92 protein-coding genes (1 of these 92 cut by a window edge) are annotated in these 115,343 nt (G+C 72.9%); 34 read left to right on the top strand and 58 right to left on the bottom strand.

Features of this window, described 5'->3' with window-relative positions:
- Positions 1-137 precede the first annotated feature (137 nt).
- The 5 genes from AC07DO_RS16200 to AC07DO_RS16220 form a co-directional block, all read right to left on the bottom strand.
- Entirely contained in the window at positions 138-2,270 is a 2,133-nt protein-coding gene (locus AC07DO_RS16200) for a 3-hydroxyacyl-CoA dehydrogenase NAD-binding domain-containing protein (protein WP_479060124.1), read from the bottom strand.
- The gene (locus tag AC07DO_RS16205; protein WP_479060126.1) at positions 2,267-3,493 is read right to left on the bottom strand and encodes a thiolase family protein; all 1,227 of its coding nucleotides are present in this window, start codon (positions 3,491-3,493) and stop codon (positions 2,267-2,269) included. The genes AC07DO_RS16200 and AC07DO_RS16205 overlap by 4 nt, the downstream gene beginning before the upstream one ends.
- A 1,090-nt stretch (positions 3,494-4,583) precedes the next feature.
- On the bottom strand, positions 4,584-5,849 hold the full coding sequence (locus AC07DO_RS16210) for an HRDC domain-containing protein (protein WP_479060128.1): 1,266 nt from the start codon (positions 5,847-5,849) through the stop codon (positions 4,584-4,586).
- A gap of 78 nt (positions 5,850-5,927) precedes the next feature.
- Positions 5,928-6,590 (bottom strand): response regulator transcription factor, encoded by a 663-nt coding sequence (locus tag AC07DO_RS16215; protein WP_016643199.1) that lies wholly within the window; start codon positions 6,588-6,590, stop codon positions 5,928-5,930.
- A 285-nt stretch (positions 6,591-6,875) separates the two neighbouring features.
- Positions 6,876-7,589, bottom strand: a complete 714-nt coding sequence (locus tag AC07DO_RS16220; protein ID WP_479060130.1) for a DUF3000 domain-containing protein — start codon at positions 7,587-7,589, stop codon at positions 6,876-6,878.
- Positions 7,590-7,674: 85 nt separating this feature from the next.
- Here AC07DO_RS16220 and hemE point away from each other — a divergent pair, with 85 nt between their 5' ends.
- The gene (gene hemE, locus AC07DO_RS16225) at positions 7,675-8,748 is read left to right on the top strand and encodes a uroporphyrinogen decarboxylase (protein ID WP_150215595.1); all 1,074 of its coding nucleotides are present in this window, start codon (positions 7,675-7,677) and stop codon (positions 8,746-8,748) included.
- A gap of 119 nt (positions 8,749-8,867) precedes the next feature.
- Here hemE and AC07DO_RS16230 read toward each other — a convergent pair whose 3' ends face one another.
- Both AC07DO_RS16230 and AC07DO_RS16235 read right to left on the bottom strand, forming a co-directional pair.
- The gene (locus tag AC07DO_RS16230; protein ID WP_479060132.1) at positions 8,868-10,268 is read right to left on the bottom strand and encodes an FAD-dependent oxidoreductase; all 1,401 of its coding nucleotides are present in this window, start codon (positions 10,266-10,268) and stop codon (positions 8,868-8,870) included.
- A 31-nt stretch (positions 10,269-10,299) separates the two neighbouring features.
- The gene (locus tag AC07DO_RS16235; protein WP_479060133.1) at positions 10,300-11,244 is read right to left on the bottom strand and encodes a DUF4349 domain-containing protein; all 945 of its coding nucleotides are present in this window, start codon (positions 11,242-11,244) and stop codon (positions 10,300-10,302) included.
- A 132-nt stretch (positions 11,245-11,376) separates the two neighbouring features.
- Here AC07DO_RS16235 and hemG point away from each other — a divergent pair, with 132 nt between their 5' ends.
- The 3 genes from hemG to AC07DO_RS16250 all read left to right on the top strand — a co-directional run bounded on the left by hemG (position 11,377) and on the right by AC07DO_RS16250 (position 14,082).
- Complete coding sequence (hemG, locus tag AC07DO_RS16240; protein WP_479060134.1) at positions 11,377-12,840, top strand: protoporphyrinogen oxidase; 1,464 nt, start codon at positions 11,377-11,379, stop codon at positions 12,838-12,840.
- A gap of 4 nt (positions 12,841-12,844) precedes the next feature.
- The gene (gene hemQ / locus AC07DO_RS16245; protein ID WP_479060136.1) at positions 12,845-13,564 is read left to right on the top strand and encodes a hydrogen peroxide-dependent heme synthase; all 720 of its coding nucleotides are present in this window, start codon (positions 12,845-12,847) and stop codon (positions 13,562-13,564) included.
- 143 nt (positions 13,565-13,707) lie between these two features.
- A complete protein-coding gene (locus tag AC07DO_RS16250) occupies positions 13,708-14,082 on the top strand; it encodes an RNHCP domain-containing protein (protein WP_479060138.1) in 375 nt (124 codons plus the stop codon).
- Between the two features lie 13 nt (positions 14,083-14,095).
- Here AC07DO_RS16250 and AC07DO_RS16255 read toward each other — a convergent pair whose 3' ends face one another.
- From AC07DO_RS16255 to AC07DO_RS16335, 17 genes are all read right to left on the bottom strand, one after another.
- Positions 14,096-15,700: an alpha/beta hydrolase gene (locus AC07DO_RS16255; protein WP_479060139.1), complete on the bottom strand. Its 1,605-nt coding sequence runs from the start codon at positions 15,698-15,700 to the stop codon at positions 14,096-14,098.
- Positions 15,701-15,786: 86 nt separating this feature from the next.
- Entirely contained in the window at positions 15,787-16,539 is a 753-nt protein-coding gene (locus tag AC07DO_RS16260) for a TIGR04222 domain-containing membrane protein (protein ID WP_479060140.1), read from the bottom strand.
- Positions 16,540-16,632: 93 nt separating this feature from the next.
- Positions 16,633-17,388: a DUF4142 domain-containing protein gene (locus AC07DO_RS16265; protein ID WP_479060141.1), complete on the bottom strand. Its 756-nt coding sequence runs from the start codon at positions 17,386-17,388 to the stop codon at positions 16,633-16,635.
- 152 nt (positions 17,389-17,540) lie between these two features.
- Complete coding sequence (locus AC07DO_RS16270; protein ID WP_479060142.1) at positions 17,541-18,590, bottom strand: TIGR04222 domain-containing membrane protein; 1,050 nt, start codon at positions 18,588-18,590, stop codon at positions 17,541-17,543.
- Positions 18,591-18,594: 4 nt separating this feature from the next.
- Complete coding sequence (locus AC07DO_RS16275) at positions 18,595-19,899, bottom strand: MbnB/TglH/ChrH family RiPP precursor modification enzyme (protein WP_479060143.1); 1,305 nt, start codon at positions 19,897-19,899, stop codon at positions 18,595-18,597.
- An 81-nt stretch (positions 19,900-19,980) separates the two neighbouring features.
- Positions 19,981-20,748 (bottom strand): DUF4142 domain-containing protein, encoded by a 768-nt coding sequence (locus AC07DO_RS16280; protein WP_479060144.1) that lies wholly within the window; start codon positions 20,746-20,748, stop codon positions 19,981-19,983.
- Between the two features lie 96 nt (positions 20,749-20,844).
- Positions 20,845-21,642, bottom strand: a complete 798-nt coding sequence (locus AC07DO_RS16285; protein ID WP_479060145.1) for an ABC transporter permease — start codon at positions 21,640-21,642, stop codon at positions 20,845-20,847.
- 52 nt (positions 21,643-21,694) lie between these two features.
- On the bottom strand, positions 21,695-22,531 hold the full coding sequence (locus tag AC07DO_RS16290) for an ABC-2 family transporter protein (RefSeq protein WP_479060147.1): 837 nt from the start codon (positions 22,529-22,531) through the stop codon (positions 21,695-21,697).
- The gene (locus tag AC07DO_RS16295; protein ID WP_479060148.1) at positions 22,528-23,550 is read right to left on the bottom strand and encodes an ABC transporter ATP-binding protein; all 1,023 of its coding nucleotides are present in this window, start codon (positions 23,548-23,550) and stop codon (positions 22,528-22,530) included. Before AC07DO_RS16295 ends, AC07DO_RS16290 begins: the two co-directional genes overlap by 4 nt.
- On the bottom strand, positions 23,547-24,680 hold the full coding sequence (locus tag AC07DO_RS16300; protein ID WP_479060150.1) for a hypothetical protein: 1,134 nt from the start codon (positions 24,678-24,680) through the stop codon (positions 23,547-23,549). The genes AC07DO_RS16295 and AC07DO_RS16300 overlap by 4 nt, the downstream gene beginning before the upstream one ends.
- A 65-nt stretch (positions 24,681-24,745) precedes the next feature.
- Positions 24,746-26,323, bottom strand: a complete 1,578-nt coding sequence (locus AC07DO_RS16305; protein ID WP_479060151.1) for a hypothetical protein — start codon at positions 26,321-26,323, stop codon at positions 24,746-24,748.
- On the bottom strand, positions 26,320-28,737 hold the full coding sequence (locus AC07DO_RS16310; protein WP_479060153.1) for a pyridoxal-dependent decarboxylase: 2,418 nt from the start codon (positions 28,735-28,737) through the stop codon (positions 26,320-26,322). The genes AC07DO_RS16305 and AC07DO_RS16310 overlap by 4 nt, the downstream gene beginning before the upstream one ends.
- Positions 28,730-29,443 (bottom strand): class I SAM-dependent methyltransferase, encoded by a 714-nt coding sequence (locus tag AC07DO_RS16315; protein ID WP_479060155.1) that lies wholly within the window; start codon positions 29,441-29,443, stop codon positions 28,730-28,732. The genes AC07DO_RS16310 and AC07DO_RS16315 overlap by 8 nt, the downstream gene beginning before the upstream one ends.
- Entirely contained in the window at positions 29,440-30,513 is a 1,074-nt protein-coding gene (locus AC07DO_RS16320) for a GHMP family kinase ATP-binding protein (RefSeq protein ID WP_479060156.1), read from the bottom strand. Before AC07DO_RS16320 ends, AC07DO_RS16315 begins: the two co-directional genes overlap by 4 nt.
- 10 nt (positions 30,514-30,523) lie before the next feature.
- Positions 30,524-31,561, bottom strand: a complete 1,038-nt coding sequence (locus AC07DO_RS16325) for a monodechloroaminopyrrolnitrin synthase PrnB family protein (RefSeq protein ID WP_479060158.1) — start codon at positions 31,559-31,561, stop codon at positions 30,524-30,526.
- Positions 31,562-31,716: 155 nt separating this feature from the next.
- The gene (locus tag AC07DO_RS16330) at positions 31,717-32,382 is read right to left on the bottom strand and encodes an HAD family hydrolase (RefSeq protein ID WP_479060159.1); all 666 of its coding nucleotides are present in this window, start codon (positions 32,380-32,382) and stop codon (positions 31,717-31,719) included.
- Between the two features lie 154 nt (positions 32,383-32,536).
- A complete protein-coding gene (locus tag AC07DO_RS16335) occupies positions 32,537-33,283 on the bottom strand; it encodes a peptidyl-tRNA hydrolase (protein ID WP_479060160.1) in 747 nt (248 codons plus the stop codon).
- 51 nt (positions 33,284-33,334) lie between these two features.
- On the opposite strand from AC07DO_RS16335, the gene AC07DO_RS16340 reads away from it, so the two are divergent.
- Together AC07DO_RS16340 and AC07DO_RS16345 are read left to right on the top strand one after the other, a co-directional pair.
- The gene (locus AC07DO_RS16340; RefSeq protein ID WP_479060161.1) at positions 33,335-34,285 is read left to right on the top strand and encodes an ABC transporter ATP-binding protein; all 951 of its coding nucleotides are present in this window, start codon (positions 33,335-33,337) and stop codon (positions 34,283-34,285) included.
- Positions 34,286-34,320: 35 nt separating this feature from the next.
- Complete coding sequence (locus tag AC07DO_RS16345; RefSeq protein ID WP_479060711.1) at positions 34,321-34,989, top strand: ABC transporter; 669 nt, start codon at positions 34,321-34,323, stop codon at positions 34,987-34,989.
- A 57-nt stretch (positions 34,990-35,046) separates the two neighbouring features.
- Here AC07DO_RS16345 and AC07DO_RS16350 read toward each other — a convergent pair whose 3' ends face one another.
- The 3 genes from AC07DO_RS16350 to AC07DO_RS16360 form a co-directional block, all read right to left on the bottom strand.
- A complete protein-coding gene (locus tag AC07DO_RS16350) occupies positions 35,047-35,334 on the bottom strand; it encodes a hypothetical protein (protein WP_479060748.1) in 288 nt (95 codons plus the stop codon).
- Between the two features lie 9 nt (positions 35,335-35,343).
- Complete coding sequence (locus tag AC07DO_RS16355) at positions 35,344-36,222, bottom strand: polysaccharide deacetylase family protein (protein ID WP_479060163.1); 879 nt, start codon at positions 36,220-36,222, stop codon at positions 35,344-35,346.
- Between the two features lie 108 nt (positions 36,223-36,330).
- Positions 36,331-37,023: an alpha/beta fold hydrolase gene (locus tag AC07DO_RS16360; RefSeq protein WP_479060164.1), complete on the bottom strand. Its 693-nt coding sequence runs from the start codon at positions 37,021-37,023 to the stop codon at positions 36,331-36,333.
- Positions 37,024-37,170: 147 nt separating this feature from the next.
- Here AC07DO_RS16360 and AC07DO_RS16365 point away from each other — a divergent pair, with 147 nt between their 5' ends.
- The 5 genes from AC07DO_RS16365 to sph all read left to right on the top strand — a co-directional run bounded on the left by AC07DO_RS16365 (position 37,171) and on the right by sph (position 41,556).
- The gene (locus tag AC07DO_RS16365; RefSeq protein ID WP_479060165.1) at positions 37,171-38,388 is read left to right on the top strand and encodes a Cmx/CmrA family chloramphenicol efflux MFS transporter; all 1,218 of its coding nucleotides are present in this window, start codon (positions 37,171-37,173) and stop codon (positions 38,386-38,388) included.
- A 54-nt stretch (positions 38,389-38,442) separates the two neighbouring features.
- On the top strand, positions 38,443-39,030 hold the full coding sequence (locus AC07DO_RS16370) for a TetR/AcrR family transcriptional regulator (protein WP_479060166.1): 588 nt from the start codon (positions 38,443-38,445) through the stop codon (positions 39,028-39,030).
- Between the two features lie 142 nt (positions 39,031-39,172).
- Entirely contained in the window at positions 39,173-39,253 is an 81-nt protein-coding gene (locus tag AC07DO_RS16375; protein ID WP_223828759.1) for a tryptorubin family RiPP precursor, read from the top strand.
- 107 nt (positions 39,254-39,360) lie between these two features.
- Positions 39,361-40,416 carry a cytochrome P450 gene (locus AC07DO_RS16380; RefSeq protein ID WP_479060167.1) on the top strand — a complete coding sequence of 352 codons (1,056 nt, stop codon included), beginning with the start codon at positions 39,361-39,363 and terminating at the stop codon, positions 40,414-40,416.
- A 153-nt stretch (positions 40,417-40,569) separates the two neighbouring features.
- Positions 40,570-41,556 (top strand): sphingomyelin phosphodiesterase, encoded by a 987-nt coding sequence (gene sph, locus AC07DO_RS16385; RefSeq protein WP_479060168.1) that lies wholly within the window; start codon positions 40,570-40,572, stop codon positions 41,554-41,556.
- Positions 41,557-41,572: 16 nt separating this feature from the next.
- Here sph and AC07DO_RS16390 read toward each other — a convergent pair whose 3' ends face one another.
- From AC07DO_RS16390 to zapE, 3 genes are all read right to left on the bottom strand, one after another.
- The gene (locus tag AC07DO_RS16390) at positions 41,573-42,139 is read right to left on the bottom strand and encodes a DinB family protein (RefSeq protein WP_479060170.1); all 567 of its coding nucleotides are present in this window, start codon (positions 42,137-42,139) and stop codon (positions 41,573-41,575) included.
- A gap of 54 nt (positions 42,140-42,193) precedes the next feature.
- The gene (locus AC07DO_RS16395) at positions 42,194-43,555 is read right to left on the bottom strand and encodes a PhoX family protein (RefSeq protein ID WP_479060172.1); all 1,362 of its coding nucleotides are present in this window, start codon (positions 43,553-43,555) and stop codon (positions 42,194-42,196) included.
- Positions 43,556-43,695: 140 nt separating this feature from the next.
- Entirely contained in the window at positions 43,696-44,787 is a 1,092-nt protein-coding gene (gene zapE, locus AC07DO_RS16400) for a cell division protein ZapE (protein WP_479060174.1), read from the bottom strand.
- Positions 44,788-44,823: 36 nt separating this feature from the next.
- On the opposite strand from zapE, the gene AC07DO_RS16405 reads away from it, so the two are divergent.
- From AC07DO_RS16405 to msrB, 4 genes are all read left to right on the top strand, one after another.
- On the top strand, positions 44,824-45,624 hold the full coding sequence (locus AC07DO_RS16405; protein WP_479060176.1) for a pyrimidine reductase family protein: 801 nt from the start codon (positions 44,824-44,826) through the stop codon (positions 45,622-45,624).
- 132 nt (positions 45,625-45,756) lie between these two features.
- Complete coding sequence (locus tag AC07DO_RS16410; RefSeq protein WP_479060177.1) at positions 45,757-46,239, top strand: indole-3-glycerol phosphate synthase; 483 nt, start codon at positions 45,757-45,759, stop codon at positions 46,237-46,239.
- A 102-nt stretch (positions 46,240-46,341) separates the two neighbouring features.
- Positions 46,342-47,745: a UDP-N-acetylmuramate--L-alanine ligase gene (murC, locus tag AC07DO_RS16415; RefSeq protein WP_479060178.1), complete on the top strand. Its 1,404-nt coding sequence runs from the start codon at positions 46,342-46,344 to the stop codon at positions 47,743-47,745.
- Between the two features lie 12 nt (positions 47,746-47,757).
- Complete coding sequence (gene msrB / locus AC07DO_RS16420; RefSeq protein ID WP_479060180.1) at positions 47,758-48,165, top strand: peptide-methionine (R)-S-oxide reductase MsrB; 408 nt, start codon at positions 47,758-47,760, stop codon at positions 48,163-48,165.
- A 48-nt stretch (positions 48,166-48,213) separates the two neighbouring features.
- On the opposite strand, the gene AC07DO_RS16425 is transcribed toward msrB, so the two are convergent.
- The 9 genes from AC07DO_RS16425 to AC07DO_RS16465 form a co-directional block, all read right to left on the bottom strand.
- Entirely contained in the window at positions 48,214-49,515 is a 1,302-nt protein-coding gene (locus AC07DO_RS16425) for a M28 family peptidase (RefSeq protein WP_479060182.1), read from the bottom strand.
- Positions 49,516-49,732: 217 nt separating this feature from the next.
- On the bottom strand, positions 49,733-50,122 hold the full coding sequence (rbsD, locus tag AC07DO_RS16430) for a D-ribose pyranase (protein WP_479060184.1): 390 nt from the start codon (positions 50,120-50,122) through the stop codon (positions 49,733-49,735).
- Entirely contained in the window at positions 50,119-51,048 is a 930-nt protein-coding gene (locus AC07DO_RS16435) for a ribokinase (protein WP_479060186.1), read from the bottom strand. The genes rbsD and AC07DO_RS16435 overlap by 4 nt, the downstream gene beginning before the upstream one ends.
- A 72-nt stretch (positions 51,049-51,120) precedes the next feature.
- On the bottom strand, positions 51,121-53,067 hold the full coding sequence (locus AC07DO_RS16440) for an ABC transporter permease/substrate-binding protein (RefSeq protein ID WP_479060187.1): 1,947 nt from the start codon (positions 53,065-53,067) through the stop codon (positions 51,121-51,123).
- On the bottom strand, positions 53,057-54,622 hold the full coding sequence (locus AC07DO_RS16445) for a sugar ABC transporter ATP-binding protein (RefSeq protein ID WP_479060189.1): 1,566 nt from the start codon (positions 54,620-54,622) through the stop codon (positions 53,057-53,059). The genes AC07DO_RS16440 and AC07DO_RS16445 overlap by 11 nt, the downstream gene beginning before the upstream one ends.
- Complete coding sequence (locus tag AC07DO_RS16450; protein WP_479060190.1) at positions 54,619-55,680, bottom strand: LacI family DNA-binding transcriptional regulator; 1,062 nt, start codon at positions 55,678-55,680, stop codon at positions 54,619-54,621. The genes AC07DO_RS16445 and AC07DO_RS16450 overlap by 4 nt, the downstream gene beginning before the upstream one ends.
- A 159-nt stretch (positions 55,681-55,839) precedes the next feature.
- On the bottom strand, positions 55,840-57,138 hold the full coding sequence (locus tag AC07DO_RS16455) for a DUF1266 domain-containing protein (protein ID WP_479060192.1): 1,299 nt from the start codon (positions 57,136-57,138) through the stop codon (positions 55,840-55,842).
- An 88-nt stretch (positions 57,139-57,226) separates the two neighbouring features.
- Positions 57,227-58,558 carry a cytochrome P450 gene (locus tag AC07DO_RS16460; protein ID WP_479060194.1) on the bottom strand — a complete coding sequence of 444 codons (1,332 nt, stop codon included), beginning with the start codon at positions 58,556-58,558 and terminating at the stop codon, positions 57,227-57,229.
- On the bottom strand, positions 58,555-59,391 hold the full coding sequence (locus AC07DO_RS16465; protein WP_479060196.1) for an alpha/beta fold hydrolase: 837 nt from the start codon (positions 59,389-59,391) through the stop codon (positions 58,555-58,557). The genes AC07DO_RS16460 and AC07DO_RS16465 overlap by 4 nt, the downstream gene beginning before the upstream one ends.
- Positions 59,392-59,592: 201 nt before the next feature.
- Here AC07DO_RS16465 and AC07DO_RS16470 point away from each other — a divergent pair, with 201 nt between their 5' ends.
- The 4 genes from AC07DO_RS16470 (at position 59,593) to AC07DO_RS16485 (ending at position 65,299) form a co-directional block, all read left to right on the top strand.
- Entirely contained in the window at positions 59,593-62,292 is a 2,700-nt protein-coding gene (locus tag AC07DO_RS16470) for a GTPase-associated protein 1-related protein (protein ID WP_479060198.1), read from the top strand.
- A gap of 81 nt (positions 62,293-62,373) precedes the next feature.
- Positions 62,374-63,033, top strand: a complete 660-nt coding sequence (locus AC07DO_RS16475; protein WP_268775858.1) for a vWA domain-containing protein — start codon at positions 62,374-62,376, stop codon at positions 63,031-63,033.
- Complete coding sequence (locus tag AC07DO_RS16480; protein ID WP_479060200.1) at positions 63,030-63,956, top strand: protein phosphatase 2C domain-containing protein; 927 nt, start codon at positions 63,030-63,032, stop codon at positions 63,954-63,956. Before AC07DO_RS16475 ends, AC07DO_RS16480 begins: the two co-directional genes overlap by 4 nt.
- A complete protein-coding gene (locus tag AC07DO_RS16485; protein WP_479060712.1) occupies positions 63,953-65,299 on the top strand; it encodes a protein kinase domain-containing protein in 1,347 nt (448 codons plus the stop codon). Before AC07DO_RS16480 ends, AC07DO_RS16485 begins: the two co-directional genes overlap by 4 nt.
- Positions 65,300-65,362: 63 nt before the next feature.
- On the opposite strand, the gene AC07DO_RS16490 is transcribed toward AC07DO_RS16485, so the two are convergent.
- The 10 genes from AC07DO_RS16490 to AC07DO_RS16535 are packed head-to-tail and all read right to left on the bottom strand — an operon-like array spanning position 65,363 to position 82,957.
- Complete coding sequence (locus AC07DO_RS16490; RefSeq protein ID WP_479060202.1) at positions 65,363-67,468, bottom strand: hypothetical protein; 2,106 nt, start codon at positions 67,466-67,468, stop codon at positions 65,363-65,365.
- 3 nt (positions 67,469-67,471) lie between these two features.
- Positions 67,472-67,969 carry a hypothetical protein gene (locus AC07DO_RS16495; protein WP_479060204.1) on the bottom strand — a complete coding sequence of 166 codons (498 nt, stop codon included), beginning with the start codon at positions 67,967-67,969 and terminating at the stop codon, positions 67,472-67,474.
- Positions 67,966-69,798: a hypothetical protein gene (locus AC07DO_RS16500; RefSeq protein WP_479060205.1), complete on the bottom strand. Its 1,833-nt coding sequence runs from the start codon at positions 69,796-69,798 to the stop codon at positions 67,966-67,968. The genes AC07DO_RS16495 and AC07DO_RS16500 overlap by 4 nt, the downstream gene beginning before the upstream one ends.
- 29 nt (positions 69,799-69,827) lie before the next feature.
- Complete coding sequence (locus tag AC07DO_RS16505; protein WP_479060206.1) at positions 69,828-71,738, bottom strand: Hsp70 family protein; 1,911 nt, start codon at positions 71,736-71,738, stop codon at positions 69,828-69,830.
- On the bottom strand, positions 71,735-73,876 hold the full coding sequence (locus tag AC07DO_RS16510; protein ID WP_479060207.1) for an Hsp70 family protein: 2,142 nt from the start codon (positions 73,874-73,876) through the stop codon (positions 71,735-71,737). The genes AC07DO_RS16505 and AC07DO_RS16510 overlap by 4 nt, the downstream gene beginning before the upstream one ends.
- A complete protein-coding gene (locus AC07DO_RS16515; protein ID WP_479060208.1) occupies positions 73,873-74,304 on the bottom strand; it encodes a nucleotide exchange factor GrpE in 432 nt (143 codons plus the stop codon). Before AC07DO_RS16515 ends, AC07DO_RS16510 begins: the two co-directional genes overlap by 4 nt.
- Positions 74,297-74,653: a hypothetical protein gene (locus AC07DO_RS16520; protein ID WP_479060209.1), complete on the bottom strand. Its 357-nt coding sequence runs from the start codon at positions 74,651-74,653 to the stop codon at positions 74,297-74,299. The genes AC07DO_RS16515 and AC07DO_RS16520 overlap by 8 nt, the downstream gene beginning before the upstream one ends.
- Positions 74,650-80,316: a CHAT domain-containing protein gene (locus tag AC07DO_RS16525; protein WP_479060210.1), complete on the bottom strand. Its 5,667-nt coding sequence runs from the start codon at positions 80,314-80,316 to the stop codon at positions 74,650-74,652. The genes AC07DO_RS16520 and AC07DO_RS16525 overlap by 4 nt, the downstream gene beginning before the upstream one ends.
- The gene (locus AC07DO_RS16530; RefSeq protein WP_479060212.1) at positions 80,313-82,424 is read right to left on the bottom strand and encodes a tetratricopeptide repeat protein; all 2,112 of its coding nucleotides are present in this window, start codon (positions 82,422-82,424) and stop codon (positions 80,313-80,315) included. Before AC07DO_RS16530 ends, AC07DO_RS16525 begins: the two co-directional genes overlap by 4 nt.
- Before the next feature lie 35 nt (positions 82,425-82,459).
- A complete protein-coding gene (locus tag AC07DO_RS16535; protein ID WP_479060214.1) occupies positions 82,460-82,957 on the bottom strand; it encodes a hypothetical protein in 498 nt (165 codons plus the stop codon).
- A 231-nt stretch (positions 82,958-83,188) separates the two neighbouring features.
- On the opposite strand from AC07DO_RS16535, the gene cyc2 reads away from it, so the two are divergent.
- Together cyc2 and phsA are read left to right on the top strand one after the other, a co-directional pair.
- Complete coding sequence (gene cyc2 / locus AC07DO_RS16540) at positions 83,189-85,411, top strand: germacradienol/geosmin synthase Cyc2 (protein ID WP_479060216.1); 2,223 nt, start codon at positions 83,189-83,191, stop codon at positions 85,409-85,411.
- Positions 85,412-85,470: 59 nt separating this feature from the next.
- Positions 85,471-87,381 (top strand): O-aminophenol oxidase PhsA, encoded by a 1,911-nt coding sequence (phsA, locus tag AC07DO_RS16545; RefSeq protein WP_479060218.1) that lies wholly within the window; start codon positions 85,471-85,473, stop codon positions 87,379-87,381.
- Positions 87,382-87,444: 63 nt separating this feature from the next.
- Here phsA and AC07DO_RS16550 read toward each other — a convergent pair whose 3' ends face one another.
- On the bottom strand, positions 87,445-89,031 hold the full coding sequence (locus AC07DO_RS16550; protein WP_479060220.1) for an IS1182 family transposase: 1,587 nt from the start codon (positions 89,029-89,031) through the stop codon (positions 87,445-87,447).
- 95 nt (positions 89,032-89,126) lie between these two features.
- A complete protein-coding gene (locus AC07DO_RS16555) occupies positions 89,127-89,882 on the bottom strand; it encodes a CTP synthase C-terminal region-related (seleno)protein (protein ID WP_479060222.1) in 756 nt (251 codons plus the stop codon).
- A 206-nt stretch (positions 89,883-90,088) separates the two neighbouring features.
- Between AC07DO_RS16555 and AC07DO_RS16560 the strand changes: the two genes are divergently transcribed.
- The 3 genes from AC07DO_RS16560 (at position 90,089) to AC07DO_RS16570 (ending at position 93,788) form a co-directional block, all read left to right on the top strand.
- Entirely contained in the window at positions 90,089-90,958 is an 870-nt protein-coding gene (locus AC07DO_RS16560; protein WP_479060224.1) for a LysR family transcriptional regulator, read from the top strand.
- A 1,135-nt stretch (positions 90,959-92,093) separates the two neighbouring features.
- The gene (locus AC07DO_RS16565; RefSeq protein WP_479060226.1) at positions 92,094-92,600 is read left to right on the top strand and encodes a PDZ domain-containing protein; all 507 of its coding nucleotides are present in this window, start codon (positions 92,094-92,096) and stop codon (positions 92,598-92,600) included.
- A gap of 63 nt (positions 92,601-92,663) precedes the next feature.
- Positions 92,664-93,788: an aminopeptidase P family protein gene (locus AC07DO_RS16570; RefSeq protein WP_479060228.1), complete on the top strand. Its 1,125-nt coding sequence runs from the start codon at positions 92,664-92,666 to the stop codon at positions 93,786-93,788.
- Positions 93,789-93,858: 70 nt separating this feature from the next.
- Here AC07DO_RS16570 and AC07DO_RS16575 read toward each other — a convergent pair whose 3' ends face one another.
- Positions 93,859-94,872 (bottom strand): aldo/keto reductase, encoded by a 1,014-nt coding sequence (locus tag AC07DO_RS16575; RefSeq protein ID WP_479060230.1) that lies wholly within the window; start codon positions 94,870-94,872, stop codon positions 93,859-93,861.
- A 29-nt stretch (positions 94,873-94,901) separates the two neighbouring features.
- Positions 94,902-96,647 (bottom strand): malto-oligosyltrehalose trehalohydrolase, encoded by a 1,746-nt coding sequence (gene treZ / locus AC07DO_RS16580; protein WP_479060232.1) that lies wholly within the window; start codon positions 96,645-96,647, stop codon positions 94,902-94,904.
- Positions 96,648-96,802: 155 nt separating this feature from the next.
- Here treZ and AC07DO_RS16585 point away from each other — a divergent pair, with 155 nt between their 5' ends.
- Positions 96,803-97,354 (top strand): FHA domain-containing protein, encoded by a 552-nt coding sequence (locus AC07DO_RS16585; RefSeq protein WP_479060234.1) that lies wholly within the window; start codon positions 96,803-96,805, stop codon positions 97,352-97,354.
- 26 nt (positions 97,355-97,380) lie between these two features.
- Here the strand turns inward: AC07DO_RS16585 and AC07DO_RS16590 are convergent, their stop codons facing one another.
- Positions 97,381-98,658 (bottom strand): M14 family zinc carboxypeptidase, encoded by a 1,278-nt coding sequence (locus tag AC07DO_RS16590; protein WP_479060713.1) that lies wholly within the window; start codon positions 98,656-98,658, stop codon positions 97,381-97,383.
- A gap of 409 nt (positions 98,659-99,067) precedes the next feature.
- Here AC07DO_RS16590 and AC07DO_RS16595 point away from each other — a divergent pair, with 409 nt between their 5' ends.
- Complete coding sequence (locus AC07DO_RS16595; RefSeq protein ID WP_479060236.1) at positions 99,068-100,138, top strand: cytochrome P450; 1,071 nt, start codon at positions 99,068-99,070, stop codon at positions 100,136-100,138.
- Here AC07DO_RS16595 and treY read toward each other — a convergent pair.
- Positions 100,074-102,593 carry a malto-oligosyltrehalose synthase gene (treY, locus tag AC07DO_RS16600; protein WP_479060714.1) on the bottom strand — a complete coding sequence of 840 codons (2,520 nt, stop codon included), beginning with the start codon at positions 102,591-102,593 and terminating at the stop codon, positions 100,074-100,076. The two genes, AC07DO_RS16595 and treY, sit on opposite strands and share 65 nt — an antisense overlap.
- A 90-nt stretch (positions 102,594-102,683) precedes the next feature.
- Between treY and AC07DO_RS16605 the strand changes: the two genes are divergently transcribed.
- A complete protein-coding gene (locus tag AC07DO_RS16605; RefSeq protein WP_479060238.1) occupies positions 102,684-104,039 on the top strand; it encodes an MFS transporter in 1,356 nt (451 codons plus the stop codon).
- On the opposite strand, the gene glgX is transcribed toward AC07DO_RS16605, so the two are convergent.
- A complete protein-coding gene (gene glgX / locus AC07DO_RS16610) occupies positions 103,993-106,101 on the bottom strand; it encodes a glycogen debranching protein GlgX (protein ID WP_479060240.1) in 2,109 nt (702 codons plus the stop codon). The two genes, AC07DO_RS16605 and glgX, sit on opposite strands and share 47 nt — an antisense overlap.
- Before the next feature lie 157 nt (positions 106,102-106,258).
- Here glgX and AC07DO_RS16615 point away from each other — a divergent pair, with 157 nt between their 5' ends.
- The 4 genes from AC07DO_RS16615 (at position 106,259) to AC07DO_RS16630 (ending at position 110,587) form a co-directional block, all read left to right on the top strand.
- Complete coding sequence (locus AC07DO_RS16615) at positions 106,259-107,044, top strand: Tat pathway signal sequence domain protein (RefSeq protein WP_479060242.1); 786 nt, start codon at positions 106,259-106,261, stop codon at positions 107,042-107,044.
- 64 nt (positions 107,045-107,108) lie between these two features.
- Complete coding sequence (locus AC07DO_RS16620; RefSeq protein WP_479060244.1) at positions 107,109-108,419, top strand: copper amine oxidase; 1,311 nt, start codon at positions 107,109-107,111, stop codon at positions 108,417-108,419.
- 103 nt (positions 108,420-108,522) lie between these two features.
- Positions 108,523-109,764, top strand: coding sequence for an SAV2148 family HEPN domain-containing protein (locus AC07DO_RS16625; protein ID WP_479060246.1), 1,242 nt, complete (start codon positions 108,523-108,525; stop codon positions 109,762-109,764).
- A gap of 112 nt (positions 109,765-109,876) precedes the next feature.
- Positions 109,877-110,587 carry an exonuclease domain-containing protein gene (locus AC07DO_RS16630; RefSeq protein WP_479060248.1) on the top strand — a complete coding sequence of 237 codons (711 nt, stop codon included), beginning with the start codon at positions 109,877-109,879 and terminating at the stop codon, positions 110,585-110,587.
- A gap of 61 nt (positions 110,588-110,648) precedes the next feature.
- On the opposite strand, the gene AC07DO_RS16635 is transcribed toward AC07DO_RS16630, so the two are convergent.
- Positions 110,649-111,512 (bottom strand): phosphotransferase enzyme family protein, encoded by an 864-nt coding sequence (locus AC07DO_RS16635; protein ID WP_479060250.1) that lies wholly within the window; start codon positions 111,510-111,512, stop codon positions 110,649-110,651.
- Between the two features lie 170 nt (positions 111,513-111,682).
- On the opposite strand from AC07DO_RS16635, the gene AC07DO_RS16640 reads away from it, so the two are divergent.
- The 3 genes from AC07DO_RS16640 to AC07DO_RS16650 are packed head-to-tail and all read left to right on the top strand — an operon-like array spanning position 111,683 to position 114,755.
- The gene (locus AC07DO_RS16640; RefSeq protein WP_479060252.1) at positions 111,683-112,606 is read left to right on the top strand and encodes a carbohydrate ABC transporter permease; all 924 of its coding nucleotides are present in this window, start codon (positions 111,683-111,685) and stop codon (positions 112,604-112,606) included.
- Positions 112,606-113,439, top strand: coding sequence for a carbohydrate ABC transporter permease (locus AC07DO_RS16645; RefSeq protein WP_479060715.1), 834 nt, complete (start codon positions 112,606-112,608; stop codon positions 113,437-113,439). The genes AC07DO_RS16640 and AC07DO_RS16645 overlap by 1 nt, the downstream gene beginning before the upstream one ends.
- A gap of 17 nt (positions 113,440-113,456) precedes the next feature.
- Positions 113,457-114,755: an ABC transporter substrate-binding protein gene (locus AC07DO_RS16650; RefSeq protein ID WP_479060716.1), complete on the top strand. Its 1,299-nt coding sequence runs from the start codon at positions 113,457-113,459 to the stop codon at positions 114,753-114,755.
- 24 nt (positions 114,756-114,779) lie between these two features.
- Here the strand turns inward: AC07DO_RS16650 and AC07DO_RS16655 are convergent, their stop codons facing one another.
- Positions 114,780-115,343: the 3' portion of a response regulator gene (locus AC07DO_RS16655; protein ID WP_479060254.1), read on the bottom strand. Its footprint extends 162 nt past the window's final position; only the last 564 of its 726 coding nucleotides appear in the window; its start codon lies beyond the right edge, outside the window; its stop codon occupies positions 114,780-114,782.

The following is a 115,343-nucleotide window of genomic DNA, read 5'->3' on the forward strand; positions in this document are numbered from 1 at the left end:
CTGTCTTTTTTTGGTGGTGGTGGGCGGGGTTGGGGGTTGGCGCCCCCATTCAGCCAGGAAACAAAGAAAGGTGGTTGCAAAAACAGGCACTCGTCCCCCCCCCCCCCCCCCCCCCCCCCCCCGCTTCCGTTGCCGCGTTACGCCGGTACGCTCGCCACGCCCTGCGCCAGGAACCGCTTCCCGTTCACGCGCTCGCTGACGCCCTCACGGTCCAGGTACGGCGTGATGCCGCCCAGGTGGAAGGGCCAGCCCGCGCCGGTGATCAGGCAGAGGTCGATGTCCTGGGCCTCGGCGACGACGCCCTCGTCGAGCATGAGCCCGATCTCCTGCGCCACCGCGTCGAGCACACGGTCCCGCACCTGCTCCTCGGTCAGGACGGAGTCGCCCTGCTTGAGGAGAGCGGCGACCTCGGGGTCGAGCTCCGGCTTGCCGGAGTCGTACTTGTAGAAGCCGCGCTTGCCCGCCTTGACGACGGCCGCGAGGTTCGGGGAGACCGTGAAGCGCTCGGGGAAGGCGCGGTTCAGGGTCTCGGACACGTGCAGACCGATGGCGGGACCGACGAGCTCGAGGAGCACCAGCGGCGACATCGGCAGACCGAGCGGCTCGACGGCCTTCTCGGCGACGGCGACCGGGGTGCCCTCGTCGATGACGTTCTGGATCTCGCCCATGAAGCGGGTGAGGATGCGGTTCACGACGAACGCCGGGGCGTCCTTCACGAGCACCGCGGTCTTCTTCAGCTTCTTGGCGACGCCGAAGGCCGTGGCCAGCGACGCGTCGTCAGTCCGCTCGCCGCGCACGATCTCCAGGAGCGGCAGGATCGCGACCGGGTTGAAGAAGTGGAAGCCGACGACCCGCTCGGGGTGCTTCAGCTTCGACGCCATCTCGGAGACCGAGAGCGAGGAGGTGTTGGTGGCGAGGATCGCGTGCGCCGGAGCGACGGCCTCGACCTCGGCGAACACCTGCTGCTTGACGCCGATCTCCTCGAAGACGGCCTCGATGACGAAGTCGGCGTCGGAGAAGCCCTCGGCCTTGTCCAGGACACCGGAGACGAGCGCCTTCAGACGGTTCGACTTGTCCTGGTTGATACGGCCCTTGAGGAGGAGCTTGTCGATCTCCTCGTGGACGTAACCGACGCCCTTGTCGACGCGCTCCTGGTCGATGTCGGTCAGCACGACCGGCACCTCGAGGCGGCGCAGGAAGAGCAGCGCGAGCTGCGAGGCCATCAGACCGGCGCCGACGACGCCGACCTTGGTGACCGGACGCGCGAGGTTCTTGTCGGGCGCACCGGCAGGCCGCTTCCCGCGCTTCTGCACGAGGTTGAACGAGTAGATGCCCGCGCGCAGTTCACCGCCCATGATGAGGTCGGCGAGCGCGGTGTCCTCGGCGTCGAAGCCCTTCTGCAGATCGCCGTCCTTGGCACCCTCGATGATCTCCAGGGCGCGGTAGGCGGCCGGAGCGGCGCCGTGCACCTTGGAGTCGGCGATGGCACGGCCGCGCGCGACGGCGGCGTCCCAGCCCTCGCCGCGGTCGATCTCGGGGCGGACGACCTCGGTCTTGCCGTTGAGGACGGATGCCGTCCAGATCAGCGACTGCTCCAGGAAGTCGGCGCCCTCGAAGATGGCGTCGGCGATGCCGAGCTCGAAGACCTGCTTGCCCTTGAGCTGACGGTTCTGGTTCAGCGAGTTCTCGATGATGACCGAGACGGCCTTGTCGGCGCCGATCAGGTTCGGGAGCAGCGCGCAGCCGCCCCAGCCCGGGACCAGGCCGAGGAAGACCTCGGGCAGCGAGAACGCGGGCAGCGCCTTGGAGACGGTGCGGTACGAGCAGTGCAGACCGACCTCGACGCCACCGCCCATCGCGGCACCGTTGTAGTACGCGAAGGTCGGCACGGCGAGCCCGGAGAGACGCTTGAAGACCTCGTGCCCGCCCTTGCCGATGGCGAGCGCGTCGTCGTGCTTCTTCAGCAGCTCGACGCCCTTGAGGTCGGCGCCGACGGCGAAGATGAACGGCTTGCCGGTGATGCCGACACCGACGATCGTGCCCTCGGACGCCTCCTTCTCGACCTGGTCGATCGCCGTGTTCAGGTTGGCGAGGGACTGCGGTCCGAAGGTGGTCGGCTTGGTGTGGTCGAAGCCGTTGTCGAGGGTGATCAGCGCGAAGCGCCCGGCACCGTGGGGGAGGTCGAGGTGGCGTACGTGCGCCTGCGTGACGACCTCGTCGGGGAACAGCTCGGCCGCACCCTTCAGGAGCTCGGTGGTCGTGGTGCTCATGCTTCGCCTCCGGCGTCCTTGTGGTGGGGGTTCTCCCAGATGACCGTCGCGCCCATGCCGAAGCCGACGCACATGGTCGTGAGGCCGTAGCGGACCTCCGGCTGCTCCTCGAACTGCCGCGCCAGCTGCGTCATCAGGCGTACGCCGGAGGAGGCGAGCGGGTGGCCGAACGCGATGGCGCCGCCGTACTGGTTCACGCGGGCGTCGTCGTCCGCGATGCCGTAGTGCTCCAGGAAGGCGAGCACCTGCACGGCGAAGGCCTCGTTGATCTCGAAGAGACCGATGTCGGAGATGGACAGGCCGGACTTGGCGAGCGCCTTCTCCGTCGCCGGGATCGGACCGTAGCCCATGACCTCCGGCTCGACGCCCGCGAAGGCGTACGAGACGAGGCGCATTTTCACGGGGAGGTTGTTCTCCCGCGCGAACTCCTCGGAGGCGATGAGGGAGGCGGTGGCGCCGTCGTTGAGACCGGCGGCGTTGCCCGCGGTGACGCGGCCGTGTGTACGGAACGGCGTCTTGAGGCCCGCGAGGTTCTCCAGGGTCGTCCCCGGGCGCATCGGCTCGTCGGCGGTGGCGAGACCCCAGCCGGTCTCACCGGCCTCCTCGTTCGTCCGGCGTACGGAGATCGGCACGAGGTCGGCCTGGATCTTGCCGTCGGCGTACGCCTTGGCGGCCTTCTCCTGCGAGCGCACGGCGTATTCGTCGGCGCGCTGCTTGGTGATGCTCGGGTAGCGGTCGTGCAGGTTCTCGGCGGTCATGCCCATGAACAGGGCCGACTCGTCGACGAGCTTCTCGCTCACGAACCGCGGGTTGGGGTCGACGCCCTCACCCATGGGGTGGCGGCCCATGTGCTCGACACCGCCGGCGACGGCGATGTCGTACGCACCGAAGGCCACGCTGCCCGCGACCGAGGTCACGGCGGTCAGGGCGCCGGCGCACATGCGGTCGATGGAGTAGCCGGGCACGGACTGCGGGAGTCCGGCGAGGATGCCGGCGGTGCGGCCGATCGTCAGACCCTGGTCGCCGATCTGCGTGGTCGCGGCGATGGCGACCTCGTCGATCTTGGCGGGGTCGAGGTCCGGGTTGCGGCGCAGCAGCTCCCGGATGGCCTTCACGACGAGGTCATCGGCACGGGTCTCGTGGTAGATGCCCTTCGGGCCCGCCTTGCCGAACGGGGTGCGGACGCCGTCCACGAAGACGACGTCCCTGACGGTACGAGGCACGATGGCTCTCCTCCAGGGTGCGGTTGCGCCACGCCTGCGGCGCGCTTCCTCCGTCCACCCTACTTGTCGGTAACTAGGTGGCCAAGGGCGACCTCCCCGAGGCAAAGGTCACACTCACGCTCCGCGCCGCCGACCGTGCGTCTCCCCCTGCCCCGCCGCTGCGCGGCGACCTCCGCCCACCCGCCCACCCGTTCACCCCGCACGTCTGCGCCCCGTAGGGGCGGGCGCGTTGTCGTCTGCGGCCGCGCGCCTCCTCTCGCCCGCCGCTGCGCGGCGATTCCCACCCACCCGCCCGCGCGTCTGTGCCCCGTAGGGCAGGCTGGCTCGTCGCCTGTCGGCGGGTGGGTGGCTGCCCCTGTCCCGCCGCTGCGCGGCGGATCACTCCCACCCACCCACCCGTTCACCCCGCGCGTCTGTGCCCCGTAGGGGCGGGTGGGTTGTCGTCTGCGGCCGCGCGCCTCCTCTCGCCCGCCGCTGCGCGGCGATTCCCACCCACCCGCCCGCCCGTTCACCCAGCACGTATACGTCCCGTAGGGCGGGCTGTCCCCGCCCCGCCGCGCCGGATCCCCTCGCCCGCTGGCGCGTCTGTGCCCGGTGCGGGGTGCACGGGTGGGTGGGTGGGGAAAGTCCGCCGTGAAGCGGCGGCGTAGGACGGGGGAGGCGTGTCCCGTTGAGACTGAGGCGTTACGTTGCACCGCCCCCCACCTCGTTCACCGGACGGTGCGGGGCGCACGGGTGGGTGGGTGTGATCCGCCGCGGAGCGGCGGGGTGGGGGACCGGGCTCGGTGTGTGTGCGGCGGGGCCGGTCGTGCCCCCGTCGCTGGGCGGTGCGGGGTGCACGGGTGGGTGGGTGTGATCCGCCGCGGAGCGGCGGGGTGGGGGAACCGGGCTGGGCGTGTGCGCGGTGGGGTCGGCCGCGCCCCCCGTCGCGCCGGATGGCGCGGCGTGCACGGGTGGGTGGGTGGGGTTCGTCGCGGAGCGGCGGGGTGGGGAGAACCAGGTGTGGCGTGGGTGCGGTGGGGCCGTCCCGCCCCCCCGGCGCCGGGGGGAGTGGGAGTGGGAGTGGGTGTGGCTTCTGCCGTTGGGTGGGCTAGGTGAGCGCCGTTACCAGGGGCGGGGTCACCTGGGTGATCTGCCAGGCGCGCGCCCCGTGCGCGGCGAGCGCCTCCGCGACCGACGCCTCGTCCACCCGCACCGGCGGCTCCCAGCACACCCGCCGGACCGTGTCCGGAGTGATCAGGTTCTCCTGGGGCATGTTCAGCTGCTCGGCGAGAGCGGAGATCGCCGCGCGCGCCGCGGAGAGGCGCGCCGCCGCCGCCGGGTCGCGGTCCGCCCAGGAGCGGGGAGGCGGCGGGCCGCTCACCGTCTGGCCGGGCTGGGGGAGGTCCGCGTCGGGGAGCGCCTTCGCGCGGTCCACCGCCGCCTGCCACTGCTCCAGCTGGCGCCGCCCCATGCGGTGCCCGAACCCGGACAGACCCGCCAGCGCGTGCACGTTCGGCGGCAGCCCGAGCGCCGCCTCCACGATCGCCCCGTCGCTGAGCACCTTGCCCGGCGACACGTCACGCCGCTGGGCCACCTTGTCGCGGGCGTTCCAGAGCTCTCGTACGACCGCCATCTGGCGGCGACGGCGGACCTTGTGCATGCCGGACGTGCGACGCCAGGGGTCCTTGCGGGGCGGCGCGGGCGGTGCGGACGCGATGGCGTCGAACTCCTCGCGGGCCCACTCCAGCTTGCCCTGCCGGTCCAGCTCCTTCTCCAGCGCGTCGCGCAGGTCGACGAGGAGTTCCACGTCGAGTGCCGCGTACCGCAGCCAGGGTTCGGGGAGCGGGCGGGTCGACCAGTCGACCGCGGAGTGCCCCTTCTCCAGGACGTAGCCGAGCACGCTCTCCACCATCGCGCCGAGGCCCACGCGCGGGAATCCGGCGAGGCGCCCCGCGAGCTCCGTGTCGAAGATCCGGGACGGCACCATGCCTATTTCGCGCAGGCACGGCAGGTCCTGCGTCGCCGCGTGCAGGACCCACTCCGCGTCGCCGATGGCCGCGCCGAGCCCGGAGAGGTCGGGGCAGGCGACGGGGTCGACGAGCGCGGTGCCCGCGCCCTCGCGGCGGAGCTGGACGAGATAGGCCCGCTGCCCGTACCGGTAGCCGGACGCGCGCTCGGCGTCGACGGCGACGGGACCCGTGCCCGCGGCGAAGGCGGCGACGGTCTCCGCGAGGGACTCCTCGTCGGCGATCACCGCCGGAATGCCGTCGCGGGGCTCGAGCAACGGAGTCGGCGCCGTTTCGACGTCGTCCGGAGGAGCGCCTCCGGTGGTTCGCAGTGAGCTGTCTGCTGCGGTCTCTTGGGCGTCGGTCACCTGTCAAGGGTATCTGTGTATGGACAGCGCCCGTCGACGGAACGTTCCGTCGACGGGCGCTCGGGGGGTGTAAATCAGTCAGTGGATGATGCCGGTGCGCAGCGCGACCGCCACCATCCCGGCCCGGTCACCCGTACCGAGCTTGCGTGCGATCCGGGCGAGGTGGCTCTTCACGGTCAGGGCGGACAGGCCCATCGAGACGCCGATGGCCTTGTTGGACTGGCCCTCCGCGACCAGGCGCAGCACCTCGACCTCACGGCCCGACAGCTCTCGGTAGCCGCCTGGGTGGCTCGGGGTGCCCGGAGGGCGGCGGTGCATACGGGCGGCGGCCGAGCCGATGGGGGCCGCGCCGGGGCGGGTGGGGAGTCCGACGTTCGTACGGGTGCCGGTGACGACGTAGCCCTTGACGCCGCCCGCGAGGGCGTTGCGCACGGCACCGATGTCGTCGGCGGCGGAGAGGGCGAGGCCGTTGGGCCAGCCCGCGGCACGGGTTTCGGAGAGGAGCGTCAGGCCGGAGCCGTCGGGGAGGTGGACATCAGCGACGCAGATGTCCCGGGGGTTGCCGATGCGGGGACGAGCCTCCGCGATGGACGAGGCCTCGATGACGTCGCGTACACCGAGCGCCCACAGGTGGCGGGTGACGGTGGAACGGACGCGGGGGTCGGCCACGACGACCATGGCGGTCGGCTTGTTCGGGCGGTAGGCGACCAGGCTTGCGGGCTGCTCGAGGAGAACGGACACCAGGCCTCCTGGATGGGGGGACGGGAGGGGCCGGCTCGGGGATGAAGCCGGGACGAACCGTGCTTTCAAGGTCACAAACCTCTTCGGCAGCAATCCTTGTCGCCTTTAGGGAATGATCACGATTTGGTGAGCAATAATTCGGGCAATTCGGACACGTGCTCGATCATCCGAAGATCAAACCGAACACGCCCACGTTCGAGTGACCCCACGCGAGGCAAACCCCGCCGCAAGACAAACCCCGCGGCGCGGGCCGCGGGGGATGGGGAGCGGATGTTCGAGCGTTCGTCAGTGAGAGAGCGGTCCTCGCCGTTGCGGCAGCGACACCACGGAAGCGTCGCCCGAGCCGCCCGAGCTGCCCGAGCCGCCCGGACCACCCGGTCCACCGGGCCCGCCAGGACCCACCGGCGGCAACCCCGCGACCTGGCAGAGCAGATCGCACCACGCCGCCAGATGCGCCCCCGTGTCCGGCACCCCGCCGCCACCTTCCCGCGGCGTCCACGACGCCCGGATCTCGATCTGCGAGGCGGGCGGCCGCTCCGAGAGCCCTCCGAAGTAGTGCGAGCCGGCGCGCGTCACCGTGCCGCTCGCCTCGTCCGCCGAAAGCCCCCGCGCGCTGAGCGCCCCGGTCAGCCACGACCAGCAGACCTCCGGCAGCAGCGGATCCGCCGCCATCTCCGGTTCGAGCTCCGCCCGTACGAGCGTGACGAGCCGGAAAGTGCCCTGCCACGCGTCGTGCCCCGCCGGATCGTGGAGCAGGACGAGCCGCCCGTCGGCGAGGTCCTCCTCGTCCTCCACGACCGCCGCCTCCAACGCGTACGCGTACGGCGCGAGCCGTTGCGGCGGCCGCGTCGGATCGATCTCGATCTCCGGCCGCAGCCGTGCCCCCCGCAGCGCGTCGACCGCCGCGCGGAAGGGCAACGGAGCCGAATCCGCCACCTTCCCCTCCGAACCTTCCATCTCGCCAGCGCCGTCCGACCGTTGTCCCTGAGCCGCAGCCATGCGGGGAAGGTTAAGGGGAACGGCGCCTTCGCGCAGGGAGAGACACCCGTCGGGGGGTTCCCGGTCAACGTGCGAGACTTTCCGCGTGAGTGCCAATGACAGCCGTGGCCCCGAGGGCCGGCAGAACACAGCGACGTACGACTCCCCCTTCATGAAGGCGTGCAGGCGCGAGGCAGTGCCGCACACGCCGGTGTGGTTCATGCGGCAGGCGGGGCGCTCACTTCCCGAGTACCGCAAGGTCCGCGAGGGCACGGCCATGCTGGAGTCCTGCATGCGCCCCGACCTCGTCACCGAGATCACGCTGCAGCCCGTGCGCCGCCACAACGTCGACGCCGCGATCTACTTCAGCGACATCGTCGTCCCGCTCAAGGCCATCGGCATCGACCTCGACATCAAGCCGGGCGTCGGACCCGTCGTCGAGAAGCCGATCCGCTCGCGCGCCGACCTGGCGCAGCTGCGGGACCTCACGCCCGACGACGTCCACTACGTCACCGAGGCGATGGGCATGCTGACGGCCGAGCTCGGCTCGACGCCGCTCATCGGTTTCGCCGGTGCGCCTTTCACCCTCGCGAGCTACCTCGTGGAGGGCGGACCGAGCCGCAACCACGAGCACACCAAGGCGCTGATGTACGGCGACCCGCAGCTCTGGGCCGATCTGCTCGACCGTCTCGCGGAGATCACCGCCGCCTTCCTGAAGGTGCAGATCGAGGCGGGCGCGAGCGCCGTGCAGCTCTTCGACTCGTGGGTGGGCGCGCTGGCGCCCGCCGACTACCGCCGCTCGGTGATGCCCGCGTCGGCGAAGGTATTCGACGCGGTCGCCTCGTACGGGGTGCCGCGCATCCACTTCGGTGTCGGCACCGGCGAGCTCCTCGGTCTCATGGGCGAGGCCGGCGCCGACGTCGTGGGCGCGGACTGGCGGGTGCCGCTGGACGAGGCCGCGCGCCGCGTCGGGCCCGGCAAGGCGATCCAGGGCAACCTGGACCCGGCCGTCCTCTTCTCCACACGGGAGGCCGTCGAGCGGAAGACGGACGAGGTCCTCGCCGCCGCGAGCGGTCTCGAGGGGCACATCTTCAACCTCGGGCACGGCGTCCTGCCGACCACGGACCCCGAGGCGCTGACCCGCCTCGTGGAGTACGTGCACACGCGTACCGCCGTCTGAACGGCGGGCGTCCGAGCGACGAACGTCTGAAAGATGTCTGAAAAGGGTCCCTGTCCGATCGGGCAGGGACCCTTTTCGCGGTCCTGGTGGTCCTGATGGTCCTGGCCGTCCTGAAGGTTCTAGCGGTCCGACCGCACCGCCGCCACCGCCTTGCGCGCCGCCACCAGGACCGGGTCCCACACCGGGGAGAACGGCGGCGCGTACCCGAGGTCGAGCGCCGTCATCTGTTCCACCGTCATCTGCGCCGTCAGCGCGACGGCCGCCACGTCGACCCGCTTGCCCGCGCCCTCGCGGCCGACGATCTGGACGCCGAGGAGCCGCCCCGTGCGCCGCTCGGCGATCATCTTCACCTTCATCGGCGCGGCCCCCGGGTAGTAACCGGCCCGGCTCGTCGACTCGATGGTCACCGACACGAAGCGGAACCCGGCGGCCAGCGCGTCCCTCTCGCGCAGGCCGGTGCGGGCGATCTCCAGGTCGCAGACCTTGCTGACGGCCGTGCCGACGACACCGGGGAACGTCGCGTAGCCCCCGCCCGCGTTGGAGCCGATGACCTGCCCGTGCTTGTTGGCGTGCGTGCCGAGCGGGATGTGGCGCTCGCGCCCCGACACCAGGTCGAGGACCTCCACGCAGTCCCCGCCCGCCCAGATGACCCCGCCTGCGTCGGTTCCGCGCACCCGCATCGCGAGGTCGGTGAGCAGTCCGCCGTACTCGCCGAGCGGCAGACCCGCCTCACGCGCGAGCTCCGTCTCCGGGCCTACGCCGATACCGAGCACCACCACGTCCGCCGGGTACTCGGCGTCCGCCGTCGCCACCGCCCTGGCCCGCCCGTCGTCGTCCGTCAGGATCGCGGTGACCTCGGCGCCGTTCACCATCCCGATGCCCATGCCCGTCAGCGCGTCGTGCACGAGGCAGCCCATGTCCGGGTCGAGCGTCGACATGGGTTCCTTGCCGCGGTTGACGACCGTCACCTCGTAACCGCGGTTGACGAGCGCCTCCGCCATCTCGACGCCGATGTAGCCCGCGCCGATGACCACGGCGCGGCGGCCCGGCGTCGTGGTCAGCGTGTCGAGCAGGGCCTGGCCGTCGTCCAGTGTCTGCACGCCGTGCACGTTGGGCGCGTCGATGCCGGGGAGCGCCGGGCGCAGGGGGCGCGCGCCGGTGGCCATGACGAGCTTGTCGTACGCCGTCCAGTACTCCTCACCCGCCGTCAGGTCCCTGGCCAGGACGCGGCGGCCCGGGACGTCGATCCGCACCACCTCCGTGCGCATCCGCAGATCGATCGCCCGCTCACGGTGCTGCTCGGGCGTCCGTGCGATCAGGTCGTCCCGGTCGCCGACGTCGCCGCCCACCCAGTAGGGGATGCCGCAGGCGGAGTACGAAGTGAAGTGCCCGCGTTCGAACGCGACGATCTCCAGTTCGTCGGGGCCCTTGAGCCTGCGCGCCTGCGACGCGGCGGACATGCCCGCCGCGTCGCCCCCGATGACCACCAGTCGCTCTCGTGTACCGCTCGTGCCGCTCATGGGCACACGCTACGGCGGGGTCGCCGCGTGCTCAGTCCTCGCCCCGTCCGCCGTCCGCGGCACGGCGCGGCCACCGGGGACGTACGACGCGCAGCCACAGCAGCGCGAGCAGCGCGACGACCGCGGCGAACGGCAGCACCGCGGCGAGGACGATCGCGATCCAGCGCAGTGCGGTCACGAACGCGTCCCAGCCGCCGCCGAGCGCGTCCCCGAACGACGGGTCGTCGTCCTCCGCGTCCGCCTTCGCCCCGTTCTCGGTGAGCGAGAGGGTGATCGTCGCCAGGCTCGTCCGGTCCTTCAGGGACTCCTGCTGGGCGAGCAGCGACTCCAGGTCGGACTGGCGGGTGCTCAACTCGCCCTCCAGGGTGACCACATCGCTCAGCTTGGTCGCCCTGTCCATCAGCTCCCGCACGCGCGCCACGCTGGCCCGCTGCGACGTGATACGGCTCTGGACGTCGACGACCTGGTCGGTGACGTCCTGGGCCTTCGCGTCCTTGCCGATGAGCTTGCCGGTGCCTTCGAGTGCGGTGAGGACGTCCTCGTATGTGTCCTGCGGCACGCGCAGCACGACGCGGGAGCGCTCGCGTCCCTCGCTGTCGCGCGAGGTGTTCTCGTTCCCCACGATGCCTCCGGCGCCCTCGGCCGCCCGGCGGGCCTCGTCCAGCGCTCCGGGCACGTCCTCGACGCGGACGGTCAGCTTCGCGGTGCGGATGATGTGTGTGCCGGTGAGCTTGGGCGGTTTGCGTTTTCCGGAGGCGCTGTCGGCGTCGCCGGGCCCGTCGGCCCTGCTGCCCGAGGCGCCCTTCCCGTTCCCCTCGGCCTGGAGGCCCGCGGCCTTGTCGCCGTCCCCGGCGCCGGAGTCGCCGCCGCCGTCCCCCGCGTTCGTGCACCCGGTGAGCGCGAGCGCGACCGCGAGCAGGAGGCCGGCGAAGACCTGGAACGTGCGGTGGTGAGCGGACTTGCTGGACGCGTGCATCGGCGTACCCCCCGAGGAACGGTGACTGATGCTCCTACGACGGAGGAGAGGCCCGGAACGATGGTTGCCGGGCGGTCCCGATGAGGTCACGGTCGGGACTCGCCGGTCCGAGCGGTCTGAGAGAGTGGGGGCATGCGTGCAACGGACACAGGTACGGGGAACGGTCACGTCGTCGTCATCGGAGGCGGGATCGCCGGACTGGCCGCAGCGCACCGGCTGCTCACGGCCGGCCCGGACCGCAGGGTGACCGTCCTGGAGGCCTCCGACCGGCTCGGCGGCAAGCTCCACGCAGGTGACATCGCCGGCGTCCGCGTCGACCTCGGCGCCGAGTCGATGCTCGCCCGCCGCCCCGAAGCCGTCGCCCTCGCCCGCGAGGTGGGCCTCGCCGACCGGCTCCAGCCGCCCGCCACCGCGACCGCCGCGATCTGGACCCGGGGCGCCCTGCGCCCCATGCCCAAGGGCCACGTCATGGGCGTGCCCGGCGACGCGTCCGCCCTCGCGGGAGTCCTCTCCGAAGAGGGCCTGCACCGCATCGCACGGGACGGCGAGCTGCCGCCCACCGAGGTCGGCGACGACGTCGCGGTCGGCGAGTACGTCGCCGCGCGCCTCGGCAGGGAAGTCGTCGACCGGCTGGTGGAGCCCCTCCTCGGCGGGGTCTACGCGGGCGACGCGTACCGCATCTCGATGCGCTCGGCCGTCCCGCAGCTCTTCGAGGCGGCCCGCACGCACGCCTCCCTCACGGAGGGCGTGCGCGCCATCCAGGCGCGCGCGGCGAAGAACCAGCAGACCGGGCCCGTCTTCATGGGCATCGAGGGCGGCGTCGGGCGGCTGCCGCTCGCCGTCGCCGACGCGGTGCGCGCGCGGGGCGGGGAGATCCGCACGGGGACGCCGGTCACCGAGCTGCGGCGGACCCCGACGGGCTGGCGGGTCGGCACCGAGGAGCAGCTCATCGACGCGGACGCCGTGGTCGTCGCCGTGCCCGCGCACTCCGCCGCCGCGCTCCTGGGCGTCGAGGCTCCCGCCGCCGCGGCCGAGCTCGCCACGGTCGAGTACGCCTCCATGGCACTGATGACGCTCGCGTACCGCCGCAGCGAAACCGACCTCCCCGAAGGGAGCGGTTTTCTTGTGCCGCCGGTCGACGGGCACACCATCAAGGCGTCCACCTTCGCGTCGCGCAAGTGGGGCTGGATCGCCGACGAGGACCCCGACCTGCTGGTGCTGCGGACGTCGGTGGGGCGGTACGGCGAGACGGAGATCCTGCGGCGCGACGACGCCGAGCTGATCGAGCTCTCCCGGCGCGACCTGCGCGCCGCCACCGGCCTGGACGCCGACCCCGTCGCCACCCGCGTCACCCGCTGGCACGACGGCTTGCCGCAGTACCCCGTCGGGCACCACGCGCGCGTGGCCCGCATCCGCGAGCACGTGGGCAAGCTGCCGGGACTCGCCGTGTGCGGGGCGGCGTACGACGGCGTGGGCATCCCCGCCTGCATCGCGAGCGCCCACGCCGCCGTGGACCAGCTGGGCGGCGACACGGCCGGTGTGGAGGAGCTCACCCGCAACCCGGTGCAGAGTCTGCACGGCGGCGGAGGAGAATAGGGTCATGAGTGACGACGCCCCCGCCAAGACGCCCAACGCGGGCAAGAAGGCCAAGGACCTCAACGAGGTCATCCGCTACACCCTGTGGTCCGTCTTCAAGCTGCGCGACGTGCTGCCCGAGCAGCGCGCGGGCTACGCCGAAGAGGTCCAGGACCTGTTCGACCAGCTCGCCGCCAAGGACGTCACCGTCCGCGGCACCTACGACGTCTCCGGCCTCCGTGCCGACGCCGACCTGATGATCTGGTGGCACGCCGAGACCGCCGACGAGCTGCAGGAGGCCTACAACCTCTTTCGCCGCACCCAGCTCGGCCGCGCCCTGGAGCCGGTCTGGTCGAACATGGCGCTGCACCGTCCCGCCGAGTTCAACAAGTCGCACATCCCGGCGTTCCTCGCCGACGAGACCCCCCGCAACTACGTCTCGGTCTACCCCTTCGTGCGCTCCTACGACTGGTACCTGCTGCCCGACGAGGACCGCCGCCGCATGCTCGCCGACCACGGCAAGATGGCCCGCGGCTACCCCGACGTGCGCGCCAACACGGTCGCCTCGTTCTCCCTCGGCGACTACGAATGGCTCCTCGCCTTCGAGGCCGACGAGCTGTACCGCATCGTCGACCTCATGCGTCACCTGCGCGCCTCCGAGGCCCGTATGCACGTACGCGAAGAGGTCCCGTTCTACACGGGCCGCCGCAAGTCGGTGGCCGAGCTCGTGGCGGGTCTCGCCTAGTTAATTCGGTTGCCGCGCCGGTCCGGTGCGGGTTTCATCGAGAGGTCGAAGCCAAGGACAGAGAGACGGTGAATGTATGCCCAGGGCCCTGCGGAACAGCTCGGAGTCATCCCCTTCCGCAACGCTCAGGAGTCATCCTCACCATGTCCCGCAACACCTCTCGGCGGGCCCGCACTGAAGCGCGCGCCCAGTCCTTCCGCTGCCTGCAGTGCGGTCTCGACGTATCGATGACCGCGCCGGGCACCGATCACCGCAATCACTGCCCCAACTGCCTGTGGAGCCGTCACCTCGACGACACCCCGGGCGACCGGGCCGCCGACTGCGGTGCCCGGATGGAACCCCTCGCCATATCCGTCCGCGGAGACGGCGAGTGGGTTCTCGCCCACCGCTGCACGCACTGCGGCGTCCTGCACGCCAACCGCACGGCCGGTGACGACAACGCGCTGCCGCTGACCCGGCTCGCGGTGCGTCCGCTCGCCCAGCCGCCGTTCCCGCTGGAGCGCCTCGGCGCGCTGTGACGGGACGGCCGTCCTAGAACTCCCGGGGGAGTTCCGCCGCACGCACGGCGGTCGAGGGACGGGGCTCCTTGTGCGGGGCGCACGACGCGGCGCGTCGCACGGGGAGCTTCCCCTCCAGGAGGTAGGCGTCCAGGTGGCTGTTCACGCACTTGTTGGGGCCGCCCGCGATGCCGTGCGTGCCCGCGGCGCGTTCGGTGACCAGGGCCGACCCCGACAGCCTGCGGTTCAGCTCCCGCGCGCCCTGGTACGGCGTCGCCGCGTCGCGTTCGGCGGCCAGGATCAGCGTCGGCGGCAGCGCGCCCTCGGGCGTGCCCACGTCGACGGGCTGCTGCCGGGGCGCCTTCCAGTAGGCGCACGGCAGGTTCATCCACGCGTTGTCCCAGGTCTCGAAGGGCGCCACGCGTGCGAGCTCCGAGTTGTCGCGGTCCCAGGTCGCGAAGTCCGTGGGCCAGGGCGCGTCGTTGCACTCGACGGCCGTGTAGACCGCGTTGCCGTTCTCGCTCTGGGCGGCGCCGCGCGGCTCGGGCGCGGCCTGCTCGATGAGCGGCTTCGGGTTGCCCTTCAGGTAGGCGGAGAGCGCCGCCGCACGCGTCGGCCAGTAGTCGTCGTAGTACCCCGCCTGGAGGAACGCGGACTGCAGCTGGCCGGGCCCGACCTTGCCGCCCGCGGGCTTGCGGGCCAGCGCGGCGTCCACCTTCTCGTAGCTGCGCAGGACGGCGGCGGGCGTCCTGCCCAGGTGGTACGTCTTGTCGTGCTTGGCCACCCAGGTGCGGAAGTCCGCCCAGCGCCGCTCGAACGCCAGCGACTGGTCGAGGTTGTTGCGGTACCAGACCTGCTCGGGGTGCGGGTTGACCGCCGAGTCGAAGACCATGCGGCGCACGTGCGAGGGGTACAGCGTCGCGTAGACCGCCCCGTAGTACGTGCCGTACGACGCCCCCATGAACGTCAGCTTCTTCTCGCCGAGCGCCGCCCGCAGCACGTCCAGGTCGCGCGCGTTGTTCAGCGTCGTGAAGTGGCGTACGCCGGGGTTGCGTTTCACGCACCCGCGCGCGTACGCCTTGGCGCGCGCGATCCGCTTCTGCTTGTACGCGTGGTCGGGGTGCGTGGGCGCCTCGGAGGGCGCGTGCGAGAAGTCCTTCGGGTCCTGGCAGGAGAGGGGGGCGGACCGGCCGACCCCGCGCGGGGCGTAGCCGACCAGGTCGTACGCCGCCGCGATGCGCTTCCACTCGGGCATGACGCCCACCAGCGGGAAGTACGTGCCGGACGCGCCGGGGCCGCCCGGGTTGTAGACCAGTGCGCCCTGGCGTGCGACCGCCTTGCCCGCGCGCTTCTTCGTGGCCTTCGTGCGGCTGACGGTCAGTTTGATCCGCTTGCCGTCGGGGTGGGCGTAGTCGAGCGGCACGGTGACGGTGCCGCACCGGACGGACGGGGGGAGGCCCTCTGCCTTCGCGCAGGTGCCCCAGCGGATTCCGGCGGCCTCGGCGCGCTGGGCGGCGACGGCGACGCCGTGCGCCTCGGGGGAGGGAGGGGTGCCGGTCGCACTTCCCGCGGGGGCGGCGACGAGGGCGGTCAGGACCAGGGACCCGGCGGTTCCGTACCGGGCAGCGGCTGCTCTCATCGCGCTTGTTTATCTTGTGGTATTTGGCTATGTAAAGCACCCGTGTGGGGGTGTCGGTGCAATCACCCCTGTTGGGCCCGGGGCGCTCACCTGCGCGGACGCTGGGAGAACGCCGCCCGCAGCGCCGGGTCCCGGGTGGCGCGGACCCCGCGCACGGCGACGGCCGTGAGCTCCTCGCCGCCCGCCGACAGTGCCCCGAGGAGCCGCTGGCCCGCGGGAGACGCCCACCGCGTGTACGGATGCACCTCGACGCGGGCGATGACCAGACACGCCGTGCAGAGCAGCAGGGGCAGCGAGAACCAGACCGCGACCGGCACCTGACCGGTCGACCCCGGCCCCTGAGCCGGCATCAGCGCCGCCACGGTGCCCAGGGCGAGCACCGCGCCCGTCGCCGTCCGCACCTGGCGCACGGCGGCCGCGACCCCCGCGCCGAGGCCGTCCGGGACGGCGAGCCCCGCAGCGACGAGCCGGTCCGCGAGCGCCCGCACCGGGTCGGCGGCCGCGGCACCCAGCCGTATCGGCGCTATCCGCGACTGCCCGGCAGGACCGATCGCGCCGAGCACCGAACGCTCCATGTCGTCGCGGCCCACCGGGTCGACGACGGTCGCCCAGCCGGTGTGGGCGATCAGCAGCCGGCGCGCCCTCGCCATCGCGACGAGCGTCACATCGGCGACGCGGGAGGGGCCTCCGGAGAGGAACGCCGTCTCGTACAGGGTGAGTTCGCGCCCGTGACCCGCGGACCGCTCCTGGACGGCGGCGCGGCTCGCGGCGAGACAGAGCCGGCCGCAGGACAGACCGGCCGCGGCGCAGGCGAGGAGGAGCAGAGGGACCCAGAACATGGCGGTTTTCTATGCGACGGAACCGCGTTGCGCCATGGCGTTTTCAGTATGTGGACACGGGGTGACGGGTGGGTAACGTTCCGTTTCCGTCGGTCAGTCCGTCCTGGGCCTGGGCCGGGACGCCGCGGGCGGCAGCGGGAACGTGGGCGAGGGAGTGACCGGGGCCGCCGAGCCGGGGGCGTCCGTGGGGCCCGGCGGGGCCGGTGAGCGGGTCGCGGGGGCGTCGGGGCCGGTGGTCGCCGCGTCCCGGGCGAGGCCGCCGAAGTCGACGAGGCCGGTCTGCTCCAGGACGGTGATGTGGTCGAGGACGGTCGTGTTCGCGTCGTCGGCCAGGTCGCGCACCAGCGAGTTGCGGGTGTTCGCGCGCACGTCGGCGACGACGGAGAACACCTTGCCGTGCGCGCGGCGCAGGATGTTCGCGAACTCCTCGTTGTACGTCTCGCCGCGGGCGCCGCTCAACTTCGCGAGCCAGTCCCGCTGCTGGGTGTTCGGCTGGCTCGGCAGTTCGAGGTTGAGCCGGGTGGCGACCTCGCGTACGCGCGCGTCGAGGAACGTGTGTCCCTCCACGAGGTGCTTGCCCGCGGTCCGCACGGCCTTCGTGGTGCCGCGCTCCTCGGCCTGCTGCCCGGCGGGCAGCTCCCACAGGCCCGCGAGGCGGACCTTGGTGATGAAGTCCCGGTCCAGGGCGGAGAGCGGGCCGAAGTCGGTGGACACGGTGCCGGCGTCCAGCAGGTCCAGGGGGGTGCCCGAGCGGTCCTCGTAGGACCAGAGGGGGAAGAGCAGTGCGGCCAGGGTCGCCACGAGTCCCGCGACGATGAGGCCGGTGCCGTTGATGGTTCGTAATCGCATGGTGCCTCCTGGTGCGGCACCGCACGTTAGTGCGCCGGGAGAGGGCAGCGGCCCGATACGGCGGGGAGTACGTCACCTCCCGTACCGGGACCATGGGTTGATGAGCGCGGCGTGCGCCCCCGGAAGGTGTCAGGCGGTGGGGGACGGCCCGCTCAGAACGACCCGCCTCCGCCGCCCCCGCAGGACGAGCCGCCGCCCCCGCCTCCGCCCCCGCCGCAGGACGACCCGCCGCCCCCGCCGCACGACGTGCCGCCGCCCGAGCACGAGGGTCCGCCGCCGCCCGAGCAGGCGAAACCGCCCCCGTCTCCCGCATCCGTCCCGCACCAGACCGGTGTGCCCCCGCCTCCCGGGTTCCACGCGGCCGCGTTCCGGTGCCCGGCACGGCCGGGGTCGGCGGGAGCCGCCGACGGAACCCGGATCCGGGCCGCCGCGATCAGCTGGGACCGGATGTCCGGGTGGGCCCGGGAGAGGCCGTGCGTCGCCACTTGGTGCGCCGCGCCCGGCAGATGACGCGACGAGGCGACGTACTGCCGCAGCGCGTACCGTCCCGCGACCGTGAGCTGCTTCGAGGTGACCGCGAGGCAGATCGCGCCGCTCACGACGCCGAACACGGCACCGGGCACCATGGCCAGGATGTCGACGAGCGGCGTCCGCGAACCGCCCGGCAGCGCGAGGCTGCCGGCGGAGAGCAGCAGGGCCGCGACGGCGCACGCCACGAACCCGAAGAAGGTCAGGGCGATCTGCGTCCCGGCCCGGACGCGCCACTTCCGCTGACGGCCCGGCCGCACCAGGAGCCCCCGCCGGGCGAGCGCCTCGCCTGTCTCCTGCACCGGCAGGCTGCGCATCACGGCGATCCGCAGCCGGTGCAGCGCGCCGCTCGGCGCCGCCGCGTGGGCGTCGATGACCGCCTGCTCGGCGGCGTTCCTGGCGACCGGGACGGTGATCCCGACGACGCCGGGGCCCGCGACGACCAGGCGGCCGTCCTCGTGGAGGCCCGCGATCAGCGCGTCCGCGGCGCGGGCGGGGCCGCCGGCGAGGAACGCGGCCTCCAGCGTCCCGCGGACGTACACCCCGTGCTCGGCGTCGAGCGGCTGCCTTCCCCGGTACGGGGAGCCGGTGCGGCGGGCCGCCGCCACGCCCCGGATCAGCTCGGCGGAGGCGAGCGAGACCACGACCGTGTACACCATCGCCACGAGGGTCATGGCGTCATCGCCTCAGCAGGGCCCGGCGGGTCGCGTGCAGCAGTCTCGCCGCGGGCCGCCGCGACAGCGGGGCCGGGCCCGAACGCTCCAGCCACCAGTCGCGCAACTCCCGCCGGGCGTCCGGGTCCTCGGGGCGTCCGGCGAGCATCAGGTGCTCGGCGAAGTTCAGCGCGTCGTGCCGGTAGCCGCCGGTCATGGGCCGCGTCCGCGCGTACGCGAGGAACTCGCCGCGGTACGCGGCGCCGAGGATCCCCGGCAGCTCCGGCGCGACCTTCGCGACGACGTCGGCCCGCTTGGCGGCCAGGGCGTGGCTCTGCACCTTCAGGCGCGCGTGGTCGAAGCCCTCGGGCGCCGGGGTACCGGCGACGAGCGCGGACAGGAGGGCGGCCTGGGCGACGGCGGTGCGCTGGCGGGCGGCGCCGGAGGCCGCCGGAACGTCGCGGTGCTCGCCGCGGAGGTCCGCGACCCCGTCGTCCGACGTCTTCAGCGTCGCCCGAATGGCGTCCAACTCCCTTTCCAGCTCTTCCGGTTCAGGGAAGTTCTCGTCGCGCTCCAGCAGAACGCCGGGCGGGGAGACGCGGGACGCGAGGTCGGCGAGGACCGCGAGCACGGGCTCGGGCACGGGGTGTGCGTGGCTGTCGTGCCAGACGCCGTCCCGCTCGAAGCCGCCCGCCACATGGACGTACGCGATGGCCTCGACCGGCAGTTCGTCGAGCGCCTTGCCCGGGTCCTCGCCACGGTTGACGTGGTTCGTGTGGAGGTTGGCCACGTCGATGAGCAGCCGTACGCCGGTGCGCTCGACCAGCTCGTACAGGAACTGGCCCTCCGTCATCTCCTCGTCCGGCCAGGAGATGAGCGCGGCGATGTTCTCCACGGCGAGCGGCACGGGCAGCGCGTCCTGGGCGATCCTGACGTTCTCGCAGAGGACGTCCAGCGCGTCGCGTGTGCGCGGCACCGGCAGCAGGTGCCCGGCTTCGAGCGGCTGCGTCGCGGTGAGGGTGCCGCCCGCCCGTACGTACGCGATGTGCTCGGTGACCAGCGGCGCCCCGAGTGCCTCGGCACGCTCCGCCAGTGCCGTGAGACGCCCCTCGTCCGGACGGTCCGCGCCACCGAGGCCCAGCGAGACCCCGTGCGGCACGACGGTCACACCGCGCTCGCGCAGCCGCACCAGCGAGTCCGGCAGATGCCCGGGACACACGTTCTCCGCGACGACCTCGACCCAGTCGATGCCGGGCATGTCCTCCACGGCGTCCGCGATCTCGGGCCGCCAGCCGATCCCCGTCCCCAGTCGCTTCCCCAGCTGCCTCATGTCCGCTCCCCCTTCGTCCCCCGTTGCCGGGACCATGGCCCCGGCCGTGTGGATCGAACCCTCGGGGGGAGACGTTCAGAGCTACATTTGAGGTTCCGGCCGACCGGTGTCGATCTCCCCGGGCGGCCCCGGCGAGGGCCTCGACGTGGTGGAGACGTCACCGCTCGGCCCGGCGGGCGCCGGTTGCGGGGGAGCGGCCCCGGAGGGCTTGGGAGGGCCGGTGGGGCTGGCGGTCGCGGTCGACGCGGCGCCGTTCGCGATCCCGTCGAAGTCGACGAGACCGGTGGCCTCCAGCATCGTGATGTGGTCGAGGACGGTCTGGTTGGAGTCCGTGGCGAGCTGCCGGATCAGGGAGTTGCGGGTGCTGTCGCGGACCTGCGCGATGACGGCGAAGACCTTCCCGTGCGAGACGCGCAGCAGGTTCGCGAACTTCCGCTGGTACGTTTCGCCGCTCGCCGCCGACAGTTCGTCCAGCCACCCCTGCTGCTGGTCGGTGGGTTGGTTGGGCAGCTCGACGCCGAGCTGCGCGGCGACGGTGCGCACCCGCTTGTCGAGGTCGGTGTGCCCGACGATGAGGTGGTCGCCCGCCTCCTTGACGGCCTCGGTCGGCGCACGCTCGACGGCCTGCTGCCCCGCGGGTATCTCCCACAGCCCGGCGAGCCGCACCTTCACGAGCAGGTCGCGGTCGGCCGCGGAGAGCGGTCCCCACTGCGTGGCCACGGACCCGGCGGCCAGATTGGCGGGCCCGGTGCTCGACCGGTCGGCGTAGGACCACACGGGGAACGCGAGGGCCCCCAGCGTGGCGACGAGTGCCGCGATGATCAGAGCCGTGCCGTTGACGCGCCGCAAGGTGCCTCCCGTGGTGCTCCGTGTCGCCGGTGATACCGGGGAGTACGGAAGATACGGGCGGTGCGTTCACTCGCGCGAGATCCCGGTCGGGGCCGATCAGTTGTTGCGTGCGTAGAAAGCCACCCCCCGCCGCCACCACGCGAGCCCCGACCACAGCAGGAGGGCCGCCACGGCGGGGAAGGCGAAGACCAGTGCCGGGGAGAAGGGGACCGTGTCGGTGTGGCCCGTCAGCCATGCCGCGGGGTAGAAGCCCGCGAAGGCGATGGGGACGGCGAAGGTGAAGGCGCCCTGCAGCAGCCAGGGGAACAGGCCCAGCGGGTAGTTGCCGAAGGTGCCCGAGACGCTGTCCAGCCAGAAGAACAGGGACTCGCTGCCGCGGAAGCGCAGGACCAGGGCCGCGATGTGCAGGTTCAGGCCCAGCTCGATCACCAGGGCCCCGGCGACGGCCGTGAGCAGGAACGCCACCATGGTCACGGACCACTCGACGTCCAGGAGGGACAGGCACACGCTGAGCGACGCACAGGCGACGACGAGGTCGCCGACGGCGTTCACCGGAGCCTCGTAGGTGAAGACCTGGAGCAGGACGGGGGCGGGCCGGGTGCGGAAGGCGTCGAAGCGGCCGTCCCGCAGGAGATGGGGGATCAGGCCGAGGTTGCCGAAGAAGAGCATGTACAGGCCGTGGCCCAGCATGCGGATGCTGCTGATGAGGAGGACCTCGCCGACGCCCCAGCCCGCCAGCGAGGGGAAGCGGCCGAAGATGACCGTGGCGAACAGGAGCACCGTCACCTGGTAGGTGACTCCGTTGGCGATGGCCATGGCGAAGTCCGCGCGGTTGGCCAGTTGGCTGCGGAGACCGGCACGCAGGATGACCGCGGCGAGCCGCAGCCGGCCCACGGGGCGTGGCGCTTCGTCGGAGTGTGGGACAGAGGACAGCGCAGGCATCGGATCAACCACCCAGGACGAGGAGGCGACGCGCCGCGCGGCGCCACAGGAGGCGGCCGACGGCGGCCAGCAGGAGGCACCAGGCGGCCTGTTCGAGCAGGTGGGGCCAGGCGTCGGCGGCCGTGATGCGGCCCGTGTAGAGGGAGACGGGCACATGCACGGTCGCGGAGAACGGCAGGTGAGCGGAGACGGCGGTGAACCACGAGGGGAAGAACCACAGGGGGATCAGCGCACCGGACAGCAGTGTCTGCGCGAAGGCCGCGAGACGGTTGACGCCGAAGCTGGTGATGGTCCAGAAACTCGTCAGGTCCACCAGGAGCGCCACGTGGTAGAAGACGCCCTGGCCCAGCGCGTACGAGAGCGCGGCGACCGCAGCGGCCGCGGCCGAGGGCGGTGGGGCGACCAGGCCGGTCGCCAGGCCCACGGCCAGGCCCGTGAGCAGCCAAGCCGTGGCGTAGAGGCTCTCGCCGAGGCCCCGCCAGGCACAGTAGCGGCGGGCGGAGACGGGCCGGGTGAACCAGAACACCACCGATCCGTCCCGGATCTTGCTCTGCGCGGTCTCCTGGGACGCGCCCTCCATGATGACGCGGCCGGTGCCCATCAGGGTGGCGAGGACCGAGTACGTCACGGCTTGCGTGACGTCCATGCCCGCGACCGTGTCGTCGCCCTCTCCGTAGAGGGCACGCCACAGCAGCACGTAGAGGAAGACCTGGGTGACGATGATGAATGCGGTCGCCGCGATGCGCGGGCGGTACGCCCACTCCGTACGCGGCACCAGGGCCGCCAGACGGTAGGCGCGCGGCTTTCCCCGGGACGCGGGCCCGGACTCCCGAACCCTCATGCCGGGCCCCCGGCGCGGGCCGCCGCGGCAGCGGTCTCCGGGCCCGCGTACAGGGTGCGCAGGACGTCCTCGACCCTCGCGCCGTCGAAGACCACCGAGCGCACGGCGTGTGCGGACAGCAGCTCGTCGGTCACCTCGCGCCGCTCGGCACCGGGGTGCGGGCGCAGGTGGACGGTCGCGCCGTCGACGGACACGACCTCGGCGGTCCGCAGGCTCAGCCCTTCGGGCGGTGTCTCGAACTCGACCACGACGGTGCGCCGATGGTGCGCCGCGGCGGCGAGCTCGCCGCGTTCGCCGTCGAAGACGACGCGGCCGCCGTCGATGACGACGAGGCGCCGGCACAGCGCCTCCACCTCGGTCATGTCGTGGGTGGTGAGCACGATGGTGTGGTCACCGGTGCGCGCCAAGTCGCCGAGCAGCGTGCGCACTTGGTCCTTGACGAGGACGTCCAGGCCGATGGTCGGCTCGTCGAGGAAGAGCAGCGGGGGCCGGTGCAGGAGCGCCGCCGCCAGGTCGCAGCGCACCCGCTGGCCGAGCGAGAGGAAGCGCACGGGCGTGTCCCAGAAGGGCGACAGGGTCAGTACGTCGTTCAGCTCGGTCAGCGTCGTGCGGAAGTCCGCCTCGGACAGGCCGTAGATGTTGCGCAGGATCGTGAAGGAGTCGTACGCGGGCAGATCCCACCACAGCTGGGTGCGCTGGCCGAAGGTGACGCCCATGGCGTGGGCGTTGCGCTCGCGGTCGGCGTAGGGGTCGAGGCCGTACAGGCGCGCCGTGCCCGACTCCGGGAGCAGCAGGCCGGTCATGACCTTGATGAGCGTGGACTTGCCTGCGCCGTTCTGGCCGAGCAGCCCGACGAACTCACCCGCCTCGACCGTCATGCCGACCTCGCTCAGCGCCGCCGTACGCCGTGCCGTCCGCCGCTGGAAGGGCCGCTTCCAGGAGCGGCGCTCTCCGCTGTCCCAGCTGCGGAAGGTCTTGGTGACCCGGTCGACATGGATGGCCGGGGGCCGCGGACTCACGAGCTCGCGCCTGCTTCCGCACCGCGCGACACGCCGTCGGCCACCAGCGGCGCCAGCAGGTCGCCCACGCCTCCGAGCCAGCCCGCTGGGACGACACGGCGCAGCGCGCCGGGCGCGAGCGTGGCGAGCGCGGTGCGGGCGAGGGGGGCGGCGAAGTCGGGCGCGCCGCCGCTCTCGCGGGTCACCACGCCCAGGGCGTAGGCGGTCGTCCAGATCTCGGTGAGCAGTACGTCGCTGACGCGGTCGTGCACGAACGCGCGGTGCGGCAGAACGTCCAGCGCCTCGCGCAGCGCACCGACGACGTGCTCGCGGGTGATGCCGCGCTCCAGGAGGGCGTCCTCGGCCGGGACGCGCTGCCAGCCGTCGGGCGCGGAGGCATCGCGTACGTAGGCGACGGCGAGCTGCTCCCACCAGCAGAAGTACGGGACGGTGTCGAGCTGGACCAGCTCCCGCGGGCTCGGCCGGACGGCGGGGGCCGCGGCGGGGAAGCAGGCGGCGCTGCGCGGCCCCATCACGTCGTTGCCCACGAGGCTGGCGGGGTTGGCGTGGTCGACCAGGTTCGCGACCGGCACGACGGTCTCGGTACCGGCGGCGGCGAGGTAATGGAGGAGCGCGACGTCGTCGGTGTCGCCCTGGGCGGTCTTAGCGGCCGCGTACTCCTCGAAGCCGAGGGCGACGGGGGCGGGGAGCACGAGAGCGACCGAGGGCAGGTAGTCGTCGACGACGGGAGCCCAGTCGTGGCCGCGCAGGGCGGCGACCCGCACGGCGTTGGCGGTGCGCGAGCCCCACTCCGTGAACAGGCTCAGCGACGCGTCGGGCCGGGCGGCGATCAGGGCCCGCACGCGCGCGGCGAAGTCGGGGGCGAGGATCGCGTCGTCCTGGAGGACCAGGTGGTGCGTGGCGCCGGGGGCGACCGACTGCCAGGCGAGGCGGGCCGTGCGCAGGGCGGAGGGCGGGCCTTCCGGGTCCGGGTCGGTGATCAGCCGGGCGTCGAGCTCGGGGTGGCGCGCACACAGTTCGCGGGCGGCGGCCGCGCGCCGCGGGTGGGCCATCACCACGGTCGACAGGTGGATCTCGGGGGTGTCGGTTCCCGGGGCGTGGTGCTCGGGGGTGGCGGTGGGGGTGCTCATGGCGGGGAGGTCCTTTGCGTCGTACAGGTGTTGGGCGGAAGTGGTGGGGCGGGCGGGGAGCAGTGTCAGCGTTCTGTCTTGCCCATGGCGAGCGGTCGCCGGGCGAGCGGGCCGAGGGCGCGGGCGACGGCGAGGCGCAGGGGGCCGAGCCAGTGCAGCACCGGCTGGAGGAGGATCAGGGGCAGCAGCAGGGCAGGCGCCCCGCCGCCCCGCAGCGGTTCGGCCCGCTCGTGGGCGCCTTCGTGGCAGGCCAGGAAGCGGGCGGCGTGGACCATGCTGATCAGGGCGTGCAGGACCATGTAGACACCGGTTGCGACGCCCCACACCAGGAGCGTCGAGTGGGCACCCCGCACGCTCAGCACCACGACGGCGGCGGCCACGCACGGCGGCCCGAGGAACCACCACACGGTGTCCAGGCCCTCCTTGACGAGCGTCACCGTGTTGCGCCGTCCGAAGGCGCGCAGCGCCGGATCGCGGAGCAGCCGCAGGCAGCCCACCACGCTCCCGAGAGCGACCAGGCTGTAGGCCTTCGCGAGCGAGCCGACCCGGGCGTAGCGGTCCACGAGGTTGTGGACCGGCAGCACCACGGCGCTCTCCCCGGCGGCCGACAGCTTGTAGCCGATGAGGAGGTCGTCGACCGGCTCCTCATACATGCCGATGGACACGAGCCTGTCGTGGCGGACGAACAGGCCCGCGCCGATGCCGTAGACGACCGGGTCGAGGACCGTGCGCAGCCCGTCGGGCAGCCGCAGCGCGCGCAGCCGGACCCTGGTCCGCAGCCGGTGTGCCTCGATGCCCATGCGCCGCCGCAGGTCGGCCACGGCGTGGGCGCGCAGCGCCAGGTCGGTGAGGCCGCCGCGGGCCGCGTGCGGGCGGCGCAGTTGGAGCGGCAGCTGCTGGACGAGGGTGGGCAGGGGCTGTCCCGCACGGTGGGCCCTGTCGGTCTCGTGGGCGAGATGGCGCAGGGTGGTGCGGTCCGGCTGGGAGTCCGCGTCGTAGACGCCGATGTAGGTGCGGGACGGGTCGGCGTCCGCGGGCAGCAGGCGGCCCAGCTGCTCGACCGCGTACACCAGTTGACTGCTCTTCGCGCCCGCGGGCTCGTCGTAGTGCAGGTGGTGCAGGGCCGTTTTGGGGTGCCGGGCGGCGACCTCGGGGAGCAGCGCGGCGGCCACGTCCCGGGTGCTGGGGGCGTCGGCGACCGCGTCGTGGAGCGCCTGCGCGGGATCGGTGGCCGACCGTACGCCGGCCGCCACATCGCGGGCGCGGGAGGACGGCACGAGGCCGGACAGCTGGGCCCCGGCGGTCGCGTCGTCCGGTGCGGCGAGCAGGCGCCGCGCCAGGTCCGGGAGTTCGGCGAGCCGGTCCCGCCGCTCGCGCTCCTCGCGTTCGGTGGTGATCACGACGATGTGCAGCAGCTCGGGCGGATAGTCCAGCCGGACCGTCGCGCCCACGACCTCGGCCAGGAGGTCCTGTTCCCGCAGGGCGGGAATGAGCAGCGCGACGTGCGGCGCCTCCCTCCCCGGTGCGGGGACGGGGGCGCGGCGTGCGGTCCGGAGCGCACGTTCGGTGACGGCGGCCCGGCCGGTGAGGAGGACACCCCAGCCGAGCACCGCCCACAGCAGGGCTGTCGCGGCGGCCGTCATGCCGTGCCGCCCGCCGGCCAGTGCGGGTGCCGGACGCCGTCGCGGTCGGCGCCCGCGAGCTGGAGGCGCCGGGCGACGGGGTAGAGCCGCTGGGCCCAGGCGACCACGTCCCGGGGCTCCAGGTTCTCCGGTTCGCCGACGTCGATTCCCGGCAGCTCCCGGCGCAGCCGGGCGCCGAGGCCGAGGTCGACGGACAGCTCGTACCCGCTGTCGTGCCCGCCGTCACCGCCGACCGCTTCGAGGCCGGTGAGGAGTTGCCCGTCCGCGAACCGCGGCAGCACGCGCGCAAGGCCCAGCTCGGCGGAGCGCGCAAGGAGCGCGCTGCCCTGTGCTGCGTCGGTCAGGAGTGCGTCGGTGCCGACCGTGCCGGTGAAGTCGCGCCCGACGGTGAGCGACACGATGACGTCGAAGAAGCGGTTCGGGAATCGGCGGTACTGGCCGCGCAGCAGGTGGCGGCGGCGCGGCAGCGCGGAGTCGGCGTGCCGTGCCACCCGCTCCAGGCGCGGCGGGGCGTCGCCGTCGACCAGCGTGACCCTGAGCTCCAGCGAGGTGTCGATGGAGAAGGAGTAGTCGTCGCCGGTGCGGCGGATGCTGCGGGCGTCCTTTCCGACCTTGACGACCAGGGAGTCCTCGAACACCTGCAGTTCGTCGGCGTGCCAGCGGCCCCCGTACTTGTACTCCGCGGAGCGGAAGCGGCCGTCGGCGTGGAAGTTGACGAGCAGGACGGGCGTGCGCGGGCGTTGTCCGGCGTCCTCGAAGACGGACAGGTGGGCGGCGCCCACCAGCGACAGCTTCTGCTGGTTGCGGTCCAGGACCTCCAGCGAGAACTTCTCGGGCGACAAAACGCCGAACAGCTCGTTGGCGAAGGGAGCGTCGAAGTCCGGTGCGTACACCAGCAGTTCGTCGCCGTCGGAGCCCGTCGGCCCCCAGTTCTCCACCCGCAGCTGCTCGCCGAGTTCGGCGCGGTTGCGGAAGGTGTGGAAGGAGTAGGCGTGGGGGTAGTCGTCCGGGTCGCGTCGGTGCGGAGGGTGGACGACCAGGTGGCGCAGGCACGCGCTGCTGCCGCGCAGGTGCTTCAACTCGGAGGGCACGGGCGGCGCGGCGGGGGCGCGCCCGGCTTCCACGGCGGGTGCGGCGAGGGCGGCGGTCAGGTCGGCGGCGAACGCGTCGATGTGACTGCGTGTCATGTGCGGCATGACGTAGAAGTGGTGGAAGAGACGGTTCGTGGCGCGCCCCTGGGCGTCCGTCCAGGGCAGGGTGTTGCCGACGAGGCGGTAGTGCTCCTTGAGCTCACCGGGGAGAGCGCCGCCCTCCGTGGAGAAGCCCACGACGAGGACGGTGTTCCCGGGCGAGGGCAGCAGTACCGCGTCCGGGTCCGCCGCCCGGATCACGTCGGCGAGGTGGCCCCTGAGGTCGAGGCAGCCGCGGAACGTCTCGCGGTAGCCCTCGGCCGCGAGCCCGAAGACCAGGGCCCACAGCGCGGCGGCGGTGGCACCCGACCGGGAGCCGGTGACGGTCTCGTCCACGAAACCGGACATCGGCGCCGGGACCGCCCCGTGCCCGAGCAGCCCCTTGCGGCACAGGAACACCCCGCAGCTGTACGGCATCAGGCCGGACTTGTGGGGGTCGAGGACCATGGAGTGGACGAAGCGGTTACGGAAGTCGAAGGGGATGTCCGGCGCGGTGAACGGCAGGATCATGCCGCCGTGCGCGGCGTCGACGTGGTGGAAGAAGCGCAGCGGGGACGCCCCGTCGATGCGGCGGCCCAGGAGTGAGCTGATGCGGTCGATCGGGTCGGTGAGGCCCGTGTTGTAGTAGCCCGCGGTGGACACGACGATGACGCCGGTGTCCTCCCCGTCGGCCGCCAGCGCGTCGAAGGCCTCTTCCAGGGCGGCCGGTTCCAGGGTCCAGCCGGGCCCGGCGGGCAGCGCCCGGAAGTCCAGGTCCAGGATCTCGGCGGCCTTGGCCACGGAGTGGTGGGTCAGGGTGGAGGCGATGACGACCACCCGGCGGCAGCCCGCGGCCCGCAGGGCGTTGCGGCCCACGCGCAGGCCGGCGAGGGTTCCTTCGTTGGCGCCGCTGGTCAGATAGCCGTCGGCGGAGTCGGCGTGCATCAGGCCGCCCAGGGCGAGGACGGCCTCCCGCTCCAGGCGGCGGGTGCCGCGCACACCGTCGCCGAAGCGGGTGTGCACGCCGACGTTGTTGGGGTTGCGGGCCGCGAACATGCCGGCGGCGCGCAGCGCCAGGGGGTGCGGCTCGCTCATCGCGAAGCCGAGCCGTACCGGGTCCGTCGCCGAATGCCAGTCCGGCACTTCGGCGAGCCGGTCGGCCAGGGCGGCGGTCAGCTCGTCCGTGGGCAGCGCGGTCTCGGGGAACGGGTCGCACTCGGTCGACCCGTCGGACAGGTCAGGCATCCCGGCTCACGCCCTCGTCGATGCCGGCGCCGCCGCTTGCGTCGTGGCGCAGCTCGCAGCGGAGCACCGCACGCGGGCCGACGTCGAGGTCACGCACGTACGTGTGGACGGTGCCCTCGGGGTGCAGGCCCACGGCGGCCAGCGCGGCCAGGATCTCCTCGGTGGGCAGCAGCGTCATGGGGACGTCGTCCGGCAGGACGTACTGGCCCTCCGTCTCCCCGGGGCGCAGCCGTGGGTCGAGGGAGTCGGCGGTGAAGGTATTGAGGGCGAGTACGCCGCCGGGCCGCAGGACACGCGCCAACTCCGCGACGGCCGCCTTGAACTGCCGCGGCGTGGGCGCGTTGTGCAGGACGCCGTAGCACACGGCGAGGGCGAAGGCGTCGTCATCGGCGGGGACGGCGTCGGCCGCGCCCTGCCGGACGGTGACCCGGTCGGCGGGGAAGTGGGCGGTGGCGTCGCGGGTCGCCTCGACCATGGCCCGGTGCAGGTCCACGGCGACGACGGTGCAGCCGTGTTCGAGGAGGGCGACGGTGTTGCGTCCGCCGCCGCAGCCGAGGTCGAGGGCGGGCCCGGCGAGGTCACCGGCGTACCGGGAGAGGATCTCGACGAGATAGGGCTGAGCGGAGAGCGCCGCGAAGTCGCGTACGGTCTCGGGGGCGTTCCAGTAGGTGGCGGCGCGCTCGGCCGCGGTGGCGGGGAGAGTCATCGGGTGGGCTCGATCTCTTCGTAGGTGCCGTTGTGGGGGAGGGCCCGGATGACGCGCATGTCGTGCCGCGCGAAGAAGGACTCGCACGCGTCGGGGTCGGCGGTGAGCGCGAAGAACGCCGGGCCGACGGAGGACAGCGCAAGAACGGTCGCCGTGCCGTCGGCCTTCAACGGTTCGAGCCGCTCGGCGAGTTCGCTCAGGCCGGGGTGGGAGAAGGAGCAGTTCTCGATGCTCCCCATGCGGAAGCGGTAGTCGAAGACGAGGTCTCCGAGGGGCCCGAGGTCGCCGCGGAGCGCGGCGGGCATCGCCTCGTGGAGCATCCGGAAGGCGATGGTGGGCGCCCAGCGTTCGCCGGTCTCGCGGAAGCGGTCGAACTGGTCGATCTCGGCGGCCATCAGCTCGTCCGTGGACCGTTCCCGCAGCGCCGTGGGCACACCGATGACCAGGGTGAGCTCCTGCGGTACGGAAGCGGTGAGGACGACGGTGCTGCGGCCCGCGACGACCTGCACTCCGCCGGGGTAGAGGCCGGAGGCGGCGGAGCCGCCGATGCACTGGACGGGCATGAGCCGGTCGCTGCCCTCCGTGTGCTCCTCGCCGTGGTTGCTGGTGAGGAAGGGCAGCAGGTCCGCGCGGTCCACGGGGTTGCCGTAAAGGTGGTTGACCGCGGTCGCGACCGCGGCGATCAGGCTGCTGCTCGAACCGAAGCCCGCGTGCACGGGCAGCGGGTCGCTGTCCACGCTCACGTAAAGGTCGCAGTCGACGCCGAGGGCCGTGCACATGATGCGGGCCGCGTGTTCCACGAGCGCGGGCCGCGCGATGGCCGGATCCAGTGCGAGGCCTTCACCGGGAGCGAGCCTGCGCAGGCGCACGCGGTGGAACCGGGCGACGGAGAAGACCAGTTCGCCCGCGTCGTAGATCAGGTTGTTGTCGCCCGCGATGGCGCCGGGCTGGAGCGCCATGGCGTTCAGGCGGGTGGGGTAGCGGATCGCTGTCTCGTCGGCCGGCTTGAGCGGGCCGAGGGGCGCGGTCAGCGGATGGTGGACGGTTCCGGGGGTGAAGGACGTGAACATCTCTTCCGCCTTAGGCCGTGGCGTGGTCGAGGGGAGGCGCGGCCGCGAAGGCGTCGGCCAGCCGTTGGTGGCGTTCGGTGGTCAGCTCTACGAGGTGGTCCAGGGAGTCGGTGGTGTAGCCGCCGCTGCCGAGTGAGCCGTCCGGGCGTATGCGCATGTTGGCGCGGGCGAGCTGGAGGTGCGGCAGCCGGAAGTGGAGGATCTCCCGCATCAGCAGCCGCAGTTGGGCCCATACGGCCACCGTGGTGCCGTCCGGGGTCTCGTCCAGGAGCCGGGGCAGCAGGGGGCGGCTCTCCATGATGGTGTCGCCGGCGGTGCGGTACGCCGCGGGGAGGTAGAGCAGGTTCTCGTCGAGGTACTGCTCGTACCAGGCGTGCCTGGGGTCGTCGGGCTCCGGCCTGAGGACCGCCATGTCGACGAGTAGTGGCGTCATCTGGGCGCCGCCCGGCGCGTACAGGACCGTGCCGCCCACCGTCATCGGCGGGAAGTACGGCCGCATCCCGGTGGAGAAGACCTCCGGGGTGATGTTCCGCTTCACGGTCAGCAGGGCGTGCGCGAAGACCTTGAACGCCTCGGTGGCGGCGGTCAGATGCGTCATGAGCAGGGGGTCGCGCACGGGCAGCGGCAGCGCCTCCATGAGGTGGTCGACGGCGGGCCGCAGGGCGACGCCCGCCCTGCGGACCTCCGCGATGAAGAGGACCTCCTCGGCGAGGTCGGTGAAGGTTCTCAGCCGGTCCTCGGGGTTGCGCAGGGAGTACGTGTAGACGCTGTCGCGCGGCACTTCGTCGACGAGGACGCCGAGCTTGAGCAGCGTCTCCTCCGCGCCGGGCAGGGACCGGTGGTCCGTGCCGTGCCGCTCCAGGGAGGCCAGCACGAAGCCCAGGTCGCGCAGGGCGGCACTGGCGGTGACGTCGTCGGTGACGGCGGCGGGGACACGGTCGAGGAGCCGGTGCGCCAGCCGCTCCAGGGCGCCTGTGTCCGCGGTCCTGTTGAGCTCTGGCAATTCATGTGTGTGCTCTGCGAACCGCAGCGGATCGAGTTCGCTCACGCGTCGGTCCAGAGTTCGCATTTCGGTGGCGAGATTCAAGGAAATGACCTCTAAATGTGCCGGAGTGGTGGACTCGGGAACGCCAAGACGTCAAAAAGCGTCAGAGACGGGAACGTAAAAGAGCGGCAGAATGTGTGGGAAAGGGGCAGAGGGCGTCAGAGAGCGGAATTCAGCTCGTCGAGCGCGCGAATGCGGTGCGCCAAAGGCACGGGAGGTCGGCCGGCGGGCCGAGAGGTGACCCATGCGACGGGAATTCCCGCGGTGTGAGCGGATCGCAGACCGGCGAAGGAATCGTCCACGGCCAGTGCTCGGTGGGGTGTGCGTCCGCCGTGCCGCAGGGCGGCGAGATAGACGTCCGGGGCCGGCTTCGGGGCGAGGCCCCGGCCGGCACAGGTCACCGACGCGAAGTGCGACCTGATGCCGAGCCGGTCGAGGTGGCCCGCCACCCAGGTCTCCGCGTTGCCGGAGGCGACCGCGAGCCGGTGCCCCCTGGCGCGGCAGTGGTCCAGGAAGGACCGGGTGGCCGGTGCCAGCGGCTCCCGGTCCGCGCGCCGCTGGTTCTCGCGCTCGAACGCGTCCCAGGACTCGCGCGCTTTCACCTCTCCCAGGAGGGAGGTGAGTGCCTCGTTCAGGGCGTCGCGCGCCAGGGTTCCGTCGGGGTGCGTGGGTATTCCGTCGGGCAGAGCGATGCCTGCCTCGTCGATTACGGCTGCCCACGCCTCGATGGCGATGTGTTCGGTGTCGAGCAGAACGCCGTCGAAGTCGAGAATGATGAGTCGTTGCGATGCCGGACTTTCATCTTTATGGCTGTGCGCGGACATGCGGCAACGCTCCCCCCCATTCCGGAATTGCGCCCAAAACAGGGCAACGCTTCCGGACCCCCTTGGTCTAGACCTGAAAAACGTAACCCGGAACGTGATGCTCTTCAAGCCCTTGATTGTCATTCCGGAGTGGTGGTACAGGCCTCGGCCGCAGCTAGCGGGGGAGGGGGCAGAGCTGTCGGCCGCCCTCGACCGCGACCGTTTTCCCGGGGGCGATTTCGGTGAAGCCCGCGTCGCGGACCACCGGGAGGCCGCTCGTCGTGAGGTCGCGCCAGCGCGCCTTGTCGGCCCTGCGGACCGAGAGGGGGAAGCCTGCGCCCCGCCAGGCCGCGCGGTCCTCGGGGGAGAGCTCCCACCAGGCCAGCTGCGCGCCGTGCCCCGCCTGCGCCATCGACTTGCCCGCCGACATGTCGACCTCGGGGCTCATCCACAGGACGGGGTACGCGGGGTCGGGCCCGGCCGGGGGCTCCGGGTCGTCCAACTCCGTGCCCGAGACCTGGAGGCGCGCGAGATCCTTCGGCCAGCCGTCGAGGGGCACCGGCGGGTAGACCCGCACCTCCGCCGACTTGCCGGTGACCGTGATGCCCGGCAGCGCCTCGGCCCTGCGCCACTCCGCGCCGCGCGCCCTGCGCACCACCTTGCGGATCCGGGCGTCCTGCCAGTCGCGCATCGCCTGCGCCCACGGGCCTTCGCCGAGCGACCGCTCGTCGCTCAGGATGGTCAGGACGGCGCGGGCCGCGGTCTCCAGGGCGTCCGTGCGGGCCGGGGGAGCGGCGCGCTCGATGCGGGCGACGAGCGGCAGCACGAACTGCGGGGCCTCGTCCCGCGAGGTGCTCTCGTGGCGGAACGGGCTGTCCTGCGGTTCCGGTGTGCCGGGAGTGGTCGGTTCTTCGTTGCTCACGCCCGTCAGTCTGCCAGCCGGGCGCCGCGGCCCGTGCGCGAGGATGACCCCATGGAACGTGATCTTTCGGTGCGGCTCGACGGGGTGGGCCGCCGCTACGGCGTGGGCGGCGCGTGGGTGCTGCGCGGTGTCGACCTCGGCATACGGACGGGCTCCCTGGTACGCGTCGAAGGGGCCAACGGCACGGGGAAGTCCACCCTGTTGCGGCTCCTCGCCGGGATCGACGCGCCCTCCGAGGGGCGGGTCTCCGGGCGGCGGCGCACGGCGTTCGTTCCCGAACGGTTCCCCGCCGCCCTGCCGTTCACCGCCCTCGGCTACCTCACGCACATGGGCCGCGTGCACGGCCTCGGGGCCGGTGCGGCGCGGCGGCGCGCGACCGAGTGGCTGGAGCTGTTCGGCGCCGCCGGGTACGCGCGCACGCCGCTGTCGGAGCTCTCCAAGGGGAGCAGCCAGAAGGTCGCCGTGGCGCAGGCGCTGCTGGCCGAGCCCGACCTGCTGGTCCTCGACGAGGCATGGACGGGCCTGGACGCGCCCGCGCGTTCCGCCCTCGACCGTGCGGTGGCCGACCGTACGGCCGCGGGCGGTTCCGTGGTCTTCGTCGACCACGACCCGCGCCGGCTTCGGGGGGTGGCGGACGAGACGTACGCGGTGGTCGGCACGGCGCTGAACAGACGTACGGCAGAGGGCACTTCCGCTGCGGACGACCGGACCGGGCCTGTCGTCCTCGTCGACGTCGAGGGGCCGCGGGGTGCGGAGCTGCCGGAGTCGGTGGTGGCGGTGGCGGCGGCCGTGGGGGCGTGTCCCGCCCCGTCCGACGGCGCGGGCACCACGCGCCTCACCGTTCCCCGGCCCCACTCGGACCGCGTCCTGAGGGACCTTCTGACGGCGCGTCCGCCGTGGCACGTGGTGGCGGTGAGCGCCGTGCCCGAGGCGGGCCACGGGGAAGCGCGGGACGCGGGGCGCGGCGAGGGTCGTGGCGCAGGGCGTGGTGAGGAGCTGTGAAGGCTGCGCTGTCTCCCCTGCCCTCCCTGTCCCCCCTGCCTGCTCTGCTGCGGTACCAGACCGACCTGCTCGTCCGCTCGCAGCGCTGGCTCCCGCCCGTGATCCTCTACGCCGTGTTCCTCGGCATCGGCGTCCAGGGCGGTCAGCCGATCCTGGACTCGCTCGCGTACGCCGCCGGGGCGTTGCTGCCCGTGGCTGCCTGGCTGGTGCGGATCTGCGTGTCCAACGAGCCACCCGCCGCCCGCAGTTGCTCCGCCGCGGCGGCGGGCCCTGGGCGGGCGCATCTGGCCTCGCTGCTCGCGGCGTTCCTCGCGGCGTCCGCGCTGGGCGGTGCGGCGGCCCTCGTCGTGACGGCCATCAGCGACGCGGCGAGCACGAACTCGCGGGTGCCGGTGCCGCGGCTCTCCGCGGGTGCGGTGGGGCTGCTCGCGATGCTGGTCAGCGCGTTGCTCGGCACGGCGCTCGGGGCGCTTGCCAACTGGCCGCTGCTGCGTTCCGCGGGGCGGGCCGTGCCCGCGATGCTGCTCGGCGCGCTGCTCCTGCTCGTCACCACGGGCTCCCCGGCGAAGTCGGTCCTCACCGACCTGACCACGGGGTCGCGGGAGGGCGTGGTGCCGCTGCCGCTGGGCGCGCTCGCGGGGGCGCTCGCCGTCGCGGCGGCGGCGATGTGGGGGGCGTGCGCGCTCAGTTCGCGCCGGGGGTGAGTCGGCGTGGGGTCAGGTGGGCCGAGATGAGGTGAGGCGGACCGGGACCGGGTGGCGTCACCCCGAGCAGGCCGCCCGCTCCGCCTCCCGCCACTCGCACACCGAGCAGAGCGTGATGCCCTTGTGGGACTCCGGGTACTCGGTGGGTGCGCGGCAGAACACGCACTCGGCGAGGGCTTCCGAAGTGCCGGGTTCCGACATGTTCGGTTCCGACATGCTCCGTTCCGACATGCTCCGTTCCGACGTGCCGGGTTCCGGCGCACCGGCTGTCGTCGCACCGGCCGTCGGACCCCTGCCCGTGATCTCGCCCGCGCTCGCCCCCGCGACCTCGTCCTCATCCGTCATACCGCCACCCTAACCACGCGTCCCCGCACCCCCCGCCGCCCCGATCTGCTCCGACACCCGGACGAATCGGTAGCCGCGTTCCCGCAGCTTCGGGATGATCGCGCGCAGGGCGCGTTCCGTCGCGGGGGCCGCGCTGCGTGTGCAGTGCATGACGACGACCGAGCCGGGCCGGACCCCGTCGAGGACCTGCCGGGCCACCGCCGCGGAGTCCGTCGCGAAGGCGTCGCCGCTGACCACGTCCCACTGCACGGCGGTGACGCCGCCGGGGGCGAGGGCGCGCAGGGCCCGCTGGTCGTAGCAGCCGCCGGGGAAGCGGAAGTACGGCACGGGGCGCTCCACCCCGGCCGCGCGGAACGCGGCGAACGCGCGCTCCATGTCGGCGCGCATACGGGCCGCGGGGACGGTCGGCAGTCCGTAGCAGCGGCCGGTGAAGGCGTGGTGGCTGTACGAGTGGTTGGCGACCTCGAAGAGCGGGTCGCGTCCGATGGCCTTGGCCTGCGCCGGGTACTCCTCGGCCCACCGCCCCGTCATGAAGAACGTCGCAGGCACCTTCAGCCGCCGCAACGTGGCGACCAGCGCGGGGTTGTCGAACCGTTCGCCGGCCGCCGCGCGCGGCCCCTGGTCCGCGGTCATGTCGGCGTCGAAGGTGAGGGCGACGGTACGGCCGCGGGCCCGGGGCCCGTTCTCGAACACGGGGGTCAGGCCGGACGGGCCGGGGGCCAGTGTGGGCGGGGCGGACGCCGCGGGAGCGGCGGCGCTCGCCGGGGGCCGGGCGGGACGGCCCGCCCGACCGGTCGACGTGCTGGTGTCACCGGCGCATCCGGTGAGGGCGGCGGTCAGGGTGCCGAGGGCGCAGAGCGCGGCGCATCTCCGTACGAGAGTGATCACCCGCTGAACATATATGTATGAATGTAGTAAATCGGGCTGGGCGCGCCCGTGTCCGTGCCCGTGCCCGTGCCCGCGCTTGCCTCCGCGCCCGCGCCTGCGTCCGCAGCCTCACAGCCAGCCGTCCAGCGACCCCATGAACGCGTCGAAGTCGTCCCGGTGGATCGTGTGCCCCGCGCCCCGCACCGTGCGCACCTCGAAGCCGCGCCGCGCCAGCTCCTCCTTGAGTGCGCCGGAGACGACGGTGCTCGGGTCGGCGACCTGGACGAGCGACGGCACGACGGGCGCGGCCGGGGTGCGGTCGACCGCGCCCGCGCCGGAGATCGAGAGCGCGGTGTCCGGGTCCCAGACCGCCAGCGTGGCCATCTCGACATCCAGGTCGGCCGCCTCCCAGCGCGGGTTGAACTTCGCCAGGACGTCGCGCGGGATGCGTCGGAACTCCACGAACAGCGCGGGGTCGACCGCGCCCTCGCCGCCGAGCGCCCACGCCGGGTCGGAGTAGACGGCCCGCACGGGCGCGAGGCGCTCCACCGCGAGGGACAGGGCGAGGCCGCCGAGCGAGTGCCCGATCGCCAGCTCCGCGCCCGTCGGCAGCGTGTCGACGAGGTCGTCCGCGAAGATCTCCGCCCCGTACTCGCCGCGTCCGCTCGCGCCGTGGCCGCGCAGATCGACGCCGATCACGCGGTAGCCCTTGTCGGCGAGAGCGGGACCCACGCGCCGCCAGGTGCGGTGGTCCGACATGATCCCGTGGACCAGGAGGGCGACGCGGTCGCCCGTTCCCCACTCGTGGGTGTGCAGCTTCATGGTGCCGGTGCCCCTCTCTTGTCGAGGCGGCACCCCGCCGCCCCGTCACATCGTCGCCGACGACGTTTTGAAGTGAGTGATTCAGAATGTGCTAGCGTCCAGCATCGTCAGTTCTGAATCACTCGCTCCAAAAAGGGGGCCGCCTCCATGCCGTTCGCGGTGTACATAGTCGGTCTTGGCATCTTCACCCAAGGAACCTCGGAGTTCATGCTGTCCGGCCTCCTCCCGGGCATGGCCGACGACCTGGGCGTGTCCATCCCGGACGCCGGACTGCTCATCTCGGCGTTCGCGATCGGCATGGTCGTCGGCGCCCCGCTGCTCGCCGTCGCCACTCTCCGGTGGCCGAGGCGCACGGCGCTCGTCGCGCTGCAGGCGGCCTTCGTCGTGGCGCACGTCGTCGGCGCCCTCGCACCCGGCTACGCCGTCCTGTTCGTGACCCGCGTGATCGGCGCCCTCGCGTACGCCGGGTACTGGGGCGTCGCCGTGGCCACCGCGGTGGCGCTCGTCCCCGCTGACGCCAAGGCGCGGGCGGTCGCCGTGGTCGCCGGCGGGCTGACGCTCGCCACGATCGTCGGCGTCCCCGCGGGCACGCTGCTCAGCCAGGTCTCCGACTGGCGCGCCGCGTTCTGGGCGGTGGCGGCGGCCACCGCGGTCAGCGCCGTCTGCACCCTGCTCGTCGTCCCGGGCGGCCGGGGTGAGGGCGAGCGAGCTTCCGTCGGGACCGAACTGCGGGCCATGGCACGGCCGCAGCTGTGGCTCTCGTACGCCGTGACCGCCTTCGCCTTCGGCGCCGTCATCGTCACCTTCAGCTATCTCGCGGCTCTGCTCACCGAGGTGACCGGGGTCGCCGAAGGGTGGGTGCCCGCCGTCCTCGCGCTGTTCGGCGTCGGCGGGATGGCGGGCATCGTGATCGGCGGGCGCACCGGCCAGACGCGCCCTCTCGGCACGCTCGGCGCGGGGCTCGGCGCCCTTGCCGTCTTCTCCGCGCTGCTCGCGCTCACGGCGCACGTCACGGCCGTCGTGATCGTCCTGGTCTTCCTGCTCGGTCTCGTCGGCTATGTCACCAACCCGGCCTTGCAGTCACGGGTGTTCGCCCTCGCACCGGGTGCGCCCACGCTGGTCGGCGCGACCAATACGGCCGCGTTCAACGTCGGCAACACGGTGGCCCCGCTCCTCGGCGGCCTGGCCATCGACGCCGGACACGGCTACGCCTCGGTGGCCTGGGTCGGCGCCGCGCTGGCGGCCGTGGGCGCGGCGGGCGTCCTGTGGGCGGCGGTGCTGCAGCGGGCGGAACGGAAGCGGGCACCGCGGCGCGGGCCGCGTACGGCCGGTGCCGGGCGCGAGACCGTGCGGGCGGAGGCGTGAGCGCCCGCACGCGGAGTTTTGTATATGCGTTCCAAAACGTTTACCGTGGGGGTCATGGCCAGACCCCGAGAGTTCGATGAGGACCGCGTCGTCACCGCGGCCATGGAGACGTTCTGGCGGCACGGGTACGAAGCCACCTCGACGCGCGACCTGTGCGACAGCACGGGCCTCGGGCCCTCCAGCCTCTACAACACCTTCGGCGGGAAGCGGCAGCTGTACCTCCGCGCCCTGCGGCGCTACCACGACACCGCCACCGCCGAGCAGGTCGCGATCCTGCGCGGCGACGGGTCCGCCAAGGAGCGGCTGCGCGCCATGATGATGCACGCCGTCGACGCCGACCTCGGGGAGGCGGACGCGACGGGGACGCGCGGCTGCTTCGCCATCAACGCGGCCGTCGAGGCCGCCGGGTACGACCCGGAGGTCAGGGAAGCGGTGCGGCGCAGCTTCGACCGGGTCGAGGACGAGCTGTGCGCGGTCGTCGAGGCGGGGCGCGGCGCGGGGGAGATCCGCGCGACCGGTGACGCGAGGGTCGTGGCCCGCCGGGTCCAGAGCACGTACTACGGCCTACGGGTCCTCAGCCGCGTACAGGACCACCGCGAAATCCTCCTCGCCACGGTGGACGGCGCGCTCGCCGACCTGTGACGGCGCGCGCGTGCATGCAGCCCGCTGACGCTCCGCTCACGCGCTTCGCGTAGCCGTTTATCGGACGTTGATCGGGCGGGGCGATGCTTCGTCGCAGGTTCATGTCCGACATGGACCGACGGAAACGACCGGAGGTATGCACATGAAGGTTGTTCGCTCCCTCAAGAAGAAGATCACCGGCGAGAAGAGCCTCAAGGCGTACGCCTGGTACCACTGGTACTAGGCCGACCCTGCTGCCAACCGTAGGGATGTAATGCGCCGTTGAGGCCCGGGCCCGGCGTGCCGCGAACCGGCCGCCGGGCTCGGCCCTCCCGCCCTGGGAGACCCCCGATGTCCATTTCCGGCACCGACCGGCTCGCGCGGACCACCGTCTTCACGCCGCGACTCCACGCCCTGCTGCGCGACCACCGCGGCCAGGACGTGTTCCGCCTGGACGACGACACCGTCGGCGTCGCCGGGCCCGCGCTCACCGACCGGATCCTCGCCGCACGGCCCGCCACCGAGCGCGAACGCCCCACGTTCAAGCCGCTGCACGGGCGTTCCATCCCGCGCACCGAGGCCGCCACCGTCATGCAGGCCATCGGCCGTGACGTACGCGCGGCGCTGAAGAAGCCCGTGCCCGGCCGGCTCGACCTCTCCGGGGAGTGGCCGCACGTCGGCCACGTCTACCTGCGCGACCTGATCCTCGGCGCCGACCCCTACCGGCTGCGCATCCTCATGGACCGCACGCTGGAGCTGACGCCCAAGCTGACCTGGACGGTCATCGCGACCGGCGCCGCCCTGCCCGGCAGGCTCCGCCCCGGTGCCCCCGTCACCAGCATCGCGGGCCTCACCGCGAACGCCACGACCTACAGCGACCGCCGCTACGCCATGGGTCTGTACCGGCGCGCCGCCGCGCCCGTCTGCTTCACGGTCTCCACGCTCGTCGCCAACGCGTACTGGCTCGGGGCGCCCTTCGACGACGAGACGCCCAACGAGCACATCCTGTACGAGTCCATGCGGCTGCTCCCGCCGTCCTGGAACATCCTGCGCAACGCGTCCCCCGAGTACACCGCCCTCGACGCCCGCATCGGCACCGGCGACGACGTCCTGCTCCTGCCCCTGCTCAGCCACCGCGACCCGGAACTCTGGGACGACCCCGACGTGTTCCGCGCCGACCGCTGGGCCACCCTCGACCCCGACGACCATCCCGGCTACCTCCCGTTCGGCCACGTCTCCGAACGCTGCTGGGGCCGCCACATGGTGATGCCCCTGGCCGGCATGCTCCTCGACATCCTCCGCGCCGAGGCAACGACGGTCGACCCCCGCCAGACCACGGCGAAGGTACCGCTCGCGGGGCTGCTCGGCGTCGACAAGGTACGACTCGTACGCTCACGCCGCGCCTAGGCGAGCAGGCGGGGGAGTGCGGGCGCGCGGAGTGATGATGAACGTGTGCGCCGAGAAGAGCGGGCTGCGTTCACGCGGTGTATCCCCAGGCGTAATCGCAGCTGCTTGGATGTGCGGGCCCGCAGCAATCACCCCCCGCCCCGAGGAGTCTCCGTGTCGCACGCAGTGCTGCGCAGGACCCGTGCCGCCGCCATCGCCTCCGTGCTCGCCGGCGCCACGCTCGCCGCCGTCGGCCCTGCCGCGGCCGCCGCCGACGCGGCCGCCGCGCCGCCCCCGCTCAAGGTGCTCACGTACAACACGTTCCTGTTCAGCAAGACGCTCTACCCGAACTGGGGCCAGGACCACCGGGCGAAGGCGATACCGGCCGCCGACTTCTTCCGGGGGCAGGACGTCGTCGTGCTGCAGGAGGCGTTCGACAACTCCTCGTCCGACGCGCTCAAGGCGAACGCGGCGGGCCGCTATCCGCACCAGACCCCCGTCATGGGGCGAGGGAAGAGCGGGTGGGACGCCACCGGCGGCGCGTACTCCTCCGCGACGCCGGAGGACGGCGGGGTGACGGTGCTCAGCAAGTGGCCGATCGTGCGCAAGGAGCAGTACGTCTACAAGGACGCCTGCGGGTCCGACGCGTACTCCAACAAGGGCTTCGTCTATGCCGTGTTGGACGTGAACGGTACGAAGACGCACGTCGTCGGCACCCACGCCCAGTCCACCGACCCCGGCTGCGGCAGCGGCGAGGCCGCGGCGACCCGCGCGAAGCAGTTCAAGGAGCTGGACGCCTTCCTCGACGCCAAGAACATCCCGGCCGGCGAACAGGTCATCGTGGCGGGCGACTTCAACGTCGACTCGCGCGGCTCCGAGTACGCCTCGATGCTCGCCGACGCGGGCCTGGCCCCCGCCGACGGACGCACCGGCCACCCGTACTCCTTCGACACCCGCGACAACTCGATCGCCGCCGAGCGGTACCCGGACGACCCGCGTGAGGACTTGGACCACGTACTGCACCGCAAGGGCTACGCCCGCCCCGCCACCTGGCACAACAACGTGATCAAGGAGCAGAGCGCGCCCTGGACGGTCTCCAGCTGGGGCAAGGAGTACACGTACACGAACCTGTCGGACCACTACCCCGTGACCGCCGGCTAGGGGCGGGCGGTAGCCGTCACTGGCCCACTCTTCCGTCGACGCACTCGCGCAGCAGGTCGGCGTGTCCGCAGTGCCGGGCGTACTCCTCGACACGGTGCACCATCAGCTCGCGGACCGACGTGCGGTCCTCGCCCAGGCGTTCGCCCAGGTCCGGGTGGGCGGCGAGGACCGCGTCGGTCGCGGCCTGCTCGCGTTCCAGCGCGGCGAACGCCTCGTCGACCACCGCCTGATCCGCGACGGCCCCGTGGAAGTCCGCGTCCTTCGCGCCCCACAGCCTCGGGACAGGATCCTCGCTGATCCAGTTGCGCCAGTCCCGCTCCACCTCGGCGAGGTGGCGGACCAGGCCGAGGAGCGACATCGTCGACGGCGGCACCGAACGGCGGGCCAGCTGCTCCGCGTCCAGGCCGTCGCACTTCATCCGCAGGGTCATGCGGTACCCCGACAGGAAGTCGAGCAGCGTCGGCAGCTCACCGTCCGGACTGTTCCCCTCGCTGTCGCGGGGGTCGTCGCCCGGATCGGCCCACATGTCGGGGTAGGTGGTGGCCCGGCTCCACCGCTCGGGACGGTGACTCTGGTCGCTCATGTTTCCATGGTCGTCCGTAGGGAGCCGGGCCCGCCAGCGAATTGCCGCCGCGCCCTACCTGTGCCAGGGGCCCGTCACCGCGAACGTCGTGCCGGGCGTGTAGCAGTTCACGTACATCGTCTCGTGGTCGGGGGAGAAGGTGACGCCCGCGAACTCGCCCCACTCGGGCTCCTCCGGGGTGCCGATGTTCTGCCGGCCGCGGGCCATCGCGTAGACCTCGCCGCCCCGGGTGACGCCGTACACGTGCTGGGCGCCGTTGCCGTCCTCGCACACCATCAGGCCGCCGCTCGGCGCGAGGCAGATGTTGTCGGGGGACTCGCCCGGCAGCTGGATGTCGGTGCTCGGGCCGAACACGATCACGAGGGTGAGCCTGCGCCTGGACGGTTCGTACCGCCAGATCTGGCCGAAGTGGTCGCCCGCGGAGCCCTCCGCGCTGTGGGCGAACGACGAGACGAAGTAGACGGACGAGCCGCCCCAGTAGCAGCCCTCCAGCTTCTGCGCGTGGGTGATGCCCCTCTTGCCGAAGTCCTGGAGGCGGATGGGGGTCCGGACCGCCAGCGGGTCGGGGACGTCGACCCACTCGACGCCGTCGAAGGAGGCGCCCGTCTCCTGGACGGAGGACAGGTCGGGCACGCCGGGCACCCGCATGGCCTGGAGCTTGCCGCCCGCGCGCAGCGAACCGCGGCCGCCCTCGGGCTTCTCGGGCAGGAAGCGGTAGAACAGCCCGAAGGGCTTCAGGAAGGCGTCCTCGGTCTCGTAGACGACACCGCGCTTCGGATCGACGGCGATGGCCTCGTGCTGGAAGCGGCCCATCGCGGTCAGCGGCACCGCGCCGGTGCGGTGCGGGTCCACCGGGTCGACCTCGAAGATGAAGCCGTGGTCCTTGGTGTAGCCGTTCGTGCCGGCCTTGTCCTCGGTCTCCTCGCAGGTCAGCCAGGTGCCCCAAGGGGTCGGCCCGCCCGCGCAGTTGACGGCGGTCCCCGCGATCGCGACGCGCTCGCCGAGGACGTCGTTTCTCCGGTCGAGCGAGAGCGCCGTACAGCCGCCCTTGGCCGCCGGGTCGTAGGTCAAGCCCTGGACGGTCGGCACACCGATCTTGCCGGTGACGCGGTTCTCGTGGTTGCGCACGAGGTGGACGCCGCCGTGCCTGCCGCGGAAGGCGGCCATGCCGTCGTGGTTGCTGGGCACTTTGCCCTCGCCCGACCGCAGTTCGTCGCCCTCGCGGGAGAGAACCTTGTAGCGGAAGCCCTTGGGCAGGTCGAGCAGACCCTTCGGGTCGGGGACGAGAGGGCCGTAACCGGCCTTGCCGTGTGCGGCCGCGGTGCCCGCGAAGAGCTCGGAGAGCGCGCCGGTGAAGGCGATTCCGGCCCCCACGGCACCGGAACGGGCGAGCACCTGACGTCGAGTGGCAGACATGATGGGCAACCTCCTGCTGGCGGACAGGAATGTGACCGGATGTGTGTACCACGCGCCCTGGTGCACGGGAACCACGCGCGTAGCTTCCGTTTCGCGCGCCGTCCCGTGTCCCCCGTGCGAACGGGGGCTGCTCGTGAGCGCTACGCGTCCACGAGTCCCTTGGCGTCCCGCGCGAGCGCCGTGAGCCGCGAGATGGCGCGGAAGTACTTCTTCCGGTACCCGCCGTTGAGCATGTCCTCGCTGAAGAGCCGGTCGAAGGGCGCACCGGAGGCGAGTACCGGCACCTCTCGGTCGTACAGCCGGTCGGCGAGCACCACAAGGCGCAGAGCGGTCGACTGGTCCGGCACCGGCGTCACATCGGTCAGGCAGACGGCGCCGAGCTGGTCGGTCAGCGCTCCGTACCGACTCGGGTGGACCTTGGACAGGTGCTCGAGGAGGTGCGGGAAGTCGTCGAGGGAAGCGCGGGCGGTCGCGTACGCCGCCTTGGTGACCTGCTCCTCCGAGTACGGAGCGGGGGCCTCCGGAAGGCCCCGGTGGCGATAGTCCTCGCCGTCGATCCGCAACGCCGTGAAGTGGGACGACAGGCCCTGGATCTCGCGCATGAAGTCCGTCGCCGCGAACCGGCCCTCGCCGAGCTTGCCCGGCAGCGTGTTCGACGTCGCGGCGAGCGCCACGCCCTCCCCGACGAGCTTGGAGAGCAGCGAGGAGACCAGGACCGTGTCGCCCGGGTCGTCGAGCTCGAACTCGTCGATGCAGAGCAGCCGGTGCCCGCCGAGGGTGCGCACGGTCTGCTGGAAGCCGAGCGCGCCGACCAGGTTCGTCAGCTCGACGAAGGTGCCGAACGCCTTCTGCTCGGGGGCCGCGGGCGTCGCGTGCCAGAGGGAGGCGAGCAGGTGGGTCTTGCCGACGCCGTAGCCACCGTCGAGGTAGACACCGCGGGGGCCCGCAGGGGCGGCCGCCTTCTTCTGGAACCAGCGGCGCTTGCCCGCGCCGCTCGCGTGCGCCCCGCCGAGGCCCGCCGCGAAGCCGCTCAGGACGCGGACCGCCTCGGTCTGGCTCGGCTGGTTCGGGTCCGGGATGTACGTGTCGAAACGGACGCCGTCGAAGCGCGGTGGCGGCACCATCTCGGCGACCAGACGGTCGGCGGGGACGTGGGGCTCGCGGGCGCACAGGGACAGCGGAGCCACTTCGGCTATCGGCTGCTGCCCGGCGGCAGGGGTGAAGGACGACACGGTTCCCCATTTTAGGGGGCGTGCAAGACTGCGGACATGCGACGCCTGTTCCCTGTGACCGACCAGACAGCCGACCGGACACACGACCGGACGCCCCATCGCACGGGTGACACGGCCGACCGGGAGTGGAGCCTCGACGAGCTGGCGGAGGCCTACGCGTACCCCAAGGGGGAGACGACCTGGCTGCGCGCCAACATGGTGTCCACCCTCGACGGCGCGGCCCACCACGACGGCCGCTCCCACCCGATCTCCGGCGCCACCGACATGCGGATCTTCGGCACCCTGCGCGGCCTCGCGGACGTCGTGATCGTCGGCGCCGAGACCGTCCGGAAGGAGGGCTACCGCCCGGCGAAGGCGCGTGACGCCTTCGCGCGGCACCGTGCCGAGGCCGGCCAGACGGAGGCGCCCGCCATCGCGGTGGTCAGCGCCGGGCTCGACCTGGACTTCTCGGTTCCGCTCTTCACCTCGCCCGTGACGCCCACGCTCCTCGTGACCGGCGCCTCCGCACCGGCCGACCGCATCGCCGCGGCGGAGCGGGCGGGTGCCGTCGTGGTGGTCGCGGGGGAGGGCGCAACCGTGGAGCCGGAGCGGGTGGCGCCCGCACTGGCCGAACGCGGACTGACCCGGCTGCTCACGGAGGGCGGGCCCAGGCTGCTCGGCCAGTTCGTGGCCGCGGGGGCGCTGGACGAGCTCTGTCTGACGGTGTCGCCGATGCTCACCGCGGGGGACGCGCAGCGGATCGCGGGCGGGTCCGCTCTGGCGGACCCCGACCGATTCGTACTGACGTCCGTATTGGAGGAGGCCGGGTTCCTCTACACCCGATACCGTCGAAGCTGACAATCGGCGGAATCAGCCGTTCCGTTTGGCTTCGGCTGGGCACACTAGATCTCGCAGACCCCGTGCGGGCACGGGGCAGGATGGTTTCCGCACGGGCCTCAAGAGGGCCCACGGATGAGAAGGGCGCCTGGCGTGTTCACAAGCGTATTGATGATCGAGAAGGCCCTGACGTCCGCCGACGTGGAGTTCGTCACCACCTTGCACGGGGACGAGCCCATCACCTTCCACGTGCTGCTCCAGCCCCGGGGCGACCAGGCGGACCGGCTGCTGCGCGCCATCGACGACGTCGCGCTCGGCGAGCTCGACGAGGCGGCGCGCGAGGGCGACACCCCGGAGGGACAGGAGGCGGCGGGCTTCGGCGAGCGGGCGCTCCAGGTCTCGCTGACGGCGCTGCGGGCGGCGGGCTGCGCGGCACAGGGGCAGCTCATCGAGAACCATCCGCTGGACGCCCTCAAGACGCTGGTCGCCGAGGCCGGGGCCGACGAGGTGATCGTCCTGACCGACCCGCACTACGTGGAGGAGTTCTTCCACCGCGACTGGGCCTCGCGGGCCCGCCACAAGGTGGGCGTGCCCGTCCTGAAGCTGTTCTCGCACAGCCTGGCGGACGAGAACTAGGGCGGGGCCGGGGAGAGGCCCGGGTGCCTCGGGCGTCGTGTGCCGAGGGAGGCAATAGGCTGGGGCCTTCTCAGTCGTCGTACCACCAGGGGAGACACACGCATGGCACCCGGCCTGCCCCAGTCCATGGCCGACATGGACCGACCGCACTTCATCGGCATCGGCGGCGCCGGAATGTCGGGCATCGCGAAGATCCTCTCCCAGCGCGGCGCCCGGGTCGCGGGCAGTGACGCCCGGGAGTCCGCCACCGCCGAAGCGCTGCGCGCGCTCGGCGCCACGGTCCACATCGGCCACGACGCCGCGCACCTCGCGTCCGACGCGACCTGCGTCGTCGTCTCCTCCGCCATCCGCGAGGACAACCCCGAGCTGGCCCGCGCCGCCGAGCTCGGCATCCCCGTCGTGCACCGCTCGGACGCCCTGGCCGGTCTCATGGCGGGCCTGCGCCCCATCGCCGTCGCGGGCACCCACGGCAAGACCACGACGACGTCGATGCTCGCCGTCACCCTCGCCACCCTCGGCCTCGACCCGTCGTACGCGATCGGCGGCGACCTCGACGTGCCGGGCTCCAACGCGCTGCACGGCAAGGGCGACATCTTCGTCGCCGAGGCGGACGAAAGCGACCGCAGCTTCCACAAGTACGCCCCCGAGGTCGCCATCGTCCTCAACGTGGAGCTCGACCACCACGCCAACTACGCGTCGATGGACGAGATCTACGAATCCTTCGAGATCTTCGCGGGCAAGATCGTGCCGGGCGGCACCCTCGTCATCTCGGCGGACCAGCCGGGCGCCGTCGAGCTGACCAAGCGCGTCCGTGACCTCGGAGGGCTCAAGGTCGTCACGTACGGCGAGTCCGACGACGCCGACCTGCGCATCCACAAGATCACGGCCCGCGGTCTGACCAGCGAGGTCACCGTCCTCCTGGACGGCAAGCTGCTGACCTTCACGGTCTCCGTGCCCGGCCGCCACTACGCGAACAACGCCGTCGCGGCCCTCGCCGCGGGCATCGCGCTCGGCATCCCCTCCCGGAACCTGGCCGGCGCCCTGAAGTCGTACACGGGCGTCAAGCGCCGCCTCCAGCTCAAGGGCGAGGCCGCGGGCGTCCAGGTCATCGACTCCTACGCCCACCACCCCACCGAGATGACGGCCGACCTGGAGGCGATGCGCTCCGCCGCGGGCGACTCCCGCATCCTCGTGCTCTTCCAGCCCCACCTGTTCTCGCGCACCCAGGAACTGGGCACCGAGATGGGCCAGGCCCTCGGCCTCGCCGACTCCTCCGTGGTCCTCGACATCTACCCGGCCCGCGAGGACCCGATCCCCGGCATCACCAGCGCCCTGATCGTCGACGCCGCGCGCGAGGCGGGCGCCGAGGTCGCGGCCGTCCACGACAAGGCGGAGGCCGTCCGCGCGATCGCGGGAATGGCGAAGCCCGGCGATCTCGTTCTCACCATGGGAGCGGGCGACGTCACGGACCTCGGCCCGCAGATCCTGGCCGAGCTGTCGAAGTAAGGGAAGGCACCCATGTCGTACGACGTCGAGAAGCCGGACGAGCAGTGGCGGGCGGAGCTGACCCCTTCGGAGTACGCGGTGCTGCGCCAGGCCGGCACGGAGCCGGCCTTCGTCGGTGAGTACACGGACACCAAGACCGAGGGCGTCTACTCCTGCCGTGCCTGCGGCGCGGAGCTGTTCACCTCGACGGAGAAGTTCGAGTCGCACTGCGGCTGGCCGAGCTTCTTCGACCCCAAGGACACGGACGCGGTCGAGCTGCTCCAGGACACCTCGCACGGCATGGTCCGCACCGAGGTCCGCTGCGCCCGCTGCGGCTCGCACCTGGGCCACGTCTTCGAGGGCGAGGGCTACGCCACCCCGACGGACCAGCGGTACTGCATCAACAGCATCTCGCTGCGGCTGACGCCGAGCGAGGGCTGAGGCGGGTCGAGGGGCCGGCGCGCTCCGGGGCGCGCCGGCCGTCGTGCTCTAGAACGTCAGCTTCCAGCTGTTGATGTAGCCCGTGTCCTGGGACGCGACGTCCTGGGCGCGGAGCTTCCAGGCGCCGTTGGCGGCCTCGGTCGACGCGTTGACCGTGTACGTGGCGATGACGTTGTCCGCCGAGTCGTTGCTGCTCGAGTTCTTCAGGCGGTACGCCGTGCCGTCGGGCGCGAGCAGGTCGAGGACCACGTCGCCGCGCCAGGTGTGCCGCACGTCGACGTCCACCTTGAGGGTGGCGGGAGCGTTGCCGGTGCGTCCCGCGACGTCGACCGTGGAGGTCACCGCGGCGCCGTTGTCCGGGATGGCGACGTCCGTCGTGTTCTCGTACACGTCGCCGGGCGGCACCGTGGTGCCCGCGCCGAGGGTCCAGATCGCGTGGGCGATGGCGTCGCTGTTGCGGTCGAGCGCCGTGTCGTTGATGTTCGACGTGGAGTCGCAGGACGAGTGGTAGCAGCGGTCGAAGGCCTGGCCCGCCGTGCCGCCCCACTTCTGGGCCTGCGCACTGGACTTGGCGCGTTCGGCGCCGGTGAACAGACCGCCGACCGGGATGCCGACGTTGGCGAACGGCGCGTGGTCGGAGCGGCCGTCGCCCTCGGTCTCGATCTCCGTGGGGACGCCGAGCCCCGCGTAGTAGTCCTTGAACGTCTTCTCGATCGTCGGGTCGTCGTCGTAGACGAAGTAGCCCGGGTTCGGCGAGCCGATCATGTCGAAGTTCAGATAGCCGCTGACCTTTGAACGGTCCGCGGTGGGCAGGTTGTTGACGTAGTAGCGCGAGCCGACCATGCCCAGCTCCTCGGCGCCCCACCAGGCGAACCGCAGGTGCTTCGTCGGCTGGAGCTGCGCGCGCGACACGGCGAGCGCGGTCTCCAGGATGCCCGCCGAGCCCGAACCGTTGTCGTTGATGCCGGCCCCCGCCGAGACACTGTCGAGGTGCGCGCCGGCCATCAGGACCTGGTTGGCGTCCCCGCCCGGCCAGTCGGCGATCAGGTTGTACCCGGTGGCGCCGCTGGACGTGAACTGCTGGATGCGGGTGGTGAATCCGGCCGCGTCCAGCTTGCCCTTCACATAGTCGAGTGAGGCCTTGTAGCCGGCGCGCCCGTGGGCTCGGTTGCCGCCGTTAGCCGAGGCTATGGACTGGAGCTGGGAGAGGTGCGCCTTGACGTTGGCGAGCGGGATGTCGGGCGCCGCGAGAGTGGGCGAGGGGGCGGCGGCCGAGGGGGCGGCGGTGGCGAGCAGGCCGCCGATGGCCAGGGTGGCGGCACCGACGGCCGCACGTCTGAACAGGTTCATGTGTGGGGCTCCGAATTCCGAACAGCGTGAGGGACGGAACGTGCGAGGCGCCCTGCGACGCGGGTGCCGCGGGGCGCCTTTGGAGCTGTGCGTGCTGTGCGTTGCCTGATGTTGAGGGCCGGACGACCCACGGTCAAGAGCGGAAACCGGTCACATGACGGTCAGCCACGTCCGTATACCGGACGCCCGCCCGGAGGGCCTTCGCCGTCGGCAGCCGTCAGAAGAAGACGCCGCACCTCAGCAGCACGTTCGCGTACGGCCGCGCCTCACCGGTCCTGACCACGAGACGGGCGCCCGCCGAGAGCCCCTTGAGCTCCTCGTGCGGGACGAGGGCGAGCGCCGGGAGGCTGCCGTGCAGCAGCCGAGCCGCCGCCGGATTCGCGTCACGCACCTCCAGCGCCGCCGTCCCGCCCTCCACCACCAGCTCGTCGAGGAGCCCGTCGAGGACCTCCGCGAACGACGGGACCCCGGCGCGGAACGCGAGGTCCACCACGCGCGGGCCCGCCGGGATCGGCATGCCCGCGTCGCAGACGAGCACGGTGTCGCCATGGCCCAACTCGGCCAGCGCGCCCGCGAGATGGCGGTTCAGGATGCCCGACCTCTTCACCTGGACGGGACCTCCGGAACGGCCTCGGCGAGCTCCGCCGCGGTCGGGTAGGAGTCCTGCGCGCCCTTGCGGGTGACCGCGGCCGAACCCACCCGCGCCGCGTACGCGGCCGCCGTCGGCAGGTCCTCGCCGAGGCCGAGGCGCCAGCCGAGCGCCGCGGTGAAGGCGTCGCCCGCGCCGGTCGTGTCCACCGCGTCGACCTTCGGGCTCGGCACCCGTACGGCGCTGTCGGCCGAGCCCTCCGCGGTGAGCGCGCCCTCGGCGCCCAGCGTGATCACCACCGAGCGCGGGCCCAGCGCGAGCAGCCCGCGCGCCCATGCCTCGGGTGAGTCTCCCGCGTCGTCACCGAGGATGACGCGGGCCTCGTGCTCGTTCACCACCAGCGGGTCGCAGGCCGCGAGGACCTCGTCGGGCAGCGGGGCGGGCGGCGAGGGGTTGAGGACGAAACGGGAACCGGGGCGCAGCGTGCGCACCACCTCCGCGACCGTCTCCAGGGGGATCTCCAGCTGGCTGGAGACCACCCGCGCCGCGGACACCAGGCTGCCCGCCGCCCGGATGTCCTCGGGGGTGAGGCGCCCGTTGGCGCCGGGGGAGACCACGATGCTGTTGTCGCCCGACGGGTCGACCGTGACCAGCGCGACGCCGGTGGGCGCACCGCCCACCAGGACACCGACGGTGTCCACGCCGGCCGCCCGCTGCGCGTCCAGGAGGAGCGTGCCGTGGGCGTCGTCGCCGACCCGGGCGAGCAGCGCGGTGCGGGCGCCGAGGCGGGCCGCGGCGACCGCCTGGTTGCCGCCCTTGCCGCCGGGGTGGACGGCCAGGTCGGAGCCGAGGACCGTCTCGCCGGGTGCGGGGCGGCGCTCCACGCCGACCACCAGATCGGCGTTGGCGGAGCCCACGACCAGCAGCTCGTAGTCGTCGTTCATGGGTGCTTGTTCCTGCTTTCGTACGATGAGGTGCCGATGTGACGGTACCCGGAGCGGCCGACGGTCAGGCTCTCAGGAGAAGTCCTGCACGTTCTTCGACGTGACGACCTTCACCGGCACCTTCACCGTCCCCTCGACCTTCTTGCCCCGCGAGGCCCGCACCGCGTTGCGCACGGCGATCTTCCCGAGCTCCTTCGGCTGCTGCGCCACGGACGCGTACAGCGTGCCCGCCTCGACCGCCTTGAGCCCGTCGGGGGTGCCGTCGAAGCCGACGACGGGGACCGACGTGCCCGCCTTGTCGCCGAGCGCCTTGACCGCGCCGAGCGCCATCTCGTCGTTCTCGGCGAAGACGCCGGTCACGCCCTTGTTGGACTGCATGAGGTTCGTCATGACGTCCAGGCCCTTGGTGCGGTCGAAGTCCGCGGGCTGCTTGGCGACCACGTCGATGCCGGGGTAGGCCTTGATGCCCTCGGCGAAGCCCTGGCCGCGCTCGCGGCTCGCGGAGGTGCCGGGCGTGCCCTGGAGGACGACGACCCTGCCCTTGCCGCCCAGCTTCTCGGCGAGCGTCTTCGCCGCCAGCCTGCCGCCCGCGACGTTGTCGGAGGCGACGAGCGTCGCGGTCTCCGCCTTGTTCACGCCCCGGTCGGCCGCGACCACCGGGATGTCCTGCTTGTTGGCGCCCCGCACGGCGGGGCCCGCGGCGTCGGAGTCCACCGGGTTGACGATGATCGACTTCACGCCCTCGCCGGTGAAGTTCTGCAGCTGGTTGCTCTGCTGCGAGGCGTCGTTCTGCGCGTCGGTCACCGTCAGGTCGATGCCCGCCTTGTCGGCCTCGGCCTGCGCGCCCTCCTTCATCTGCACGAAGAAGGGGTTGTTGAGGGTGGAGAGCGACATGCCGATCTTCGTGCTCGTCCCGGACGAGCCCGAGTTGAAGAAGGAGACGGCGCCCACGACGGCCGCCACGACCACGGCGGCGACCGCGTACTTCACCGCTTGCGGCCCCTTGCCGCGTATCCCCCCGGAGGCGCCCGAGGAGGTACCCGGTGTCGCCCCGGCCCGCCGCCGCAGGGTGTCCAGGAGGACCGCGAGCGCGATGACGACGCCGATCACGACCTGCTGCCAGAAGGCGGACACGGAGAGGAGGTTGAGGCCGTTGCGCAGCACCGCGAGGATCAGCGCGCCGACGAGCGTGCCGGACGCCTTGCCGACGCCGCCCGCGAGGCTCGCGCCGCCGATGACGACCGCGGCGATGGCGTCGAGTTCGTAGCCCTGCGCGGCCTGCGGCTGCGCGGAGACGAGGCGGGAGGCGAGCACGACGCCCGCGACGGCCGCGAAGAGGCCGGAGAGCGCGTAGATCACGAGCTTCTGCCGCTTGACGCGCAGCCCGGACAGCCGGGCCGCCTCTTCGTTGCCGCCGATCGCGTACATGGAGCGGCCGATGAACGTACGCCCGAGGACCAGCGCCGTGACGAGACCCATCGCGACCATCACGATCACCGGGACCGGCAGCCAGCCGCCCACCGTGTCACCGAGGTGCGACACCGAGTCGGGGAACGCGATCGGGCTGCCCTGCGAGATCACCAGGGAGAGGCCGCGGGCCACCGACAGCATCGCGAGCGTGGCGATGAACGGCGGGAGCTTCCCGTACGAGACGAGCAGGCCGTTGACGAACCCGCAGGCCATGCCGGTGGCGACGGCGAGAACGACCGCCAGCCACACGGGCAGGCCCTGCGAGGTCGCCGTCCAGGCGAGGACGGTGGCGGACAGCGCGGCCACCGAGCCGACCGACAGGTCGATGCCGGCCGACACGATCACGAAGGTGACGCCGAACGCGAGGATCGCGGTGACCGCGGCCTGCACACCCACGTTGAGCAGGTTCTGCGTGGTGAGGAAGTCGCCGGAGAGCAGCGACATCGCCACGACGAGGACGATCAGGGCGCTCAGCGCGCCGTTGTCGAGCAGGACGCGGCGGAGCGAGGCCGTGCCACCCGCGTCGCGCTTCAGGGTTTCAGTGGCCACGGGAGCCCTCCGCCTCTTCCTTGTTCCGTACCGCTTCGTCGTTCTTCTCTGCTGCTTCGTGCTGTGCCGCGGTGCTGACGGCGAGCGCCATCACGGCGTCCTGCGTGGCCTCCCCGGCCGTGAGCTCACCGGCGATCCGGCCCTGCGCCATGACGAGGACCCGGTCGCTCATGCCGAGCACCTCGGGCAGATCGCTGGAGATCATCAGGACCGCGTGCCCGGCGGCCGTCAGTTCGTTGATGAGCTGGTAGATCTCGACCTTCGCGCCCACGTCGATGCCGCGCGTCGGCTCGTCGAGGATGAGGACCCGGATGTCGGCGAGCAGCCACTTGCCGATGACGACCTTCTGCTGGTTGCCGCCGGACAGCGTGCGGACGTGCTGGCCGAGCCCGGCCATGCGCACCCCCAGCTGCTCGGCGATCCGCGCGGCCGCCCGCTCCTGTCCCTTGAGGTCCACGAGCCCGGCGCGCGTCGCCGAACGCAGCGTCACCAGGCCGAGGTTCTCCCGTACGGAGGCGTCGAGGAGGAGCCCCTGCCCCTTGCGGTCCTCGGGGACCAGGCCGATGCCCGCGCCCATCGCCGCGTTCACGTCGTGCCGGGGCAGCCGCTCGCCGCGTACGTCGACGGTTCCCCCGTCGTACGGATCGGCGCCGAAGACGGCCCGCGCCACCTCGGTCCGGCCCGCGCCCACGAGCCCCGCCAGCCCGACGACCTCGCCGGCCCGCACCTCGAAGCTGACGTCGTGGAAGACGCCGTCGCGGGTCAGCCCGTCGACGCGGAGCAACGGCGGCCCGGTGTCCGGGCGTTCGCGCGGATACTGCTGCTCGATGCTGCGGCCCACCATGAGGCGTACGAGCTCGTCCTCGTCGGTCGACGCGGGCACCTGGTCGACGCTGCGGCCGTCGCGCAGGACGGTGACGCGGTCGCCGAGGGCGGCGATCTCCTCCAGATGGTGGGTGATGAAGACGATGCCGACGCCGTCCTCGCGCAGCGTGCGCACGATGGCGAAGAGCTTGTCGACCTCCTCGGAGGTGAGGACGGCGGTCGGCTCGTCCATGATGAGCACCCGCGCGTCCAGGCTCAGCGCCTTGGCGATCTCGACCATCTGCAGCCGGGCGATGCCCAGTTCGCGCACCTTGGCGCGCGGCGAGACCCGGACGCCGACCCGCTGGAGCAGCTCCTCCGCGTCGGCCTCCATCCTCTTCCGGTCGACCAGGCCGAAGCGGCGCGGCTGGCGCCCCAGGAAGATGTTCTCGGCGACGGTCAGGTCGGGGACGAGGTTGAACTCCTGGTAGATCGTGGCGATGCCGAGCCGCTCGGCGTCCTGTGCGCCGTTGATGCGGACCTCGCGCCCCTCGGCGAAGATCCGCCCGCTGTCGGGGCGGTAGGCGCCGGAGAGCATCTTGATGAGGGTGCTCTTGCCGGCGCCGTTCTCGCCGAGCAGGACGTGCACCTCGCCGCGGCGCAGGTCGAAGTCGACGGAGTCGAGCGCGACGACGCCGGGGAACGTCTTGCGTATCGACTCGATGCGCAGCAACTCGTCCTGGTTGCTCACGGGTTGCTCCTTCGTACGGAGGTGTCCTCGCCGCGGGCGTCGCCACCGGCGGAGCTGCTCTCGCCGCAGGAGCGGCGGACGACGAGGCGGGCGGGCAGGGTCACGGACTGCGGGCTCCTGCCCTCGATCCGGTCGATCAGCGCGTGCACGGCGGCCCGGCCGAGGTCGGCGGTCGGCTGGGCGATCGCGGTGACCGGCGGGTCGGTGTGCACGAACCACGGGATGTCGTCGAACGCGGCTAGCCCGATGTCGTACGGGACGCGCAGGCCGCGGGCGCGGAGGGCGTCGAGGGCGCCGAGTGCCATCAGGTTGTCGGCGGCGAAGACGACCTCGGGCGGCTCGGGCAGGGCGAGGAAGCGTTCGGTGGCGCGGCGTCCGCTGTCCGCCTGGAAGTCGCCCTGGCCGATGTAGGCGTCGGGCAGCGCGATGCCGTGCTCGCGCAGGGCCTCGCGGAAGGCCTCGACGCGCTCGCTGCCGGTGGTGGTGGCGGCCGGGCCCGCGATGATGGCGAGCCTGCGGTGGCCGAGTCCGTACAGGTGGGCGACGAGGTCGCGGACGGCCTGCCGCCCGTCGGAGCGGACGACGGGGACGTCCACGCCGGGGATCCACCGGTCCACGAAGACCATCGGGGTGCCGGCGCGCACGGCGTCGAGCATCAGCGGCGATCCGCCGTCGGTGGGGGAGACGAGCAGGCCGTCGATGCGCCGGTCGAGCAGGGTCCGTACGTGATGGTCCTGCAGCTCGGGGCGTTCGTCGGCGTTGCCGATGATCACGCTGTAGCCGAGCGCGCGGGCGGCCTCCTCGACGGACCGGGCCAGCTCCGTGAAGTACGGGTTCAGGACGTCGCTGATGACCAGGCCCAGGGTGCGGGTCTGGTCGGTGCGCAGGGAGCGGGCGACGGCGTTGGGCCGGTAACCGAGCGCCTCGACGGCGGCGAGGACCCGGGTGCGGGACGCGGGGCTGACGGAGGGGTGGCCGTTCAGCACGCGCGACACGGTGGCGACGGACACGCCGGCCTCGGCCGCGACGTCCTTGATGCCCACCGAGCTCGGAGTCATCGTCGGTCCACCTCCTTGTGGAATCGATTACACGGAGGATTGGAAACGATTACACGGGAGCGTGACAAGGGGTGGGCCGCAGCCGAGGCCTCAGTGAGACCTGATCGTGATGTGCCGGTCTCGACGTGCCGTTGCGGGAGGCCTGAGCCGTGCGGTCCCTCAGACCGCCAGGAACGGCACCGTCAGCCATGGGCTGTCCGGGTCCGTGGTCAGGGCGCGATGCGCGCGCAGCACGTCCGTGTACCAGGAGCCGAACGACTCCTCGTCGAAGTGCAGGCAGCGGCCCAGGACGTAACCCGCGGAGAACGTCTCCCAGGAGGTGTACGCGGAGCGGGCGGCCTCGGACGCGCGCTCCAGGGACTTGATCATCTCCGCGTGGCCGGCGTACCGCGCGCCCCTGCCCCAGCGGGCCATCTTCGAGGCGCGCCCGATGTCCCACGCCGCGACCGTGCCGACCTGCCCGTCGGGCGGCAGGAGTTCGTCGGCGCGGAACCGCGCCTCGTAGCGGAGCACCTTGCCCACCAGACCCCGCAGGTGCGCCACGAACTGGTCGAGTTCGGGGTCCTCGCCGGGGCGGTGCGGCTCGCCGGGGCCGCCGGCCTCCACCACGCGGTGCCGCAGCGCCGCCTCGACCCGGTCGCGCCACAGCTCGGGGTCGACCCGGGGCCCGTACCGCCGCGCGAGCGCCGTGCGGGCCTCCAGGACGAAGTCCCAGTACCAGGGGCTGACGTCACAGGTGAGCAGCCGCTCCTGGAGGGACAGCCAGTCGTCGCGGTCACGCACGCCCCACCACTCCTCCAGGCGGCCGATCTCGTTGTGGTGGCCCGCGCCGTGCCAGTCGAGGGTGTTCCAGGCGTCGCCGTTGGTGAAGCACAGGTGCGCGCCGCACGCCAGGCCGTGCAGGAGGGGGCTGCCGGCTTCGGGCGCGCCCGTGCGGCGGGTGTCGATGCGGTTCCCGAGACCGTCGGGGCGGTGGTACTTGTCGTGCAGGTCCGACCAGACCTCACGCTCGTCGTCGGTGGTCGGGTAGAACTGCTGGCACGGCGTCGCCGCGTTCACCACGAGCAGGTCGACGTCGTCGGGGCAGCCCCGGGCGAGCGAGTCCAGCGTGACGTACTCGTAGACGACGGCGGGGTGCGGGCGGGGCAGCACGCCCGCCGTGTAGACCTGCGCGACCTTCCTGCCGTCCGGCAGGTCGACGGTGAGCAACTCGCTCGCGGTGTCGTCGCGTTCCGTCTCGGTCACCGACACCGGGCGGTAGAGGCCCTCGACGGCTATCGCGCGCAGATAGCCGTACGCGTCGTCCTCCCGGCACAGCTCGTACAGGTGCTCCTCCAGGTCGGCGGGCGCCTGCCAGGGGCTGCCGTCCGCGGGGGCCGGGAAGTCGGGGAAGACCTCGTCGTGGAGGTCGGCCTCGATGTCGTACGCGCCACCGGAGGCGGCGTGTTCGTCGTGCATGGGTCTGTTTCTCCGCTCGGGCGCTGCGCTGGTTCTCGCGATCGTGCGCCGATACTCGCGATCCGCGCCGGTCTCGCGATCCAGCACCCTACGCGGGCGCCTCGACCCGTACCGACTTCAGGCCGTTGATGAAGTGCGAGACCAGGCGGCGTGGCGGAGCCGCGAGGCGCAGGACGGGCAGGGCGCGGGACACCTCCTCGTGGAACACGCGCAGTTGGAGCCGGGCGAAGTGCGCGCCGAGGCAGACGTGCGGTCCTTCGCCGAACGCGAGATGGGGGTTGGGCGAGCGGGTCAGGTCGAGGCGGTGCGGGTCGGTGAAGACGCGCTCGTCGTGGTGGGCCGAGGCGTGGAACACGACGACCTTGTCCCCGGCCGCGATGCGCGTCCCCGCAAGATCGGTGTCGCGGGCCGCCGTGCGCCGGAAGCTGAGCACCGGCGGGTGGCGGCGCAGGAGTTCGTCCACGGCGGGGCCGACGCCGACCGTCCCGGCGCGCAGCCGCGCGTACTCGCCGGGGCTCTCCGCGAGCGCGAGCAGCCCGCCGGGTGCGGCGCCGCGCACGGTGTCGTTGCCCGCGACGGTGAGGAGGAAGAAGAACATCTCCAGTTCGGGTGTGGTGAGTTCGGGGTCGTGGGCGAGCGTCGTGAGGACGTCGTCGCCGGGGTGCCCGCGTTTGTGCGCGGCCAGCGTGCGCGCGTACGCGAACATGTCGCGCAGCATCGCGGGGGAGCGCGGGTTGACCGGCTCGCCGTCCGGGCCGCACACCGGTGGGGGTGCCTCGTCCGGGTCCTGGTAGCCGATGACGCGCTGCGTCCAGTGCAGGAGCAGACCGCGGTCGGCGGCCGGGACGCCCAGCAGGTCGGCGAGGTTGAGCAGGGCGTAGTCGTCGGTGACGGCGGTGACGACGTCGAAGGTGCCGTCTCCGGCGCGGGCCCGCTCCAGGGCGGAGGCGAGGAGCGTACGGGCCCGCTCGCGCACCCTGGCCTCGAAGCGTTCGACCAGCCGCGGGGTGAAGGCGCGGCTGACCAGCCTGCGCAGCCGCCCGTGGTCGCACGGGCCGCGGCCGCCCGCCCCGGTGGTGGCGGCGGTGGCGGTCGCGGGGTCCTGGTTGAGCATCATGCGCCGGATGAACGGCAGGTCGTCCGGCGCGGGGTCGCGGATCTGGGTGGCGCCCAGGTACGAGGAGTACGTCGCCGCGTCCTTGAGGACGCGCACGACATCGGCGTGCCGGGTGACCGCCCAGAAGCCGGGCCCCGCGGGCCAGCCAAGCACCGCGGGCTCGTCCTGCCACGCGACGGGGTGGTGGTCGCGCAGGACCCGGTAACGGTCATGGGGGAGACCGGCCGCGTACAGACGGGGATCGAAGACGTCGGGGACGGGCGGCGGGGTCGTCGTCCGGGCCGCGGCACCGCGCAGGCTCACGCGACGCCGTCCCCGTCCGGGAAGTCGTCCTCGCCGGTGAACCCCTCCCCGCCTTCGCTCGCCTCGCCCTCCGCGCGCAGGAAGTCCTCGACCGTGCGGATCAGTTCGAGGGGCACCTCGTCCATCGCGTAGTGCCCGGCCCCCGGCAGCTCCGCCAGCTCGCCCTGGGGGTACGAGCGCAGCCAGGTGCGGCGCATCAGGTCCGCGGAGAGTGCGGGGTCGAGCGCCCCGGTGACCGCGAGCGCCGCCACCGGCGAACCCTCGACCTCGGTGTGGAAGTCGTCGCCCGCCCAGGAGTCCAGCCAGGCACGGAACGCCTTCGCGTCGCTGACGGCGAGCGAGCGGCGCACCATCCGGTCGAGCCAGGCCCGGGGACGTACGCCTCCCGTGGTGATGTCGATGATGGTGCGGCGGCTCTCCGGGGTGTGCGCGGCCGAGGCGAACAACTCCCATTGGTCGGGCGGAAGGTGCAGCCCGGACGCGGGTACGGGCGACACGCCGACCAGGCGGCGCACCCGGTGCGGTGCCACGGCCAGGACGCGTTGGGCGACGCTGCCGCCCATGGAGTGCCCGATCAGCGAGAACCGCTCCCAGCCGAGGTGGTCGGCCAGATCGAGCACGTCGGCGGCGCCCTCGCCGGTGGTGTACGCGCCGGCCGTGTCCTTGGCCTCGCCGTACCCACGCAGGTCCACCACCGCGTACGTGAACGCGGCGGTGTCGAGGTCCGCGAGCACCGGTCCGTACGCCGACCGGTCCGCGAACCAGCCGTGGACCGCGATCACCTGGTGCGGGCCTTCGCCGAGCAGGGTGTGGGGCAGCAGAAACGAGTTCACAACGACTCCGATCGCCGACGGGGTCCGGGGCGGCACCGGGCGGTGCGGGACGTGACCACGGTGTCCCGGGCCGCGGTGTCGCGCAAGGGTGCGCGCGTCGTCCGTTCCCGTGTTCGACCAGGTGTGAGGGGTGCGTGCCGGGGCGGGGGGCAACTTGGCGGACGGCCTGCGGTGCGGTGCCGCGGTTGGTCAGAATGTGGCATGGCCATCCGTCGCCTCAGCTACCGGCTCGGCCAGGAGCCGGACACCGGAACCGTCAGTCTTCTCCCGTCGCACGCGGACGCCGCTCAACTCTGCGCGCACGAGGGCGCGTTGAGGAGCGCCGTCACGCGCGTCATGGGCGTACCGCCCGCAGGGGAGGCGGGTTCCGAGCTGAGCTACAGCCTGCTCCCGGACGGCGGCCGTCTCCTGTGCGCGGCCCTCCCGGGGCAGCGGGTCGAGGCGCTGCACCTGAGCGCGGACACGCCCGGGCCGGGGCCCGTCTGGCCGATCGACACGTGGCGCTCCGCGTCCTGGGCGGGGGAGCGGGCCGAGTCCCTGGGCCCGGGCTTCGTCGAGTCCGGACTTCCCGTGCCGGAGGCCCACTTCGACCACGAGCGCCTCGTCGTGTTCGCCCGGGAGCGCGCCGACCGTGTCGCGCCCTTCCTCGCCGACGTGCGCCGGCTCTTCGAGGACCCCGCCGGACGGCAGATCGTCCTCGTCGAGGACGACTCCGAGACCGTGGCCCGCTGGATCGCCCTCGCCTGCGCCTCGCTTCCCGAGGCGTACGTCTCCGCGCTGACGTTCACCACCTGGACCGCCGACCCGCGCCGCGCCCCGCAGCGGATCATCGGCATCGGACCGGACGCGGAGTTCGACCGGTCCGACGACGCGGTGGTGGAGTACCTGTACCGCGTCCACGACGGTACGGGCGGCGGCCCGGGGAGCCCGCCCGCCGAGCCGGACGCCTGGGCCCGGCTGACCGCAGAGCGCTGGCTCACCGGAAACCCGCCGCGCCCCGCGCGCGGGGCGGTGACGGGACCCGAGGGTCCCTTCGCCCTCATCCCGCTGGTCGCGGGCGCGCTGCGGGAGCCTGTGGCCGGGGGACGGCGGCGGGCGGGGGTGACCGTCGGCGACGCGGACGGCGAGAGCGCCGAGCGGGCTGAGAACGGTGATGGCGCTGGGAGTGCTGAGGGAGCTGGGTGCGTTGGGGGTGCTGAGGGCGGAACGCGCGCTGACGGCGCCGGGGGTGTTGGGGGCGCCGAGGATGGCGGGCGTGCCGCCGATGCTGAGGATGTCGGACGCGCGGGTGGCGCAGGGGCTGTCGGTGGTGCCGGAGGCGTTCAGGATTCCGGTGGTGACGGACGCGTTCAGGGGTCCGACGGTGACGGAGGCGTTCAGGGTTCCGACGGTGCCGGACACGCCGCGAACGCCGAGCTCACCGGACTCCGCGGCGACACCCTGCGCTCCGTCCTCGATGCCTTCACGCGCTCAGTGGTCCGGGGCGAGGCCGACGCCCGTACCCTCGGGGAGCTCGACAGTCTCTGTCGGGGGCTCGACGGTGATCAGGCCCTCGCGGCGCGGCCCCTCGCCCTCGCCCTCGTCAAGCACCGGCTCGACGCGTCCCGCGGGCGCGGCACCCTCCCCGATCTGGCTTCCTTCGAAGGGCTGCCGCTCGGGCAGGAGGCCTGGCGGGAGCTGCGTGAGGAGTACGGCGACCGCGCCGACGACGCCCTGCGCGCCCGGCTCCGCGATCCCGTCACCACCTGGACGGAGCCGCTGCGCCTCGCCATGGCCGTGGGCGCCGACGGCGGGCCCGGGCTCGCCGAGGCCATGGACCGCCTCGCGGACGCCCTGCTGCACCCGGAGCGGCGCGACTGCGCGCAGGCCGTCCAGGTGCTGTCCGACCTCGACCACACCGCCTTCACCCGTCGCGTGCTCCGGCTCCTCATCGCGAACTTCACCGAGCGCAAACTGGACCGTCTGCGCGCCCTCGCCGACTCGCCCCAGGGCGACTGGCTCCGGCGCCACATCGACGACGCGCCGCTCACCGTCCGCCTCGCCGCCGCCGCCGCGCAGTGGTACGGCCCACCGGACCGGCTGCGGGGCGTCGAGCTCTTCGAGCGGCTCACCGAACTCCTCTCCCAGCGAAGGGTCGAGGACGTCAGGACGCTCAACCTGCTGTGGCGCATGGTGTGGCGCAACGACCCGCCGGACCGCGCCGAACAGCCCCGCGTGGCCCGCCTCTGCACCCCCCGCCTGATCATCGAGGCGGACCTCGGCCGCCGCATCATGGGGTGGCTCAAAGAACCCGACCACTGCGACCGTGAACTCGTCGACTTCGCGCGGACGATGCGCGAGGACCCCAAGCTCGGCGCCCAGGACCGGGACACCGCGGAACTCCTCGTCATCGCCCAGGACCTGGCCGACGGTCGGCTCGCCGTCAGCAGGGCCTCCGTCGGCCGCCTGAGGGAGCTGGGGCGCAAGGTGTCGCCGCTCGGCGCGGTCCTGCGCAAGGGCGTCGACGAACGGGTGGGCCGGGCCCTCGCCGGGGCGAACCCGCTCGACGTGTGCGAGTCCCACGGTCTGCAGATCCTCGTCGCCGCGGCACCGGACCTCCTCGGGGCCTACCGCGCGCACCTCCTGGAGGAGCGGACGCGCGGCCGTCTGGAGCGTGACCTGCCCAACCGTCCCGCCGAGCTGGCCGCCTACTACCACGTGTGGCGGCCACGTCGGCGGCACGGCGTCACCGCCGACTGGCGCGACGTGGCCGCCGAACTGCTCGACCAGGTGCTCGCGCCCGTCCTCGCACATCTGGACGACCACCGCCTCGGTCAGGTGGCCACCGTCCTCCAACGGGAGGGCCAGGACGTACAGGAATGGACGGCGTGGCGGCACCGCGTCGCCCAGGAGCAGAGCTGACCGATGACCACTTCCCACGAAAGGACCAGCGTGAGCGACACCAGCGAGACCGTCGTCGTCGACAACTTCCCCGGCGGCAGTATGGCGAGCCGCCCCGTGCACTTCATCTGGATGCTCGACTGCTCGGGCTCCATGGGCGTGAACGGCAAGATCGGCGAGCTGAACTTCGCCATCCGTGAAGCCATCCCCGAGATGCAGCAGGCCGCCCAGTCCAACCCCGCCGCGTCCCTGCTGGTGCGCGCCATCACCTTCGCCAGCGGCGCGAGCTGGCACGTCGGCGAGCCCACCCCCGTCGACCGGTTCTCCTGGGAGGACGTGCACATCTACGGCGGCACCGACATGGGCGCCGCGTTCAAGCTGGCGGCCGGCGCGCTGCAGACCCCGCCGATGCCGCAGCGCGCCCTGCCCCCCGTCCTCGCCCTCGCCTCCGACGGGCAGCCCACCGACGACTGGCGGGCCGGGCTGCGCGCCATCGACAGCACCCCGTGGGGCAAGCGTGCCGTGCGCGTCGCCGTGGCCATCGGCGACGACGCGGACAAGAGCATGCTCAAGGAGTTCCTCGGCAACCCCGAACTGGAGCCCCTGCAGGCGAAGAACCCGCGCCAGCTCGCCGCCGCCATCCGCTGGATGTCGACCGCCGTCGTCAAGGACGCCTCCACCCCCAAGGTCGACGACGGCGCGAAGCCCGCGACGCCGATCGACGTACCGTCGATGACCAAGGGCGAAGACGACATCTGGTGACCGGGCCGGAGACGACGACCGGGCCCGGCCGCCCCGCCGCGCCCCCCGGTCCGTGGGCGCTGCTCAGCGGCGCGGTCAAGGGAGTGGCCAAGAAGTACAGCCAGGACCGCAGCGCGGCCCTGCCCGTCGCGGAGGGCCGTGCGGTCGTCCTCGCGGTGGCCGACGGGCACGGCAGCGCCGCGCACTTCCGCAGCGACCTCGGGGCCCACTGGGCGGTCGAGGAGTTCACCGCGTGCGCGGCGGCGTTCGCGCGCGAGGCCGCACGGGTCGGCGACGACGCGGCGGGCTGGCCCGCCCTGCGCGAGGAGGCACGCCGCCTGCCGCAGCGGGTGGCCCATCTGTGGCACGAGCGTGCCCTGCTCCACGACGCCAACTCGCCCGCGCACGGCGTACGTCTGCGGCCATCCGTCGACCGTGCGGGACGCGGCGACCGCCCCGACGTACCGGACCTCGCCGCCTACGGAAGCACCCTCATAGGCGCCGTACTGACCGAACACACGCTGTTCTGCTGGCAGTTGGGCGACGGCGACATCGTGCTCGTCGACGACGGAGGCACCCCGCACACCCCGCTCTCCACCGGGCCCGACATGGGCGACGAGACCGACTCGCTCTGCGAGCCCGAGCCCTGGCGCAAGATGCGGGCGCACTGGCAGCCGTTCACCGGCGGTGCGCCGCCGTGCGTGCTGCTGTCCACCGACGGGCTCTCCAAGAGCTTCGCCGACCACCAGGGTTTCCTGGACTTCGCCACCGGCCTCGGCGAGCGCGCCGCCGGGCAGGGCGTGGCGGCGGTCCAGGCCCAGCTACCGGACTGGCTGACGCGGGCCGCCAAGTACTCAGGGGACGACACGACGCTCGTGGGCGCCATAGCGGTACCCGCACAGACGCAGCAGCAGACGCAAGGGCAGAGAGGAACAGAATGGTGAACGGCATGCTCGCCGCCGGAAAGACCCTGGTGGCCGAGTCGGGGGAGAAGCTCAAGGTCGCCGAGCTCTTCGGCTCCGGCGGTCAGGGCGAGGTCTACCGCGTCCAGACGCCCACCGGGGACCGCGCGGTCAAGTGGTACTACCCCCAGCTCGCCGACGCCCGGCAACGGGAGATCCTCGAAGGGCTCATCGCCAAGGGCTGGGACGACCCCCGCTTCCTGTGGCCCCGCTCCATCGTGATGGACCCCGAGGGCAAGCAACCCGGCTTCGGCTACCTCATGGACGTACGCCCCGCACGCTTCTGCGATCTGCCCGCCCTCTTCCGCCGCGACCCCTCGGTGGCGTCCGCGACGATGCGGACCCTCGTGACCGTGGCGCTGCACACCGTCGAGGCCTACCGCGCCCTGCACTCCCGCGGCATCGCCTACCGCGACATCAACTGGGGCAACATCTTCTTCGACCCGCGCACCGGCGACGTCCTCGTCTGCGACAACGACAACGCCGTCGTCGAGGGCGCCGAGGCCGCCGTCGCGGGCACCATGGACTTCATGGCGCCCGAACTGGTCCGCGGCGACAAGGGCAAACAGCCCGGCACCCAGAGCGACCTGCACTCCCTGGCCGTGCTGCTCTTCCTGCTCCTCATGAACGACCACCCGTTCAACGGCGCCCTCGCCCTCAGCATCCGCTGCATGGACGAGGCCGCCAAACGCCGGCTGTACGGCACCGACCCGGTCTTCGTCTACGACCCGACCGACCTCCGCAACCGCCCCGTGCCCGGCGAGCAGCCGACCGTCGAGGCGACGTGGGGGGCGCTGCCGCAGATCCTGCGCGACCTGTTCGTCCAGACGTTCACGGACGGCCTGCGCAACCCCGCGCTGCGGGTGCGCGAGTCGCAGTGGCGCGACGCGCTCAGCCAGGTCCTCGACGCCATCACCCAGTGCGGCGCGTGCGGCAAGCAGAACCTCACGCAGCCCGACGGCGCGCCCCCCACCTGCTGGAAGTGCCGCACCGTCATCACACTGCCGCCCCGCCTCGAACTCGTCACCGGCACGGGGACCCTCCGCACCAGGCGCGGAATCCGGCTCGCCCCGAGCGCCCGCGTCTACGCCCACCACCTGCGGGACGACCCCGAACGCCACGACTTCTCCGCCGTGGTCGGCGAAGTCACCGAACACCCGCAGCAGCGCGGCCGGTTCGGTCTCACCAACCGCACCAAGTCGGTGTGGACGGCCCGCAAGGACGACGGGACGGTGCGTGATGTGGACCCCGGCAAGACGATCGCGCTCCGGTCGGGGCTGCTGATCGAGTTCGGCGGGGGGACGGAGGCGGTGGTCAAGGAGTAGGCCGGGCAGGCCGGGCAGGCCGGGTGTCCTGACGGCACCAACCCCCGTCCAGGCCGGGCTCGTTCAAGCCCACCATCGGCGCCAGCGCTGCCACCACGTGTTCCAGCGGGCGGGCGGGGGCGGTGCCGGGGGAGGCGGGGGCGGGGGTGCGGCGGGCAGCGTCGCGCGGGCCGGGCTCGGGTCGATCGACACGGCGTCGGGGCGGGGGAGCGGGGTCACGGTGATGGCGCACTCCCCGGCCGACACGGGCAGGTCGACGGGGTGCCCCGCCCGGTGCGCGCTGCGTGCGACGCACCGCTCTCCGCCGCGCCGCCCGTCGGTCCACGCGGCGCGCACCAGGACCGCGGGCTCCGGCCAGTCGAAGTGCAGCTCGGCACGGTCCGCCCCCACCCGGCGTACGAGCAAATGCCGTATGGCTGCCGGGTGTTCGATGATCACGCTCGGGCCGGACACGGCCCGCCCGCCCAGCACGCTCACCGCCGTGACGCGCGTCCGCCGCTCGGGTTCCGGCGTCAGCTCGGCGCGGGACTCGGTGCCGACCGCGGTCACCGGGATCCGGTCCACGCCGCTCACGACGTCGGACACGTCCGTGCCCGGCGCGACCGGGGCCGTCGTCCACGGCAGGAGCAGGCCGTCGCCGAGCTCGGGAGGCCGCCACGCGATCGTCATCCGCTCGCCGTCCGGGTGCCGCCGCACGCTGAGCTCCTCCACCGGTGACGGCCACTGTTCGGCGCGGGCCGTGACGGTCACGCCGCGGGACCAGACGAGGTCGCCGTCCGGGTCGCGGTAGCCGCAGCGCACTTCGTAGGTGTACGTCCCCGGGGCGAGCGGCGCGTCGAGGGCACGGTCGTGCTCGCAGGCCAGCCGGACCAGCGACGACTCGCCCCAGCCCCCGGCGTCCGCCCCCGTTCCCGAGCGCGTCGCCCGCACCTCGGCCGCCGCCGGATCGGGCCGCCACCGCAGGCGCAGGCCGCCCGGCACGAGGGTGCAGCGCAGCTCCGTCACCACCGGAGTGAGCAGCACCGGAGCGGTGACGCGCGGCACCCCCGCGATGCGGTCCCGGTCGCGGCGCAGCGGGACGACGGCGTACCGCACGGGGCGGCCGACGGGGGCGTCCGGGTCGACGGACGCGGGCCGTGGCTCGCCCGCCGCGGTCTCCACGGCCAGCTCGGGCGCGCCGTCGGGGAAGCGCAGGACGCGGTACGCGACGTCGTCCCGGCGCCGGGGCGCGCACCAGGACAGGCGTACGGCGCGGTCCTCGGGGACGGCCGTCACCGCGGAGTCCGCGGGGGTGGCCGGGTCGTCGGCGAGGAGCGCGGCGACGCGCAGAAGGCCCGTCTGGGCCGCCGGGTCGTCCCGGGCGAGGCGCAGGGCGCCCAGCCAGGCGTCGGCCGCGGTGCGCAGCGCGCCGGTGGCTTCCGCGGCGGCACCTTCGGCGGTGAGCCGGCCGACCTCGGCGGACCGGGCGCGGACGCCGTCGACGAGCGCGGCGAGGCGGTGGTCGTCGGGGCCGTCGGCGTAGTCGGAAGCGCGCGGGAGCCGGGCCACGAGCCGCTCGGCCTCGCGCAGCCGCACACCCGGCCAGACGTCGTTGAGGGTCTCGGCGGCGTGCCGTGCCGGGCCGGTCGCGGGGAATCCGGCGGAGACGGCGGAGGCGAGCAGTCCCGCCTCGGCGCGGTGCACGCCGAGGGCGACGGCGTCCGACTCACGGGGCCGCTCCCCCGCGTCCCGCAGCAGGCAGCACACCTCCCACAGGACCAGCCGCCGCAGCCCCTGCGCGTCGTCCCGCACGAGGGTCTCCAGGGTGTCCACCACGGCGGCCGCGGAGTCGGCGCGCGGATCCGACGAGGACAGCCACCGGCCGCGCGCCCGCCGTACGTACGGCAGGTCGACGCGGTGCCAGATGCCGCCCCGGCCCGGGAACCAGAGCCCGTCGAGGATCCGGAAACCGTCGTCCGTGGTGGCTTTGGGGAGCGTGCCGAAGACGGCGTCGTGTGCGGGGGCGGGTTCGGGCGCGCGCAGGGCGTCAGCGGCGTGCCGCAACCCCAACCCGGTTACTCCGCCGCGCAGTTGGAGGTACCCCCGCAGGCCGGGGCAGCGCGGCAGGGCGGGCAGGGGCGGCCGCGCGCCGCTCGCCTTCGGGTGTTCGCCGGGACGCAGGACGGCCATCGCTCAGCCGCCCGGGGCGGTGTAGAAGTAGACGCGGACCACGGCGGTCTCCGCGCGTTTGCCGAGGGCGTGGTAGTCGTCCGTCGCCGTTTTCCTGGTGAACATCTCGGGACGGGCCTTGCCGAGGAGTCCGTTGACGCGATGGGCGTAGACCGTGCCGTTCGAGCTTCCGCCGAAGGTGAGGACGAGCGCGGCCTCGCGGCCCGACCACTTGCGGGTGTCCTGCGCGATCTGCTTCACGAGGTCACCCTTCTTCCGTCCCGCGACCTCGAACTCCTGGGGGTGACGGTCCACGGAGCGCGGCGCCGTCGGAGTGGGGGGCTCCGTCGTCTCGGTCTTCGACGGCCCGGGTTCGGGCCCGTCGTTCAGCTTGGGGTCGGGGCGGTCGGCCATCGACACGAGAGCGAGTACGAGGAGCAGGTCGGCGAAGAGCCACCCCGCGAGCACGACGACCCCGGGCCGCCCTCCGCGCCGCCGCCGCTCCTCCCGCCCTCGACTCACGCGCTCCCTCCGCTCCGCGGCCGGGGCGGCGGCAACCGTGTGGTCGGCGCGTCGAGGGGGGCGTCGGCGGGGGGATCGAGGGGCGCGTCCTGAGCGGGGGCACTCTCCGGGGCAGCGGCGGCGGGGGTATGCGCGGAGGTCTCGTGGGACGGTCGCCCACCGGCCACGGAGGAGCCACCGGCGTCGTACGCACCGACCGCGGAGGAGCCCCCGGTGTCGTACGCGCCGACCGCGGAGCCAGTGCCCGCGCCGTACGCGTCGACCGCGGAGCCGCCGCCCGTGCCGCGCCTGTCGGCTGCGGAGCCGCCGTGGTCATACGTTCCGTTCGCGGAGCCGTCGCCGGTGCGATGCCTGGCGGCAGCGGTGTCGTCACCGGTGCGGTGCCCGCCGCCGGTGCCGTACCCGGCGGACGCAGTGTCGCCACCCGTGCCGGAGGGGCCGTTCGCGGAGCCGCCCCCCGTGCCGTACCCGCCGGCCGCGGTGTCGCCGCCCGCACCGTACGCGCCGACCGCGGAGCCACTGCCCACGCCGTACGCCCCGTTCGCGGAGCCACCACCCGTGCCGTACCCGCCGGCAGCGGTGTCGCCTCCCGCGCCGTGGAGGCCGTTCGCGGAGCCACTGCCCACGCCGTACGCCCCGTTCGCGGAGCCGTACCCCCCGCTCACCGGCACGGGCACCGGCGTCTGCACCGGAAGCGCCCCCGTCAGCGTGGCCATGCGGGCGTCCAGGCGGGCCGCCGCGTCCTGCCAGTGGGCCGCCGCCGCGTCCCAGCGCTCCGTGGCCTCCCGCATGCCGTCCACGGCGTCGCCCGTGCGGCCCGCGCTCGTCACCAGGGCCTGCGACGCCAGTTCCGTCGCCTTCGCGACCGACTCGGACTTCGTCACGAGTGACTGCTGGGCCGCGACCAGTGCCTTGAGGGACGCCTCGACCGTGTCGCCCGCCGTCTTGACGTGATCGACGATGCCGCGCGCCGCCTGCGCGTTGGCCCGGCCCGCCTTGGCGGTCTCCTCCGTGCCGTTGCGCAGCGTCGTGTTGATGCGGTCCGCCGCGTCACCGAGCTTCGGCACCTCCTTCGTGACGGACTGGGCCGCCAGCCTGAGAGCGTCGGCGGCCTGGGCCACCGACGCCGTCGCACCGGTCAGCGCGTTGTGGCTGCGCTCCGCCTTGGTCGTCACCTGCTGCATCTTCAGCGCGGCCTTCGTGAGCTCCGCCGTGAACTGCTGCGGCGACGCGCTGCGGTGCGACGCGAGCAGCATCTGCGTGCGCGTCAGCACCGCCGCCAGCTCGGCGAGGAGCCGCTCCCGCTCCGCCTCCCGCGCGTCCTCGGCGCGCTCCGTCCGCACCCGCACGCGCGCGTGCCACACGGAGAGCCCCACGAGCAGCGCGATCAGGAGGACCGCCATCAGGGCCACGTTCTCGAAGCGCCCGGACGACGCCAGGTGCCCGCCGAAGCCGGACTGCCAGAGCTGGAGGAAGGGGCGCGTGGCCTGGTCGGGGTTGTCCTCGGCCAGCTCCCCGTACGCCCGCACCGCCTCCCGCAGACCGAACCAGGTGATCAGCAGGGGGATGAAGACGAGGACTCCGAGCGCGGCCTCCAGGAGGCGGTCGTGCCGGCCCGACGCCGGGTCGGCGTTCGTACGGACGGTCTCGGGGCGCACGTAGGCCTGGACGAGGTCGAGCTCCGCCCATCGGTCGAGCTGGTTCGAACCGCTCAAGTCCTGGTGCAGCACGGTCAGTTCGGCGGAGCGCGGCGTCAGCGCGGGCAGGGCCGCAAGCCGCCGCAACTCCTTGACGATCAAGGCTTTGTCGAGCAGTTGTGCGGGCGTCAAACGGTTCCCTCCCTGACTTGCGGGACGCTTCACTGGGGCGGTTCGAGTGGCCTCTGTCCGAGGACGTCCCCCCTGCCGCGCCGGTTCCTTCCGCCACGGTTCAATCGCCGCAACAGCGCATCCGCGTCGGCGTGTTCAGGGTCCCACGTGAGGCACTTGCCCAGGGCCTCAATCGCCTCATCCCTCTCCCCGCGCCGGTCCAGCTCGACGGCGTGCCGGAACGTGCGCTCGGCGAGGAGCCCGCGGACCCGGACGTTCGTCGGATCGTGGTTGTACGCACAGTTGAGCCACTGTTCCGCGTCGGCGAAGTGCTCGGGCGCCATGTCCGCCATCGCGGCCGCGCAGTGCACGTCGATCATCGCGTCCAGCATGTCGGCCCCGGCGGGCCGGGTCGCCGCGTCCTGCCAGGCGATGTGCGAGGCCTGTACGGCGTGGTCGTACCGGCCGAGCGAGAGCAGGGCCCGGGCGCGGGAGATCTGCCGCTGCGACGTGTAGTCGAGAACGGGCGCGGGTGCGGGGGCCGGGACCGCCGCGGGGGGAGGCGCATGGCCGGTCGGGGGTTCGGGCGCGGACGGCGACAACCGCTGAGCCGAGACCGGAGCCGGATCCGGCCGCGAAGGCAGGGACCGCGGCCGCGACCCGCGCCGGGTCAGGCCGTCCAGCAGCTCCTGCGCCTCCGCGATGACCCCGCGCAGCACCGCGGCCGCCTCCTCCTCCCGCCCCTCCCGCACGAGCCGCCGCGCCCCCTCCACATCCCGCGCCCCGCCCCCCGGGCCCTCCGCCCCCACCAGCGTCGCCGTGAGCGGAGGCGCGTCGGAGAGGGTGTCCTGGGCGGCGGCGTCCGGTTCCAGCGGCCCCTCCTCCAGGGTCGCGGGGCCCGAGGACGCCGCGCCGCCCGCCAGCCGCACCGCGTGCTTCAGCGCGCCGAGCGCGAGGAGCTCGGGCGGCGCCTGCACGCTCTCCCCGCCGATGAGGGCGGAGACCCGCGAACGCACCTGCTCCATACGGGTGTTGCCGCCGACGAGGAGCAGCGTGTCGACGTCCGTCGGTGTCATCCCCGACTGGTCGAGCAGCGCCCGCGCCCGGTCGAGCGTGCGCCCCACATGACGCTCCATGTACGCGTCCAGGTCGGGCCGCGCGAACCGCACCCACAGCGCGGGCCCGGCCCCCAGCTCCAGGTCGAGCACCGCCGCCTCGGGGCCGCCCGGCACCCCGAGCGCCTCCCGCGCCTCCTGCCCCCGCGCCCGCAGCCCCTGCCACACCGCCGCGTCGATCCCGTGCACCGAGCCCGCGCCACGGTGCCTGCGCAGCAGCCGGACCGCCGACGACAGCGTCTCCGCGTCGAACGCCCGCCCTCCCGACGTCGCCCCGCCCTCGTAGCCGAGCGACCGGAAGTGCCCGCGGACGCTGCGGACCAGGCCGATCTCGAACCCCTCGTACCCCATGCCGTAGACCAGGCACGTGCCGCTGTCCCGCTCCGTCATGTGGCCGATGACCGCCGCCATGGAGTCGCTGACGAGCCGCGTCGGGTCGAGGCCCGCCTCGCGCGCCGCGTCCCGCAGCGCCGCACGCTGGGCCGAGCCGAAGCGCGCGGGCACGCTGATCACGGTCTGCGCCACCCGGCCCCGCGTCGCCGCCTCCACGCGTTCGCGCACCGACCGCAGGAGGCGTACGACGACCCGGTCCGCGTCGACCGGCTTGCCGCCGATGTGCACCGGACGCCCGCTGCCCAGACGGCTCTTGAGGCTCGGGAAGGTCACCGGGAGTTCGCCGGTCTCGGCCTGCTCGCACAGCAGCCACGGCCCGTCGCCCCACTCCGCGTCGAGGCGCCGCCCCGGCCCGTCCGGCGGCGCGTAGAGCGCGCGGATGCCCGTGGCGCCGAAGTCGATGCCGAGGCTGACGGGAGCCGGCGCCCCCCGCGCGGGCCGTGCCTGTGTCATCCGCCCGCCGTCTCTTCCGCGAAGCGGAGGATGCCCTCGTAGTCGGGCCGGTCGGGGAGCGTCGGCACGGCCCGCTCGGACTGGGCGACCGCCACCAGGTTCACGAGGTTGCGCGCCTGCTGGGCGGTGCCGACGCTGTTGCCCTGCCGGTGCGCCTGCTTCACGTACTCGACCGCTTCGTTGATGCGCCGGACCGTCTCCGGCGGCGCGCCCTCCGAGGCCAGCTCGGCCTGCCGGAACTGGCTCGCGAGGCCGCACTGCCGGTACATGTCGTCGAGCAGCAGTTCGGTGAGCCGCTTGTACTCGCCGCTGTCGCCCATCGCGGCCGCCCGCTGAGCCTGCTCGATGTCGCGGCGCACCTTCATCGCCTGCACGGGTTCGATGTACGGCCCGTACCGCTTCAGGAAGCTGTCGGCCTCCCGCTCGGCGTACCCCAGCTGCTCGCGCAGCGCCGCGCTGTCGAGGACCTCGACGGGCTCGGGCGGCGGTGTGCGCGGCTTCTCCCGGTTGGGGGTCGCCTCCAGGACCATGTCCGTGCCGCGCACGGAGATCTTCACCGTGATGATGCGGTCCGCCGAGTAGTTGAAGGAGACGTCGACCTGGCGGTTGATCTCGATCTCCTGCGGCAGCTCGAACTCGACCACGCCCTGCTCGTGGTTCTCGCTCGCGACCTTGCTGTCGCCCTCGTAGACCGGCACGCGGATGCGGCGGCTGTCGGTGGCGTGGAAGGTGCGCTGACGCGGCTCGGAGAGCGGGTAGGGCGAGCCCGCCTCGATGATCTCGACGAACACGTCGCGCTGGCTGCCCTTGATCGCCGCGATGCCCATCGCCATCGGCGTCGACTCGTACAGCCCCGTGTCGCCCTTGGAGCGCCCGTCGGCGAGGCTGCGGCCGCAGTCCGTACAGGCGTCCGCCCCGTACTCGTTGACCTTCGCGCACTCCGGATCCGAGCACTCCACACCGCGCAGCGTCTCGGCGAGCACCCCCGCGCCGAAGGCGACGCACTCCATCGGGTTGATGTTCCTGCGGACCTTGTCGGCGCCGAAGAACGCCTCGACGGCCTCGTACACCGGCCGGGTGAGCGTGCCGCCGCCCACAAGCAGCACGTCGGAGATGTCGTCGACGGAGAGTTCGTAGCGGGCCAGGGACTCCTGGACGAGGTTCATGGTCCGGGCCACCAGCGGCGCGATCATCCCCTGGAACTCGCCGCGCGTCAGCTTCATCTCGACGTCGAGGACGCCGTTCTCGCTGCTGTACGCGGCCGGGATCACGATGTACGTCTCCGGCAGGTCGTTCAGCTCACGCTTGGCGCGCTCGGCGGCCTTCTTCGCCTGGAACAGGAACGCCTTGTCGCCGGCCGGGTCCACGTGGTGCTGCTCGCGCATCCACGTGATGATCCGCTCCACGATCGCCAGGTCGAAGTCGTCCCCGCCCAGCCAGATGTCGCCGGCCGACCGCAGGACCTGGAACTGGCTCCTGCCCTCCTGGTCCTTGACCGCGTTGAGGATCGAGATGTCGAAGGTGCCGCCGCCCAGGTCGTAGACGAGCACGCGGCTGCGGGCACCGCCCGGCTTGTGCAGGCCGAAGGCGACCGCGGCCGCCGTCGGCTCGTCGACGATCTTCTTGACCACGAGCCCCGCCTGCTCGGCGGCCTCGCGCGTGGCGGCCCGCTGGGCGTCGCGGAAGTAGGCGGGCACGGTGATCACGGCGTGCGTCACGGGCTCGCCGAGGACGCGCGAGGCGTCCCTGACCAGCTTGTCCAGGATGACGCTGGAGATCTCCGCCGGGGTGCGGGCCCGCCCGCCGAGCAGCACGTGCGCGCGCGGGTCGTCGTCGGGCCCCGCCACGATCTCGTAGCTCATCCGGTCGTGTGCCTGCACCACCGAGGCGTCCGCGAAGTCCCGCCCCATCAGGCGCTTCACGGAGACGATGGTCTCCTTGGGCTGTCTGATCGCCCAGCTCAGCGCGTCCTCACCGACCAGCGGCTGGTCCTTGCCGTCGCGGCGCATGACCCCGACGACGGACGGCGTGAGCCGCTCGCCCTTGCTGTTGGTGAGCACGGCGATGTCCGCGCGGTGCGGATCGTGGGCGGCCACCGCGCTGTTCGTGGTGCCGAGGTCGATGCCGATGGCCTTCATTCCCGTACCGTCCCTTGTTCCGTGCCGCCGTCGACGGCGACGACCACCCGGGCGGCGCGCAGCACTTGCCCCCGGTATCGATACCCGCGCTGGAGGATCTCAAGGACCTCGTCGCCGTCCGCACCGGGCGGTGCGGCGCGGACGGCCTCGATGTGGTGCGTGCCCGGCTCGGCCCGCTCGCCGACGTGCCCGACCCGTTCGAGCCCCTCCGCCGCGAGGTCCCTCTCCAGCTGCCCGGCGATCAGCGTCAGGCTCCTGCGGTACGTGCCCACGTCGCCGGCCGCGCCGTCGGCGAGGAGCCGGTCGAAGGAGTCGAGGGCGTCGGCGCAGCGCAGCAGCAGCCGCTCCGTGAGCGCGCGGTGGACGGAGTCACGGGCGGCCAGGTCGCGGGCGTGCTCGTACGCGAGCCGGGCGGCCGCGTCAGACATCGAACCGGATCAGGTCGATGAGGTCGTCCGGACGGACCGCGGTGCCGTCCTGCGGCGGGTCCGGTTCCGCGGCGAGCGCGCGGTCGATGTCCTCGACGGCCGGGGGGAGTTCGGCGGCGAGGTCGACGTCGTAGAGCATCAGGTCGACGAGGAGCCTGCGGCGTACGCTGCGCAGCTCGTCCCACGCCTGCTGGGTGACCGGCGTCATCAGATGTTGGGCGAGCAGTTCGAAGGACACGTCCTGCATGTCCTTGTGGGACGTCCAGGGGGTGACGCCGGCCGGGGCGAGCAGCTCGTAGGGGGAGAGCTGCGAGGGGCCTGCCCCGTCCGCGGAAGGGTCCTTGATCACGCGACGCTGCCTCCTGCTTCGTTCTCGTCGTGTTCGTGTTCATCGTGGGTGAGTTCGGCGAGCCAGCGGTTCACCGCGTCGAGCAGGGCCTGTCTGATCCGGCTGTCGGTGGGCTCCGCGCGGGTGGCGCGGATCAGATGGTGCAGCGCCCACAGGATGTCGCCGTCGAGCAGCGCGCGCTCCGCCCGGCGCGTCAAGTCAGCGGCCCAGGAGGCGAGATCGGCCTCGTCGGGCGGCGGCTCACGGCCGTCGCTGCGGATCAGGGCGCCCATGCCCTCGACGCCGAGGTGCCGGGTGAGCAGCTTCTCCATCTCGTCGAGCGCCTCGGCGAGCGTCTCGCGGTACCGGTGCGTCAGCGCCTGGCCCAGGCCCACGTCGAGGAGGCCGAGCGCGTCGTGGAGCAGCTTCAGGCGCGCCGGGACCTCGTACGTCCGCTCGTCGAGGGTGAACACGAAGGCGCGGGCGAGGTTGTCGCGGGCGTGGCTCGACTCCGGATTGAGGGCGAGGGCCCGGCGCAGGTCGGTCTCCGCGCCGTACATGTCGGAACGCATGCCGTGCTTGGTGCGGGTGTAGCCGCGCCACACGCCGCGCATGGAGAGCAACGCCGAGAGCTTCGCGTTGAGTTGGCTGAGCAGCTCGCGGTCGAGCGGGTGCAGCGCGGTGATCACGGACTCGACGAGCGTCACGGCCTCGTCGAGGCAGCCGCCGAGCTGCACGCCCTCCTCGTCGGAGAGCGCCTCGACACGGCCGAGGACGGTACGGATGACGGCCTTCTTGGAGCGGGCCTGCATCCCGGCGTTCCGGGACACCTTCACCAGCTCGCCCCAGTGGGCCAGGGCCTCGTCGAGTCCGCCGTCGCCGCGCGTCAGGGCCGTCCTGGCGAGGGCGAGACGGACCTGCACGGCGAGCTCGACGCCGTCCTGGAGGAGCCGGGCGTGGCGCCTCGGGAGGCGTACGTACGCGGGGTTGCGCCGCAGGAAGTCCTGGCAGGGCGAGCACGTCCGGGTGTGTGCCGCCTGCTCGGCGGGCCCGGCGCAGTCGTCCGGCAGCGTGGTCAGGGTGGGGAAGACCGGCAGCGCGCGAAGGGCGGCCTCGAACTTCCGCACCTCGGAGAGGGCGAAGCCGCGCGCCAACTCCGAGAACGCCCAACGCAGTTCCCGTACGGCGTACTCGCCCGGGTCCTTGCCCTGCTGGGCGGCGGCGTCGAGCGTGGCGGCGAGCTCGGCGAGCGGCTCCTGCAGGCACAGCAGCCGCAGATAGCGGGGCCCGCACGCGAGCGTGCCGCCCGAGCCCGGCACGGAGGGCAGCCCGCCCACGTCCTTCAGGACGCGGGCGCCACCGAGCTCGGATTCGAGCAGAGCGGCCAACGCCTGGTAGGCCGCCGCCTGTTGGGGGCGGTCCTGTTCGGTGTGGCGCTGTTCGTACGCCGACAGCTGCCCGAAGAGGTGCTGGCTGAGCTCCCAGCGCAGCGACGCCATGTCGTCGTGCGTCAGGTCGCGTTCGTAGGCCGCCGCGCGTTCGGCCCGCCAGCCGTCCCAGTACTCGTCGTCGCTGAGCAGCGTCGCCCAGTACGCGAGTGCCGACTCCCAGGCGTGCACCGCGTGTTCCCACGCGCCGCTCTGCTCCAGCTCCTGCGCCTGCCACAGCCGTGCCACGGCGAGACCGTGCACCACCGCCATGTCGCCGGGCGCCTCCTTCAGGCGCCGCTCCCACTCCGCGGCGGCGGCTTCCCGGTCCCGCGCCAGGAGCAGCAGCAGCGGGGCGTCCTGCGGGGAACGCGCGCACAGGGCGTCCAAGAGCCCGGGGCCCTCGTCCGGCGAGAGCGCGGAGAGGGCGTCGCGCAGGGCGGCGGGGGAGTGCCAGCGGTAGAGCAGCGCGTCCAGCTGGAGGCGCCGCCCCGGCAGCCGCATCCGTTCCAGGGCGACGCGCTCGTGCCAGGACAGGGTGCCGCGTTCGAGGAGGGCGTACGAGGCGTTCTTGACGACGTCCATGGAGGCGCCGGGGTCCACGCCGGCGTCGCGCAGAGCGAGGTAGGGGAACGCCTGGTCCCGCACGGCGAAGGGGTCGGCGACCAGCGGGGCGCCGGTCAGCCCGTCCGCCCAGGGGAGCAGCCCGATGAGCCGCCGCAGCCTGCGGCACCGCACGTCGGCCCGGTCGAGCACGCCGCCCGCCTTCTCGTACGCGGCGACGGCGGCGCTCCACCTCCCCGCCGCCTCCAGCAACCTGCCCTCCGCGTACGCGAGATGGGCGTCGGCGTCCCGGTGGCCCGTGCACTGCCGGAACGCGTCGGCGGCGCGCTGCCACTCCTGGTGGGCGTCGGCGAGGCGGCCGCGGGCGTACGCGGCGACGGCGGGCGCGTCGCGGTGCGCCCCGAGCGCGTCGGCCTCGGCGGCCACGCAGGCCCAGTCCCCCTCGGCCTCGGCGGCCCGCACGCGCGCGTACCGCCCACGCGCGGCGACGTCCAGCCCCGGCACGTCTTCCTGCTCCAGCGCGTCGTAGGCCTCGACGACGAGCCGCCAGTCCTCGCCGGTGTCAGCGGCACCCTCGGCGAGCCGGGCCCGTGCGTAGCGCAGCCGGACACCGACGTCGGCCCACGCGTCGTCCTCGCTCTCGATCAGCCGATAGACGTCGGCGGCTTCCTGCCACTGCTCACGCTGCTCGTGGGTGCGGGCGAGGGCGTAGCGGTAGAGGGAGACGGCTTCGGAGCCGGAGCCCGGCGCGGGGGCGGGCGACGGCGGGGCGCCCCCGGGGAACGCCCGGCCGTGGATCGCGCAGGCCGCGGCCCAGTCGCCGTTCTCCTCCGCGCGTCGGCCCTCGGCCTTGCGGCGGAGCGCGGCCACCGCGCCCTCGCGCGCCGCGTCCGGTACGCCGGTGAGGAGGCTGAGGACCGCCGCCCAGTCGCCGCGGCGGTCGGCGGCGACGCGTGCGCGCGCGTAGAGGCGCCGGACGCCGACCTCACCGTCCGCGTAGCCGTCGGGCAGGCGGCCGAACCCGTCGATGACGCCGTCCCACTCCTCCCGCACGTCGGCGGCGCGCCCTCGCGCGTACAGCACCCGGTCGGCCACGTCCCCGAGCCCGCCCGGCAACCCGGCGAACGACGCGAGCGCGTCGTCCCACAGCCCCCGCGCCTCACAGAGACGCCCCTGGGCATACGCGCACAGGTCACCGGCGTCGCCGGGGACACCCTCACCGCCGCCGCTCCCGCCCCCCGCACACTCCCCGAACGCCTCCGCGGCCGACGCCCAGTCGCCCGCCGCTGCCGCCAGGCGGCCCTCGGCGTAGCGCCTGAGCAGGTGCGTGGCGCGGAAGTCGGGCGGGAACGGGGACAGGTGGGTGAGCACGGTCGGCCAGTCGCCGGCGTCCGTCGCCGTCAGGGCCGCCTCGTACACCCCGCGGCGCAGGTCGCTCAGCCACGGTTCCGTGTCCCAGCCCTGTGCGGCCGCCGAGGACAGGTCCGTCAGCGCTTCGGCGTGGCGGCCCGCTTCCGCCGCGCCGCGGCCCCGCGCGAACAGGAGGCGTACCGCGCTGTCCAGGAAGCCGTCCGCCGCCGCGTACGCCTCCGTCGCCGCGCTCCACGCGCCCGCCGCGTCCGCGGCACGGCCGGCGCAGTACACCTGCCAGGTACGGCAGTCGGGCCCGGCCTGCGCGAAGGCGTCCCGCGCCGACGCCCACCCCCCGTCCTCCGCCGCCGCGCGCCCCCGCGCGTACGCCCCTCGCGCCGCCGCGTCGTCGAGACCCGGGCACGCCGCGTACGCCGCCTCGGCCGCGGGCCAGTCCTCCCGGGCCTCGGCGGCCCGGCCGGCCACGTACGAGGACCACGCGAGGGCCGTGCCGTGGCCGGGACGGAGCGCGAGGACCGCGGCGTAGCCGTCGGCCGCAGCGCTCCAGTCGCCCGACACCCGCGCCCGCTCCGCCGCTGCGCAGAGGCGCGCCACATGCAGCTCGTCGCGCGCCGCCGCGAGCCGTTCCGTGACGTCCCGCAGCCCGCCGGGGCGCACGGCGAGCACCTCCTCGTAGCGGGCGATGGCCGTGACCCAGTCCGCCCCCGCCTCCGCCGCGCGCGCCTCGTCGACGAGCGAGACGAGCCTGCGCAGCCCGGCGACCTCCGCCGCGAGCGCGCCGGGCAGCGGGCCCGGCAGCAGCTCGCGCACCACGTCGAGCTGCGTCTCCGTGCCCGCCGCGTCCCGCTCCCCGGCGAGGAGCGTGCACAGTTTCTCCAGCTCGGGCCAGGCCAGCTCGAACGCCGCCTCGGCCCGCATCCGGCGCCGCTCGTCGGCGTAACTCTGCGTCGGCGTCCGCAGAATGCGCTGCACCTGCGCCCAGTTCCCCAGGTCGCGCTGGAAGCGTGCCGCGCCGATCAGCGCCGCGGAGCCGACGTGGCCGACGGGGCTCTGGAAGGTCCGCAGCGCGTCCTCGCCCTCGCGCAGCGGATCCGCCACGGCCGAGCCACCCGCTCCGAACTCGTCGTCCCGCACCTCGCGCGCCTTGAACAGCCAGCCCTGCCTGCACCCCTCGTGCAGGAACAGCGCGGGCGTCGCCCACTCCACCGCCGTGTGGTCCGGCAGGTGCGAGATCCGCACCCGCGCGGCGGCCACGGCCTCGTCGACGGTCTTGTTCGCCGCGATGCCCTTGAGGAGCTCGGGCCCGAACGCGCCCGCCGACACATCGCTCACCCGTCCCCGCATCGCCACCACCGCGGGCACACCCCCGCCGATCAGCGCCTGCGCGAGCCCGGAGAACGGCTCCAGGTGTGACGTATCCGCTCCCGCACAGAGGTTGAGGGCGACGAACCTGAGCCGCTGCGCCTTCAGGAGGATCGCGGCGAGCAGGTCCGCCGGTACGCGGTCGATGCCCCCGCTCTCCGTCTCCAGGGCCACCACGCCCTTGCCGATCTCCGCGTCGTACGCCCCGTGCGCGATCACCAGGACAGCCGTGGGCAGTTCGGAGTGGACGCCGAGCGCGTCCTCCAGGCTCGCCCGCGTCGCCCGCTCCACCACCACCGTCTGCACGGCCACTTCGGGCAGGTCGTTGCGGATCGCGGCGACCTCCGGGGCGGTCCGCAGCGGCTGCAGCCCGCGGGGCGACGCGCACACCACCAGGAGCCGGATGACGCTCGGCTCGTCGGCCGGTTCGGGCAGCCGCTGCCCCAGGGGCCCGCCCGCGAGCGAACGGGCCAGCGAATAGCCGTGGTTGAGGGCGAGCGACTGCTGCGGGCTGCCGGGCGGCGCGCAGAGCGACTCCAGGGGGAGGTCGCGCAGCTCGGGCGGCAGGTCGAAGCGGAGCCGCAGCCCGCGCGCGGGACGCATCCCCTGGGCGCGGTCGAGCGCGGTGTCCACGCACGCCCCGACGCGCCCGCCGACCGCGTCCTCACCGGACTCGTCCGTGCTCTCGCCCTCAGCCCGCGCCGCGTCCCCGAACAGCAGCCGGAAGACGCCGCGCCCGAGCGCCCGCAGCTGCGCCACGGTGTGCTGGTCGCCCATCGGCACGTACCCGAGCTCCGCCGCGATCAGCCGGTCCCACTGTTCCCGGAACGCCTCGGGTTCCCCGTCGACCGCCATCACCTCGGCCGCGCACGCGGGCCCGCCGGCGGTCACCAGGTAGCGGGATCCGCCGACGCGGCGGACCCGGATGCGCAGTTCCTCGTAACCGAGCACGGGCGTCACTGCTCGCTCTCGTCGGGCTGCCACATGACGTGGTCGAGGTCCGCGACGGCGGCTACCCGCAGCTCCTCCAGGTCGGGGTCGTCCGGGAAGTGCGCCAGTGCGGCGGTGAGTTGGTCGACCGCCTCGCGCAGGGTGGCTCGCGCGCCCGACAGGCTGCCGGAGCTCCAGCGGGCCGCGGCGAGCCCGCGCAGCACGATGCCGAGGCTGACCTGCGTCCGCAGCAGATGCGGGTTGAACGCCACGGAGCGGCGCAGGTCGGCCGCGGGCCGGTCGAGCAGCGCCTCCGCGTCGTTGGCCGCGGAGATCCCGCGGTCGGCGAGCACGCGTGCCAACTGCCCTTCGAGGCGGCCCCGTTCGTTCGCGCCGATCACCGAACGTGTCGCGTCGAGCGTGGCCACGGCGAGGCTCAGCCGCCCGTCGCGGTGCGCCGCCCGCGCCGCGCCGAGCGCCATGTCGACGATGGCGGTCTGCGTCTCGCGGTACCGGTCGATCTCCCTGCTGTGCACCAGGGCCCGGCGCCAGTACGCGGCCGCCGCGCCGAAGTCGGGCCGCGCGGAGGTCATTTCGGACCGGCCCATGCTGAGCCGTGCCTCGAGGGCGAGGCCGCGCGCGTCGAGGGAGAGGCGGAGGTGTTTGTCCGGGACCCCGGCGTATCCGGGGTTCAGCTCGTCGAAGCGCCCGCACGCCGGTTCGCAGACGGCCGCGGCCCCCGGCCCGCCGCGCGCCCGGCAGCCGGGGCAGCGCAGCTCGGAGAGGGCGGCGAGCGCGTCGGCCGCCTTGTCCTGCCCCAGGAGGAGCCGTGCGAAGCCGAGTTCGGAGAAGGCGTAGGTGAGGGAGGTGTACGCGGCTGGGGTCGCGGCCGAGGAGGGTGGTTCCGCAGAGGCGGTGTACGCGGAGGACTGGGCCCGCGCGTCGGCGAACGCCCTCTCCCACGCTGCCGCGAACGCGCCGAACTCCGCCGATCTGCCGAGCTCCGCGATGCGCAGCGGCCCGCAGAACAGAGGCGGCCCCCCGGCCACCGTCGACGGGAAGCCGCCGACGGCCGCGAGCAGTTTCGCCGCGTCGGCCTCGCGTTGGAGCAGGGGTCCGAGCGCGACACGGGTGCCCGCGTCGTCGGGCATGTGCCGTTCGAGCGCCTCACGCAGTCCGGCGCGCAGCGCGGGCACGAGGTCGGGCTCGACGGTGACGCCGTACCGCCGGGCGGCGGAGGCCAGGACGTGCGCCCAGAACGCGGTGTCGTGCAGCAGCGCGGCCCATGCGGCGACGCACCGCTCCCACCGCGAACCAGCGTCGCCCTCACCCGAGTTGAGGAGCCCCACCGCGAGCGTGTGGGTGACCCGGTGGTCGGCCGGGTCGTCCCGGCCGGCGTCGTCCAACAGCGCCGCGGCGGCGGTCCGGCGCCCACCGCGCACCAGAGCCACGGCGTACAGCGGGGAGGAGGGCCAGGGCCCCGGGGCGAGACCCCGCGCGGCGGCGAGCAGCTCCCCGGCCCGCCGCCAGCCCCCGTCGCCCCCCTCTCCGAAGCCCCCGTGCGGGGCGAGAGGGGCGAGCGCGGCGAGGGCCGCCCTGCGCAGCCGCAGCGCCACCTCGCGCGCGGATCGGCCGGAGAGCACGGCGAACAGCCAGCGGGCCTCGTCGTCCAGGGGGCCGGCCAGCGCCGCGGCCCGCAGGTCGACGAGGGCGGCGTCCGCGTTGCCCGCGCGGGCGTGCACGTAGGCGCGCTGGACGAGGCTGCGGCCGTGTGGAACCGCGCAGGCGAGGGAGGCGGTGAGGTGGCGCTCCGCCGCCGCGAGGTCGCCGCGGTGCGCGGCGGCGCAGCCCAGCCAGTGCAACGGGCCGGCCGCCGAGGGACGCAGCGTGTGTGCCCGCTCGAACTCGGCCTCGGCGCCCTCGCTCTCCCCACGGGCGAGCCGCACCCGCCCGACTCCGGTCCATGCCCGCGCGGCGACGCGCGCGTCCCCCTCCCCGGCATCCGCGTCCGCGAGCCGCAGCGCTTGGGCGAAGCACTTCTCGGCGGCGGTGGCGTCACCGCGTTCCAGTGCCGATTCGCCGTCGGCACACGCCTGTTCGGCCTGGGAAAGGTCCGCTTTCGTGGTCTGCGTCGTCACAGTTCGGCCCCCGATTCCGGTCCGTGGCGGCCGGGTCAGCCGGTGGCCTCGTCGAGGAGCGAACGCCAGCGGCCCCGGTCGCGGTCGTAGTGCAGCGGCCCCACCGCGAACTCCGTGAGGTCGAGCGCGGTGAGCCGCTCGTACGCCTCGGCGGGGAGGTCGGGCTCCAGCACGATGTCGAGGCCGGTGGACGCGTCCTGGAGCACGATCGGCCGCGCCGCACCCTCCGCACGCGCCCCGGGCGGGGCGGCGGGGGCCTGCGACGCGGGGCGCGCGGTCCGTCGTACGACACCCTTGAACGCGTCGTACGCGTCCTTGACGGCCTCCGCCCCGAGGCCGGTGAGGAACGCCTGGAGCGGCAGCGCGGCGAGGACGATCCACTGGATGTCGGCGGCGCCGCGGTGGTCGACGGTGTGCCGGACGCGGACCGGCGGGGCGCCGAGTCCTTCGAAGGCGGCGACCAGCTCGCGGCGCAGTTCTTCGGGGACCTCGCGGTCCAGGAGCAACTCCGCTCGCAGCGGCGCATCGGTCATGGACGTGCTTCCTTCCGAGGGCGTCGTCGGCAGCCTAGAGGCGTGAACGGTGCGCACGCGGGGAAACCCGTGATTCGCGGGCGGGGAACCTGTGGCGCGTCCGGAGGAGCCGGGCCGGCCCTTCGCATGTCCTCTCCCCTTTTGAGGGCGAAACGATGTCGGTTCACGCGATGGTGCGATCATGCGGTGCCGCACGGATGCCGACCGGCAACCCCGGGTAGGGCCGGGCACATGACGCAGCCGTTCGAACTGCCGCACTTCTACATGCCGTACGCCGCGAGGCTCAATCCGCACCTGGAGGAGGCCCGCGCGCACTCCACGCGCTGGGCGCGGGACATGGGCATGCTGGAGGGCAGCGGTGTCTGGGAGCAGAGTGACCTCGACGCGCACGACTACGGCCTGTTGTGCGCGTACACCCACCCCGACTGCGACGGCCCGGCGCTGTCGCTGATCACCGACTGGTACGTGTGGGTGTTCTTCTTCGACGACCACTTCCTGGACATGTACAAACGCACTCAGGACACGTCGGCGGGCAAGGCGCACCTCGAACGCCTGCCTCTCTTCATGCCCATGGACCCGTCGGCCGCCGTGCCCGAGCCGCGGAACCCGGTCGAGGCGGGGCTCGCCGATCTGTGGGCGCGCACCGTGCCCGCGATGTCCAAGGACTGGCGCCGCCGCTTCGCCGAATCGACGGAACACCTGCTCAACGAGTCGATGTGGGAGCTCTCCAACATCAACGAAGGGCGGATCGCGAACCCCGTCGAGTACATCGAGATGCGCCGCAAGGTCGGCGGCGCACCCTGGTCGGCGGGCCTCATCGAGTACGCGACGGCGGAGGTGCCCGCGTCCGTCGCGGGGACGAGGCCGCTGCGCGTGCTCATGGAGACGTTCGCCGACGCCGTCCACCTGCGGAACGACCTCTTCTCGTACCAGCGCGAGGTCCAGGACGAGGGCGAGCTCAGCAACGGAGTGCTCGTTCTGGAGACCTTCTTCGACTGCACCACCCAGGAGGCGGCCGACACCGTCAACGACGTGTTGACCTCGCGCCTGCACCAGTTCGAGCACACGGCGGTCACCGAAGTGCCCGCCGTCGCTGTGGAGAAAGGTCTCGCCCCGCCCGAGGTGGCGGCCGTCGCCGCGTACACGAAGGGACTTCAGGACTGGCAGTCGGGCGGCCACGAGTGGCATCTGCGCTCCAGCCGGTACATGAACGAAGGCGTGACCGTCGGCTCACCGCTCGCCGGTCCCACCGGCCTCGGGACGTCGGGGACGGGCATCGCCTCGCTGCTCTCCGCCGCGGGGGCGGAACGGACGCGGTCCTTCACGCATGTGCCCTTCCAGAAGGTGGGCCCTTCCCGCATCCCCGACCTGTACATGCCGTTCCCGCTGCGGCTCAACCCCGGCCTCGACACCGCGCGGCGGCGCATCACCGAGTGGGCGCACGAGATGGGCATCCTGAAGGAGGGCGTCTGGGACGAGGACAAGCTCGACGCGTACGACCTGCCGCTGTGCGCCGCGGGACTCGACCCGGACGGTGCGCAGGACGCCCTCGACCTGAGCTCGCAGTGGCTGGCCTGGGGTACGTACGGCGACGACTACTACCCCCTCGTCTTCGGCCGCCGCCGCGACCTCGCCGCCGCGAAGTTCTGCACCGAACGGCTCTCCGCCTGCATGACTCTCGTGGGGGAGCCCGTTCCGGTGCCCGGGAACGCCATGGAGCGCGGTCTCATCGACCTGTGGGCGCGCACGACCCGCGACATGACCGACCGGCAGCGCAGGACGGTGCGGGACTCCGTGGACGTCATGACGGAGAGCTGGGTGTGGGAGGTCTTCAACCAACTGCACCACCGCGTCCCCGACCCGGTCGACTACCTGGAGATGCGCCGCGCCACGTTCGGCGCCGACCTCACCATGAACCTGTGCCGCATGGGCCACGGACCGTCCGTACCGCCCGCGATCTACCGCAGCGGGCCCGTCCGCTCCCTGGAGAACGCCGCCGTCGACTACGCGATGCTCGTGAACGACATCTTCTCGTACCAGAAGGAGATCGAGTACGAGGGCGAGTTCCACAACGGCATCCTCGTCGTGCAGAACTTCTTCGGCTGCGACTACCCGTCGGCGCTGCGCGTCGTCCACGACCTGACGACCCAGCGACTGCGACAGTTCGAACACGTCTCCTCCCACGAATTCCCGCCGCTGTACGACGACTTCGCCCTCGCGCGCGAGGGTCGCGCGGCCATGGACGGCTACGTCGCCGACCTGAAGAACTGGATGGCGGGCATCCTCAACTGGCACCACGGCTGCCGGCGCTACGGCGCACAGGACCTGGCCGGGCGCGCGCACGGCTTCCTGCCCGACCGTGCGCCCCGCGGCGCGCCGACAAGCCCCCTTCGGATGGTTTCATCCGGAATGGAGGATTCGTGGAACTTCGGTGGGGCGCCGGGAGTCTTCTGAAGTGAAGGCGGCCGTCGACCGGCCGCGACAACGGGGGATGGACACGGGGGTGTTCGATCTTGACCGACATCATTGAGCGCAGCACGGAAGAGCCGACGGGCGACGTGGCGGAAGCGGCGGGGAGGCATCGGCTTCCCGTCGACGGTGAACTGGCGCCGTTCGTGACGCCGTTGACCGTCCCGCCCGTCCTGCGGCCCGACTCCGCCGACGTGCTGGAGGAGACCGAGATCGCGTTGCGGCCGACGTGGGTGCGCCTGCACCCGCAGCTCCCGCCGACCCTGATGTGGGGGTATGACGGCTCGGTGCCGGGCCCCACCATCGAGGTGCGGCGCGGGCAGCGGATCCGCATCGCCTGGACCAACCGCATACCGCAGGGCGAGTATCCCGTCACGGCCGTGGAGGCACCGCGCGGCGACCCGCAGAAGGACCCGCCGCCCACCACCCGGCCGGGCCGCGGAGGCATCGAGCCGAACAAGGATGTGGCGGCGCTGCCCGCCTGGTCCGTGACGCACCTGCACGGCGCGCAGACGGGCGGCGGCAACGACGGCTGGGCGGACAACGCCGTGGGGTACGGAGACGCCCAGCTCTCCGAGTACCCGAACGACCACCAGGCGGTGCAGTGGTGGTATCACGACCACGCCATGAACATCACGCGCTGGAACGTGATGGCGGGCCTGTACGGCACGTACCTGGTCCGGGACGACGAGGAGGACGCGCTGCGACTGCCGTGCGGCGAGCGGGAGATCCCCCTGCTCATCGCCGACAGGAACCTGGACACGGACGAGGGCGACGGCCGGCTGAACGGCCGCCTCCTGCACAAGACCACCATCGTCGACCCGAAGAACGACGAGACGGGAAAGCCCGTCTCCCTGCCCTTCTCGGGTCCTTACACGACGGTCAACGGCCGCATCTGGCCGTACGCCGACGTGGACGCGGCCTGGTACCGCTTCCGCCTGGTCAACGCGTCGAACGCGCGCATCTACGACCTGGTTCTCGTCGACGAGGACAACAACCCCGTGCGGGGCGTCCTCCAGCAGATCGGCAGCGACGGCGGGCTCCTGCCGCGCCCCGTGCCGGTCGACTTCGAAGGAGCGCTGCCCACGCTCACCGTCGCCCCGGCCGAGCGCATGGACCTGCTCATCGACTTCCGGGGGCTCGCCGGACAGCGGCTGCGACTCGTCAACAAGGGACGGGGGCAGGCGCCCGGCGTGCCCGACGTGGCGAACGACGTGCCCTACCCGCAGGTCATGGAGTTCCGCGTGGGCGAGTGCGCCGAGCCGGACACCTTCGAACTGCCGGAGATCCTCTCCGGCTCGTTCCGCCCGCTCACGCACGACATCGCGCACGGCCACCGGCTGATCGTGCTGACCCCGCCCGCCACCAAGGGAGGCGGCGGCCACCCGGAGATCTGGGAGATGGCCGAGGTCGAGAAGCCCGGTGACATCCAGGTGCCGACCGAGGGGATCATCCAGCTGCGCGGGGACGACGGCAAGGTCAAGACGTACCGGAGGATCGCCCGCACGTTCAACGACGGCCTCGGCATCACCATCGCCGAGGGCAGCCACGAACAGTGGACGTTCCTGAACCTCGCCGCGAACCCGCCGGTGCTCCACCCGATGCACATCCACCTGGCGGACTTCCAGCTCCTCGGCAGGGACGCCTGCGACGTGTCGGGCTTTGACGTCAGCATCGGCGGCACGCTCGCGCCCATCGCCGTCGACCCCCAGCGGCCCGTCCCGCTGGCCCCGAACGAGCGCGGCTGGAAGGACGTCTTCCGGGTGCCCGGCGGGCAGCTGCTCCGCGTGATGGGCAAGTTCGACGGGGCGTACGGCCGCTTCATGTACCACTGCCACTTCCTGGAGCACGAGGACATGGGCATGATGCGGCCCTTCGTGGTGATGCCCAAGGAGGCCCTGAAGTTCGACCACGGCGCGGGGCACGGGGGTGGTCACGGGGGCCACGCCGTCTAGAAGTGTGCTGAAGATGTTGCCTGGCCAGCGGGCGTTTTCGGGGGCGCGTGGCCGCCCCTGCCGCTAGGGGGTGGCAGGGGTGATGGTCCAGGTGCCTGCTGTGTGGGTGAGTCCGAGGTTGATCAGTCGGCGGAGGTTGAGGGCGGCGGCCCGGGTGTGGAGCCAGGTGTCGTTCTTGAGGGTGCCGTGGTAACGCAGTCGCCGGTTTCCGTGGGCGACGAGCCAGGCGACGCCGCGTTCGACGGGTGGCCTCCAACGCCGGTAGGTGGCCTGCCAGTTGGGGTCAGTGGCGGCCTGGCGGCGGGCGGCGGCCTGCTGGTCGTGGTGCGGGCGGATGGTCAAGATCCGGCCCAGCTTGTTCCTCGTGCACCGCTCCCGCAGCGGGCAGTGGGTGCACAACGTCCCGAAGAAGGCTTTGCGCTGGAGATACTGTCCGGCCTGGTCGCCGAGCGGGGTGGTGTGGCCGGCCGGGCATGTCACCGTCCCGGCAGCGGTGTCGATGTGGAAGTCGTCCAGGGTGAACCCGCCGGGGACGGCGGGCTTGAGCGGGGCGGGTTTGCAAAAGATCTGGTGTCCGGCTGTGGTCAGGGCAGCCCGGTAGGTGTGGCCGGAGTAGGCGGTGTCCCCGAAGACATCAAGTGGCCCGCTCTCACCGGCCAGCAGGTCCAGTGCAACCATTCCCTCGGTGTGGTCGGTGCCGCTGCCCGGATGGAGGGCGACGGCAGTGAACAGCCCGGTTTCCGGCTCCAGGGCGAGGTGTCCCTTGAAGCCGTCGGTCCGTTGGCGGGTGGTCTTGTGGATGTGCCTCGCCTCGGGGTCAACGGTGGAGATGACGCGGCCGGGGGCGATGCGGCGGGCGATGCGCCAGCGGCCGTCGCTGCCATCGGAGTCCTCAGGCGGCTCGACGTCCTGGCCGGCGACGAGGGCCAGGATGCCGACCGCGTTCGCGGCCTTCTCGCCCAGGTTCTGTTCGGGCAGGTGGGCCAGGACCTGGAGGGCGTCGGTGACCAGGGCGTCGACGAGTTCGGCCCGTGCCTTCTCGTCGTCCCAGGCGATCTTCGGTTTGCCGGGGCCGGCGAGGTAGTCGTGCCCGGTGCACCGGGCCTTCACGGTCTCGGTGCCACCCGGGACCTCGCGGGCGACCCGGCGGATCGCGGAGATGAGCTGGGTGACGGTGTCCTGGGTGGCCACCGCGTCCTGGAAGACGGTGGAATCCAGGGCCCGCCGGCGGTGGCCGCGCAGGATCCCGGTGGCCTCGACGACCTGCCGCACGGCGGTGAACACGCGGTGCGGGTCGCGTGAGTGCTGCAGCCGGCGCCGGAAATAGGTCAGCAGCGAGGAGTCGAACCCGCCGGCCAGCAGGCCGAGTCCGCACGCGGCCTTCCACCGCAGGTCACAGCGGAGTTCCTGGACGGCCTCCGCATCCGACAGGCCGTTCAGGACCTGCAGCACCACCACGGTGGACAGCACCTGCGGCGGATAGCTCGGGCGCCCGTTGGGCGAGGGATACATGTCCGCGAACATCCCGGCCGGGAACAACACGTCCCGGTGCTCGGCCAGGAACGCGAACACACTCCGCTTAGGGATCAACTCCCGGCAGGTTTTCCACACATCAGGCCCGATCGGCCCTCCGGCCCACTCACCCTGCATACCCACCAGACTGACCCCGGACCGCATGATCCAGGACCAGAACAGCCGAACATTTTCAGTGATCTTCCAGGGCCTGTGCCGGCGGCCGGTGAGGGTCAGGCGGCCACGCCCGCGTGCCGGACGGCGGCTCGTGCCAGGGCCCGCACGATCGGGTGCGGACGCGAGCCGTCGCCGGCCAGCTCCGGCTGGAAGAGGGAGGCCAGGAAGAAGGGGTGGCCGGGGAGTTCGGCCATCCGTACCTGGCCGTCCTCGTCCTCGCCGGAGAAGCGCAGGCCGTGCGCGCGCAGCGTGTCGAGGTGGGCGGTGGGGCCGTACGAGCAGTGGTAGCGCTCGATCGACTTGCGGGCGCCCACGACGGACTCGGCGAGCGAGCCCTCCGTGATGGTCACCGTGCCCTCGTGGCCGACCAGCGAGCAGGCCAGCGGGGTGAGGAGCAGGTCGTCGGCGTCGGGGTCGTTCTCCGCGTGCGCGACGTCGGTCAGGCCGCACACGTTCCGCGCGTACTCCAGGAGCGTGTGCTGGAAGCCGCCGCACGTACCGAGGAAGGGCACGCCGCCCTCGCGCGCCGTGCGGATCGCGGCGAGCGCGCCGGCCTCGCTGCGGTAGGGGCTGCCCGGAACCACCCACACGGCGTCGAAACCGCGCACGGCGTCCGGCTCCACGGCGTCCTCGGTCGGGATCCAGTACGCGTCGAGGACGAGGCGGTCCTGGGCGGCGAGGGCCTCCAGGAGGAGCGGGATCCGGGTGTGGGAGGTGATGTTCGGGGAGCGGTCGCCGACGAGGGCGAGGCGGGCGGCGCGGTGGGTGGGGGCGTTCACGGGGGCGGAAGCACGAGGCGTGGCTGTGGTCATGCGACCCATCCTGGGCGGGCCCTGAGTTCACGTCCAACGACGAAATCTGCACGCTGCATAAGCATCCCTGATGCGGGCGAGGCCTGATGCGGGAGAGGCTCCCCTTGCTGCCTTGCTGCCTTGCTGCCTTGCTGGCTGACTGGCTGACCGGCAGGGAAGCAACCCTGACGACCGGGCCTCCGCCGAGCTGGAGGATCCTTGCGGCCATGGACCCGCACCTCCTGCGCACGTACGTCACGGTGGCTCGCCTCGCCTCCTTCTCCGAGGCGGCCCGCGAGCTCGGCTACACCCAGTCCGCCGTCTCCCAGCACATCGCCGCCCTGGAGCAGGACCTCGGCGCGGCACTGTTCACCCGCCGGCCGGTGGCCCCCACCCCGGCGGGCACCCGTCTCCTGGAGCACGCGGGCCCGCTGCTGCTGCGCCTGGACGCGGCCCGCGCGGAGGTCGTCCGCATGGCGACCGCCCCCGAGCAAGGGCTGACGCTCGCGGCCACGTCGACCGCGCTGACCCCGCGTACGGTCCGGGCGCTCCCCACGGCGGGCGTCACCCTCTCCGTGCTGCCTCGCGACGAGATCCCCGTGGCTGTCGCGACGGGCGCGGCCGACGTGGGCCTGGTCGACGGTCTCGCGGCGCCCAGTGACCCGCTGCGCCTGCCGGACGTCGCCCCGCTGGGCGTGCGCGGTCTGACGGAGGAACCCGTGGCCGTGCTCCTCACCGAGGATCACCCGCTGGCCCGCCGCACGGGTCTGCGCCTCGGGGACCTCGTGGACGCCCGCTGGATCGACGCCCCGGACACGGGGCTGCCGCTGGCCCAACTCCGCGCCGCGTCCGGCACGTCCGGCTTCCGCCCCGCCCTGCGCTACGACGGCACGGACCTGCGCACCCTCACCGCACTGGTCGCCGCGGGCCACGGCCTCGCACTGCTGCCGCGGTGGGTGGCGGCGGAGGCTCGTGGCACCGTCGCCGTACCCCTGACGACACCCCGCGTCGTCCACCGCACGGAACTTCTCCACGCCGGCACCCTGCGCGGCCCGGCCCAAACGCTGACCGCACAGCTGGATGTCACCCGTTCGTGAGGCGTCGACGCGGGGTCACTCCGGGTAGAGCTGTGGCCGGAGGCGAGCCATGGATCACACCACGTTGCGTCCCAAGCCGATGCCGGGCAGGGAACCCGCCCGGGATTCCGACCAGGACCCCGCCGAGAACCCTGACCAGGACGCGGGTTGGGGCTCCGGCCAGGACGTGGCGGCCGGGACTTCTGACCGAGACGACGGCTGGAGTTCGGGGGAGGGGTCTGCCGGGGGGCGGGGCCGGAGTCGGGGGCGTGACCGCGGTCAGGGTGCGGGCTGGGGGCCTGGTGAGGGGCCGGGGGAGAGTCTTGGCGAGGATGCGGGTTGGGGCTCTGGCCGGAATTCGGGTGGGGCCACTGATCGCGATGTGGGCTGGGGTGGGGGCGAGGGGTTCGCCGGGGGGCGGGGCCATGGTCAGGGTGCGGGCTGGGGTTCTGGTGAGGGCTCGGGGCGGAGTCTTGGCGAGGATGCGGGGCGGGGTTCCGGTCAGGGGGTGGTTGGGGCCATTGACCGTGACGTGGGCTGGGGTGGGGGCGAGGGGTTCGGCGGCGGGGGGCGTGGTCGGGGTCAGGGTGCGGGCTGGGGGCCTGGTGAGGGGCTGGGGGAGAGTCTTGGCCAGGGTGCGGGGCGGGGGGTTGGTCAGGGTCCGGGGCGGGACTCTGACCTAGGTGACGGATGGAGTTCGGGGGACAGGCTCGATGGGGGGTGGGGCGAGGGTGCTGGGCGGGGCCCCGAGCGGGGTCTGGGGCAGGGGGCTGATCAGGTTCCGGGCCGGAACCCTGGCCGTGACGTCGGTCGGAGTCCTGGTCACCGCCTCCGGCAGGATCACGGCCGAGAGCCCGGTCAAGGGGAGCCCGGTCAAGGGGAGCCCGGTCAAGGGGGGCCCGGTCAAGGGGAGCCCGGTCAAGGGGGGCCCGGTCAAGGGGGGCCCGGTCAAGGGGAGCGTCGGAACCCCGGTCGGCATGCCGCTCCGGGGGCCGGCGAGCCCGGCAGCCCGGGGGCACGTCCCCGTGGGGGCCAGCGCCAGGGCCGCGGTACGGATCCGGGCCCGGAGCGTCCGGCGCCCGCCAACCGGTTCCGCCGGTTGCCCAAGCGCCGCGCAACCCATCGCCCGCACGCCGCCCGGCGTCGCGGCAGGCGGTTGACGACCCTGCTCTTCGGGCTCCTCTGCGCGGCCGCTCTCGTGCTCTCGGGCATCGGCATCGGAACCGTGAGCGCCACCGTCATCGGTATGAGCAAGCTCGCAGGGATGCGGAAAGCGGCGGCCGGCCCCGCCGGGCCGGAGGCCGCCCCCGGCTCCACCGCACCGCTGACCGGCCCGAAGAGGCCCGAGCCCAGCCCCCGCGCCCCCCACCCCCCGGAGCCACGTCCGCACCCTCCCGCCGCCGCCCTCGGCATCGAGGCCGTCGACGCCCCCCGGGGCGCGGGCGCCCTGCTCGTCGGCGTGCACGTGCCCGGGCCCGGGCACGCCGCGGGACTCGTGCGCGGCGACACCGTGCTCGTGTTCGGCGGAACCCGGATCGACTCGGCCGCCGAGCTCGCGGCCGTGATCGGTGCGGCGCGGCCCGGCAGGACCGTGACCCTGACGGTGCGCCACGACAGCGGCGCGCGCCAGGTTCTGGCGGCGCGGCCCGGCGTCGTGACCTGACCCGGGTTCGCGGTCGCGCGCGGCGAGGGGCAGGATCTCTGGCGTGGACAACAGGAGGTCACCATGAGCAGCGCTCCCGCGCCCTTCACCGCCGACGACTACCGAGCACGCATGGAGCGAGCCGCCGCCGAGGCCGCGAGCGCGGGTCTGGCGGGTGTGCTCGTCGCCCCGGGGCCCGACCTCGTGTGGCTCACCGGCTACCGGCCGACCGCGGACACCGAGCGGCTGACGCTCCTCGTGCTCGCGGCCGGGCAGGACCCCGTGCTCGTCGTGCCGACCCTGGAGGCCCCGGACGCGGCGCGCGCCGTCGGCGCGTCCGCGCTCACCCTGCGGGACTGGACCGACGGCAAGGATCCGTATGCCGTCACCGCGCCCCTCCTGGACGTATCGGGTCGCTTCGGAGTGAGCGACAACGCCTGGGCGATGCACCTGCTCGGCTTCCAGCAGGCGCTGCCCGGCACCTCCTACGTATCGCTCACGCAGGCGCTGCCCATGCTCCGCGCGGTCAAGGACGAGGCCGAGCTCGAGCGCCTCGCGGCGGCGGGCGCGGCGGCCGACGCGGCGTACGAGGAGATCCAGAAGGTGCCCTTCGCGGGCCGCAGGGAGACGGACGTCGCCGGCGATCTCGCGGACCTGCTGCGGCGGTTCGGGCACTCCCAGGTGGACTTCACCGTCGTCGGCTCGGGCCCGAACGGTGCCAATCCGCACCACGAGGCGGGCGACCGCGTCATCGAGCGGGGCGACATGGTCGTCCTCGACTTCGGCGGGCTGCTGCACGGCTACGGCTCGGACACCTCCCGCACCGTCCACGTGGGGGAGCCGACCGCCGAGGAGCAGCGCGTCCACGACGTGGTGCGTGAGGCGCAGGCGGCCGGCTGCGCGGCGGTGCGGCCCGGCGCGGCTTGCCAGGACATCGACCGCGCGGCCCGCGACGTGATCACCGAGTTCGGCTACGGCGAGTACTTCATCCACCGCACCGGACACGGCATCGGCGTCACCACCCACGAACCGCCCTACATGATCGAGGGCGAGGAGCAGCCGCTCGTGCCCGGCATGTGCTTCTCCGTGGAGCCGGGCATCTATCTGCCGGGCCGCTTCGGAGTGCGCATCGAGGACATCGTGACGGTCACCGAGGACGGCGGGCGGCGGCTCAACACCACCGCCCGCGAGATGGCGATCGTCGACTGAGGCACAAGAGACTGGGGCACGGACGACTGGCGCGCAGGCGGCTGCGCGCCAGTCGCCCGCCGGGCAGCGGTCAGCCGGTGTCCGTGCGGGGCCCGGTGCGCGGTTCGCGGCCCGGGTAGTGCGCGAGCACGTTGTACGGGTACGGCAGCGGCCGCGCGCTCGCCTCCGTGAGCCGCTCCCGCTGCCCGGGCGTCAACTCCCAGTCCACGCAGCCGAGGTTGTCGGTCAGCTGCTCGACGGAGCGCGCCCCGACGATCGGCGCGGTCACACCGGGCTGCTGGAGGAGCCAGCGCAGTGCCACCTGCGCCGGGGAGCGCCCGGTCTCCCCGGCGACCTCCAGGACCGCGTCGACGACCCGCCAGGTGTCCTCCGTGGCCCGCTCCTCCCAGCTGTCCGCGCCCCGCGTGCCCTCCGGCGGGGCCGCCATGCCCCGCCGGAACTTGCCCGAGAGCCAGCCGCCGTGCAGCGGGCTGTACGGGATGACGCCGACGCCCTCCGCCTCGCTGAGCGGCAGCAGCTCCCACTCGATGTCGCGCCCGAGCAGGTTGTAGAACGGCTGAAGGCACGCGTACGGCTCCCAGCCGTGCGCCCGTGCCACGTCGAGGGCCTTCTGCAGCTGCGCTCCGGAGTGGTTGCTCGCCCCGAGGTAGCGCACCTTGCCCGCCTTCACGAGGGTGTCCAGGGTGGACAGGGTCTCCTCGACGGGCGTCGTCGCGTCCCACACGTGCGTCTGGTAGAGGTCGATGTAGTCGGTGCCGAGCCGCCGCAGGCTCGCGTCGACCGCCGACACGATGTGCTTCCGGCTCAGCCCGCCCGCGTTCGGCGCGTCGCTCATCGTGGCGAACACCTTCGTGGCGACGACGAGTTCGTCCCTGCGTCGGCCCTTGAGCCAGCGGCCGAGGATGTCCTCCGACAGGCCGCGTCCGTACATGTCGGCCGTGTCGATGAACGTGCCGCCGGCCTCCGTGAACGTGTCCAGCATGCGGTGCGACGTCGCCTCGTCCGCGCCGCTGCCGAACGTCATCGCGCCGAAGCAGAGTTCGCTGACGCGCAGACCGGTCCGGCCCAGAAATCGTTGCTTCATGATCCGCCTCCCGAACGTGGGCCCCGAGGTTACGCGGTCGCCAGGATCACGCACGATTCGGCCGGCAGGCGCACCACTCCGTCCGCGTCCGGGGCCTCGACCGGCTCCCACGCGGCGAGCACGCGCGCGTGGCGCCCGTCCAGCGGCACGGTGACGGGCTCCCTGCCGAAGTTCACGGCGATCCGCAGATCCCCGCGCCGGAACGCGAACCAGCGGGCCCCCTCGTCGTACGCGACCCGCACCGCCGCCAGATCGGGGTCGGTCAGGTCGCCGCGGGTGCGCCGCAGGGCGATCAGCTCCCGGTGCCAGGCGAGGAGGCGCGCGTGGTGGCCCTCCGCGGGCTCGGACCAGTCCAGGCAGGACCGCTCACGGGTCCCGTGGTCCTGCGGGTCGGGGATGTCCTCCTCGGCCCATCCGTGCGCCGCGAACTCCCTGCGCCTGCCCCGGCGCACGGCCTCGGCGAGCTCGGGGTCCGTGTGGTCGGTGAAGAACTGCCAGGGCGTCGTGGCGCCCCACTCCTCGCCCATGAACAGCATCGGCGTGAACGGGCTCGTCAGGGTGAGCGCGGCCGCGCAGGCGAGCAGGCCGGGGGAGAGGGAGGCCGAAAGGCGGTCCCCCAGGGCGCGGTTGCCGACCTGATCGTGCGTCTGCGCGTAGCCGAGGAAGCGGTACGCGGGAGTACGCGCGCGGTCCACGGGACGTCCGTGGACGCGGCCCCGGAACGTCGAGTACGTCCCGTCGTGGAAGAAGCCGTGTGTCAGCGTCTTGGCGAGCGCCGCCAGCGGGGCGCGCGCGAAGTCCTCGTAGTAACCCTGCGCCTCACCCGTGAGCGTGGTGTGCAGCGCATGGTGGAAGTCGTCGTTCCACTGTGCCTGGAGACCGAGGCCGCCCCTCACGCGCGGGGTGACGATCCGCGGGTCGCCCAGGTCCGACTCGGCGATCAGGGACAGCGGCCGGTCGAGCTCGTTGGCCAAGGAGTCCACGGCCACGGAGAGTTCCTCCAGGAAGTGGCACGCGCGCGTGTCGACCAGCGCGTGCACCGCGTCGAGGCGGAGGCCGTCGATACGGTAGTCGCGCAGCCATGCCAGGGCGCTGCCGATCAGGTACGCGCGCACCTCGTCCGAGCCGGGCGCGTCCAGGTTGACGGCGGCGCCCCACGGCGTCTGGTGCGTCTCGGTGAAGTACGGCCCGAACGCGGGCAGGTAGTTGCCTGACGGGCCGAGGTGGTTGTGGACCACGTCCAGGACGACGCCGAGGCCGTGCGCGTGCGCCGCGTCGACAAATCGTTTCAGCGCCTCGGGCCCGCCGTACGGCTCGTGCACCGCCCAGAGCGACACGCCCTCGTACCCCCAGCCGTACCGCCCGGGGAACGGGCACAGCGGCATCAGCTCCACGTGCGTGATGCCCAGCTCCGCGAGGTGCCCGAGCCGGTCCGCCGCCGCGTCGAGCGTCCCTTCGCGCGTGTACGTCCCCACGTGCAGCTCGTACAGGACCGCGTCCCGCACCCCGCGCCCCGCCCACGGCGTGCGCCACGCGTACCGGTCGTGGTCGACGACCGCGCTGAGGCCGTCGGGCCCCTCCGGCTGGCGGCGCGAGCGCGGGTCGGGCAGGACGGGTCCTCCGTCCACCGAGAAGCCGTAACGGGTGCCGTCCTCGGCCGCCGCTTCCCCCGTCCACCACCCCGCGCGGTCCCCGTCGCGCTCCAGCGCGCGCGTGGACCCCGCGCACTCCAGTACGACCCGCTCGGCCTCCGGCGCCCACACTTCGAACCTCACCGACGGTTCTCCCTCGTCCGCTGTCCGTCACCCCGTGTGTCCCATGGTGCGTCAGAAACCCGCGGTCCGTGGGGGGATCCGCCCGGGAAACGATCGAACACCGATCGAACTTACCGTTCTGGACACCCGGGCCGCGAGTGACGGACAATTCCCCGGTGACATCCTCTTTCGAGTTCTCCACGTACCCCGCGCGGGTGACGGACGCGGAGCGCGACCGGGCGCTGGACGCACTCAAGGAGGGCGCGGCCGTCGGCAGGCTCTCGCACGACACGTTCCTGCGGCGCATGGAGCTCGTGCTCGCCGCCAGGCGGCCCGACGAACTGGCCGCACTCACCGACGACCTGCGGACCGAGGGCCGCTGGTCGCGCATGGTGCTCGGCGGCGTGGGCGCGGTCTCCGGGTTCACGATGAAGCTGCGCAGGGCCTGGCAGGCCGAGCGCCTGCCGAAGCTGCTGCTGCCCTCGCCCGACAGCGCCTTCCCGCTGCGGATCGGCCGCGATCCCGCCAACGGCCTGCGGCTGAGCCACGACACGGTGTCCCGGGTCCACGCCGAGCTGCGGCGGCAGGGCGGCATGTGGGTGCTGCGCGACCTCGGCTCGACCAACGGCACGTCCGTGAACGGCCGCAGGGTGACCGGTTCGGCGATCGTCCGGGACGGCGACTCGGTGAGCTTCGGCCGAATGGCGTTCCGCCTCTCGACGAGCTGAACACCGCTTGCGGGCACGGGCGGCGGTCAGTCCGTCGCGCGGCCGCCGTCGGCCTCCACGCGCGCGTGCCACGCCGCCGCGACCGTGGTGCGCGACTGGTGTTCCACCTGGTGCTCCAGCGGGACCCAGCGGGCTCTGAACCGTTCGGCGAACGCCTCGCTCCACTGCGCCACGAGCAGTTCCAGGCGCGGCGCCGCCCGGTCGCCCGCCTCGTCGAGGACCCGCAGCAGCATCGCGGCGGCCCGCAACGGCAGACGTCTGCCGAAGGCGTCGACGCTCCCGATGTACGCCCGGGACGTACCCGCGGGCGGCAGCCGCCGCCAGTCGTCGGCGAGGCCGGGGACCAACGCGAGCGCCCACCGCGCGGCCCGCAGCAGCGGCCCGTCGACGCCGCCACCCGCGCCGTCCCGGGACAGGCGCGGCAGGGCCTCGGCCAGGATGTCCTCGACGAGCCGCGCGTCGCGCCGCAGCCGGCCCGCGAGCGCCCGCATCGCCAGGGTGGGCGTCGGGTGCGTCTGCGGGTCGTCGACCAGGTCGCTGGCCCACATCGGGACCTCGATGATCGCGGTGCGTCCGCCGTAGCGGTGGGCGCGGTGCCAGGTGGTGCGCCGGGCGTCCTCGGGCAGGCTCGGGTACGCCGCGTCCGTGCCGGGCAGCGGCAGCACGTGGACGCCCGGTCCCGAGACCGGCCAGCCCGCGGCGTCCGACGCCCCCGTCTCCACCGGAATGTGCAGTTCCGCAGCCGACTTGACGAACGGCTCCGCGAGGCCGGGGATGTCCTTCGTGAGCTGTACCCAGCTGCCGCCCAGGTCGGTGCTGTGCAACGACACTTGTAAGTAGGGGCGCAGCCGGTCGATGACGGCGGACAGGGCGCGGGTCTCCGGCGGCAGCCGGTCGGGCGGCAGCACGGAGGGCGACCACTCCGGCTGCTCGGGTCCCGCGGGGCGGTAGAAGTTCCGGTGGTAGTCCAGGAGCGTGCGGGGAGCGGGTGTGCGGTGCAGGCTGGCGCCGTCCGGGTCCGCGCAGAGCAGGAAGTGCCAGGAGGTGTCGCCGCGCAGCCGAGGATCGCGCAGGGTCCGTTCCGCGAGGTGCAGCAGCGTGGAACCGCCGGCCGGCTCGTTGGCGTGCGCGCCCGCGACGACGAGGACGGCGCGTGGGTGGTGTCCTACGGAGAGCAGGTGCAGGGGCCGTCCCGCGCGCGAGGTGCCCACTTCGCGCAGGGAGGCGAGCCCGGGACGGTGGGCTGCCAACTGTCGTGCGGAAAGGACGAGTTCAGGAACACTCGGGTAGTGCTGCACCGCCAGTTGGCCCCCCGTCCGGTTCACCACCGAGGCAATCGCAGTACCCCATGCCCCGACAGACGTGTCAAGGACGCGTCCGCCGGACCGACGTGACGGCGGCCCTCACTCGAACGGTCGTACGCGGACTGCGGCGGAGGCCGCGAAGTGGTCCTCTGGAACACACCCGCGCGGCCGCTCGCCGCGCCGACGCACAGGTGGGAGCCCCGCGGTGCGCTGCCCTCCCGTCCCACCGGACGGTCCGATACCTCCGCCGGAAACACATCCCGCGCCGCGCGTGCCGACCGCGGTGAGCACCGGCTCCGCACCGGCCGCGGTCCGTCCGCCGCCGTTCATGTCGTGCGCTCCCGCGGACACCCGGCCCCGGGCACCGCGGCCGCCCCGGGCGGTGCCGCCCAGCCTCGTGTCGCCCGGTGTGGCGAGCGACCCGTACCCCGTGTTCCGGGTGCTGCGGGAGAGTTTCCCGCTGGTAAGGGACGAACTGCTCGGGGCATGGGTCGTGAGCCGGTACGGGGACGTGTGCGGGACGCTCGTCCAGGAGGGGCTCGTCGCGGTGCCGCCGGGACGGACCCTCACGCACATGGAGGGCGACACGCACCGCGCCCACCGCGCCCTGGTCGAACCCGCGCTGCGGGGCCGCGCCGTCGCCGCGCTGGCCGCGGGAGCCTCGCGCACCGCCTACGTCCTGGCCCGCCGCATCGCCGCCCGCGAGGAGGCAGACCTCTTCACCGAGTTCTGCCAGTGGCTGCCGACCGCCGCGGTCATGGCGGCCCTGGGGCTGCCCTACGAAGACACCGCCCGCGTCCAGGAGTGGTGCCGCGGCGGCCTCACCCACCTCGGCGGCCACCACCACGAACTGGACGCCTGCCTGCGTCCGCATCTGGCGCACCGCAGAGCCCACCCGGGCACCGACCTGCTCTCCGTGCTGTGCGGCGCCGAGGTGGACGGCAGGCCGCTCTCCGACGAGGCCGTGTGCGGACTCGTCGGCTCGCTGCTCGGCGGGGGCGGAGAGGCCACCGCACTCGCGTTCGCCTCGTTCCTCGCCAACCTCCTCGACGACCCCGACCAGCTGGCCCTCGTACGAGAACGGCGCACACTGATCCCCGCCGCCTGGGCGGAGTCCCTGCGCCGCGATCCGCCCGCCCCCGTCGTGCTGCGCCGAGCGGTCCGCCAGGTCACCGTGGGCGGCGCGCCCCTGCCCGCGGGGACGGTCGTGGCGTGTCTGGTCGGCGCCGCGAACCGGGACCCCGCCCGGTTCACCCACCCCGACCGCTACGACATCCTCCGCTCGGACCCCGGCCGCCTCGCCTTCGGCACCGGCCGCCACGCCTGCCCGGGCGCCGAGCTCGCCGCCCGCACCGCCGAGTACGGCCTGCGCGCCCTGCTCGACGCCCTGCCGGGCCTGCGCTGGGCGCCCGGCTTCAGACCGGCTCCCCGGGGGCTGCTGACCCGCGGTCCGCGGACTCTCCTCGTACGTCCCCGGTAGGAGACCCACCGGCCTCCCCGGCCGCGGCGGCACGCGCGAGGAGCGCCACCGGCGACGTGGCGAACAGCTCCTCCACGCGCGCGTGCCCCTCGAACTCCCGCCCCGGAGCGAGCAGATCTGCCCACCGGCCCGGCGGGAGCGCGAGATCCGTCCCGCGCCAGCCACCCGCGTCCGCGAGCCGCAGCGACAGCCGCGTCACGGCGGTCACGATCTCCCCGGAGCGGACGAACGCCACACAGTGCCCGGCGCCAGGACCCTCGGCGGTCAGCGGCTCGTACGTCGCCGCGCCCCCGAACAGCTCGGGCCGCCGCCCGCGCAGCCGCAGCGCCGTCGCCGTGAGCGCCAGCTTCTCCTCCGAGAGGTCCCAGCGTTCCCGCTGGGAGTCGAGTCGCTCCAGGACGTGCGGCTGGAAGCGGGCGGGCCGCCGGTTGTCCGGGTCGACCAGCGCGCGGTACTCGCCCTCCGTGCCCTGGTAGACGTCGGGCACGCCGGGCATCGTCAGGTGCAGCAGCGCCGCCCCCAGGACGTTCGCCCGCACATGGGCGTCCATCTCCCGCGCGAAGGACGCCACCGCGTACAGAGGCGGCCCGCAGGGACCCGCCTCCACGAACGCGGCCACCGCCTTCTCGTACGCCTCGTTCTGCTCGGTCCAGCTCGTGTGCAGGCCCGCCTCGCGCACATGCTTCAGGAGGGCGTTCTGCAGCCGCTGGTCGTAGGGGAAGCCGAAGCCGACGGCCGTCTGCCAGGCCGCCCAGGCCAGTTGGGGGTCGGGCGCGCCCGTGCCGCCCATGCGCGAGGTCTGCTCGGTGACCTCGGCGAGCAGGTCGGCCCACTGGCCCGGGCACTGCGTCAGGACCGAGATGCCCGCCCGCACGTCCGCGCTGCGCTTGGTGTCGTGCGTCGTCAGGACGGTGCCCGAGTAGGGCCAGTCGCGCTGCACGCGCGCGCAGTACGCGTGGAACTCCTCCACGGGCACCGCGGGCCGCTCGGGGGCGCCGCCCACCTCCGCCGCCGACAGCAGCGGCGCGTGCCGGTAGAACGCCGTGTCCTCGACGGCCTTGGCGCGCAACGCCGACGCGGTCTGCGCGAACCGCGCACGGAACTCCGCCATGGCGTCGGCGGCCTCCGCGGCCTCTCCGACGGCCCCGATGCGGCCCAGCGCCAAGTCCCGCACGACATCGACCGCGCGGGCCTCCTCGGGCACGCTGAAGGCCGCCCTGGCCTCTTCGGCGGCCTGCGGGGTGAGGACCGTGTCGGGTGCGTCGCCCCCGGACACGTACGGCCGGTAGACGGGAAGCCGGACGAGCAGCTCCCTGAGGGCGGTGCGCAGCGTCCACGGCGCGTGGTCGCGCAGCGAGGGGACGGCCGCGCAGATCGCGCCCGCCGCGCGCGTGAGGCGGTCCACCTCGGCGGCCAGTTCGCGCGTGACGACCTTGTACGCGGCCCGGCGCACCGTCGCGTCCCAGTCGCCGCCCCGGTCGGCGGGCGCCGCGGCGAAGCGCCGGAACTGGCCGAGGAGTTCACCGGCGCCGGCCGGGTCGGCGAGGACGCCGTCGATGTGGCGCAGCGCGTCGTAGCCGGTGGTGCCGGCCACGGGCCAGGCCGCGGGCAGGCGCTCGCCGTCGGCGAGGATCTTCTCGACGACCGTCCACCGCCCGCCGGTCGCCTCGTGCAGCTTCTGGAGGTACGCCCCGGGGTCCGCGAGACCGTCCGGATGGTCGATCCGCAGCCCGTCGACGACCCCCTCGCGCAGCAGCCGCAGGATCTTCCCGTGTGTCGCGTCGAAGACGTCCGGGTCCTCGACGCGCACCCCGATGAGATCGGAGATGGTGAAGAAGCGCCGGTAGTTGAGCTCGGTGCGGGCCAGCCGCCACCAGGACAGGCGGTACCACTGCGCGTCCAGGAGCTGGGGAAGCGGCAGCTCCGCCGTGCCCTCCCGGATGGGGAACGCGTGTTCGTGATAGCGCAGTACGTCGCCGTCGACCCGCAGCTGACCGAGCTCCTCGCCGAGCCTGCCGCCGAGGAAGGGCAGCAGGACGCGCCCGCCGCCCGCGTCCCAGTCGATGTCGAACCAGCGCGCGTAGGGCGAGCGGGGTCCCTCGCGCAGCACCTCCCACAGGGCGTGGTTGTGGCGCGGCACCGCAGCCATGTGGTTCGGCACGATGTCCACGACCAGACCGAGCCCGGACTGCCGGGCGGTGCGGGACAGGGCCCGCAGCCCGTCCTCGCCGCCCAGTTCCTCCCGCACGCGCGCGTGGTCCACGACGTCGTAGCCGTGCGTGGAGCCGGGGACCGCCTCGAGCACCGGTGACAGGTGCAGATGCGAGACACCGAGCGAGGCCAGATGGGGGACGGCCGCCTCGGCGGCCGCGAAGGGGAAGTCCGGCTGCAACTGCAACCGGTACGTGGCGGTGGGCGGCGGCGGTACCGCGGGGCCGGGGCGCTCCGGCGTCATGCGCGTCATGCGAACGTACGTACCCGCTCGGGAGGCTTTCGTGTCATCGACTCATGCGTGTCGGGACGACGGCGTCGTTAGCGTCGGACGATGGCTGAGAACACACGGGACGCGTACCGCACAGTGCTCCGGATGACGGGGACACCGCTCCCCGTCGTGTCGTTCCTCGGCAGACTTCCCGTGGCGATGATCCAGTTCGGCAGTGTGCTGCTGGTGACCGAGACCAGCGGATCGCTGGCCACCGGCGGGATCGTCGCCTGCGCGCTCGCGCTCGGCCAGGTGACCCTGGGCCCGTTCGTCGGGCGCCTCGCGGACCGGCGCGGCCAGCGCTCCGTGGTCCTCGTCTTCTCCCTCGTCAACGCCGTGGCCATCGCGGCGTACACCCTGGGCGCCCTCGCCGACCTGCCCACACCGGCCCTCGTCGCCCTCGGCGTTCTGGCGGGCGCGACGATCCCGGGCATCGGCCCGCTGGCGAGGGCCCGTGTCGTCCCGCTGGTCCGCGCCAAGGGCGGCGACGACCGGCTCGCCGGGACCGTGCTGTCCCTGGAGAGCACCATGGACGAGCTGTCCTTCGTGCTCGGCCCCGCCCTGGTGGGCCTCGCCTCCGTCGCGGGACACCCGGCGTACGCCTTCGGCCTCGCCTCGCTCCTGGTCGCCGTCTGCGGCACGGCCTTCGCCCTGCACCCGACGGGACGTACACCCGGTGCGGTCCCGGAAAACCCCGCACGCGCGCGTGGCGGACGCCCGCGCCTCCCGCGCTCCGTGTACGTGGTGCGCGTGGGGCTCCTGTTCCTGGGGGTGCTGCTCGGCGCCTGCGGCGCGGGCATCACCGCGCTCACCGACGAGCTCGGCAGGCCCGGGCAGGCGGGTCTCGTGTACGCGGCGATGGGCGTCATGAGCGCGGTGGTCGGCCTCTCCATGGCCGCGCTGCCCGAGCGCTTCGGGCTGGTCGCGCGCTGGCGCGTGGCGACGGCCGCCGCCGCGCTCCTGTCGCTGCCCCTGGTGTGGACGGACAGCCTGGTGGGCCTCTACGTAGTGGTCACTCTGTTCGGCGCGATCTACGCGCCGAACCTCATCACCGGCTTCGCGCTGACCGAGCGCGCCGTGCCGCCGCGGCGGCTCGCCGAGGGCATGACGTTCGCGGCGAGCGCGTTCGTCGGGGGCCAGGCGGTGACGCTCGCGGTGGCGGGACGCCTCGCGGAGTCGCACGGCGCGGGGGCGGCGTTCACCCTCGGCAGCGCGGCCGCGGCGGTCGCGTTCGTGATCGCCCTGATCGCCCGCCCCGACCCGCACCGCCCCGACCCGCACCGCCCCGACTCGCACCGCCCCGACCCGGCACACCACCGTCAGGAACCGCCCCGCGCCGACGTCCCCGCTGGAGCGCCCCGCACCGCCACCGTCACGCCGGACGCTGCAACACCGCGAGGCTCCGGTCGGCCAGCGTGAGCCGGTCGCCCGCCCGCACCTTCGGCCCCGGCCCCGGCGGCACCCCGTCCTCGCGCGCCGTGTCGATCACGAGCTGCCACTGGTGGCCGTGATTGACCGGGACCACGAACTCGGTCGCCTCCGGGGAGGCGTTGAACAGCAGCAGGAACGAGTCGTCGGAGATCCGCTCCCCGCGCGGCCCCGGCTCCGAGATGGCGTTGCCGTTCAGGAACACGCTGAGCGCCCGAGCCTGCGACGAGTCCCAGTCCGGCTGCTCCATCTCGTCGCCCTCCGGGGTGAACCAGGCGATGTCGGACAGCTCGTCGTGCGTGCCCTGGACCGGCCTGCCGTGGAAGAACCGGCGCCTGCGGAAGACCGGATGGTCGCGCCGGAGCATCGCCATCGTCCGGGTGAAGGTGAGCAGCGAGTTCTCGCCGTCCGGCCATCGCACCCACGCCAGGTCGTTGTCCTGGCAGTACGCGTTGTTGTTGCCGGACTGCGTGCGCGCGAACTCGTCGCCGTGGCTGAGCATCGGCACGCCCTGGGAGAGCATCAGCGTGGCCGTGAAGTTCCGCATCTGCCGCGCCCGCAGCGCCAGAATGTCCGGATCATCCGTCTCGCCCTCGACGCCGCAGTTCCAGGAGCGGTTGTGGCTCTCGCCGTCCCGGTTGTGCTCGCCGTTGGCATGGTTGTGCTTCTCGTTGTACGAGACGAGGTCGTGCAGGGTGAAGCCGTCGTGACAGGTGGTGAAGTTGATGGACGCGAGCGGGCGCCGCCCGTCGTCCTGGTAGAGGTCGGACGAGCCGGTGAGGCGGGACGCGAACTCCGCGAGGGTGCGCTGTTCGCCGCGCCACAGATCGCGCACCGTGTCCCGGTACATGCCGTTCCACTCGGTCCACAGGGGCGGGAAGTTGCCCACCTGGTAGCCGCCCTCGCCGACGTCCCAGGGCTCGGCGATCAGCTTGACCTGACTGACCACCGGGTCCTGCTGTACGAGGTCGAAGAAGGACGACAGCCGGTCCACCTCGTGGAACTGGCGCGCCAGCGTCGCCGCGAGGTCGAAGCGGAACCCGTCCACATGCATGTCCGTGACCCAGTGCCGCAGCGAATCCATGATCATCTGGAGTACGTGCGGCGAGCGCATCAGGAGCGAGTTGCCGGTCCCCGTGGTGTCCATGTAGTAGCGGGGGTTGTCGGTGAGGCGGTAGTACGAGGCGTTGTCGAGGCCCTTGTAGGAGAGCGTCGGGCCCAGGTGGTTGCCCTCGGCGGTGTGGTTGTAGACGACGTCGAGGATCACCTCGATGTTCGCCTCGTGGAGCGCCTTCACGGCCTGCTTGAACTCCAGGACCTGCTCACCGCGGTCGCCCCAGGAGGCGTACGCGTTGTGCGGGGCGAAGAAGCCGATGGTGTTGTAGCCCCAGTAATTGTTCAGGCCCATGTCGACCAGACGGTGGTCGTTCACGAACTGGTGGACCGGCATCAGCTCCAGGGCGGTGACGCCGAGGCCGGTGAGGTGCTCGATGATCGCCGGGTGCGCCAGTGCCGCGTACGAGCCGCGGAGCTCCTCCGGAAGGTCCGGATGCAGCATGGTCAGGCCCTTGACGTGGGCTTCGTAGAGCACCGTTTCGTGGTACGGGGTGCGCGGGGGCCGGTCGTCGCCCCAGTCGAAGTAGGGGTTGACCACGACCGACGTCATCATGTGGGGCGCCGAGTCCATGTCGTTGCGCTCGTCGGGATCGTCGAAGTGGTAGCCGTACACCTCCTCTCCCCAGTCGATGCGCCCACTCACCGCGCGCGCGTACGGATCGAGGAGCAGCTTGGCGGAGTTGCACCGGTGCCCCTGCTCCGGTGCGTAGGGGCCGTGCGCCCGGAAGCCGTACCGCTGGCCCGGCATGATGCCGGGCAGGTACGCGTGCCGCACGAACGCGTCGGACTCGCGCAGCTCGACGGCGGTCTCCGAACCGTCGTCGTGCAGCAGACACAGCTCCACTCGCTCTGCGGCCTCGGAGAAGACCGCGAAATTCGTGCCCGCTCCGTCGTACGTGGCACCTAAGGGATACGCCTGCCCAGGCCAGACCTGCATGTATACGACTCTTCCACTCACGCCCCCTCGACTTGGGGCCACTTCGGCCAGAGTGTGCCCAAAAGTGGGGCAACCACCCAGGAGTTGTACCCGTCTAACCGTCTGACCACATACTCGGCATGCCCATGAATGGGGCGCCAGGGGAGTAGGGGGAGTAGTGCGAGAGATAGTCAGACGCCACCTGGGGAAGGTGGTGGCCGGCACGACGGTCGCGGTCGCCGCGGCAGCAGTGCTGGTGGGCGTCAATCTGTCGGGGTCCGAGGCGGGCGGGTCGGGGGACCGCCAGGCCAACGCGGCGGCGGCGGAGCAGGACGCCGTGGCGAAGGACGGCGTCGTGGAAGCGGCGCCCGAGGAAGGCGCGAAGGGAGTCGGCAGCGATCCGCTGACCGACGAAGAGATCGAGCGGGCCGAGAAGGCCTCGGTGTCGGGCCAGATGCGCTCCAGCGCCCGGGACGTCGAGGGGGACCGCGGACCGCAGCTGCTGTCCACCAACCTCAGCGAGCCGGACCCGAACGGCGGCGACGCACCGCGCAGCGCCGAAGTCGTGTACTACGACTACAAAAAGGACACCGTCATCACGAAGACGGTCAACCTGGAGACCGGCAAGGTGGCCGACACGGTCACCACCAGGAACGTGCAGCCGCCGCCCAGCCAGGAAGAGCTGGCCGAGGGCGCCAGGCTGCTGATCGCCGACCCGCTCGGCAACGGCCTGAAGAAGGACTTCAAGCACGCCACGGGCAAGGCGCTCACCAGCCCCGACCAGCTGCAGCTGAGCGGCATGGTCTTCCGCAAGGAGACGGTGAAGCGCGTGCCGTCCAGCCTCGGCGAGTGCGGCAAGAACCGGTGCCTGCAGGTCGTCACCAAGGTCAAGAGCGGTCCGTGGATCGACACCAGGGCCCTCGTCGTCGACCTGAGCACCCGCACGGTGGGCCGCCTCGGCTGATTCCGGCCACCCGCTCACGACACCACACGCCACCTTCTCCTCGGACGAGGGAGTCCACTTCACCATGCACGTCAACAGACTTTCGCGCGCCCGAAAGAGGGCCACGATGGCCCTCGCGGTCTCCGCGCTCGTCGGCGGCGCCGTCACCGTCGCCGGACCCGCATCCGCGGCCCCGCAGGCACCGGCCGCGGCCGCGGCCGACTGCAGCGACGCGTACAAGATCGAGCAGACCGTCGACGGCGGCACGACCTGGCGCATGTGCTGGCACTACAACACGCTCTCCGGCCTGATCCTCGACAAGATCAGCTACCAGCCGAAGGGCGAGGCGAAGCCGATCCCGGTCCTCACCAGCGCCCGGCTCGCCCAGGTCCACGTCCCCTACGACGACGGCCAGGCCGAGTACGACGACGTCACCGGCACCGACTTCGGCCAGGCCCTGCAGAACCTCAACCCCGGCGAGTGCCCCGGCGGCACCATCAAGACCGTCAAGGTCCCGCACCGCGGCGACGTGAAGGGCCTGTGCGCCACCACGCGCGCGCGTGGGCACGCGTACCGCCTCAACGACGACGCGAGCACCGGCGGCACCGGCAAGACCTACACGGGCCAGGGCAAGGACCTGCTCGTGTACACGGTGAACAAGGCCTCTTGGTACGAGTACATAACGGAGTGGCGCTTCTCCTCGGACGGCACCATCACCTCCAACGTCGGCGCCACCGGCAGCCTCTCGCCGTACGACTACGACGGCGGCGACAGCCGCGGCTGGCCGATCGGCAAGGGCGACCAGGCCAAGGCCGAGAGCCACGCCCACAACGTCTTCTGGCGCCTCAACTTCGGCCTGGACGGTTCCCCGAAGGCCAAGGTCGAGCAGTACGACTCCAAGGTCACCCCGCCCACCGGCGACGGCAGCCCCACCACGAAGACCACCCGCACCAAGGTCACCAAGGAGCTCGCCGGTGACCGCAAGGACATGCGCTGGTGGCGTGTGGTCAGCAACACCGGCAAGAACAAGGACGGCCACCCGCGCTCGTACGAGATCGTGCCCGGCCCCAGCACCAAGCACGCGGGACGCGAGTTCACCAAGCACGACGTGTACTTCACCCAGTACAAGAAGTGCGAGCAGTACGCGAGCAACAACCCGGGCTGCCCCACCGGCACCCCGGACAGCGTCGACAAGTGGGTGAACGGCCAGGCCATGGACCACCCGGTCACCTGGGTCCACGTCGGCTTCCACCACATCGCGCGTGACGAGGACCAGCAGCCGATGCCGGTCCACTGGCAGGGCTTCTCGCTGGCCGCGCGTGACGTCACCGCTATGAGCCCGCTCACTCCGCAGGAACTCGCCAACCAGAACGGCCAGCCGCCGCTGGGCGGTTGAGAAACTGCCCGGGCCATCGGGCTGCACCGCCCGCCGCTCCCGGAGTACCCTTCCTTGATCGTTGACCGGGGGAGTGTTCGCGGGAGCGGAAGGCGGTGCGCGGGTGAGCTCGGGCGGGCGGGAGCTGCCCCCTGGTGACGAGGGTCACGAGGGGAGCTCCGCGGACGTACCCCCTGGAGCGGTGTCCCTGGCTCGGCCGATGGAGATGGGATCTCAGATCGGACCGGAACTGGACTGGGACGCCGACGCCTGGCGCGAGGTCCGTACGCGCGCGCAACGCGCGGGACGGGCCTACATCTGGCTGAACCTGGTGGAGCAGCGGCTGCGCGCGGTCGTGGCCGCTGTTCTGCGTCCCGTCTACGAACCCGTCCACGCCGACGACTGGGTCGTCGCCGCGGCGGGCCCGGCCGGGCAGGAGTGGGTGCAGCGGGCCGTCGCCGTGCGCGAGGTGAGCCGCCGCAAGGGCTATCTGCTCGATCCCGCCGACGACAACGTCCTCAGCTTCCTGACGCTGCCGCAGCTGCGCGAGCTGATGGTGCAGCACTGGCCGTGCTTCGAGCCGTACTTCGACGACCGGCGCGACGTCGAGCTAGCCCTCGACGAGCTGGAGGTCACCCGGAACGTCGTCTCCCGCAACCGCGCCCTCTCCGAGACGGTCCTCGCCCAGGCCGAGCGCGCCTCCGCCCGTCTCCTGGACATACTGGGCTCGGGCACGGACACGCCCTCAGCGCGGCGCCTGCCCGTCGACGCCGTCGAGGACCTGGTCGGCGACCGGTACGCGGACGTGGTGGCGGTGCACTCGGACCGGGTGCGGCTCCTGCGCCGGTTCCCCGCGGAGGACATGTTCGGCGGCGCCCGCCGGCTCGACGCCATCGGGATAGGGCTCAACCTCCTCGTGCAGAACTTCTCCGGGCGGCGCCTGGTCAGGCTCGCCGAGTCCGGGTGCCGGACGCGGCTGCTCTTCCTCAACCCGGCCAGCAGCGCCGTGAAGCGCCGGGAGCGCGAACTGGGGATAAAGAAGGGTGAGTTGAGCCGGTCCGTCGAGATGAACATCCTGCACATGCGCCGGGTCAGGGCGCGGCTCAAGGACCCGGGCGCCTTCGCGATCCAGGTGTTCGACGAGACGCCGCGCTTCACCGCCTACCTGGTCGACGGGGACGGGGCGGACGGCATCGGTGTCGTCCAGTCGTATCTGCGCAGGACCCGCGGGATGGAGGCGCCGGTGCTCGTGCTGCGGGGCGGCAGCCGGGTGGTCAAGTCGGGCGATCCGGGCGAGGGCGGTCTTTTCGCCACATACCGCGAAGAGTTCGAGGTGGCCTGGGCGGACTCGCGCCCGGTCTCCTGAGGCGGCGGGCCATCGGCGAGGACGGCGAAGTGGAATGCGCCCCTCGGATTGTCAGTGGCGCATGGGATCGTGGTGGTCACTGGGGGAAAGCACCACGAAGAAGGGGGCGGCCATGGGCTGGCACCAGGAGCTGCTGATCGGTTTCGACCTGGAGACGACAGGGACGGATCCGAACGAGGCGCGCATCGTCACCGGCGCGGTCATCGAGGTCAAGGCAGGCGAGACGCTGGGTCGCCGCACCTGGCTCGCGGACCCGGGAGTTCCGATCCCGGCGGACGCGGTGGCCGTGCACGGCATCACCGACGAACGGGCGGCTGCCGAGGGCAGGCCCGCCGCCGAGGTCGCGGACGCGCTCGCCGACGTCCTCACGTCGTACTGGCTGTCGGGCGTCCCGGTCGTCGCGTACAACGCGGTCTTCGACCTGAGCCTGCTCTCCGCGGAGCTCCGCAGGCACGGCCTGCGGTCCCTGCGCGACCGGCTCGGCGGCATCGCTCCCGGCCCGGTGATCGACCCGTACACGATCGACCGCTCCGTCGACCGTTACCGCAGGGGCAAGCGGAACCTCGAGGCGGTCTGCACGGAGTACGGGGTGCGGCTGGAGTCCGCGCACGACGCCGCGGCCGATGCCCAGGCCGCCGCCCGCCTCGCCTGCGCGATAGCCGACCGCCACCCGAAGGTCGCGTCCCTCGGCCCCGCGGACCTGCACCGCAGCCAGATCGAGTGGTACGCGCAATGGGCGGCGGACTTCCAGAACTTCCTGCGCAAGAAGGGCAACGCGGACGCGGTCGTGGACGGGGTGTGGCCCCTCCGCGCGGAGGGCTGACCGCTCGGCGGGCGACCCTGGGGGGCGGGCAAGGCCGCTCGGAAGGGGTGCGGGCAGCTGCTCAGAAGGGGTACCAGCGGACTTCCGCGTCCCCGTCCCTGAGCGACGCCACCCGCCTGCGGAACTCGACGAGAGCCTTCGGGTTGGACGGCGCGTGCTGCGCGACCCACGCGCAGCTGGCCGTCTCCCGCGCGCCCCGCAGCACGGCGCACCCCTCCCACTCCCGCACGTCCCAGCCGTACGTCGACACGAACCCGTCGTACGCCTCGGGCGCCAACCCGTACCGGTCGCGGGAGAGCGCCATCACGACCAGGTCGTGCTCCCGCAGATCGAAGGAGAAGGTCTCCAGGTCCACGAGCACAGGACCGTCCGGACCGACCAGGACGTTGCGGGGCAGCGCGTCCCCGTGGATCGGCCCCGGCGCGAGACGGGGCGTCAGCGCCGCCGCGGCCGCCGCGAACCCGTCCCTGCGCTCGCGCAGATAGTCCGCGTCGGCCGGATCGACCGCGTCACCCGCGAGCCGCAGCCACCGCTCCACGCCACCGAGCAGTTCACGGCGGGGGAGGTCGAAGGAGGGGGATTCCAGATCGTGCACGCGACGGATCAACGCGGCGAGGTCGCGCGGCTCCGCGGGGCGCACCGCCTCCGGCAGCCGGTGCCAGAGCGTCACCGGATGGCCGTCCAGCAGCCGCGCCTCGGGCTCGGCGGCCCGCACGGCGGGGACGCCCGCCTGCTCCAGCCAGCGGGCGACGGCCGTCTCGCGCCGCGCCCTGGCGAGGAGCTCGGGGGCGGCGCGGCCGACCTTGACGACCAGCTCGCCGGCGGCGAACACCGCGTTCTCGCCGAGCGCGAGCAGCCGGGCCCCGCCCGCCGGAACCGGCAGATCCGCCGCGTCCAGTACGTCCCGTGCCCGCGCCTCGTCCATCCCGTGCCTCCCGCACCTGTTGCCCCGTTCGCCGGACAGTCTCGCATTCGCACAGGCCAACCGGTGTGCGAGGGCGCGCAGCTGCTTGACGTAACAAGGTCACATCAGCACGATGACGGAGGCCGCCGGGGCGGCCGGACCCGCACGAGCCGCCCGAAGGAGCCGATCCCGTGACATTGGCGACCGCGACGAAGCGGTCAGCGAGAGGGAAGCCGGGACGCGGAGTCGCGGACCACGGCGCGTGGTTCCTCGTGCTGCCCGCCCTCATCCCGATCCTCGTCCTCAGCGTCGGCCCGCTCCTCTACGGCATCGCGCTGGCCTTCACCGACTCCCAGTCGGGCCGCACCGAACCCACCCAGTGGGTCGGCGCCCTCAACTTCCAGGACCTGCTGCACGACACGCTGTTCTGGGACTCGTTCCGTATCGGCCTGCTCTGGGCGTTCGGCGTCACCGTGCCGCAGTTCTTCCTCGCGCTCGGCCTCGCCCTCCTGCTCAACCAGCCGCTGCGGATGCGCTGGCTCGCACGGGCGCTGGCGATCATCCCGTGGGCGATGCCCGAGGTCGTCGTCGGCATCATGTGGCGGCTCGTCTACCACCCGGACGCGGGCGTGCTCAACGAAACGCTCTCCACCCTCGGCCTCGGGGACGGCAAGGACTGGCTGACCGGCACGGCCACCGCGCTCTTCGCCGTCATCGTCGTCGGCGTCTGGGCCGGCCTGCCGCAGACCACCGTCGCGCTGCTCGCCGGACTGCAGAACACCCCGCGCGAACTGCACGAGGCCGCCGCGGTGGACGGCGCGGGCGCCTGGCGCCGCTTCCGCACCGTCACCTGGCCGGCGATCAAACCGATCGCCCTCGCCATCACGGCGCTGAACTTCATCTGGAACTTCAACTCGTTCGCCCTGGTCTACGTCCTCACGCAGGGCGGCCCCGGCGGCCGCACCCGCCTCCCCATGCTGTTCGCCTACGAAGAAGCGTTCCGCTACGGCCAGTTCGGCTACGCGGCGGCCATGGGCTGCGTGATGGTCGCGGTGATCTCCGTCATCCTCGCCGTCCACCTCGTGGGCCGACTGAAGGGAGGCGACGAGGCATGATGCGCACGACGAAGCCGGCGCGCGCCGCACAGTACGTGGCACTCGCCGCCTACCTGGTCTTCCTCGCCTTCCCGTTCCTCTGGCTGATCTCCACGGCCTTCAAGCCCGCTCGGGAGCTGGGCAGCCTGCACCCCACCTGGATCCCCAAGGACCCGACCCTGGAGAACTTCCGCCAGGCCTTCGACGAGCAGCCGCTCCTGCGGGCCGCGGGCAACTCCCTGATCGCGGCGCTCAGCGCGGCCCTGATCGCGGTCGTCATCGCGACACCCATGGCGTACGTCATGGCCAGGCACCGCAACCGCGTCGCGAAGGCCGCCACGGGCTGGGTGGTCATCAGCCAGGCGTTCCCGTTCGTCCTGATCATCATCCCGCTGTTCCTGATCCTGAAGAACCTGCACCTGATCAACTCGCTCGTCGGCCTGATCATGGTCTACGTGGTGTGGTCGCTGCCGTTCGCGCTGTGGATGCTCGTCGGGTACGTCCGCGCGGTCCCCACCGAGCTGGAGGAGGCCGCCGCGGTGGACGGCGCGAGCAAGGTGCGCACCTTCGTCTCGGTCGTCGCGCCGCTGCTCGCCCCCGGCATCGTCGCCACCGCGATGTTCGCCTTCATCACCGCATGGAATGAGTTCTTCTTCGCGCTCGTCCTGCTCAAGGCCCCGGAGAAGCAGACGTTGCCGGTCATCCTCAACCGCTTCATCGGTACGGAGGGCGTCGCCGATCTCGGCCCGCTCGCGGCGGCGGCGTTCCTCGCGACCATCCCCTCGCTCGTCATCTTCGCGATCATCCAGAAGCGGATCACCGGCGGCATGCTGGCGGGGGCGGTGAAGGCCTGATGCGCACGGCACCCCGCATGGCACCCCGCACGGCATCGCGCCTGTCCGCCGCCGTGGCCGCACTCGCGCTGCTGCTCTCCGGATGCAGCGGCGACTCGGGGGACGACGACGGGAAGATCACCCTCCAGTTCCAGTCCCTGGCCTGGCAGAAGGAGTCCGTCGACGCCAACAAGGCGCTCGTCGAGGAGTGGAACGCCACCCACCCCGACGTCAAGGTCGAGTACATCCAGGGCAGTTGGGACAGCGTCCACGACCAGCTGCTCACCTCCTTCGAGGGCGGCGAGGCGCCGGACATCATCCACGACGCGTCGGACGACCTCGCCGACTTCGCGTACGGCGGGTATCTCGCGGACATCGGCGACCTGCTCCCCGAGCGCCTCAAGGCGGACATCCCCAAGCGCAGCTGGGAGACGGCGACCTTCGACGGCAAGGTCTACGGAGTGCCGTTCCTGCAAGAACCGCGCGTCCTGATCGCCAACGCGAAGTGGCTGAAGAAGTCCGGAGTGCGCGTTCCGACGCCCGGGAAGCCGTGGAGCTGGCCCGAGTTCCGGAAGATCACCAAGCAGCTCGGCGACGGCACGGACGGGAAGTACGGAGCGGCCTGGCCGCTGAAGGAGCCGGTCTCCGCCACGCTCAACCTCTCCCTGTCGACCGGCGGGAAGATGTTCCACCGGGGCGCGGACGGCAAGGTCGACGTCCGCTTCGACGCGCCCGACCAGGTCATGCCGCGCACGGTCCACGACCAGGTCAACGTCGACAAGAGCGCATCGAGCACGACCCTCGGCATGGGCGGCTCCGACACCCTGCCCGGCTTCTTCGGCGGCAAGTACGCGATGGTCCCGCTCGGCTTCTCGTACCGCCAGCAGATCGTCCAGCAGGCGCCGAAGGACTTCGAGTGGCAGGTGTTGCCCGCACCGGCAGGCGAGGAAGGGCTCGCGCAGGGCGTCAGCCCGCAGACCCTGTCCGTCTCCGAGGACAGCGCCCACAAGAAGGAGGCGGCGGAATTCATCGACTTCTTCCTCCGGCCCGACAACATGGTGAAGCTCGCGCGTGGCGACTGGATGCTGCCGACCGGCGAGGAAGCGCTCAAGGACCCCGCCCTGCGCACGGAGAAGAACGGCTGGTCCGCGGGCACGGCCCTCTCCGAGAACCTGCGCCCGGCACCCGCCCAGTCCGTGCGCGGCTACCCCGAGTGGAAGGACAAGGTCGCGACCCCGGCGCTCCAGGAGTACTACAGCGGGGCGATCGACCTCGACGAGCTGAAGAAGCGCCTGGTGAAGGACGGGAACCTGGTGCTGGCGCGGTACCAGCGCTAGCGGTGCCGCGGCGCCGGGGGTCTGCTACAGACCCGCGCCGGACCGTCCCGCCCGCACGAGACCCGACTCGTACGCCGCGATGACCGCCTGCGCGCGGTCGCGGACGCCGAGCTTGGCGAAGATGCCGGTGGCGTGGTTCTTCACGGTCTGGACGCCGATCGCCATCCGCTCTGCGATCTCGGCGTTGTCGAGGCCCGCGGCGATCAGACGCAGCACCTCCACCTCGCGCGGCGTGAGCCCGGAGAGGTCCGCGCCGGGCGGGGCCGGCACCGGGGCCGGGGCCACGAACGTGGCGAGCAGCCGGGTGAGCAGCCGCGGGGCGACGACGGCCTCGCCGCGGTGGACGGTGCGCAGCGCGGCCACCAGCTCCTCCGGGGAGACGTCCTTGGGCAGGAACCCCGACGCGCCCGCCCGCAGGGCACCGACCACGTGCTCGTCCATGTCGAAGGTGCTGAGCGCGAGGACCCGGCACCGGGGCAGCTCGGCGCTCAGGCGCTCGGTGGCCCTGACCCCGTCGAGCACCGGCATGCGGATGTCCATCAGGACGACGTCCGGGCGGAGTTCGTGGGCCGCCGCGACGGCCTGCTC

It is taken from the genome of Streptomyces sp. NPDC045678, from assembly GCF_056432085.1.

Bases quoted from the DNA above. Each gene is read 5' to 3' on its own strand.
- AC07DO_RS16645 (WP_479060715.1), top strand. From the start codon at position 112,606: ATGCGCACGACGAAGCCGGCGCGCGCCGCACAGTACGTGGCACTCGCC.
- AC07DO_RS16360 (WP_479060164.1), bottom strand. From the start codon at position 37,023: ATGAAGCTGCACACCCACGAGTGGGGAACGGGCGACCGCGTCGCCCTC.
- AC07DO_RS16505 (WP_479060206.1), bottom strand. From the start codon at position 71,738: ATGACACAGGCACGGCCCGCGCGGGGGGCGCCGGCTCCCGTCAGCCTC.
- murC (WP_479060178.1), top strand. From the start codon at position 46,342: ATGGCACCCGGCCTGCCCCAGTCCATGGCCGACATGGACCGACCGCAC.
- AC07DO_RS16560 (WP_479060224.1), top strand. From the start codon at position 90,089: ATGGACCCGCACCTCCTGCGCACGTACGTCACGGTGGCTCGCCTCGCC.
- AC07DO_RS16270 (WP_479060142.1), bottom strand. From the start codon at position 18,590: ATGACCCTCGTGGCGATGGTGTACACGGTCGTGGTCTCGCTCGCCTCC.
- AC07DO_RS16310 (WP_479060153.1), bottom strand. From the start codon at position 28,737: ATGCCTGACCTGTCCGACGGGTCGACCGAGTGCGACCCGTTCCCCGAG.
- msrB (WP_479060180.1), top strand. From the start codon at position 47,758: ATGTCGTACGACGTCGAGAAGCCGGACGAGCAGTGGCGGGCGGAGCTG.
- AC07DO_RS16555 (WP_479060222.1), bottom strand. From the start codon at position 89,882: ATGACCACAGCCACGCCTCGTGCTTCCGCCCCCGTGAACGCCCCCACC.
- hemG (WP_479060134.1), top strand. From the start codon at position 11,377: ATGCGTGCAACGGACACAGGTACGGGGAACGGTCACGTCGTCGTCATC.
- treY (WP_479060714.1), bottom strand. From the start codon at position 102,593: ATGACGCCGGAGCGCCCCGGCCCCGCGGTACCGCCGCCGCCCACCGCC.
- AC07DO_RS16290 (WP_479060147.1), bottom strand. From the start codon at position 22,531: ATGAGGGTTCGGGAGTCCGGGCCCGCGTCCCGGGGAAAGCCGCGCGCC.
- AC07DO_RS16250 (WP_479060138.1), top strand. From the start codon at position 13,708: ATGTCCCGCAACACCTCTCGGCGGGCCCGCACTGAAGCGCGCGCCCAG.
- AC07DO_RS16265 (WP_479060141.1), bottom strand. From the start codon at position 17,388: ATGCGATTACGAACCATCAACGGCACCGGCCTCATCGTCGCGGGACTC.
- cyc2 (WP_479060216.1), top strand. From the start codon at position 83,189: ATGACGCAGCCGTTCGAACTGCCGCACTTCTACATGCCGTACGCCGCG.
- AC07DO_RS16605 (WP_479060238.1), top strand. From the start codon at position 102,684: ATGGCTGAGAACACACGGGACGCGTACCGCACAGTGCTCCGGATGACG.
- AC07DO_RS16370 (WP_479060166.1), top strand. From the start codon at position 38,443: ATGGCCAGACCCCGAGAGTTCGATGAGGACCGCGTCGTCACCGCGGCC.
- AC07DO_RS16305 (WP_479060151.1), bottom strand. From the start codon at position 26,323: ATGACGGCCGCCGCGACAGCCCTGCTGTGGGCGGTGCTCGGCTGGGGT.
- hemQ (WP_479060136.1), top strand. From the start codon at position 12,845: ATGAGTGACGACGCCCCCGCCAAGACGCCCAACGCGGGCAAGAAGGCC.
- AC07DO_RS16450 (WP_479060190.1), bottom strand. From the start codon at position 55,680: ATGACTCCGAGCTCGGTGGGCATCAAGGACGTCGCGGCCGAGGCCGGC.
- AC07DO_RS16395 (WP_479060172.1), bottom strand. From the start codon at position 43,555: ATGTCTGCCACTCGACGTCAGGTGCTCGCCCGTTCCGGTGCCGTGGGG.
- AC07DO_RS16300 (WP_479060150.1), bottom strand. From the start codon at position 24,680: ATGAGCACCCCCACCGCCACCCCCGAGCACCACGCCCCGGGAACCGAC.
- AC07DO_RS16575 (WP_479060230.1), bottom strand. From the start codon at position 94,872: ATGAAGCAACGATTTCTGGGCCGGACCGGTCTGCGCGTCAGCGAACTC.
- AC07DO_RS16570 (WP_479060228.1), top strand. From the start codon at position 92,664: ATGAGCAGCGCTCCCGCGCCCTTCACCGCCGACGACTACCGAGCACGC.
- AC07DO_RS16510 (WP_479060207.1), bottom strand. From the start codon at position 73,876: ATGAAGGCCATCGGCATCGACCTCGGCACCACGAACAGCGCGGTGGCC.
- AC07DO_RS16375 (WP_223828759.1), top strand. From the start codon at position 39,173: ATGAAGGTTGTTCGCTCCCTCAAGAAGAAGATCACCGGCGAGAAGAGC.
- AC07DO_RS16455 (WP_479060192.1), bottom strand. From the start codon at position 57,138: ATGCACGACGAACACGCCGCCTCCGGTGGCGCGTACGACATCGAGGCC.
- AC07DO_RS16315 (WP_479060155.1), bottom strand. From the start codon at position 29,443: ATGACTCTCCCCGCCACCGCGGCCGAGCGCGCCGCCACCTACTGGAAC.
- AC07DO_RS16405 (WP_479060176.1), top strand. From the start codon at position 44,824: ATGCGACGCCTGTTCCCTGTGACCGACCAGACAGCCGACCGGACACAC.
- AC07DO_RS16235 (WP_479060133.1), bottom strand. From the start codon at position 11,244: ATGCACGCGTCCAGCAAGTCCGCTCACCACCGCACGTTCCAGGTCTTC.
- AC07DO_RS16515 (WP_479060208.1), bottom strand. From the start codon at position 74,304: ATGTCTGACGCGGCCGCCCGGCTCGCGTACGAGCACGCCCGCGACCTG.
- AC07DO_RS16255 (WP_479060139.1), bottom strand. From the start codon at position 15,700: ATGAGAGCAGCCGCTGCCCGGTACGGAACCGCCGGGTCCCTGGTCCTG.
- AC07DO_RS16535 (WP_479060214.1), bottom strand. From the start codon at position 82,957: ATGACCGATGCGCCGCTGCGAGCGGAGTTGCTCCTGGACCGCGAGGTC.
- AC07DO_RS16550 (WP_479060220.1), bottom strand. From the start codon at position 89,031: ATGCAGGGTGAGTGGGCCGGAGGGCCGATCGGGCCTGATGTGTGGAAA.
- AC07DO_RS16230 (WP_479060132.1), bottom strand. From the start codon at position 10,268: ATGAGCGGCACGAGCGGTACACGAGAGCGACTGGTGGTCATCGGGGGC.
- AC07DO_RS16275 (WP_479060143.1), bottom strand. From the start codon at position 19,899: ATGAGGCAGCTGGGGAAGCGACTGGGGACGGGGATCGGCTGGCGGCCC.
- AC07DO_RS16260 (WP_479060140.1), bottom strand. From the start codon at position 16,539: ATGTTCTGGGTCCCTCTGCTCCTCCTCGCCTGCGCCGCGGCCGGTCTG.
- AC07DO_RS16340 (WP_479060161.1), top strand. From the start codon at position 33,335: ATGGAACGTGATCTTTCGGTGCGGCTCGACGGGGTGGGCCGCCGCTAC.
- AC07DO_RS16620 (WP_479060244.1), top strand. From the start codon at position 107,109: ATGCACGTCAACAGACTTTCGCGCGCCCGAAAGAGGGCCACGATGGCC.
- AC07DO_RS16475 (WP_268775858.1), top strand. From the start codon at position 62,374: ATGGCGAGCCGCCCCGTGCACTTCATCTGGATGCTCGACTGCTCGGGC.
- AC07DO_RS16365 (WP_479060165.1), top strand. From the start codon at position 37,171: ATGCCGTTCGCGGTGTACATAGTCGGTCTTGGCATCTTCACCCAAGGA.
- glgX (WP_479060240.1), bottom strand. From the start codon at position 106,101: ATGCAGGTCTGGCCTGGGCAGGCGTATCCCTTAGGTGCCACGTACGAC.
- AC07DO_RS16630 (WP_479060248.1), top strand. From the start codon at position 109,877: ATGGGCTGGCACCAGGAGCTGCTGATCGGTTTCGACCTGGAGACGACA.
- AC07DO_RS16320 (WP_479060156.1), bottom strand. From the start codon at position 30,513: ATGTTCACGTCCTTCACCCCCGGAACCGTCCACCATCCGCTGACCGCG.
- AC07DO_RS16425 (WP_479060182.1), bottom strand. From the start codon at position 49,515: ATGAACCTGTTCAGACGTGCGGCCGTCGGTGCCGCCACCCTGGCCATC.
- AC07DO_RS16380 (WP_479060167.1), top strand. From the start codon at position 39,361: ATGTCCATTTCCGGCACCGACCGGCTCGCGCGGACCACCGTCTTCACG.
- AC07DO_RS16220 (WP_479060130.1), bottom strand. From the start codon at position 7,589: ATGGCTGCGGCTCAGGGACAACGGTCGGACGGCGCTGGCGAGATGGAA.
- AC07DO_RS16650 (WP_479060716.1), top strand. From the start codon at position 113,457: ATGGCACCCCGCACGGCATCGCGCCTGTCCGCCGCCGTGGCCGCACTC.
- AC07DO_RS16490 (WP_479060202.1), bottom strand. From the start codon at position 67,468: ATGGCCGTCCTGCGTCCCGGCGAACACCCGAAGGCGAGCGGCGCGCGG.
- AC07DO_RS16330 (WP_479060159.1), bottom strand. From the start codon at position 32,382: ATGTCCGCGCACAGCCATAAAGATGAAAGTCCGGCATCGCAACGACTC.
- AC07DO_RS16200 (WP_479060124.1), bottom strand. From the start codon at position 2,270: ATGAGCACCACGACCACCGAGCTCCTGAAGGGTGCGGCCGAGCTGTTC.
- AC07DO_RS16390 (WP_479060170.1), bottom strand. From the start codon at position 42,139: ATGAGCGACCAGAGTCACCGTCCCGAGCGGTGGAGCCGGGCCACCACC.
- AC07DO_RS16470 (WP_479060198.1), top strand. From the start codon at position 59,593: ATGGCCATCCGTCGCCTCAGCTACCGGCTCGGCCAGGAGCCGGACACC.
- AC07DO_RS16635 (WP_479060250.1), bottom strand. From the start codon at position 111,512: ATGGACGAGGCGCGGGCACGGGACGTACTGGACGCGGCGGATCTGCCG.
- AC07DO_RS16350 (WP_479060748.1), bottom strand. From the start codon at position 35,334: ATGACGGATGAGGACGAGGTCGCGGGGGCGAGCGCGGGCGAGATCACG.
- AC07DO_RS16435 (WP_479060186.1), bottom strand. From the start codon at position 51,048: ATGAACGACGACTACGAGCTGCTGGTCGTGGGCTCCGCCAACGCCGAT.